Raw genomic sequence first — 115,343 nt, 5'->3', positions numbered from 1 at the left:
CTGCCTCGGACAGTTCCAGAAGCCGCCAATAGGTGACGGCATCAAGCGGCCGTTGATCTGAAAGCGCAACTCTCACTTGGTCCGCGTCGATCAGGCCCTGCTGCACCAATTGACCACCAAGGAGGAGATCACGGATTTTCCCTCGATTTGCCTCGACAACGCGATGCGCAAAGCTGCCTGGCCCCCCTTTCGACCGACGACGCAGGATGCGTTCTGGGAGCTTGCCTGCAAAGGCCGCACGCGCCATGGATCGGTTTTCGCCGTTCGAACACCACTGCCACGAAGGCACACTGAGACAAGCCTCAACGATTGGCTGAGACAGCAGGGCGTTGATCTGAGGGCCGAGGGAGGTGCGATCAAGACCATCGATAGTCCCTTGTATGCGCTGGAACATGCCGACATGGATGGTTTTGCCTGGCAAGGCATTCTTGGGCTGGTCATGCCACGGATGAGTCAGGTCGAGGCGCCCACGTCTTGTCACGGCTGGTCCCAGCAATTTGGTTTCCATTTTCCAGGCAGGTGGCGCAGATTTGAAAGCGAGCCGACTTGCGCCTGCTACCACTTGCCAAACTGTTGCCTCCGAAATCTCGGAGATATCGAGCAATGTTTCCCACAGCCCTTTTGACAAGCCTTCCGTATATAGGCGATCAATCAGTGGCGACGGCGAATAGAGGCTGCATAGAATGTTGTCGCCTCCGATACCGGTGAAAAACGCGTCAATTCCCCTGTCCCGCGTCAGATCACGTCGCATCTTCTGGACACTTTGGCCGAATGCAAAAAGTAGTGGACGGGCAAGATGTTTCGCGGTCGACCGGTGAATATCGACATCACTTTGGTCGTAGAATTTTTCCACGAGTTCGACATTCAGCGCGTCCGTCAGGCACCGCGCATAAATCCGTTCATCGCCTTCGGGATCGTCAGTGGCGAATGTGTAGCATGTCAGTCCATTTCCCTTGCCGGCGAGAGAGGCCGCGACGATCGAGGAGTCCAGTCCTCCAGAAACACCCAGGGCAATCTGGTCAAAGCAATTGCCCCAGGATTGAATCGCCAGCGCAATTACGGTTCTAAGATCGGATGGGGTGAGTCCCCTGGGAGAGGTATGCGTCCAGGGAAACCAGAGCGCCGTCTTTGACAGTCCGCCAACTGAGGTATCAAGGCGCACGCTGGGAAGCAATTCGGCAATCCCTTTCAAAGCCGTGCGCTCAGACCGTAGCTCGTAAAAGAGAAGGTGGTCGGTCAGAAAATCCCAATCGACGGCCGGCGTAAATGTTCCGGCTTCCAACAACAATTCTACGTCAGAGGCGAGGACGAGGTCTTCCGGACCGTCGATGTAGTAGCAGGGCAGGGTCCCGGACGGATCCCGCAATACGCTCACACCTTTGTCCCCTCGACCGTGCCACACGGCGACGTAACCGCCCCAGAAGTCATTGACCAAGGATTGTCCACTTGAAGCGACAATCGATTGTGCTTGCGCTTCGGTCAAGCTGTGGACGCGCGGAAATTTGCCGCCTTGAGAGAACAGGTGGCCGATAATGATGCCGTCCGCCCCTGGCATTCCCACCGAGAGCGTCACATCATTGCTGTACACCTTCACTTCGTCCGAGTTGTCCAAGCATGCGAAATCCCTAGGGAGGGCAGGAGCCGGAAGCTTCGCACCTGTTGCTTTTGAAATCTGAATCAAGAAGCGCTGGGCCATTTAAATCACCAATATGGGCGTGTAACGCGTGACCATGTCTACGGTGTCGTTCAAGACCAGGTCATCGGTCTGGACCCAGGCATGGGCGGAAAAAGGCGCCATCCGGACACCCAAAACGATCCGCGGGTAGAGGTGGCGCCGGGCCAAGAACCGTCCCAGGGCTAGAGAGCAACTCAGGCACTCGTTAAATGATGATACGAGCCGGGCGGACAGTTGGAACGCGCTCATGTCGGACCGAAACCGGCCTTCCAGCGCTGGCACACCGCGTGAGGTGGTGGAGGCAACCAGGTTTTGATGGGTATCGATGAGGTGATGCATTGGACGTCGACGAACATCCAGCGACGCACGATGGCGTGCGAGCGCGGCGGCGACGAGAGCCGGCCAATCGATGGCTTCTCGGGTCAAGTTCGGCATCTCACGTGTCGGCTTTGGAAAAGCGGGACGACCATCCAGAATTTTGCCGTCAGGCGCGGGAACGGCCAGACCACGTTGGGCCAGCACGGATATAAGCTCTCGATCCGTCCCACCGGAGCCAGTTGCGACAAATGATTGGAACCGGCTATCGAGGTCGCTCGGCAGGCAAAAATAGCGATCGGCGACGGTATCCAGAAACGTGACGCGGCCATTGGCGACACAGAACGACAAACCTGGACGCAGGGCATAATCCACGCCGTACCTCTCAAAGGAAATTGTAAGTGACCAGGCGCGCTGGCGCGCCTGGCCGGGCGCCGCTCAGTCTTGGAACATCGAAGACTTGTTCAGGCGCTGGGTTTGGTCGGCGTCCGGATTGATGTTAAAGACGCCTTGCGTCTCGACGCTGGCAGCGCCCAGGTCGATCAGGTCTTCGTGGGTTTCGGTCTTATCCATGGTATCCTCCTGTGGAGTGGTGAAAATGCCGCGACCATCGCAGCGCGTCGACCATATCAACTGCCAGGAGAATTTTAGACTGGATACTTTCGCGATAATCCGAATGTTATCAACAAGATAAATAGAATATTTTCTGATAATTTCCGGAGTATCTTGCGACCATTGCAGCCTGCCTTGGTATGCTAGCCCTGTTTTGGCGCAAATCGCGTTATCGGGGCCGTGTAGGCGAGGGCGATAAATTCGGGAATGTGTGCAATGCGCCTGTCGTGATAGGCCGAAACCAGGCTCTTGAGCTGAGGAAAATCACCGGCGCGCCAAGCGTCTTTGAATGGCAATAGTTCGGCTGGCACATTGAACCCGGTGCTGGCTTTAAGGCGTCGCAAGGGTCGAAGCCGAAAGTTTAGTCCGTCGACTATTTTTACAAACTCACGATTGCCACTTAGGCTTGCGATCGCCAAGAACAGTGTCTCGGTGTCCGCGACACTGTCATGCTCGGATAGCGCAACCTCTGACAGGGCTAGCGGCGGCGTAGGCGACGCGATCACATTGTCCAGAATAAGCGTCAGTATCTGGATATCGCATTGGTAAAGTTCGCGAAGCGAGTCCGTTGTCATCCGTGGGATATAATAGCCATCGTGCGGCCTGGATTCGATAATGCCTTCTCCAACCAGCCGGTTGAGAGCCAAAAGGATTGGTGTTTTACTGGCAGGGAACCGCCTGAGGATATCGGCGATATCAATGCGCTCGCCCGGCAAACGGGAACCTGACAGCAGGTCATCCTTCAGCCCGGTATAGATGTCTTCAATAAGGGATGGGTTGTCTGGCATCGCTTCTGGCTTCGAAAGAGAGAAACTCGTTTCCGAGCGTGCTCTTCGTTCGACCCTCCGAGCAAACACAGACCAATATTAGTAAGCTCTTCGCCTATAGCGTGCAATAGAGATACCTTCAAAGGTCCGTCATTGCGTGATGCCGGATCGGTTCATCAGTTTGACCATCATAGGTGCCAATTCTTGGCGCCTTCGATAATACTGGAGAATGAGCACCTTCAGACGCGATATATCGCGGGCGGCCCAGCACGCCTTGAGTTCACTCAATTCTTCTTCCCTGTTGGGAATGACAGCCGCCTCATACGCCCGGAGCACGCGCCGGCGTTGATTGATCACCATGACGGCCTCCCTCAGCGAGGCATCACTGTCTTGGGCGATATCAAGGAACAGGGCTTCGGTCGCCAGGACAGTCGGATCCAGGTCGAATGGCAGCATTCCATGGTCGTCGGACTTTGAGTTCATGTGACGATAGTTGACGATTTTCTGCACGTACGGCCGGCAATCAGGATGCCACGATTAAATGGCCTCATCAATCTTGCGCGACAAATCTTCAACGATAAATTGAATATGAGATTTCATGGGTAGGCTAGAGGCTAAATGCACGATTTGAATAAACTGAAATCAATTTCAGAGATTTTTGAAGTTGATGTTCGCACACAGGCGACCCTGTCATACTTCGATCATGCGGTCGGCCAACAGCTTGAAATCAATCTCATTGAGCATCACGCTTCGATCAGCGCTGTGACACTCAACGAGACTGTTCCTGAAGAGGTATGCGTAAGCTTCGAGGTCGCGAAAAACCTATATCTCTACACCTATTTCGTCTATCGCTTTGGTGTCGTAGCCAATGGCCAAGCTTTGCAAAGCCTCGAATACGCGTTGCGGGAGAAGGCAAAGCAAAGCGGTCATTACAAGGCGCAGATGCTAAGTGACCTGATGAAGATGGCCATCGATAAGAACTGGCTATCAGACGACGCCTTTCGTGATGTACCGGGTTTTGTAGCTCGGGGCGGAAATCGATATGTCAAAACCTTGGCCAAAACACTGCCTGGAATTCGCAACACCTTGGCACATGGCTCATTTGCACTGTTCGAGCCACACCGTGCACTGGAACAGTTGCGCATCTGCGCGGTGATCATAAATTGGCTGTTTCGATAGGGCGTCAAATACAGCCGTCGAAGGATGGAGGTCTGAACTCGCACGTCTCCTTCCAATCTGGTAGGCTGGAATTTAGGAATCAAATGAACGCACAACTTGATATGTTCGGTACTGGCGAGACGGTGCCAAAGGAAAAGTCCAGACGCCGGCCGACGAGCGCAATCGCCGCCGTCGATGTGACCATGCTCACCCACGTGGAGATGGCTGACGCCCTCGAGGCCACTGGCGACTATCGTATTCTCCGCAGATTAGCAAAGCCGGCCCCCGCCAACCAATTGGCACCAGGCTTTGGCCGGATTGGTGTCGTTGTCGACACGGAAACCACGGGATTGAAGCAGGCCGAGGATGAAGTAATCGAACTTGGCGCGGTCGCGTTCCAGTACAGCGATGACGGTAGGGTAGGAGACATTATCGGCGTGTTTGGCGCCTTTCAGGCGCCCTCCAAGCCCATCCCTCCGGAGATCACCCGTCTCACTGGGATCATGGACGAGATGGTCAGGGGCCAGTCGATTCCCATGTCTGAGCTAGAAGCCTTCCTCGCGCCGGCAGATTTGATAATTGCCCATAATGCGGCCTTCGATCGGCCGTTCTGTGAACGGCTGAACCCTTTGTTTGCTGACAAGGCGTGGGCCTGCTCCAATAATGAGATCGACTGGCGAGCAAGAGGCTTTGAAGGGACCAAACTTGGATACTTGATGAATCAATCCGGCCTTTTCCATGACGGGCATCGCGCAGTCGACGACTGTTTCGCCCTGCTGGAGGTGTTGCGACAACCGAAGGGCGGAGAGAGAGCCCCATTTGCAGAGCTGCTAGAATCCTCTCGCTTGGAACGTGTTCGCGTTTGGGCAGAATACAGCCCGTTCGACAAAAAGGATGTGTTGAAGGCCCGCGGGTACAAGTGGTCAAGCGGTGAAGACCAGCAGCCGAAAGCCTGGTGGACGGAGGTCGATGCCGGAATGCTCGAGACAGAGAAAGCCTATCTCGAAGCTGAAATCTATGGCCGATCTGACTTCACCCTCACGACAAAACACCTGACCGCGGTTTCGCGGTTCAAAAGGTAGTCATCCAGATTGCGAAACCATTCCAAGGATATGATGGGAACGAGATGAACGAACATCTACGCGATTATCTTGCCTACTACCAGACGTGCAACGCGCCGGGCTATGCGGTTTTGGTAACGGGTGCTTGGGGGATTGGAAAGACTTTCCAGGTCAAAAACCTCCTCACGGAGTCTCAACGCCACTATATCAGCTTGTTTGGGCTGCAGACGACGGATGAAGTTCACGCCGAAGTCGCCGTATCAATGGATCCCAATCTCTCGAAGCTCAAAAAACTGCTCAAGGCGGGCTCTGATGTTGGCAATGCGGCGCCGGGTCCGTGGAAGATGACCGGGGCAGCCGGTGGCATGATAAATAGCCTCATCAAGACACGGACAGATAATACGAAGACGATAATTTTCGACGATCTGGAGCGCTGTTCGCTTGATATCAAGGATACGCTTGGCGTGATCAACCAATATGTCGAGCACTACGGTTGCCGGGTGATAGTTCTTGCGCACGATGAGAAACTGGCCGCAGAATTTATCGAAGCGAAGGAAAAGCTGTTTGGCCAGACGATCCAGATCGAGCCACAGATAGCAGATGCATTTACTGCATTTTGCGAACAGCAAAAATCGTCGGCTCGAAAGAAATTTTTAAAGGACAACAAAGAGGCAATCCTGAATGCCTTTGGGCAATCGAAGACACAATCGCTTCGCATCCTGAAGCATGTGGTCGAAGATACCGGGCGACTGTTCGATGTTTTGGGCACGAAATACCTCGCGAAACCGCAGGCGATTTCCGAACTGGTCGAGCTTTTCGTAGCCATCGATATCGAATGTCGCAACGGTCTCACAGAAGCCGATCTCAGGGATCGCCGGCAAGTCGTATACCGGCACGGGACGGCAACCAACAACCCACCGGTTCCACCGTTCGTGCTGGCCAAGCGGAAATACGAAACCATCGATATCTCAAGTGAACTGCTCAACGACGACCTTCTCGTCGAGATGTTCATCAAGGGCGTGTTCAGCCAGAAGAGTATCAGTAAGGCTCTGGACAACAGTGTACACTTTGCCGCGCCTGCCGACTTGCCGGCGTGGATAAAAGTCCTCAAGTTCGATCAGTTGGAAGACTTTGTGGTTGCCGCCGCACAAGCTGACATGGACAAGGCATTTTCAGACTTCTACTATACGCACCCAGGTGAAATTCTTCACGTCTTTGCCCTCAAGCTGATGATGGCGGAAAACGGCGTGACGGACAAAACCATCGAGAAGGCTAAGGAAGAGTGCAAAGCTTATATTGCCGGCGTCTTAGCGAGCGGTCACTTGCTGCCACGACCAAACGACTGGGACTGGGACAGAGGGTTCACCCACGGCTATTCTGGCTACGGATATTGGATCACGACTGCGACTGAGCCGCACTTTATCGAGCTCTTCGACGCGCTAAACGAAGCACGCAGCCAAGCGGCGGCGGTTCTGTACCCGGATATGGTCAAAGATATTCTCAGCACCCTCGAAAAAGACGGTGAAGCGCTTTATCACGATCTGAATACGACCGTGAGAGGGAAGGGGAAGTACGCCTTTAGGCCAGTGCTACACCTGATCCCAGTCAAGGATTTCTTCGCGACGTGGATGAAATCTCCAAAGTCGAACTGGCACCATATCTCAACGGCCCTTCGCCAAAGAGAAGAAGGGGCAATTAGGCACATTGGTCTCGATGCTGAATTTGCCTGGTACAGAGATCTCAAGGACCTTATGGAGGACGAAGCGAACAAACTTGGTGGGTTCGAGGCGCTTCGACTTCGCAGAGCCATTCCACGACAGACTCCTTGATTGTTTGTAGCCAAGGTTCCGTAACCCGCTCATTGCTTAAATTAGGACGGTCAGATCAAAGCGCGCTTCCTACAGCTCTAAAACAAGTTTCTTCGCCTCGCCAAGTGCAGGTAGGGCGCAACAGATGAGGGCCTCACCCTCCGAAACTCTCGTGCCGGGTACCCACGCATGGGCCGGTCGGTGGTTCATCGACAGATTGCGTGGAAACAATGTTCCAGCTTGAGGCTAAAATTCGGACTTGCGCTAGTCATCCCGCATTCTGTCCTCGTCCTATCGTTGGAAGCGCGTACCGATGTCACAAGATGTCCACGGATATTGGAGTGCGCCGGATCGATTGCGTTATCGATCTGTTAACCAAGATGATATGCTAACGATCTGAGTCGCATTCGGGGCAGGGTCTTGGCGTCCACCAATTTGAAATCGCATCTGCCTTACGCCGTCAGGTACATGGCACGCCTTCACGAACAAGCGGCGCGGACGGGTTTCTCAAATGTAGATCCTGACGCGCGTCTCGAAAGGTGTGCTGAGCATCTACGCGAAACAGCCTATCTGATAGAGCGAACAAACCCGCAACCTACTATCGACGTGACGAAGTCAGTGCCCCAAAAGATCAAACTGCTGAACTTCCTCCGCCAGCAGGGTCTGTCCAATTAGGACAAGATTTCTGGCGCGATAAGAATGATTTTATAAATCTAGAAGTTGAGCCACTTCGTCACCTTTCAAGACGATACGGGGGGATCTCTCGAAGTATGGGGTGTCGACCTGCCTCGAGCTCTAAAGGAATCTGGAGCACAGCTCGGACAGATGGTGGCCGTAGCATTCAAGTGGCAGGCAGCCGGTTGAGGTGGACGTGCCGGTGAGGGACGCTGCCGGCAAGACCATAAGCAGCCAGCGGCAGAGTGTCGATCGGAATGCTTGGGATGTGGTTCAGTTCAGCCGGCTGTACGACGAAGCCAAGGCGTTAGTCCGTGATGGTGTACATCGCCAGGACAACTGTGGTGCACAACGGGTGGAGCCAACGGGTACGGTTACCGAGGAGATTTGCTAAATAAATGCCCAAGGGGAGGGCGGCGCCCGCTTCGACCCAAGTCTGAGCCAGCACGCCCTACACGACCTCCACACGCGTCATGATCTTCGCCCGCAATGAGAGCTCCCCCATCGCGGATTGAAGTGCCAAGATTAAAGTGCATCAAGATCAATAGTTTACACTATATTTGCGCGCTGAGAAATTTCAAAACCAATTTATCCGTGTGAATCCTTGTCCGCGCGCTGCAAGTTTTGATTGCATTTCTTCCGGCGAGTGTCCAGCTTAGGACAACGATGGGAGATTCCACCATGGCGGCACGTGACCGTGGCACAATGATCATGAAGTGCCCCAGTTGTGGGACAGGCGGCATTGCAAAGACGTCAACGGATGATCATCCTTACATGAGGGATACGGGGTTCATGGTTGATGAATATCCTAAGGGGCTCCACGAACACCGATATTCGCGTTATCCCGACGAGACTGAGGTCAAGTGCGAGTGCGGGCAGATATTCAAGCTTGGACAAATGACGACCAACCGGAACCATATACGGTAGAGCGAATTTTAAGAAAAATGGGCGTCGAAGATTAATGCCACCTAACGCGACAATTGCGTCCGGTTACATGCGCAAATACAAGAAGCCCGGGGTCTTGCGGGCAGCTTTCTACTATCAGGATCTGATGGCGATTGAAGTCCTGATCGCTTTTTTCCGCGACCGGCACCTTTACCAGTGGGTACAGTTGGATGCCGAGGATAGTGTATACGCGTCTATCGACGACGTCGTAGCCTGTCGCGCAGACGGCAGCCTTGAACTCCTTCAAGTAAAGTTCACACCAGATCCCCAAGCGGCTAAAGTCGCACTTTCGTGGGAGTGGTTATTAGCGAAAACGATCCGCGGCCGCTCTTTGATCCAGAAGTGGAGTGGCACATTGCAAAGGCATGTGACTTCGGGCACCCTGGCATCCGCGAGTCTTAAAACGGACCGTATTCCCGAGGCCGCATTCCGGGACGCCTTGGTAGGGACAAGGATAAGCTACGATAAAGTATCGGCCCAGGTTCGGCAGCTTATCGAGGACCAGGTAGGCGGCGAGAGTGTAGCTCGGGCATTCTTCGCCGCATTTGATTTCCATCATTCCCTGCCAATACTGGAAGACCTTGAAGAACGGTTGCGGGCGGACGTCGCCTTTGACATTGATGGCTCAACATGGGCGAATTTTCGCGAACTGGTCGCTACATGGGCGACCCTGAAAAACAGCCCTGAGCCTGACGGAAAGGTTCGCCACAGCCATCTTAGGCAGGCGCTTTCACCAAGCCGACCTCGCCCAATCCCACAGGATTTCATTATTCCTTCTGGCTATCAGCCGCCAAGCGAGGCTTTTCATGCCGGTTTTGTTAATGCACTCGGGCTGGACGGCATCAAGGTTTTGGTGGGGCCACCAGGAAGGGGCAAAAGCACATATCTGAGCCATTGCGTGCGGCAGTTATCGGCCAATCGTACAGTCTGTATTCGGCACCACTACTTCTTGAGTCTCACGGACCGTACGGCGGGCCGATTTCACGCGAACGATATTACGAATTCTCTCTGCAGCCAGCTGCGTTCCCAGCTGCCCAATGCTGGCATACCCGACGCTGACCTGAGTGGCGCAATCGCAGCAGCAGCAAAGGCAGTTAAAGGCTCAGGCCTACGCTTGTTAATCGTCATCGATGGCATTGACCATGTCTGGCGTGAAAATCGATCAACCGCCCATATGAACCAGATCTTTTCGGAGATCTTGCCTCTTCCGCCGGGCGTGACATTGGCCGTGGGAACACAGCCGGTACCCGATGAATATATCCCCCCGCGTCTGCTGCAATTAGCCTCACGTGAAAAATGGACCGAACTACCATTGATGTCGGCCGAGGTAGTACTGCAGTGGTTGCAGGAACAGGATCAAGCTGGTCGTCTTCAACTCCATGTTGAACCCAAGGCTAACCGCGTAAGGACTTTACGCCGGGTCGCATCGGCGTTTCACGGCATATCCGATGGCTTGCCGCTGCATCTCATCTATGCCTTTGAAAGCCTGAGCAGGCGTGGCGCGCCATTGACCGTTGAAATGGTTGAATCGATTCCACCGTGTCCAGATGGCGACATCCGCATATATTACTCGGGCCTCTGGAGCGGAATAGGGCGGCGGGCCCAGGAGATCCTTCACATCCTGGCCACCTTGAAATTTGCCTTCCCGCCGTCGGGACTACGTCAATGCCTAGGGCGTACGCCAGAGGACCATGAGGCACTGGCCAGGATTGACCATTTGCTCGATCATCGTGAACTTGGGGTCTATCCGTTTCACGGCAGTCTATTCGCGTTTATCAGGGAGCAGCCCGGTAGCGAAAAAGCCCTTGAACTAGAAGGAGCGAATGTCGTCGCATGGTTGGAAGGGGACGCGCCGACGTTCTGGAAATGGGCTTGGCTTTGGTTGACAAAAGCCCAATTGGGCGATGACAGCGACTTGCGTTTGAAACCCGACCGCAGCTGGGTGATAGAAGCGATGTCGGCAGCATATCCCCTGGACCAGATCGTGGAAATCTTGGATGCGGCGGCCGAGGCGGTGTTTGCGGCCTTCGACCTTCCGCGTGCCCTGACGCTTCGATTGTTGCGAATTCGGTTGGAAAACGGCGCGGAAATGCAAGTTTCGGACTGGCAGGCTTTCCACGCGGCAGCGTTGGAAATCTCAACCGACTCCCACGTGACAACAGCCTTGCGTAGCTCTTTGGTTGATCTCGAGCCTTGGGAAATGGTGACTGTTCTGCGGAAGGTGCAAGACACGGAACGTGCATTTTTAGCAAGAGCAGCCGTGGACCAGGTCAACGAACGCCTACGTTTGGCGAGGCTGCGTGGGCGCTCTCCCCGCGAGGAACTTAGCGATGATATTGCGGCGCTCGTTGCACATCTTGCCACGCTTGACCTGGAAAAACTGGCGGGTTTCTTCGGCGAATTTGGAGTGTCGAAAAAACCCTTTACGCTCTATGCACGTGAAGCCATCCGAATGGACGAACCAGCGAAGGTCATCGACGTTGCCTCATTCGCTATCGAGCCGGAATTCGCCGACGAGCTATTCGCGGCATTTTGCCTAGAGGCAAGAGACCCTTTTGGAACGCCCAAGCCCGAGCTCAAAACGAACGACCTACGCCTTTATGCCCTTTCGGCGATGATGGGAAATACTCCGCCGGTTTTACTAGAAGTGCCTGATTACAATCTACTTTTTGGACGGTTTGACTATACCGACGCTGGAGTGCAGATCCACAGCCTTCTAAGCGATCTATTTTTTAGAACGTTTTATTCCGAGCTCATTGGCATTGAATCGCCTTTGTCCTTGGACGGCTTGAAGCCTGGAGAACATGGCTGGCTGATCGAGCCACTCAAAAACTTGCATGAAATGGCTACGGCGATAGCGGTTGCTTGGCGCGATGCAGGAGAAAAGCCGACGATGGCTGCGCTGTATTTTGGCTTGGAGGCGACAACCACCCCTGAGGGAGGTCATGATACTTTTATTCTGTTTGGGCATCTGCGAAACGCGATCACCGCCATTTCCATAGATTTGCAGCTATTGGGTCATGCGTTAGACCCTGAGCATTTCATAGTAGCCGAGGATATCGACACGGCTTCAGCCTCGCCGCTTTGGGTTGCGGAGACTTGGGTGGAAAAATTTGTTTCCAGAGGCTTGATATTGCACACGGCGGATGCGGCAACACGGGTCTTGGACCAGCTATCAAAGGATCTTGCCAAGTATGTAAAGCAGTTTTCTGATCGAACGGATCTGTGTGTAAAGCTAAGCCAGTTCGCGGCGCAACACGGTCTCCACGTCGCCGTCGCGGACTTCTTGGGCCAGGCAATCGGTGGCATATTAGGTTACGGTTGGCGCAAGGATATGTTCGCATCAGAAGTCCTGACCAGCCTTGAATACCTTCATGACCTGGATGTATTCGACATTGTAAAAGTCCTCGTTTCCCTTGCGCCCATCTTCGATCAAATTACCGAATATACCGATGGAGATGAAACTGATCATATCAAGACGGATTTCTATTCGCTCCTAGCGCGGGTGGATGTGGAGCGAGCCAGCCTGGCATATGGGTACTTGATCAACAAGGAAGAGTGGCGGTACGCGGATTCGCTTCTTCTGGATTTAGCGCGATGGTTGCCAGCGGGACCTAGGCGGGCGCACTTGCTCCAGACCTTCATTCAACCCACGGAATTTAACTGGTTGGAAAAGAACGCTCAGGAGGGCGATCTTGAGGCAAATGAAGCCTTAAAATCCGTAATGCTCTATTGCGGGCGCACCGCGCAAGATGAAGAAAGGGAACACGTCTCCTCGAAGGAGAGGGGTGTCGTCACATCGCCAAGTCTTGCCATAACGGCTTACGGACCTCATGAACTTAAATCCTTCCTGGACGCCGTCGCGGCGCTGCCGTGGGAGGCGAGGCGTGGGCTTGTTGAAAACTGGTTTGAGCATTGGACCTCCGTTGGCCAGGCCGCAGAGGTGTTGGCCAGTCTATATGAGGTCGCCGTATCGGAGGAAAAGCACCCGGATTTGTCGGCGCTATACGACCGAGCGTTCGAAATCGCGGTAACCTACCAAGGGCGCTCAGCGGGATACAAATGGCTCGTCCTTGCGCACCGCCACAATTACGGTTGGCAGTTGTTCATGAGCCGCGGCGAGACGGCGACAGACAGGCTGGATCTTGTCGCCAAGTACTACAAGAAGCGCTGGCGAGACTTTATCAAGGACACCGCGCGGCTTACTCGCATTCGCCACGAGGGGGCATCGTTCGCTTTGGGCCAAAGTCGTCTCGTCTATTTCTTGATCAAGGTTGGCCAGGTTGAAGATGCAGTGGCATGTACCATGGCACTCGTCGAGACACTTCGTGCAGAAACGGCTGTGCAACCGCTGCCTAAGCTGGAGTGGGCCTCATGACTTCGCCTGAAATAACTGTCTTGCTTCAACGCCTATCGTGGCCAGTCGAGGGCGTTCGCTGGGAGGCTGCACGCTGCCTGGCAGGTCTCGTTCGAGCAGGGGACGCCAAGGTTGTTTCCGCGATAGTTCAATGGATGTCTCAATGCCGATTGGAGACCGAGGTTGCCACTGGCCTGTCACTGATCGACGCGTTTGAACTAGAGACCTTCTTTGATTCCGACTTGGTCGCTAGCGCGATTAAAGCGCCTTCCCATCTTTCCTCCTTGCTATTCCGACGCTGCTTCTCAAAAGACGGCCCTGACGACTACGCTTTTGCGCCAGAAGAAAATGCACCGGTTACGGCGCATGTCGTCGCTTATTTCTGGAAGCATCAGGGGCAAGTCCTTCCACTGGCTTTCAAGGAGGACTTCACGTCATTACAGGCAACGACAGGACGACCGTACCTAGATCGTTGGGAGCACGAATGGTGTTGGCTACAGGTGCAACACGATGAGGTACTCTCCTCACAACCATATTGGTTCAGCTGGCACGATCATGATGGCTCCGGTTTGTTCGACCTGCGCCAAAGGGACGTTTACCTGTCCGCGTTCCTGCGGACACTCGCCTTTGCGACAACGCATTGGCGACTGACACAAACGACGGCCGAAAGTTTGGCCGCCGGGGCGCTGGCAGGCTTAAGGGGTCTGGCGAAACTAGAATATCAAGAGCGTCCAAGCTGGTCACACGACCTGGTCGTCGACGCCGCCAAATTTGAGTCCACTGCGTCCGAGGCTTGGAACAGGGCATCGAACGAGCTTACTGGCGAAAGAAGCCTCTTGGCGTTACGGGGTGTCAATTTCACAGGCAGCGACTTCATCGAACTCGAGATCGCGCTCGTCGCCGGCAGGGGGCTGTGGCCTGAACGGCCGGCCACCGACGAAACAGGCCTTACGGTTTCTTGGCAGAGAATGCCTAAAGAGCAACTGGATTTCGCCGGGATATTAGAACAGACAATGACACCGGAATGGCCTTCCATATCCCCATTAGCAATTACCCTGTTCCCACCGCATTTTGCGCGTTGGCATCTTGATATTTATGTGTCCGGCTTATGTGTCGCCTCTCCAGACGTATTTACGGATCCCGTTTCCGTGACAGTCAGTCGCGACTCCCTAACTTTGCAGAGCCAGGGGAGGGGCGTTTCCAGTACAAAAATTTGGAACACCAATTGGGCCCCGACGAAAAACTCGAAATTGAATAGCCGTATCGGGCGAGTGACCGATATCGACAAGACGAAATTGGATAACTTCCTTAGTCGAACTGGCGTCACTTTGCGGCGTGCCGCCTGGGTTCAGGTCGGACGCAAGACAAAGGAATTCGGCGAATTCGAGACCCGCGTCGAAACCTTCTGGCTGGACGCTATTTGACAGAGGGCTCACGAAAATTGACAATTCTCGGCGGCTACATCACTTGTCTAGGCCGGTTAGAAATGTCGCGGTTTTAGCCAAACAGAGATGTCAGTCGGGCGGGGGAGGCGCGCAGCTTTTCAAGCGAGCGCAGCGCCGATCCGCCCGCTTAGCCGACGTTAAACATATGGCCGGATTGGTCCCGGCGCCTGGGCGCTTTATCGGTGCGCGTAGGGGGCGGGCTCGCCTCCTGGCTTTGCTTGATCAGATCCAAGAGACTGCCAAGCCTTTTGTTCTCGACAACGTTGGTTTGTTTGACCTGCCTGATTTTATCGAAGGTACGATAAGGCAGGTCCTGATCTTCATAGCGGATCACAAGTCGACCGTCGGGATAATCGTAGACAGTGACGCGCTTGCCAATGGCAGCTTGTGCCGCTTCGGTCGGCTCCAGGATGAAAAGCACCTTGTCGTATTGAAGTGTCAACGCCTGGGATAGCGTGCGATCCACACGCCAGGTGAAGGTGTCGTCGAGATTATCGCGATCGGTCATGGCTCTGTGCAGGTCCTTTGGGTTGGCAGGAAGCTTGGCGAAGCGGGCATTGTAGTCAGCAATAAAGCTTGGCAGGAAAGCGTTGCCGTCGACCATGGAACTGACACCGGCGAGCCTCAGTTCCTTAACCAGGCGATCCTGCAGCGACCGGTTGGCGCGCTCAACGCGGCCCTTGGCCTGGCTGGAATTGGCGCAGATGATCTCGATGTTCAGATCGCTCAGCGCGCGGCCAAACTGCGTCAGGCCGTCCGTATTGGCGCCGCCAGGCTTGTTGACGCGGAACACCGCATGCTTGTCGCTATAGAACGCGATCGGCTTGCCGAAAGTCTCCAGGTATGTGCGGGTCGCCTTGTAATAAGCGAAGGTCGATTCCGTCTGAACGAACTGCAGATGCATCAAGCGGCTGGTGGCGTCGTCGATGAAGACGAGCAGGGTGCACTTCGGACCGCGGCCCTCGAACCAGCGGTGATCCGAGCCATCGATCTGGATCAACTCACCGACACAGTCACGACGATATCGCGGCTGATGAACCCGGCCACGGCGCTTCTTACGCGTCTGCCATAGACCGTCCTCGATCATCCAGGCCCGCAGCGTCTCACGCGACACGCTCAGATCATGCAGTTCATGTAACTTCTCAGCTGCGAATGTCGGTCCGAAATCTGCATAGTTGGACCTGACAACAGCCATGACAGCCAACCGGACATCGTATGGCGTCTTGCGATTGCTCGGCTGGCCGCGCTTCAGTGAAATCAAGCCACCGGCGCCTTGCAGCCTATAGCGCTTCAACAACCGCCAAACCTGTCGCTCGCTTATCCCAAGCACGACAGCCGCGGCGCGCGCCGGCATCCGGTTAAGATCGACGTCGCGTATGATCTCCAGCTTGTCCAGCTCCGAATCGCTCATAGTCAGCACCCGCATGGCTTCTGCCTCCACATGGCCAAATCCGACCAGGGGAGACTGACACGTCTAATTTGCGTGGCACTGACATTTGCATTTTGCGGCTACATCACTTTATCGCATAATATATCTTATGGGAAATTAGTTCTCCGAATTATTTCGAATGCGGCCATCCAGACGGTTGTAGTCATCCCGCCGGCTGTCGCGACGTTTCGACCGTCAGTGACATCCACCTCCACGAAAAATGCGTCGAGACCATCCTGCTATTTGGGCCTACGTAAAATCACACACTGACAGAGGCTTGATGGCATCATAATAATTGTTCTGCCCCTCGTCGACGTGACAACCAATTAGACTCAGTCCCGCGTCTAAGAGAAGTCGCTCATAAGTGTCAAAACCCAGTGATCTCGAATCTCGCCCCGTTAATACGTCTCGCCATTCGCATTGCTCATACGGCGCGGTGAACAAAAAGCGCCCCCCTTGTTTTAGCGTTGCGCCAATTCGACGAATTACCTCTCGCTGATCGTCTTCATTCAACAGGAAAGTCAGGCCAATGGAGACGCACGCTTCAAACTTTCGGTTGAAGAAGTCGCTCTGTTGTGCCGGCTCGCATGCTACCTTAGCGGTGGGAAACCGATTAGCAAATGCTGCGACCAAATTAGGCGATGCATCGATGCCTAGGACTTTAAACCCACCATCTATGAGAACTTTAGAAATCGGCACCCCCGATCCACAACCCACATCGATGATGGCGGCGCCGGGTGATATGGTATCTCGTGCCCAAGCCAGCACCGTCTCAGCACCTATATTGGAGCGCGCCGCTATGAACTGCTCGGCGATGTTGTCCCAACCCTGAGAATGATCAATCGCCATGTGTTACGTCACTTTCCTCTCCACTAAGGTCGGGGAGTCTGTTTGAACATTGGGAAAACATTACTCTTCGGTCAATCGGAAAGTTCGAAAGCCTTTGTCACATTCGGACATGCAAATTCTGCTGTTGGCTGCTGCGCGCCCCGAAGCGGAAGTCGGAACGTAGCGCCTATTCCTCACATATCTAACGCAAAATTCGATTAATAAGCGACACCAGTTCGGCCTCCCGGCTGACGTCCATCTTGCGAAATATGGATTTAAACTGTGCATTGACGGTCCCGCCCGATTTGTTGCGCGTCTTTGCGATTTGCTCTCGGGACAGGCCATTTGCTGCGGCGATGGCAACGTGGGCTTCGGATACGGTGAGGCCGAACATGCGCACGAGATCCTCGGCATGGGAGGCGCCAAGGCGTTCGGGTTGTTTCAACAGAACCAGTATACGCGGCGCAAAACCGAATTCATGCTCGCGGCGCGGATAAGCGATCAGATGGCAGGCAACTTCCATCATCTCCTCCCCCTGCAAAACAAGTCGCGCCGAAACAGCGTGTTCGGAGAGGATATCAGCGATGGCCTTTTGCAGGAACAGGTCGGATGAAGTACGCGCCGCGCTCAGCCTCTCACCAAACGCCCGCACCACGTCGCCTTTGCGCAGCATGAGATCGGCGGTCGGGGTGACGGATCGAATGTGACCAAAACCATCGAGAACGAGCGCCGCCGCCTGCATCGCCTCCAGCGAGTTTGACAGCAGGTGGCTCGCTTCCTCGCCGATCGCCAGTTGTGTGCGGACCGCCTCAAGCACATGGGGCGCCAGGGCCAGGAAAGTGTCACAATCTTTCGAGGAACTCCAGCCGTCAGCCTGTTGACGCAGGACCGCCATCCCTATCATCAGGCCGGGTTTCTGCGTGAGCACGCATTGGCAGCCATAGGGCAGATCAAACTGGCTGACGAAATCGTCATAAACGCCGCGCCGGATGCATTTACGAGCCTCGGCATAATCAACCTCCCGCGCCAACTCGAACGGGGCGCCGGCACAGGCCACGCGCCAGTTGACCTCGGGGCTCCCGCCGTCGATATGGGGGAAATCCGTTATGAACGCCGGATCTATATCGTTTGTCCGGTTGAACGGTATGAAATTCGGGCCGCCAAATGCCACAAGCTGCGCCCGGCCCGTGCCGCAGGCCGCCGCCACCTCCCTTAGAGTATTCTCCCATTGGTCCGGCGCGAACGCTACGTTTGCGAGCGCATTTTTTGCCGTGTCCAAACGCCTTAAATCCAAGCCTACTCATCCAAATTACAAAAATACCGTTATGCGAGCAGATCATGTCATCGGTGACATGTCAATTTTCAATGGATACCAAATACCATGATCATGGGATGCGCAGTCGCAAAGGCCGCTTCATGTTGCCTGAGTCAGGCGCTCTCCGGGATCTTCGCACGCGAGGGGCGTCCAATGCGGCCGATTTTCCAGGCTGCCTGTTAGGGGAATTTATCGTGAGAAAAAACTGTAATCTGTCTAAGCATATCTTACTGACCGGCACCGCCATGTCGGCATTGCTGGCAGGCCCATTGGCCGCCGCGCCGGTCGTCATTCATTCGACAAGCGATGTGACAGTCAACCAAAGCGCAGCCTCAGGCACGCCGGTCGCGGCGGATATACAGGCCGGGACGGCCTCCATTGACGCGACAATCGACGATGTTACGGCGACAGCCACTTCGAGCGATACCGGTTCAGTGGTTACGACTACCACAAGCGGCGCCGGTACGGTGAAGGTGCAGATTGGGACTGTGACGGTAACGGGCCAGGGCAATCTCATTGGCGTGCGTGCGACCTCCGGCAATGGCGATATCGATATCCAGGTCGACAGCCTGGATATGGCAGGGACTGGAACGGCGGGCATCCTGGCGACATCCACCAATGGCAATGTTCACATCCATACGCGGGATGCCGTGGTGCGCGGATTGGACTTTGATCCGCTTGGCGCAGCGGATGCCGTGGCCGGCATTTCGACTAATGGGGCGGTTGTCATTGAAGGCGGCCATCTTGAGGCTTACGGTCAGTATGGTTCCGGCGCCGTGGCGCTGGGCGGGACGACGGCTGAGGTAACGGTCGATGAGGCCATTTCACACGGCGAGCAGGCCGCGACGCTTTATGTCAGCGGTCTCACCGGCGCCAAGCTTAATGCCGGCACGGTGACGGCGACAGGAAACAATGCGGCGGCGATCAATGTCTTTTCCGATCAGGGCGACGTGACGGTTACGGCCGGCAGCGTTCAGGCCGGCCCTGGTGGCTACGCCTCCCTCGTGCGCGGCCAGGGCGATATCAGCGTCACACTCGGGAATTCACAATCCGACCGGTTCGGTCTCAATGCCACCTCGATCGGAAACGGAAAGGTCGACGTGACACTGAACGGCGACCTTGTCTCACACCAGGAAACGGGCATTACGGCATCAGGCGGCGCGGTCACGGTAACCCTGGGCGAGGAGGCTTCCATCGCCTCCGGTGGCTCCGGTATCACTGTAACGGCGACGGGCGCCGTCGATATCGGCAATGATGGCGCCGTCGCTGCCAGCGGTAATCTGGGCAACGGCATCAAGGTAACGACGCCAGGCGCAGTCAATATCGTATCGAACGCTGTGGGTGTCACGGGCGCAGGCGCAGACACCGGCGCGGGTTCGGACGGACTGCGCATCGCCCAGGGTGGGATCATCGTTGAAGGGGGGAATGGCGCTATTCAGGTTACCAGCACGGACGTTTCGGTCGAAGGCGAATACCGTTACGGCATATCCGCGAGCGGCAATGGTGCAATCACGGTTGACTCCGGCAATGTCACCCTGGCCAGCAAGGATTCCGCTGCCATTGCGGCGCGTGGCGGCGCCGGCGATGTGACGGTCTCCAGCGGCCATGTCGTGACTACGGGCGACAGCGGCGCAGGCATCGTTGCCACAGCCACCAGTGGGAATATCACCATCACCGCTGACCAGACCGAGGTAAAGGGTACGGGTCAGATAGGCCCCTTCACCGGCGATGCCATCACCGGCACCTCGCAGGATGGCAATGTCACCATCACCAGCCAGAATGCCAGTTCCGACGCCCTTTACGGCACAGCCATTGGTGCGTCGGCCGGCGGCAATGTCAGCATCACCAGCGGGACGGCGCAGACGACCGGCGATGGCGGCTTGGCCATTTACGCGATCGCGGCCGGTAACACCCAGGTCTCATCAGGCACATTGACGACTACGGGTGACAATAGCATCGGTATTTCGGCGCGCGCCAATTCCGGCGATGTTTCGGTCGCGTCTGAAAACCTGAATGCCACGGGCGATCACGCCACCGGCGTCTGGGCCAAAGCCGCAGAGGATGTGAATATAACCAGCGGCAATATTTCGGCGACCGGCGAAGCCATTCATGCGGAAAGCAACAATGGCGTCAACACGATCGAGGTCAATGGAACGGTCGCCGGCACCAGCGCCACCAGCGCCACGATCCTGACCGTCGGAACGACCCATTTGGTCAACGCAGGCGCGATCTCCGCCGCCAACGGACAGGCGGTCCGCATGGGTGACAGCGATGACAGCTTCACCATGATGACCGGTTCCACGGTCAGCGGTGTCGCCGATCTGGGCGCGGGGGAGGATACCGTCCATGCTCAGGGCGAAGGTAGTGGCGATAGCACTGGCGAAGTCGCGGCGTTCAGCAATGCCGAACACCTGTCGATAGACAGCGGCCAATGGAGCGCGGCCAAGGCGCCGTCCACATTTGACGACGTCGCCATCGCAGCCGGCGCGGTGCTCACCGTTGCGCAGCACGGGGGCGATCTGGCCATCCAGACCGCGTCTGTGCAGCTTGACGGCAAACTTGCCTTCGATCTCGACACGGATACCGAAGCCGGCGACCTAGCGAATCTGTCCATCACCGGTGCCGGTCAGGTCTATCTGCAAGGTCCGGCCACCGTTCTGTTCGACGATGTGGCGGGCCTTCAGCATACGGGCGGGACCTTTGTCGAAAAGGGCCGCCTGTTGCTGACCAGCACTTATGGCGGCAATATCCAAACCGATGGCACCGGCGTTTTTCAGATTGGCAACGGGACGGCCACGGGTCATTTCACCGGCGATCTGGTCAACAATGGTACATTTATCTTTGACCGGCCAGATGACTACACTTTCTCCGGGGGCTTCAGCGGCACGGGCCTGCTCGAAAAGGACGGCGCCGGCACCCTGATCTTTGCCGGCCTCTACGACTTTACCGGTGTGACCCAGGTCAATGCCGGGACCATTGCCCTGACTGGCGCCTTGGCTGACACGACACAACTGGATTTGGGCGGCGGCACTATCGACCTGTCGCAAAACACCAGCGGCCAGCAAACGATCGCGGCCCTTTCCGGCGATTCCGGCACGTTGAACCTGGGCAGTACCGACCTGACGGTCAATCAGTCTTCCAACAGTGTATTTTCTGGCAGCCTAAGTGGCGATGGCACGCTCACGAAGGACGGCGACGGTGATCTGAAGCTGAACGGTGACGGCAGCAATTACACCGGCGACCTGCTGATCAATGGCGGCATACTGTCGGTGAACGGCACATTCAGCGGAACCGGTGTAACGGTGAATGAAGATGCCAAGCTGGGTGGCAACGGCACGGTCGGCGACACCATAGTGGATGGCGGCACGATCGGCGCGGGCAATTCGATTGGCCACCTGAGGATCAATGGCGACCTGATACTCAATTCATCATCGGCCCTGGAGGTCGAGGTCGATAATGCCGGACATGCCGACCTTGTCGATGTCACAGGTGTTGCCACGTTAGGCGATGCCAGCGTCAACATCCTGGCGGCGGCGGGCCGTTACAAGGGCAAGACGGACTACACCATCCTGACGGCGGCCGGAGGCATCAATGGTCATTTCGGATCGGTCACCAGCAACTTCGCCTTCCTGACACCGACCCTGGCCTATAGTACAAATGCAGTGTCTCTTACCTTGACACGCAACGATGTCGCCTTTGCGGATCTGGGTCAGACGGCCAACGAAAAAGCTGTCGGAAATTTGCTACAGGCACAAGGCCCGGGCAATGCGCTGTTCGAGGAAACCCTGCTTCTGGCGGATACGGAAGTCTCTCCGGACTTCGCCAGCCTGACTGGTGAAGCCTGGGCGACCCTGTCCTCCGCCACCATCGAAACGTCGCAGATGCTGCGCGCCCAGACCGACATAGCGCCTGGCACCGAAGGCGGAAGCTGGCTGTGGGGCACGGTGCTCGGCTCATCCGGCAAGGCCAGGCGCGATGGCGCGACGCAGGGCCTGGACTTCGATCACAGTGGACTGGCGGCCGGTTTCGGCTGGAAACAGGGCGGTCTCGACTATTCGGTCGGTGCGGGCACCCTGACGACACGCGGCCGGGACGCGGCCCGCATCAAGGGCGATACCGTCTTCGTGACCGGTCGCATTCGCTGGACCAGCCAGAACGGCTGGGCCCTTCAGGCCGGCGCGCAATATGGCCAAGTCAATGACACCCTGACCCGTGAGGCGACGCTCGGCGCACTCGGCGGCACTGTCAGCGGCAAGGCCAAGGGGGATATGTCGCAAATCTGGGCTGAACTCGGCCGTTCCTATCAGATCGAGGGGGCCATCGTCACTCCGTTCGCGGGCATGAGCCGCGTCAGTGCGGATTTCGACAAAGCCAGCGAAACCGGCGCCGCCACCGCTTTGAACGTGGATCCCGGCAAACAGGATGTGAGGTTCGGCGAACTGGGGGTACGTTTGGAAGGTGATCCGGCCACAGGTCCGATCCAACCGCGCTTCAAACTAAGCTGGCGTCATGCCCTGAACAACCGGACCCCGCTGATGATGGCCGGATTCGATGGCTCTCCCGAAACCATGTCCATCAAAGGCATTGCCATCGCCTCCGACGCGGCGGCTATTTCGGCTGGCCTCCGTCTTGTACGCCGAAACTTCATCTGGGATGTCAACTACAATGGCAGCGTTTCGGACACCTTCACCGACCATTCCGCCAAGGCGTCGCTTATGATCCGCTTTTGATCTGTCCTGCCGGCGCTAGGGTAAAGCACAGAAGTATACTGTCATTCACCCGCACCTTCATCAGGCCCACCGGACAATGTCCGGTGGATTTCCTGTTTGCGTAACACTGACAAAAATTTCCGGTTTGGGCCTAGGTTGAGATCCTTCACATGTCCGGTTCGGGCCAAAACCTGCGGGTCGCCTTCGCGCCCCAAAGCAGACACTTCCCGAACAGAACGTCGTTACGAACGGAAGCGGACATCGATTAAGTAAATTTCTAATCGAGCGGATAAAAGATTAGGGCCGGCGACTGGGCTTTACGATTTCGTATTTCTTTGTACATCGCGAGCCAAATACCGCAGAACACAATCAATATGCGCGCAAATCATTCGCTATAAATGCCGATGGTATAAATATTTCCCGGCAGCAACCGATTAATAAGCATTCTGTGAAATGATCAGACGTACCTCCGGCGACAGGGAGGACATAAAAATATAATGGTCGCCAAAGTATGAGAGTTCAGTTTGCATAAGCGTTACAACAGTGCTTCAGGCGTTAACCTTGCCAATGACATCGCCCCCATGTTTGTGGCGCATAATCTGCTGGAAGACGCTCCGCACGCTGCGGCCACCGACCGACAGGCCCATCCCCGCCGTAGCTGGCTGCATTACAGCAATCTCAAGGTCGAAGCGGCGATATTCCTCCTGATTGCGCTGACCTTCGCCGCAGTCCTCGGTCAGAAAGCCATAACCAGCCGGCACCTCGACCTCACATCACGGGTCGGTCAGTATTATCCCTTCGTCTATGGTGACAGGGATGATGGCGGCAATTCCTCCATCGATCACGATACGACCAAACCGCTGGTCTGGAGCTGTGACCTGCGCGAGGGCGCGAAATTCGTCTATTGCGGTTATGGCGTGCAATTCGAAGCCCCCGGCAAGGGTAAGGGGATCGACTTTTCAAAGTACAAGAATGTCACGATCCGGCTGACCTATCATGGTGTTGGCGATCATCTCCGCCTGTTGCTGCAAAATACAGCCCCGGCGACACTCGGCAATAAGATCAAGCCTGGCGAGACCATGCCCTTCGTCGCCGAATTTCCCGTTACGCAAGGCGTAAACGAAATCCACCTGAACACGGAGCAGTTCGCCGTCGAACAATGGTGGCTCACCAGTCACGGCGTCACGGCGGACGAGGCCGGCACCGACATGGATGCTATTGTGTCTCTCGCTTTTTCATCGGGCAGCCAGACACCGCACGGAAAATTTGACGTTAAGGTCTCCTCCCTGGCGTTTCACGGCGTCTCGCTGTCCACCGACCAATGGTATCTCATCATCCTGGGCATCTGGCTGATCCTGACCGGCGGCTTTCTCGTCTTCCGCTTCCTGCGGATGCGGCGGCTCTATGAAGCGCGCCAGCGTCAGCAGGCCGAGGAAAGCCGCCTACTGGCCGAGGCCCGCGCGGCCGCCGAGGCCGCCAGTTCGGCCAAGTCGCAGTTTCTCGCCAATATGAGCCATGAATTGCGCACGCCGCTCAATGCAATCCTGGGATATGCCCAGTTGTTGAAGACTACCAAGGCAAGCGAGCGCGACCTGGCCGCCATCCAGACGATCGAACACAGCGGCGAGCATCTTTTGACGATGATCACCGACATATTGGATATCGCCAAAGTGGAGGCCGGCCGGCTGGAACTGCTGCCCGGGGTCTTAGATATCCGTCAGTGCGTCCTCAATGTGGCACAGATGGTTCGTCTGCGCGCGGAAGAAAAGGGCCTGCTGTTCACGGTGCATATCGCCAACGACGTGCCCCGTCTGGTGGTGGCGGACCAGAAACGCATCCGCCAGGTGCTGATCAATCTGCTGGGCAATGCCATCAAGTTCACGCCGTCGGGCGAAATACACCTCGAGGCTTGCTACGTCGCCTCCGCGACGGACGACACCAGGCTGCGTTTCTGCGTTACCGATACCGGTATCGGCATAAGCCCTGACCAGCTCCTGCGGATTTTCCAGCCCTTCGAGCAGGCCGGCAATGCCATCGACAAAAGCGGTGGCACCGGGCTTGGGCTCAGCATTACCTATCATATTGTCCAGATGATGGGCGGCGATATCCGCGTGGAAAGCGGGATAGGGAGCGGCAGCCGCTTTATTGTCGAGGTGCCCTTCGACCGCGCCGATGAGGAAATGGCCAGGCTTGAGGCTCGGGATGCCGTGGCTGTTACGTCAGAGGACAGCGCAACTCCGCCGAGAGAACTTGAAGCTGGCACACCGTTGGTGGCGCCCTTCGGACCGCAACTGGACCACCTGCTTTTCTTGGCGCGCGCCGGAAACCTGCGCGCTATCCGCAAGGCTGTCCCGGAAATCATCGCGGCCGGGCCTGAGTACCGCGGCTTTGCGGAAAGGCTCGATTCCCTGGCCGCCGCCTATCAATCCCCTGCCGTTTTACGCCTGATCGAAGTCGCAGCCAAAGAGAGAGATGCCGCATGACCCACTTGTTACCGCACGGTCAGGACGCATCCCCCGCCCTGCCCCAGATCCTGGTGGTGGACGATACCCCGGCCAATCTTGGCCTTCTGGTCGACCATCTGGAAGACCGCGGCTACGAGGTTCTGGTGGCGCTGGGCGGCCAGGAAGCGCTCGACCGGCTGCGCTATGCCCAGCCCGACCTTATCCTGCTCGATGTCATGATGCCCGACATGGATGGCTTCGAGACCTGCCTCAGGCTTAAAACCGACGCGCGTACCCGCGACATCCCGGTTATTTTCATGACCGCCCTAACCGATGTCAACAGCAAGGTATCCGCCTTTGCGGCCGGTGGCGTCGACTATGTCGCCAAGCCATTTCAGATCGAGGAGCTGATCGCCCGCATCCGGACGCATATCGCCCTTCGCAAGGCGCGCGTCGAGCTTCTGGAACAGAAGATCTCGCTCCAGGCGGAGGTTGAGGCGCGTCACCTTGTGGAAGCCTCCCTGCGCGATTCGGAACTGCGGCACCGTCGCCTCTTTGAAACCGCCGGCGACGGCATACTGGTTATCGATTGCGACGCGCGGACCGTCCATGATCTCAACGCGCAATGCGCCCATATCCTGGCCATGCCGTTGGATGAGGTGCGCGGCCGTTATCTCGACGACCTACCCATTTTCGCGGCCGTCGGCGATGCCCGTACGATCGTCGATACGCTGCGGCAGAGCGGCGAAATGACATGGGCCGAATGGACCTGGGAACGCCCGGACGGGACCACGGTCAGCGTCGAGGTGCTCTGCACCACCTATCGCGTCGGCCACAGGTTACTGGCCCAATGCACCCTGCGCGATGTCAAGGCGCGAAAAGAAGCGGAAGCGCGTATCCGCTACCTCGCCATGCATGACGCCCTGACGGGGCTGCCCAACCGCACCCTGCTGATGGACCGCCTCGGTCAGGGCATAGCGCGCGCGCGCCGCGACCACACGCAGGTCGGTCTGCTCCTGCTCGATCTCGATCACTTCAAACATATAAATGACGGCCTGGGGCATTTCGTCGGCGACGCACTGCTCGAAGAGGTCTCTAAGCGGTTGCGCAGCGTCCTACGCGATAGCGATACGCCGGCGCGTCTGGGCGGTGATGAATTCGTCATCGCGGCCGAAGACCTGTCCGGCAGCGCCGATGCCGAGATCCTGGCGCAGCGCATCCAGGCTGCCCTGGAACCGGACTTCCAGTTCGGCAGCCATACGCTTCGCATCGGCACTAGTATCGGCATCAGCATGTATCCGGCCGATGGAGACAGCCCTTCCGCCCTCCTCCAGGCTGCCGACACCGCCATGTACCAGGCCAAAAAGAACGGCCGCGGCACTTATCGCCTGTTCACCAGCGACCTGACCATGGCGGCCGAACGCTGGCACACCTTGTCTAACGACCTTTATGGTGCCTGTGACCGGGGTGAATTCATCCTTCACTACCAGCCGCAGGTGTCGGTCAGCGATTCCACCATAACGGGCCTGGAGGCGCTTCTGCGATGGCATCACCCGACAGAGGGCCTTATCCAGCCGGCTCTGTTCATCCCCTTGCTGGAGGAACACGGGCGCATGGTGGAAGTCGGCCGCTGGGTGCTGCGTACCGCCTGCCTGCAGAACGCCGCCTGGCAGGCCCACGGCCTGCCCAGGGTCCGCGTTGCGGTCAACCTGTCCGCCCAGCAGTTCTATCGCGGGGATATCGTCCGGGCGGTCCGCGACGCGCTGGATGAATCGGGCCTGGCCCCGGAATGGCTTGAACTCGAACTGACCGAAAGCCTGACGCTCGATGATACCGAAGTGACCGTCAGGGTCATGGAAGAACTGAAGGCAATGGGCGTCAAGCTATCACTGGATGACTTCGGCACCGGCTGGTCGTCCCTGGGATATCTGCGACGGTTTCCGCTCGACAGGATCAAGATTGACCGCTCTTTCGTGCGCGATATCGTGAATGATCACAGTACGGCCGCTATTGTCCATAGCATCCTTGGTCTGGCGCGTGACCTTAATCTCGATTGCGTGGCCGAGGGTGTCGAGACGGCCGACCAACTCGAACACCTGCGCCGCGAAAACTGCGCGGAGATACAGGGTTATCTGTTCAGCCGCCCCGTAGAGGTTGCCCAGATCGAGCATCTTTTGCGTCAGATGCAGAACGGTGCCGATACCGCCAGTTTCCCATTTAAAAAATCAGGCGCCGGCTGACGACTGGCTATACCGCGCTGTTGTTGCGCAATTAACGCCGGAATCGAATTCCAATGTTTGAGCACCGTAAGTTCGAGCGCCGAGGATACGGTTGACATGCTCCCACGTTCTTGCCCCCCGAAAATGGAATTTCTGGAGGTAAGGGCTCACGGGCGGCGGGCGTCTTTCCGCCCGAAGGGGTCATTCGCTATATACTCCGAAAATCCCGATAACGGACATCGAGCGCTCGAACGAAACCGGACAGTTCGGGGTGTCCCCTCACCCAAAATCTGAATATTACGCTTTAGCTACATTTTTCTCTTGAGCTGGCCCTAGGGACCGGGTCCAATAGTCGAAGGGTTCGAAGAATGGAGTTATGTTGTTGCATAAGACTGGACCCTACCTAACTGTCGCAGACCTGTGCCGCCGGCTAGGCGTAAGCCGAAAGGCGTTACGACTTTACGAAGCACAAGGCCTTTTCCGTCCAGAGCGGACATCGGCGGAGTGGCGGGTTTACGGTCCTGATCAAATTGCGCGACTACACCAGGTTCTAGCCCTGAAGCGTTTTGGCTTTCCGCTCAATCGGGTGGCTGAAATCCTGAATGGGAAAGTGCCCGATATCGCCAAGCTGCTGGAGGTTCACGAAAAAGTCGTGGCTTCAGAATTGGAAAGTTTGCAACGCGCCGCCCGACTTCTACGTGCGGCCCGCGCCAAACTGGCCACGCAACAGTCTCTCTCCTCGGACGATCTTATTGTTCTCACAAAGGAGACCCTCATGACTGCGAAGCCCAATCAATTGAATGAAATCTATGACGATATCGCCGCGAAGCATCTGACAGACAAGGATCGTACCGCATTAACGCGCGATGGTGTTCCGATTCTCCTCCAGCCTGATCCCGTCTGGCCCAAGCTGCACGAAGAAGCCTCCCGGCTAATGGCGACCAGTGATCCTGACTCGATAGAGGCGATGGACCTGGCGAAGCGCTGGATGCAAAAGGTGTTTGAGACGACTGGCGGCGATCCGGATCTCACTCAAAAGGTCCGGGATGTCACGCGCGCTCTGAACGACAATCCAACGTTCCAGGCGGCTTCGACTGCCTCTAATTCAATGACCGAATTCGTGCAGCAGGCTTACGCGGCGGCCATTAAGGCGGGCCTGATGGACAGACCGAAAGTATAACGCCTGCACGTCAGCGCCCGTCCTCCCCGGGCGCTGACACCATACGACCCAACCCGCAGGCTGCCCTTTTGACCTTTACGCAGCAAGCTTTCTGCCTATGCAACCAGTTTAAACGAACGGACGAAATCATGATTAAACGCGCGGAAAGCGACGTGGAAATACAGAAAACCTTTCTGGTGATGAACCAACTGCGTCCATTCCTGACCCCTGACACCTATGTCGCTCGTATTCGCGACCTGATGTCCACTCAAGGGTTTCGGCTGGCATTTCTAGAGTCCGATGGGGGCGTCCAAGCGGTGGCCGGATACCGGATACAAGATATGCTCTATTGCGGCAAGTTTCTGAGCATCGACGATCTCGTAACGAACGAAGCGTCACGCTCGATGGGCTTCGGCGCGCAGGTCCTGGATTGGTTGGTTGAGGAAGCCCGGCAGGAAGGCTGCACCCAGATCGAACTGTTATCGAGCACGGCACGTGAAGGCGCACACCGCTTCTATTTTCGCAACGGCTTCACAATTGACGCGTTTCATTTCCGTTGGAAGCTGTAGGTCGAAATCTTTAGGAACAACGATAAGCGAATAATTCGAATATTGAGAGGCACTCAGCGACAGGTGTCAATTCCGAGCAAATACGAGCCGTTTCAGGCGAACATTTCGGGCTCGACAATGGCATCCAAAAATTTTAGCCATTCCCTCTTGAAATCAAAAATTGGCCATCCAAGATTTTGGGCGTGGAGCCGTGCTTCACTCGTTGTTCGTTCAACCTTGTTGATTTGAGGTTTCGCAAATGACACCTACTCTATCATACTTATCATTCGGCCTGGACCCGCTGTCCAATTCCGCCGACCTCGCAGATACTGGCGCACCATGGTATCCGGCTTGCGACGTCCAGAAGCTGGACGAAGAGCGCTACGCGATCACACTGGCGGTGCCAGGGTATGGTCAGGAAAACCTGAAAATCTCGACGCATGATAACCTCTTGACGGTAACCGGGCATAGGCCATCGCCGGATCAAAACGGATTCATTCTTCGTGAGATCGCGACCGGCGATTTTGAACGCAAATTCCAGCTCGCCGATTACGTTTCGGTCACCGGCGCCGACCTGAAGGACGGATTGCTCCGTATCGAATTCGTTCGCGAGGTTCCGGACGAACTGAAGCCGCGCCGGATCGAGATTAAGTCGGGTCAGTCGCCACGACTGCTCCAATCTAATGATAACTGCGAGCGTGCCGCCTAACCCCTGTTTCATTTACTTGATGACCGACAAAGGAGGTAAAAATGGACATCAAGAAACTCAGTCCATGGAACTGGTTTAGCCATGAGGACAATAAACAGCCCGTTAGAGCAGAGCCGGACACTGTTGCCGGCCAGCCCGCGGGCGTTCTCCAGCTCCACGAAGATTTGGAGCGGGCCTTCAACAACGTCCTGCGCAACTTCGGCTTTCCTACATTCTCAACCTGGCCAAGCGCGACGCAACCCCTCTTCCTCCGGCCGCACGTTGATGTCGTGTCCGGCGAACGCGAGTACGTGATTACCATCGAAGTGCCGGGCGTTGACGAGAAGGATGTCAAGCTCGAGCTGGCCCATGACGGCGCCTTGATCATCAGCGGTGAAAAGCGCCAGGAAGTCGAAAACAAGGACAGGAACCTTCACCGTGTCGAACGCACCTATGGCTCTTTTCGCCGCGTGCTATCCCTGCCGGACGACGCAGACCGGGACGGCCTGGACGCCTACTTCAAGAACGGTGTCCTGTCGATCACTTGCCCACGCATCGCTGCAGTGGCCGGCACACCTGTGAAACAAATCGAAATTAAAAAAGTCGCTTAAGCGGCTGCCGCTCCGCCAAAAGCGGGGCGGCGCAATCACCTTTCATTGCCGTCGTATCATGGAACTGAATAAGCTCATTGGCATCTCAGCCTTGCTCTATTCCCTTTCAAACCCGGTCGGGGTCACGCCCATTTTTCTTAGTCTGACAAAAAAGGGGCAGCCTAATTCCGCACCGCGGGTTATTGCCGTGGCTGCGATCTCGGTCGCGCTCCTGCTCGTAACCGCCGCTCTGCTCGGCCAGAAAGTACTCTTGTTCTTCAACGTCGGCCTGGACGATTTTCGAATTGCCGGCGGCCTGTTGGCACTATTCATAGCCTTCGAAATGTTCCAAGCCCGGTACGGTGGCTTTATGCAAACCACCGATGAGAGGACTGAAGCCGAGCAGGATATTCATGGCATTGCCGTAACACCGCTCGCCTTCCCGCTCTTGGTCGGGCCCGCAGAGATGAGCATAATGATCACGCTCGCCGCAGATCGTCCGGCATGGCCGGATAAGCTGGCACTGGTCGGGGTTTCGGTTCTGACGGCACTTATGATTGCAATCACTCTTTTTGCGGCGACGCCGCTCAATCGCCTGATCGGCAAGACTGGTATTAATGTCGCCACGCGGATCATGGCGTTGTTTGTAGCTGCAATCGGTGTGAATTTCATTTTCACCGGGATCAGGGCAGAGTTGCCAGGACTGTTAGCTTAGGTTTAAGCACGATCGAATAAATTCGACCGAAATCTAAGCCCTGCCTGCGATATTCAACACACTTGCCTCTTCGGATGCGATGGCAAGTCCTCAGCCTGGTCTGTGAAGTCGAGGACGGAAAGCCACGGCCGTCCTACTGACAACAAATCCTCCCCGAAATAAGGGACTCATAAAGGCCGACTGAATTCCTGCGTGTTATCCGTGACTCTGTAAATTCGGTCCGAACAGATTCTGAACCGGTGACCACTTTCCAGATGGATAACAATGGGCGACCACAATTCGAGCATATCACCGGATGCACATCTGGCTGCAATTATCGAATCCTCGGACGATGCTATCGTCAGTAAGGGCCTGGATAGCGCAATCCTGTCGTGGAACCGCGGCGCCGAGCGCATTTTTGGCTTTTCCCGTGACGAGGTGATCGGCAAGAGCATCCGACTTATCATTCCACCCGAACGCCAGGAGGAAGAGGATCTTATAATCGGCCGCATTAAGGCGGGCGAACGGGTTGAGCATTTTGAAACGGTCCGGAGATGCAAGTCGGGCGAGTTGATCACCGTGTCGATTACCGTTTCGCCGATCAAGGATGCAGAAGGAAATATCGTAGGCGCCTCGAAGATCGCGCGCGACGTGTCGACCCAGAAGCGAACCGAAGAGCTGCTTCGTCTTGCCTGCGAGGCGGCGGAGCTCGGCCTATGGAATGTCGATGTGCCGAGCAACACGCTCTTTTGGGATACCGCTTGCAGGGCCATGTTCGGAATTTCGCATTCTGACCCGGTCAGTATGTCCGACTTCTATGCCGGTCTCCATCCAGATGACAGGGAAGCCACAATCCGCGCTTACCTCGCGGCGCAGGACCCGATCTCTCGCTCGCTCTACGATGTCGAATATCGCACCATTGGGCAGGACGACGGCAAGGTTCGCTGGGTCGCCGCCAAGGGCCGCGGCATTTTCGATGAAGACGGCCGCTGTGTGCGCATTATTGGCACTACGCTCGATATCACTACGCGCAAGGCCGCTGAACGTCGGCGCGATGTCATGGCGGAACTCACCGACACTATCCAGGACGCGGATACCGCCGAGGCGGTAGATCAGGCGTGTGCCCTTCTGGGGCGGCATTTCGAAGCGTCTCGGGTCGGTATTGGAGACCTTAGGCAGAACGAGGACATTTTCGATTATGCGACGTGCTGGACAGATGGCACTGTGCCGCCGTTGCTCGGAGAGTTCCCGGCGCATATTTTCGGCGTAAAAATCGTCGAACGTCTAAGCCAAGGTGAGACAGTCGCTATCAAGGACCTGTTCAACGATCCTTTGAGCACTGAAGAAGTGACACTGAAAACGGCGACGGACGTGGATACCCGGGCGATACTCGTCGTGCCTTTCCTCAGGGGCGATCGGCTTCGGTCCATCGTCTACCTGAATGCCAGTAAACCACGATGCTGGGCGGCTGAAGACGTCACCTTCATGGAGACTTTCGCGGATCGCCTGCGTCAACTGGCCGATCGTCGCGAAGCCGAGACGGCCCTTGCTGCCAGTGAAGCCCAGTTCCGCACCCTGACGCAGGCAATGCCAAACCATGTCTGGATGGCCAACGCCGAAGGCGTTTCCAACTGGTACAACGAGGAGGCACATACCTATACCGGATTTGCGCCCGGCAGCCTTACCTCGGAGGCTTGGGTGCAACTGGTTCACCCTGACGATTGGGAAAGCGTGCGGGCGGCCTGGCTTACCGCGGTGGAGGCGCGTACCGTCTATGAGGTGGAGTTGCGGGTGCGCCGTGCCGACGGAGCCTATCGCTGGCATCTCGTCAGGGCCGTTCCTATAAAAGGTACGAACGGCGACATAGATCGTTGGATCGGAACGAACACGGATATCCATGACCAGAAAGCCGCATTGCAGGCATATGAGGAACTGACAACGACCCTTGAACACCGCGTGGCTGATGCCTTGGCCGAACGCGCCCTGCTCGCGGTTATTGTCGAAACTACCGACGCGTTCGTACAGGTGGTCGATCTCGACTTTAACTGGCTCGCCATCAACAAGTCGAGCGCCGACGAGTTCGAACGCATATTCGGCATACGCCCGAAGGCTGGCGACAACATGCTGACCATCCTGGCCGACAAGCCGGAGCATTTGGAAGACGTGAAGGCAATCTGGACCCGGGCGTTGTCGGGCGAAGAATTTACCGCCATTGACGATTTCGGCGATCCGATGTTGGACCGGCGTTATTATGAAATGAAATTCAATAGTCTGCGCGATGGCCAAGGCCGACTTATCGGCGCCTACCAATTCGTGTATGACGTGACAGACCGATTGCGCGATCAGGCGCGTCTGGCCGAAGCCGAGGACCAGTTGCGTCAGGCCCAGAAAATGGAAGCCGTAGGACAGCTTACCGGAGGCGTGGCTCACGATTTCAACAATATGCTTGCTGTCGTCTCTGGTTCGCTCGAACTGCTGGATCGGCGGACGGGCCCGGATGATGTTCGCGCCAAGACGCTTATATCCTCCGCCTTGGAAGCTTCACGGCGTGCCGGCAACCTGACCCAGCGGTTACTTGCCTTTTCTCGCCGTCAGCCGCTTCAGCCCAAAGTGCTTGACCCGAACAAACTCGTGCTCGACATGTCGGAACTGTTTCGCCATTCTCTAGGGGCGGCCATCAGCCTTGAAACCGTCTTGGCAGGTGGCATTTGGCGCATTCATGCCGATCAGAACCAGCTCGAAAATGTTCTTCTGAACCTGGCCGTAAATGCCCGCGATGCAATGCCCGATGGTGGCCGCTTGACCATTGAAACCATGAATGCTTATCTTGACCAACGGTATGCCGCATCGGAAACGGGCGTGACCGCAGGCCAATATGCGCTGATCGCCGTCACCGACACCGGGAGCGGCATGCCGCCTGAAGTCATGGCCAAGGCGTTCGATCCCTTCTTCACGACAAAAGAAGTCGGCAAAGGCACGGGCCTCGGCCTGAGCCAAGTGTACGGCTTCGTCAAACAATCGGGCGGCCACGTCAAGATCTATTCAGAAACGGGTCAGGGAACGACCATCAAAATCTACCTCCCACGCCACGTTGGGAGTGACAGTGATATCGAAAAGGTGGCGTCACTTGAACACCTGCCGACTGCGGATGATCGCGAACTGATACTGGTCGTCGATGACGAGGATCTTGTCCGGCAATTCTCGGTGACGGCCTTGGCCGATCTGGGATACCGTGTGCTCGAAGCGGCGACAGCTCAGACGGCGCTTGCCATGATCCTTGACCGCCCGGACATCCAGTTGCTTTTCACGGACATTGTCATGCCTGAAATGAATGGGCGCCAACTCGTGGATCTGGTTGCGGAACGTCGCCCGGATTTGCCCGTGCTCTACACGACCGGATATACGCGTAATGCCATTGTTCATAACGGTGTACTTGACACCGGCGTCGAGCTAATCGGCAAACCGTTCACCCTGGAAGAACTGGCTACACGTGTGCGCGGCGTGCTGGACAAGGCCTCCCTTGCGAAGGCAGCGTCGACTTTCCAAAAGTAGTGCTTAAGTTCACTGTGCCGGCCACACGCACACTATTTGTAATCCTTTGCCCGACCTCAGTTGCCTGGACCCGAGGTGTGACTCACCCTCGGTCACACAAAGGGGAACTGAATCTGTTTACCAGATCTAGTTACTGTAGAATTTATTACAAATTTGTTTTAATATCTACATATGAAGTATCTGATCCTTATTTTATCGTTACCGACCGAGAACGCCACCCTGCGCATGCGGGCATGGCGGGCTGTCAAAGCGGCGGGTGCTGCCGCTCTGCGTGATGGGGTCTATGTCCTTCCCGACCGGGATGATTGTCGGGGAACGCTGCAGAGCGTCGCCGAGGACGTCCAGTCGGGCAACGGCACCGCGTTCCTGGTGCCGGTCGATGTATCCGACGATCCGTTTCTGGGCATGTTTGATCGAAGCGAGGACTATGCGGTTCTGATCAGGGACGTGGCAGCGGCCGTCGAAAGCCTTACGCTTGATACAGCCGGCGAGGTTCTAAAGGCCGCGCGCAAGCTGCGGAAGACCTTCACCAGCACTGCTGCCATTGACTATTTTCCCGGACAGAGCCGCGAACAGGCTAGTGTCGCGCTCCAGGTGCTGGAGCGCAAGGTGGCGCAGGTCCTCTCTCCGGATGAACCGCACTTTGTCGAACATCCGCTCGACCGGCTGGCTATTGCTGATTATCAGGGGCTCATCTGGGCAACACGTCGCCGTCCATGGGTTGACCGCTTGGCCAGCGCCTGGCTGATCCGGCGCTTTATCGATCGGAATGCCAAGATACTGTGGCTGGCCACGCCTGGCGATTGCCCTAATGATGTTGTCGGTTTCGATTTTGACGGCGCGAATTTCACCCATGTCGGGGACCGTGTCACGTTCGAAATACTGGCAGAAAGTTTCGGCCTGACCGACGACGCCATGAAGCGGCTCGGCGCCATCATCCACTTCCTCGATGTCGGCGGTCTGCAACCGCCCGAGGCTGCCGGGCTGGAAGGCGTGCTGAAAGGCATGCGCGACTCGATCCTTGATGATGACCAACTTCTTGCAGCGGCCAGTTTGGTCTTCGACGGCCTGTTCTCAGCGTTCAGAGGAAGCAGCCATGACTGAGGGCGATAACCAGGCCGCGCCGGGGCCAGTCAGCTTTGGTAAGGCATTCGGCTTCTGGCTGAAGCTAGGCTTTATCTCCTTCGGCGGACCGGCCGGGCAGATTTCGATCATGCATCAGGAACTGGTCGAGCGGAAGCGCTGGATTTCCGAGAAGCGGTTCCTGCATGCCCTGAACTATTGCATGCTGCTGCCTGGCCCGGAAGCGCAGCAACTGGCGACCTATATCGGCTGGCTGATGCATCGGACATGGGGTGGTGTCATCGCTGGCGGCCTGTTCGTCCTGCCGTCGCTAATTCTCCTGATCGTTATGTCGTGGGTATATGTCGCCTTCGGCCACGTGCCGCTGATCGCGGGCGTCTTCTACGGTATCAAGCCGGCCGTCACGGCGATCGTTCTTCAGGCTGTCCATCGTATCGGCGGCCGCGCGCTGAAGAACTGGGTGTTATGGGCCATAGCGGCAGCCGCTTTTGGCGCCATCTTCGCCCTGCACGCCCCCTTCCCATTGATCGTGTTGGCAGCGGCAGTTATCGGCGCCATAGGCGGCAAGTTTTCGCCTTCGACGTTTGTCACTGGCGGTGGGCACGGCAAGGCTGCCTCATCCTACGGCGTTGCCCTTATCGATGACGACACACCGACGCCGGCTCACGCCCGGTTTCGCTGGCTGCGCCTTGCGATCGTTATCCTGGTGGGGGTTATCCTCTGGGGCGGCCCGATTGTTGGCCTGGGGCTACTGCTCGGCTGGGATCACACGCTCAGCCAGATGGCCGTGTTCTTTTCCAAGGCGGCCTTGTTGACCTTCGGTGGCGCCTACGCCGTCCTGCCCTATGTTTATCAAGGCGGCGTGGAAAACTATGGCTGGCTGACCGCGCCACAGATGATCGACGGCCTGGCGCTCGGTGAGACGACGCCGGGACCACTGATCATGGTTGTGACCTTCGTAGGCTTCGTCGGTGGCTGGACCAAGGCCTATCTCGGCCCGGACGCGCTTCTGCTGGCGGCGATCGTCGCCGCAGTGGTCGTCACATGGTTTACATTCCTGCCGTCGTTCCTGTTTATCTTCGCCGGTGGGCCGCTGATCGAAACGACGCATAACAATCTTAAGTTCACCGCGCCGCTGACCGCGATTACGGCCGCCGTGGTGGGCGTGATACTGAACCTGGCGCTCTTCTTCGGGTACCACGTGCTGTGGCCGAACGGACTGGGAGGCCCTTTCGACTGGGCCTCCGCCGTCATCGCTTTGGGGGCGGCCGTGGCGCTAATCCGGTTCAAGGTCAACGTGATGTTTGTGATCGCCCTTTGCGGCGTGATCGGTCTTCTCACGCGGTTGCATTTCGGTTTGTGAGCGGATTTTCCGGCACTGCAGATCCCGAACCCTCATACATCATCCTCCGGACCGAAAACGGATATTCTGCTTACCGAGCGCCTATCTCGCGGTCACTTTGTCGGTAATAGAACTGCTCGTCCGTAATCAACCTGGCTGTTACCTGTGATCCAGTTGCCTATCAGTCGGAAGTACCCCTCGGTGACGCGCGTGTTACGCCGGCTTCCATCAGGCGCCTGCACAAATTCGTACATGCCGTGGTCGGTTTCGGGAAAGACATAGACGTCGATCGCTTTTCCTTTTTCCCGGAACCGCCGCAAGGCAGCTGTCGTGGCTGCTATTGGCGCTTGCCGGTCTTGTTCAGCGATCACCCACAATATTGGAATGTTGAGGTGGTTTAGCGTTGTCGTCGAATTATAATCCCAGATGATTTCCAGGTTGTCGAAGACGGCGCGTCCGACGCGGCGCAGATCGCTGTCGTTCATGCGCAGCATATCCCCGCTATATTCCCCGTTGACGAGATGAACCCATTTCTCATCCGCTGTTTTTCGCCTCAAACTTTCCAGCGCCTCGAAACCCCTGGTGAAATGCGACGCAACAATCGTGGCAGTGGTCCCTGATAACTTTCGGATTTCCGCCGCCTCGTGGTCGTTCAAACCCAAGGTCTCCGCTTCTAAAAGCATCTGCTCCCGGTCTTCATCGATCGGCGACGTAACCAGTCCAAATCCAACGGCGACAAAATCGACTTTCGAGCGTGTCGCCGCGAGCGGCGCTACCCAGCCGCCCTGACTTTGCCCCCAATAGCCCGACCTGCTGAAATGCCCCTGAGCCAGGCTTTGCGCATGGTTCATCGCGGCCGCCGCGTCATCAGCCAACAACTCGAAATTCTGTGTATAAAATCCGCCGGACCGTCCTGTCCCGCGCTTATCGTAGGTAAAAACGGTCATGCCTTGTGCGGCAAGCAGATATGCCCGGTTATTACCTATGGCTGGTTCGGTTTCCGAGCCATGGACCATCACCACAAGGGGACGGATCGGTGCTACGCCGGCTCCTGTAGGTTCGACGAGTTCGCCAACGAGGACGGCGTCCGCCACCGGAATCTCTTCGCGTGTCCGCTTGAACACCCGCTGCTCAAGGCGTACTTCTCCAGAGGTCTCCGTTTTCAGGATCACGTATCCCCGGCCGCAGGAAACGGGGCTGTCCGGTGCCAAGGTGCTGCCGTAGCGGCCGTCCAGGATCAGATATCCTAGCCCGGGTGAAGGAATCCAGTCCTTGGCTTCCAAAACGACCACATCCTGGTCAGGAGCCCCATAAGCGCCCGGCTCACAGATCGTTTCCGCAGACCGCGCTATCGGGGCAATGGACATGGCAAGCCCCAGAATTGCCGCGCAGCGCAGCGGCGTTTTGAATAAAATGCGCATGATAAATTTTCCGGCGCCTCTGACGCCCCCTTCCCACGATCTGGTTTAGTTGCTGCCTGCGTCTTTGGCCGTCCTTGAGAGCCGCATGGTCAAATCGTCGTGGGAAAACCATTTGCCATGAGTGAATACTCCACGGACGTCTGCGGCATTCCGAATATCGACGAGCGGATTGGCGCCAAGAAGGATAAAATCCGCCCGCTTGCCGACTTCGATCGTGCCGGCCTGATCGAGTTCTCCGAGATATTTCGCCGAATTTACGGTCGCGGCCTGGAGGGTTTCATAAGGCGTGAGGCCCGCTTTGACGAACAACTCCATTTCCTGGTGTGGCGCGTAACCCGGCACCAGGGCGCCGAAGGCGTCAGAACCAATCAGCAACGGAACCCCAGCATCATGCAATTCCTTGGTCAAGGTAAGCAGAAGACCCACGTTCTCGTCGAAATGATGCGCGACACTGGTACGATCACCGACTGACAGAAGAAACTTCGAAAAGACGGGAACAAGGCCAGCTCGGTACTCGTTTTTGTTCGGGTCGAGACTTTCACGGCGCATGCTGTCCGGCAGGTATTGTAGACGCGGGTCATGTGCCAGGGCGTTAAATGACTCGTCCGAAACATAAATTGGAATCATAGAATAAATGACGATTGTCGGATCCCAGTAAACGCTGGATTGCGCGATCTGCCTGACCACACCCGCACGGTAGGCGTGGTCCTGAAGCCGCGAGATGTTGTGATAATAAGCTGTCAGGAAGTGATTTATATTCCCCTCCTCTTCCACACCGAATTTCGCCTCCTCACCGAGGGCTGAGTCTTGTGAGATGTAGAGCAGTTCCTCGACATGTTCGACGCTGTCCATGCGCAGCGTTTCGGCGAGGGGCATCATGTGCTGCCCATGCCCTCTCACGCGCAAGCCCCGCGCCCGAACGCCCGCAATGATCGCATTATAAAGCTCAGGTGAAAGATCGCCATGAACCTTGACGGCATCGTAGCCCCGGTCAACGTGGTCTTGCAGCACCTGGTCGACTGTGGACATCGAGATGTTACCACTGTCCAATTGCGGACCGCTGACAAGGTAGCGCGGACCATCCATTGACCCCGCGGCAATGCTGGCGCGTAGGGCCAGGTGGTCATACTTGCCGTTGCCATCGGCTATGCCCATGTTGAAAACCGTCGTAATGCCCAGCGCCAGATTGAGGTCGAAAAAATCCTGTGGCGGCATACGTAGATGGACATGCATGTCGGACAACCCAGGCATCAGATATTTTCCGTGACCGTCGATATGCGTTGCCGACTGATACAAAGCTGCCGAACGAATGTCTGTTATGGCGACAATCTTCCCGTCACGCACGATGACAGACCGATCGAAGAGGACCGTTTCCCGTGTCATTGGCACGACGTTCACATGGTCCAAGATGAAGTCAGCATTGCGATCCCGGGGCACCTCGGCCCTGGCAGGGACGACCGTGGCGGTGAGTACTACGATTATGAGACTAACGATTTTGTGCATATGCCCCTCTTCATTCAAGCCCATCCTGACCATTCAGAACCGGATTGGTAAGAACAAGAGGCGACAAATCGTGCTATTAGATGCACAATTGCAGATTAAATTTCTGTAATTATCATATGGTTTCAATATTTACTTTTTAATTTTAACAAATAACGTAATTATTATTTTTAATAATGCTGAATATTACATACAAAAGCCGTCATTATGCACCAAATCCTCATCAAGATATAATGTATACGCCGCTTCACATCCTTTATTCATAGGTTTTGTAGTGGAAAATGATAATTGGTCGCGCCCGTGGTCATCGTGCCAAAACCCAATCAAGACAGTTGACGCCGAGAGACCTCTTCATCAATTGCCGCTAATAAAAAATACCTTTCAACATGATCTCGTTTGCGTAGTCGCTATGGAAGCTGGGTGGTCTTGCGGTGGCCAGGCCGCCATGTCCTCCCCATGGAGGTTTAATGCGTCGGGAAATCTAAAAACAACACATCATCAAATTTTTTGATATAAGATAATTTTTATTTGACACAAAATCGTTCGTGCAGTGTCATGCCTCCGTCACAAGGTCGCCTTGACCAGATGCAGACGAAGGGGATTACAGAATGAAAAAGACACTGCTGTTAGGCACCGCATTGAGCGGCCTAATAATGGGGAGCATGGGCACCGCTTTCGCGCAGGACATGGCAACCGGACAAACGGATGCGACCGCTAAATCGGACGGTGACACGACTGAGGTTATTGTTACCGCACAAAAGCGCCGTGAAAAGGCTCAAGACGTGCCTATCTCGATGACCACGTTCAGTGAAAAGCAGCTGCAAGATCGCAACATTACTGATCTTTCCAAGCTCGCGAACTATACGCCCAGTGTAGAAGTTACGCCCGGTCGCGAAGGCGGCGCCGGCTTAACAGTACGCGGAATTTCCACGGGTGTGGGTGGTGTCGGCGTCGATCCCAGCAACGGCGTTTATGTGGATGGAGTCTATATAGCCCGAGACTGGGTCGCTATGCAGAGCTATCTGGATGTTAGCCGTGTTGAAGTTCTGCGGGGACCTCAAGGGACGCTATACGGGCGCAATAGCACGGGCGGCGCTTACAATATCTATCACAATGCGCCTTCGAAGTTCTTTGAAGCTGGCGCGAGCGCCGAACTGAAAAGCTACAACGGGCAGGAATACCAAGGCTACATTTCGGGTCCTCTTTTCACGGACAAGCTTCTGGGACGTCTCGCTTTGGGCCGGACCACCGGTGATCAATATGGCAAAAATCTCCAGACCAACAGCCGCCTAAAGTCGGCCGACAGCAACGAATACCAGGCTGCTCTGGAATTCCGTCCGACCGACACATTTGATATCATTTTGCGGGCCGATCAGTACATCGATCACAGCGCGGGCTCGGCTGTCTATCACCTTGTTCGCCAGGGCACCGTGAACGAAGACGCGAATTTCCCTTCGGACTATTATGAATATTACTCTGATTATCGCCAGGACACGGATTTCCTCAAGAATCGGGGCTGGTCTGCGCAGGCGACCTGGGACATAGGTGGCGGCTACCAGGCGAAATCGATCACTGGCGGCCGGTATGTTCATACATCCTCTCAATATGATAGCGATAATACCGAACTGCCGATCTACACGGCCGTTCGCGACGACGATTCGAAAACCTTCAGTGAGGAACTGCAACTCACTTCGCCCACCGGTGGGCGGTTCGACTGGATTATCGGCGCTTTTTACTACACGGAAGATGCGCATGATCTGACCACAAGTGGCGGTCCGACAGCCCTCACTCTTCCGACCGGTCTTTTTACGGGCGCTACTTATGCGCCGCTTAATATTAGTATCCCGTTCGAAAACCGGAGTGTATTTGACTCCACCAATAACACGAAGTCGACGGCCTTATTTGGTCAGTTCCGATATGCTTTCACCGATAAATTGAAGGGTACCCTCGGGCTGCGCCAGACACACGAAGAACGGACCTTCAACGGATATGTTCGGCGGCAATTTTCCGACGCGGACGCCGGCTTTAACCCCGATACGGCGTGCCAGAACCTGATTGCCGACAGCGACGTGACCTACCCCGCCGATTCCGCAACCCAGCAGTCAACCTGCGCCTCTTACGCCGCATATTATGCGGACTATTACGTCTCTACGACCGACGTGGCGGTCGCTCGGTCAAAACAGACCCTGACGTTCGACAATCTTTCGGCGCGTTTTGTGTTGGATTATACGCCGAACGCGGACACCCATTACTATGCCTCGGCGACCTCAGGGTTTAAGAGCGGTGGCTTCAATTCGTACGATACGAACACTATCCTCGTCGATACCAACGGCGATGGTTACGTGACTGTAGATGATGCCGGGATAATCAATTTCCAGCCGCCGTTCGATCCGGAAGAACTGTGGTCTTACGAAATCGGGGTGAAGGGGAAGGCGTTCGATCGCAAGCTGCAGTATGCCCTGGATGCCTTCTACTACGATTGGAGCAACATTCAGTCGCAAATCTATAACTATGAGGACAGAACGTCTTATATTACAAACGATGCCAAGGCTAAGGCGATGGGTATTGAGTTCGACGCCGTTTCTCAACCTTGGACGAATGGTAGCATTGATTTCAACGGTGCTTGGATCGAAAGCGAGTACACGCATTTTGGTTCAACCATCAGCGATGTCATCACGAGCACGACAGATCAAGACTTTACCGGGACCCCACTGCCGGGCAGCCCGAAGTGGAAGTTTAACCTCGGTGTTCAGCACACACTCTTTTTGAACGGCAAAGGCGACTTAACGCTGCGCGGCGAATACCAACTTCGTAGTCCCACCTACTTCGTGTACTCGCGTGACCCAATCGCGAGAAGTGGTGGCTACAACCTCACGAATCTTCGCCTGACCTACCGTTCGGCGGATGCTAAATACTCCGTTGGTATGTACGTCGAAAATGTCTTTGATGAGCGTTATGACTATTACCGCTACGGATCCAGCGACACTGGCGTGATTGCCATTGTCGGCCGTCCCCGGACCTTTGGTTTGCGGTTATCGGCATCGTACTAAGTTAAAATGAAAGCCTATAATACGGGTCCGGTTCGCTGGGCCCGTATTATATTGGCCAGGGACATTAGGGTGAAAAATGAAAAGGCGTAACTTTCTGTCTGGTGGGAGCGCGGTCCTGGGCGCCGCCCTGATCCACCGCCCCGGGCGCGCCGAGTCGTCTGCGCGCGTTGCCCTGGAGACAACCAGTGGCACGATCGTCCTGGCCTTAGCATTGGACCAGGCTCCAATTACCGCTCAGAACTTTCTTCGATATGTCGATGAGGGACGATTGAATGAGGTGACTTTCTATCGCGCCATGAAACGATCGCCGGAGGCAGGGCTTATACAGGGCGGAGTCGGCGATCGCGCCCTCCCCCCAATTCCCCATGAGCCTACGAGCTTAACCGGACTCACTCATACGGACGGCGCCATCTCCCTGGCGAGATGGGCCCCTGGTACAGCCACCTGTGAATTTTTCATCGTCGTGGGTGACATGACCTTTCTTGATGCAGGAAAGGCCAGCGTCGGCGACAATCAAGGTTTTGCAGTCTTCGGTCATGTCACTTCGGGAATGGATGCCGTCAGAAACATCTGGTCTTCGCCAGTGTCACCTACAGAAGGGGAAGGTGTCATGAAGGGCCAGATGTTGGCGCCTCCGATCCCTATCACCAAAGCCGAACGAACGGTTTGAATGCAATACCCGAGATCAGGCTCTGGCGAGGCTCGGCGTACAAAGAAACAGCAGGAGCGCATCGGCATCCGACCGGTTGGCAATCTGGTGGGGCAGTCGCGCATCAAAATGCATGCTGTCGCCGGCTCTCAGGATCGTCTCCTCATCTCCAGCCGTAGCGAAAAGCTCTCCTTCGATGACATAACGGAAGTGCTCGCCATTTCGCTTTTCGAGAGGATAGGTATAGCCCGGCGGAATACGAATAAGCATTGCATCCATCAATCGCTCGGGAAACTCTGCCGAGAGGTCGACATAGGTAACCGGAGAGGAAAGGTTCAGTCGGTTGGGCGCGTCGCCACGATTTATGGTGGCCTTGTGAAGTGGCAGGAAATAACTCACATCTTCATCGAGCGCCGCACTGAGCGCCATTAAAGAGTGCAATGACGGCACGGTTTGATTGCGCTCGGCCTGCGAAATAAATGGCGCTGATAGCCCAGATTTCACGGCCAATTCCTGGAGTGTCATCCTCAACGCCTTGCGACGCTCTTTGATTCTTTCCCCCACCGGCAGAACAGGCTTTTTGGGAACCGGCCACGGTGACTCGTCTACCAAGCTAGTTACATCAGGTGTCTGGTCTATAGTGGTTTTAGGCTTCATTGTTATTCCCAGTGGGAGCGTCACATAGTGATAATACACATACGCCAGAGCTCGTTCTAAGCATAATTGAAGTGGCCAGTATATATTATAATTCATCAATTCAGCGTAAGCCCAAGACCCTTTCCCCGAATGCCTTATGCTTTGCAGGTTGAAGTTAGTGGCTCGTCGCGACGCTTAGAGGGATCTTGTGTAGCTTTTTCACGACTGATCCACGCGTCGACTTCTTTAGACAGTATTTCAAGTGGCACCGCACCATTCAGTAAAATCGCGTCGTGGAAGCGGCGTTCGTCGAAACACTTTCCTAATTCCGTCTCCGCTCGAGCGCGAAGCCGTTTGATTTGGATTTCGCCGATCTTGTAAGACAGTGCCTGCCCGGGCCACGAAATGTAACGCTGGACCTCCGTGTCAATGTTATGCGGACTCAACGCGGTATTCTCGAGGAAACACGCCTTTGCCTGATCGACTGTCCATCCCTTGGTGTGAATCCCTGTGTCTGCGACCAGCCGACAGGCCCGCCACATTTCATAGGATAGACGGCCGAAGCGCTCATATGGGGTGCGATAAATTCCCATCTCCTCGCCAAGCCATTCGGAATACAGTCCCCACCCTTCCCCGAACGCGGAGTAATATCCGTTCCGCCGGAAATCGGGCAGGGCCAGATTTTCCTGTCCCAATGCGATCTGAAGATGATGGCCCGGGACGCCCTCGTGGAGCTCCAGCGCCGGGAGTTCGTAGAGTGGGCGCTGATCCAAATGGGACGTGTTTATCATGAGCCCACCTGCGATCCCACGTGCCGGGTCCCCCTGGAAATACCTTCCCGTCGTATAACCCTCCTCAATGGACGTGGGCACCGGACGTACGCCGTAGGTCAGACGCGGAAGCGTCGCGAAATGTGCCGGCAATTGATCGTCGATCCGCTTAGCGACCTCCGATGCTTTCTCAAGCAATTGCTCGCGGCTTGTGGCGTAAAACTGCGGATCGGCTCGTAAATAGGCAAGAAAGGCCGCCGGCGTACCCGTAAATCCGGTTTCGCGCATAACAGCATCCATTTCACCACGAATGCGCGTCACCTCATTCTGCCCCAGGTCGAAGATGGCATCAGGCGACATATCGGTTGTGGTATAGCGTTTAACCAGCCACTCGTAGTACGCTTTCCCGTTTGGCAAGGTCGTGACAGCGAGAGATCGGCGCGCATGAGGCCTGTATTCTTCCTTAAGAAAACGGACGAACTCAAACTGCGCAGGACGTACTTTCGCTTCAACTATCTGCTTAGCTTTGGCGACGTACTCCGCCTTTTCCGCGGCATTGAGGCTGGCCGTCGCGCGGACAACAGGCGCAATAAGGAAATCGGTGTCCGTGACGGGGCTCGAGGCCGCACTTTCGGCACGTGCTAGCACGACAGCAACGGTAGGATCTGCCTCTGTAAAACCGGTCTGGATGCCGCGTCTGGCATTTCCAATGTTGTCATCGTAGTAAGCTGGTATTTTGCCGAGCAAATCTATCCAACGATTTATGTCATCGGCCGAATGCAAAGTCACGCCGCTGGCCAAATATACCAGGTCAACGTCGAAGCCCCCATCACTGTTGAAGGGCAAACGGGCTTCGTCGAATTCCAGAACCCCGATTTGCTCATCCAACGCGTAGGCAAGGAGGTCGGCGTTCAGCCGATCTTCATCCGACCAGCCGCGCCGATCTAAAACGTCCAGTCGGCTTTTAATTGTTTTCAGGGCATCGCGCCGCCGCTGCAAGTCCACAGGCGTAACCGCCGGCAACGCGAACTCCCGCCCATTTGCGCCTTCAGCGGTTCCACGCGGCAAGTTTTCATACGACTCTATCACTGCGCCAAGTGGGGGAATCGTCGCCGCGCCGCTTTGAATATTGCCCATCAATCCAAAACAGAAAACCGCCGAGGTTAGAAGCAGAGTTTTTCGCATAGTGTTTCCCCTAATCTAGTGTTGCGGTGTGCCGAAGTCCGCAGGCAGATCGAATTTCATGTTGAATAATGTGAACGCCATCCGGTCGGCAGCGTCACTGACGACCTGGCTTCGACTCGTCCCCGCGCCATGGCCAGCATTGAAGGCGACGCTTAGCAAAACCGGCGCGCCTGGTGCCGCCGCAGCCTGGAGACGGGCCGCAAATTTCAGGCTATGCGGCGGTGCGACCCGATCATCCGTGTCTGCCGTCCCCACAAGGACGGCTGGATATTTCCGGCCATCGACGATGTTATGATAAGGGGAATAGCCGTATAGAACCGGAAACAGTTTTGGATCTTCCGGGTCGCCGTACTCTGTCGACCAGAGACGACCGTTGGTGAATTTCGGGAACCGCAACATGTCCAGTACACCGACCGTTGGCAGCGCCACGGCGAACAGATCGGGGCGACGGGTAATCGCGGCGCCAACAAGCAGACCCCCGTTGCTATAGCCGAAGCTGGCGAGGTGCCCGGGGTCGGTATAGCCCTGATCGATCAGATATTGGGCCGCATCAATATATGCGTCGAAAACGGCGGGTTTGTTCTCGAGCATGCCGGCCTGGTGCCATGGCTCGCCATAGACGCCGTCTCCCGGCAAGATCGGCATCGCGAATACACCGCCCATATCCATCCACGTAACCTGCTCGGGTCGAAAATCGGGGGTTAGCAACCATCCAAACCCCCCATACCCGTAGAGAAGTACGGGGGTGTGCCCATTCGGCTCAACATCCTTGCGATGGCCGAGAAACATGGCGATCCGCTTCCCGTCTCGCGCCGTGAAGAAAACTTCTTTTACCTCATAGTCCTCAGGCTTCATCGCCCCGAGAGGCCGGTACACCAGGGTGGACTGTCCTGTGATCAGATCATAACGATAGCTTGTATCGGGGACGGCCAAACTTGTGAAACCGTAGTATACGGATGTCTTATCTGGTCCCGAGGCAAAACCATGTGCCGTCCCCAGACCCGGCAGGCGCACGTCACGAATATATTTGCCTTTAAGGGAGTAAACCTTAACGACGGAGGTGGCATCACGTAAGTACTGGGCCAGAAAGTAGTTCCCCCACCGCGTGACATGAACCAAGGGCAATTCAGTCTCAGGTATAACAGAAACCGGTTTGTTCCCTGGTTTCATCCGAAGAAGGCGACCGTTGGGCGCCCCAATATTGCTGGTGAAGTAGATATCGTCACCCAGCGATGAGACAAACTGCAGACTGTCCAACGAACTGTCTGTCACAGGCACAACAGGCTGGAAGGCTCCGTCGCTTTGAAGGTTTTTGTATAGTAAAATCGGCCCGTCTCCGGCGTAACCGGAGCTGATCAGCAAATACTTACCATCAGAAGACATACGTGCGGCAAACAGATAATCTGGATTGGCCTGATCCTCGTAGATAAGTCGATCTGAGTCTTGTGATTGCCCGAGTTTATGAAAATAAAGCTGCTCGCCGGAATTCCCGGCCATATGTTCCGTCCCGGCCACCGGCACGGGGAAGCGCGTATAGTAGAACCCCGATCCATCGGGCGCCCATATAACATCAGTAAATTTGTTCCACCGAATTGCCTCTCCAAGATCTTGCCCGGTTACCACGTCAGCCACTCGCCACACGCGCCAGTCCGATCCCGCGTCCTGAACGGCGTATGCGACCAAGTGCCCCTGGGGCGCGACAACGGTGCCTGCCAAAGCGCGCGTGCCGTCTTTCGACCATTGGGCTGGGTCAAGCAGCTTCCTCCCCGTGCCGGCCTCGCCCTCTCTTACCCACAATGCAGACTGCTGCTCACCGGGGCCACGGCGCATGTAAAACTGGCGACCATTGATCACGCGCGGTGTGCTAACCTGTTCGATGTCAAAGAGGTCATCGAGTCTCTTCCTTATCAACTCGCGCTGAGGAATTGCCTCCAGGTAGGTTCTCGATATGCGGTTTTGTGCGACAATCCAGTCTTTGACTTCATTTGAGGCCCGCCAGTCAGTCTCAAGCCAACGGTAAGGATCCTTCACCATAACGCCTTGATAATCCGATGAGACGTCATCACGTTTCGTCTGCGGATATATGACTGCACCCATCGTGGGTGGCGTCACTTGCGCCTGGACATTGACACCGCCCATCGTAGTCAGTGTCGCGATCACTGCAGTTAAACCTATTGAATTACGCACGCCCCTGCCCTCACATTTCCGAAGTTTTGGATACCGATGTTTGTGGCTTGCGACGGCATAACAGGTACACAGCCAGACCCAATCCGTTCCAAGCAGCAAAATAAATTTGGGTCATGTGCGGCAGATTGTAGAAGAGATAAGCACATCCCAATACCGCGATCGGCGCTAAGACCCAGACAACAGGAACCTTGAATCCTCTCGGCAAGGTCGGTTCCCGGAAACGCAATATCATGACGCACAGACCTGCCGCTACGAAGGCGACCAGGGTGCCGGCATTGGCCAACGCCGCGATTTCATCCAATGGAAATAGCCCAGCGAGGATGGACACCAACACTGATGTGATCAATGTGACCCGCACCGGCACGCCTTGCGCACTTACCCTCGACATGAACCGTGGCAGAAGACCATCGCGTGCCATAACGAAGAAGATGCGGCTCTGACCAAATAGAAACGCGAGAATAACCGTTGGCAATGCCACAATGGCCGCGGCGGCTATGATAAGTGCTAGTCTGGACTGTCCCAATTCCCGCAGGATTAGGGCCAAAGGCTCAGGGCTATTGGCATAGGCCAGGAACGGCATTGCACCAACTGCAACGGCTGCCACGGCCACATAAATTGCGGTACAGAGGACCATTGCGCCAATAATGCCTATGGCGAGGTCGCGTTTGGGATTTTTCGCCTCTTCCGCCGCTGTCGATATGGCGTCAAAACCATAGAAAGCAAAGAAAATGATAGCCGCGGCAGCCAGAACGCCGCGTTCATGCCCGCCGACAACGGACTTCTCGAAACCGTACGGCATGAAGGGGTGGAAATTGCCGGCATCGAAATGCGGCAGCGCTATGCAAATAAACAAGATAAGCGCTAAGATTTTTACGACGACCAGGATGGCGTTCAAGGTCGTGCTCTCTTTCGTGCCTAGACACAGAAGACCCGCAACCAAGAATATGATTCCAACAGCAGGCAAATTGACTATTCCACCTGCGTGAGGCCCCGCCTTAAGGGCAATAGGCATATGAACACCAATGGTGTCGAGAAAGCCTGTCGCATATCCCGACCAGCCTACCGCGACAGCCCTGACGACCAGCGAATATTCAAGGATAAGACTCCAGCCGACGACCCAGGCGAATATCTCACCCAATGCGGCATAGCTGTAAGTATATGTACTGCCAGACGCTGGGATGGAGGTCGACAACTCGGCGTAACAGAGGGCGGCGCACGCACAAACAATACCGGCGATGATAAACGACAGCATTACTGCAGGACCGGCCAGTCCGGCCCCAACGCCTATAAGCGTATAGATGCCCGTACCCACGATCGCGCCCACACCAAGCGCCATGAGATGCCACCAACTCAAGGTACGCTTTAATCGGTTATGAGGTTCGTGTTCGGCAAAAATAGCTTTACGCTGAAATAGTCCCATTCCGGTCTCCTCCCCCTGTAGCTTTATTAAACTTTTTATATATGTCAAATTATTTGATGAGATTAAAAAACTTGGCACTTATGATGAACTGTTTCGGGCATGGGTCCGTATGCCGCGCAGGGCGCAGCTTGAGGCAACAAACCCATAAGGTTTCCCGAATGCCATCTCAGCGAAATCGATCCTGAGGCCATCGTGGTTGGCTCCTGCGTGCCCTTGGGCGGAACGGAACTCCTGTGATAACGGTTGTGCGATCCATCTTTCCAAAAGCGCAGGCACATTCATGGCCCAGGACAGGCTCCACATTTCCGGAGCACTGGATGCAGATCACATCGGCTGGAACCGTCGCCGAAATTTGGTGCTGACTGGCACAATTTTCGGGTCGCCTTCCCGTTGGCGCAATATTGTTGCGTCCCAGATTCTCTGGTCACATCGCCGACGCACAGGGCATAACAGGGCATAGCAGATAGGCCATAAATTTGAGCCAGCCCTTGCTGCGCGATGTATGAGCCATACATCAAACGTAGGGTACCCCCTATTCTATGGCAATGCGGGACACGATTTTTGGAAATGTTCATTTCTTGCCATTTCTGTTCGACAAAATGGGACGAATCTTGAGTTCGTGTAAAAAATGACCCTGGAGATCTGCCCGTAAATTATCGCCAGGTGAGGCTCTACATCGGACGAAAGCGACCCTGGAAAGATGCGCTGACGGGCAACGGGTCCGCACTGCCGTTTATGAGGATTCTTAGGTGTCCGTCCTCATCCCGGCGCACGGCGCGGATTGCCGAGACTCGGACGATCGCACTGCGATGGATTTGCCAAAAGACCTCCGGATCCAGTTGATCAACCAGCTCTTTCAGCGGCATCCGGATATGGGCTGAACCGTCAGCAGTCAGCACACAGGTATATTTGTCCTCCGACCGAAAGGCCAGGATGTCATCGACCGAAATCATGCGGATCGTGTCGCCCGCGCCCGTCGAAATCCACCGCATCCGCTTTGTCTGCGGGGCCAGCCCGGCGGATAAGATCGACAGTAACGCGGAGGTGTCAACGCGCTGTTGGGAATCAAGACGCCTTCTGATCCGAGCAACAGCCGTGGCCATTCGGTCTCGCCGCACGGGCTTGAGCACGTAATCCGCCGCGCCGTCATCGAAAGCTCTAAGCGCGAAATCGTCGTAAGCCGTAACGAATATGATGTGGGCATCTCCTGCCGCGCGCGCGACTTCAAGGCCGCTGACGCCTGGCATGCGAATATCGAGGAAGATTACGTCAGGGCTGTTGTTGCGAATAGCTTCGATCGCCGTGAGGCCATCGGCGCACTCGGCCACGATGACGAGCTCAGGCCACAGTTCAGCAAGCAGGTTTTTCAGTTCTTCACGCTGGGCGCCTTCGTCTTCGGCGATAACGGCGGTCTTGCTCACTGCGTGGCCATTTCTATAACCGCACACGTGCCGCCGCCCGCACGTCCAACGATGGCCAACGACGCGTTGGCCCCGAAGCGGTTGCGCAGCTGCGCCCGAACATTAGCCAGGCCCATACCCTGGCTGGGGCCTGGGACCAGACCTGCACCATCATCCTCCACGACCACGCGCATACGCGCGTCATGCAATGTTGCACGAATGGCAATCTCACAGGGACCAGGCTTGGGCTCGACGCCATGCTTTACGGCGTTCTCGACCAGCGAAATCAGGATCAACGGCGGAAAAGGCAATGCGCGAATTGCATCGCTGACGTCGATGACAATAAGGATGCGCCCCCCCATGCGGATATTCATCAGCTCCAAGTAACGGTGACACAGCGTAACTTGCCGGCCGAGTGTCGCGTCGGCTTCACCGGTATCGCGCAGGGAGGGCAAGGTGGCGCGCAGATAGTCGGCCAGCGCGTCTATGGTCATGGCTGCGCGCTTGGGATCGCTCGCCACCAACGACCGGACCGAGGCCAGAGTATTGAACAGGAAATGCGGCTCGACCTGAGCCTGAAGAACGGCCATCCGAAGGTCGGCGGCGTCGCGCTCCGAACGCAGAGCGCTAACTTGCTGTTGCGCTTCATATGCGGCCAGCCGGCGGCGTTCGTTTAAGTATGGTACCAGGGCAAGGCCGCCGCCGACCGCTACAAAAACCAGCGTGCTGCCGTCAAGACCGAAACGCAGCGCACCAGAGAGCGCGGAAAATAGCCACGGTGCCGGCGGCGCAGTGGAATGACCAGGCAAATGCGCCATCAGGACCTGATGATAGGAATTGACCCACAGTTCCATCGACTTGGCGACGACCAGCCCGATCAGTAGAGCCACGATGACCAGAACCCGTTCCCAGCGTAATGGCAAGCGGATATAGCGCACACCCGTTGCCAGCAGAGGCCCGGCGCTCACCATTACAAGACCGCCGGCGCCCGCCACCAGCGCCAGAATGGGCCAGTCGCCGAGTGCATTCATGCCGAAGGCGTGCCAAGTGGCGTAACCGGCACCATAAACGAGGGCGATAGGCCAAAACAGCCACGCACGCCGCAGCCACCATTGCCAGCTGAAGGCCAGGTACATGTCGTGGCGGCGCCACCATCCCCATTCCGCAGGTAGAGAGCCGGGTATTGGCTGGTCAAGATTGGCTGAGCGAGTCATTCCTTAGCTTAGCCGATTACGGCTCGGCGCGCATCCTCTCTCATCCTGGCTATTCCCACTTCATCCGGCTGAATGACGGCTTCGTCGCATGAACAATCCGTTGCATTGGAACTGAGCCTAAACTGCACGAATTGGAAGCGCCTATGACAAAGGAATACCCGTGCATACCCAGACCCGACGCAACCTTCTCGCTACAGTAGCCGCAGGTATAGGGGCATGGTCCACATCGGGCAGGTCCGCGACCGTTGCTTATATCTGCCCCCCTTGCGGATGCGCAGCTGACGGCCAGCGGTTCACTGAGAAAGGCCTTTGCCCAGCATGCGGCATGGCGCTTGTGCCTTTGCCCTCGGATGTGCTCGTGCCCTTTGAGCCAGACGCGCTTGAAACCGGCCGCGGACGCTTCGAAATGGCAGCGGGGCCGGCGCGACCGGGGGTCCGCATCGTGGTCCATTATTACAAGCCGCAACACCTTACACCGGACTCGCCCATAATCATCGTCCTTGCAGGCGCCGGGCGTAATGCTGATACCTATCGTGACGCTTGGATTGGCGAAGCTGACCGGGCCAATGTCTTGGTTGCGGCGCCGGCCTATCCCGAAAGCATCTACGATATAGCGGCCTACCAGATGGGCGGAACGGTCAAAGATTTCGTCGTCCACAACATGCCTCCAGACGCCGGGACGGCGCCGCACATTTACCTCCGGGACGAGGATATCGTCTTTTCGGTCAATCCTGATCGCAGAGGGTGGATATTCGAAGACTTTGACCGGCTGTATGGCCTGCTCGTGGCAATGACCGGGTCACGACGCACGCATTACGACCTTTTTGGCCATTCCGCCGGTGGCCAGGTGCTTCATCGCCATGTCCTATTCCATCCACAATCGCGCGCGGACCGCATCGTCGCCGCTAATGCCGGGCTCTATACTTTGCCGGATCTGAAGCGCACCCCCCTACTGGGCATGGCGGGAACAGGTGTTACCGAACACGGCCTGCGGGCATCCCTTGCCCAAAAGCTCATTATCCTGGCCGGCGAGACGGATATCGCCGCAAACAATGGCGGCAGTCTGCTGCATACTCCGTTGATCGACCGTACGGGTATTGATCGGTTGGCGCGCGCCCGATACTTCTACAAATACGCCTGTGACGCCGCTTCACGCCTTGGAGTCCCGCTGGCGTGGACTCTGGAAATGGTACCTGACACTGGACATGATTACAGGACAATGAGCACGGCAGCGGGCAGACGACTGTTTCCGCCGTCTAGCCGAGCTTGAGCCGTCTGAGCGCCCTTTGCGGAAGCGGAGGCTAGTTGGTAATTTGCCGCCTGACAGGCTCTATCTCGACTTTAAAATCCTTTACCCACGCCAAGCCGGAACCACTCATGATTTCAGTTCCGAGCTCAACGTCGGCATAGTAAAATTGCTTCGGCAGAATCCCTTTTCCGACGGCGTACTCCGTGAGCTTCGCTACATCATAGGATGCGTGAAGTGAGGGGTTCTTGGAACGGAAGGTTAGATATATCCAACGATTGCTATTTTCACCCGACGCGTCGCCCCAATTTTTATCGACCCAGACCTCCCAGACCTGGCCGTCCAGTTCTACCTCAGTTGTTTTCGATCCAGCCGGCGTGAGATGGCCGGACGTTGCATAGGTCCAGATCATCAGTTCGGCGAGAATATCCGACGGATTGGGGTTTTCGCTGATGTCACCACTCCTGGTCAGCCACATCGACGTCGCGACATTGTGGCGTCCATTGGTTTGAATTTCGAGGTCGTGGGATACACGGAGGCTCCGGACAGCGTCATTCCTGATAGGTAGCGCCGAGGGGATATTTGGCAACGGTGCCCAAGGCGAAGCACCTTGCTTAACCTGGGGGTATCCGAAGATATCTTTACCATTTTCCGGCCATGACCACGACCAGCCCAACGCACCCGTCTTTGGATCACGCTCAATGCACTGGCTCCATTTGAAGTCACCAGCGGCACCTTTGTTCCAGACGTTATTGTTATAGATATCGCGTCCGCTGATTTCGGAATGGTAATCCGCACAGCTCACCGTTTCAGTAGCAGATTTCGTCCAGGATGCCCTTGCCGGACCGCTGCATCCGCCAAATAATACTAGCGCCTGCATTGTAGTGAGGAACATAAGCCCTCTGATTACTGAAACCGCCACGATCTTCCCCCATTGTATAGTTACGCGAATGCGTCGAATGTTCCCCCCCCGTTTCCGGGAACGGCGGCACCCTCCGTCTCGCTTGCCGATTCACTTTCTGCTCCAATTCTACTAAACAATCATGGGGATGCGTATAAAAAGTTGGACTGGTTTAGGCGCTAAGGCCAAGACTTTTTCGATATTCGATAGGACTACGTGCGCCAAGCCTCGGCATTTGCTGTCAGATCAAACGACATTTTAGCTGCCTTGGCGGGTTCAAGCGGCCCTTCTGGATTGTTGGGCAGTTTCATCATCATAGGGGGAACGGCTGACGCCAGGACAATGCTATGCAGCCGACCTTCGCCGTGATCGGCGATGTACTGCACGACTTCACCGCCGCCCATCGAGAAGCCAACCAACGTGATGTCGCTCAAGTCGAGCGCCTCTATCAAGCCGGACAAATCCTTCGCCAATGTTTTGTAGTCATAACCGGCAATTGGCTTGTCACTTTCGCCGAAACCGCGGCGATCGTATTGAAGGCGGCCCACACGGAGTGAATGTCAGCCATGCTGAAGAATTCAACACAGCATTGCTCAAATTTCTTGAAGCCAATGCCGAGGGTAGTAATACGGATGCGTTGAGCCGACCCGTTCCTGTGACCGATTAATATATCACGTGTCCCCGGCTTTGCTCCGGAGTGCCGATAAACCGACGGCCGTCTTCTGGCGGCCGTTTTCAATTCGCGGCTAGCCGTGGGTTATTATCCGCCAGCAGTGCAGGCCAGAACGATTAATCGCTGTCACGGCTTCGAAGTAGCCGGTGTGACCGAACCCTAGCGGGAGGGCGGCGAAGGGCCGGCTGAATAAGCGAACCTCGTCCGTCAGTCTTTGGATCAAGTGGCGCCACCCTCTCGCCGTGGCGGGCGCATGGCATTGCGACGATCGGCGTGGAGAGCGTGGATTTGTTCTGATCGTGTCGGCCGACCCAACCAGTAGCCTTGCGCCTGTTCACAACCTTCTTTTGCAAGGCGATCATATTGCGCTTCCGTTTCGACGCCTTCGGCCGTCACAACAGCGGAAAAACTCTTACCGAGACCAATGATCGCCCGAACAATCGCCAGATTTTCGGGAGAGGTGGTCAGCTCGGAAATGAAGGAGCGGTCAATTTTCAGTTTGTCGAATGGGAAGCAGCGCAGATATCCGAGACTGGAATAGCCCGTTCCAAAGTCGTCCAGGGCTATCCGAACGCCAAGCTGCTTCAGTTGATGCAGAATTCGAATGTTCTCGTCGCTGTGTGTCAGGAAGATTGATTCCGTTATTTCCAGTTCGAGCCGGTTTGGCGCCAGTCTCGCCAGATCCAAGGCCCGCACCACGTCAGCCACAAGCGCAAATCCTTTAAACTGCAGGGGCGACAGATTCACGGCGATACGGGCATTGCCGGCCCAACTGGCCGCCTCTCCGCAGGCCCGTTCAAGAACCCATCTACCAATTCTCTCGATCAGGCCTGAAGACTCCGCAACGGGTATGAATTCGGCAGGGGAAATCCGCCCCCGTGTTGGATGCTGCCAGCGCAGAAGCGCTTCGAAGGCCTCTACCCTGCCGGTGGCCGTGCTCACGATCGGCTGGTATTCGAGGAACAGTTCACCATTAGCCAGAGCGGTGCTCAGTTCGTCCCGCAAGGTCCGCTGGTGATCAGCCTTCTCCTCCATCTCGAACTCAAACCAGGCGTAGTCGCCTTTGCGAGTGCTTTTTGCGGCATAGAGCGCCAGATCCGCCCGTTTCATCAGTGCGTCGGAAGAGCTTCCATGCTTCGACTTCAGAGCGATGCCCGCGCTACAAGCCACCGAAACCATCTGTCCGTCAATGGTGAAAGGCTCGCTGATTGCGGCGATCAGGCGCATGGCGAGTGCCGAGGCGCTGTTTTCGGTCACATGGCCGTTATGAAAGACGCCAAACTCGTCCCCACCGAGACGCGCGACAACGTCACCCTTGCCTAACTGGGATGTCATGCGATGCGAGACATGGCGCAGGAGTTCGTCGCCGGCGTGATGACCCAATCGGTCATTCACCGCTTTGAAGCGGTCGAGGTCTAGCAACAGGAGAGCGAAGTCCCCGCCCTTCCCGCGCTTCCGATCCATTGCCCCGTCAAGTATGTTCTGAAACTTCAGGCGATTGGGCAAATCCGTCAGGACGTCATGCAAGGCCAGGTGCCGGCTGCGTTCTTCCACTCTCAGCTTTTCCGTAACATCTTCGGAAATCCCAAGAAGGTACCGCGGTTTGCCGTCAACGTCGGGTACACCGACCTTTTGGGTTCTGAGAGATCTTACGCCTGTAGGCGTTGTCAGCGGTTCGTTTTCGATGGTGACCAGACTACCGGAAGCTACTACGGCCTGATCAGCCTGGCGGAAGCGCTCGGCCTCTTCGGCATCGAACAAATCGAAATCCGACTTGCCGATCAGGTCGTGCCGACTGACCCCAAGCAAATCTTCACCCGCCCTGTTCAACAAGACGAAGCGCCCATCCCTTGCGTCTTTCACAAACACCATGGACGGGATACTTTCGACGATAGCATCGAGAAAAATCTGGGTGCTCTTGAGCTCGATGGACGCCTGTTCACGTTCCGTGACGTCGATATTCCAGACGACGACACAATCCTTGTCCTGGTAACGCATGGGGCGTGCATACCTTAACACGCGGATCCGGCTGCCATCGGCTTTGACCTTCAGGCTTCGATGATCGGGGTTTAGTACACCTGCCGCTCCCATTATTTCCTGATAAGCAATGGTTCGCTCATCCTCCACATAGAGGTCGAGGATATTCATTTTCAGGAGCTGCTCTCGGCTGAAACCGTACAGGGCGCAAGTGGCGTCATTGACGGCCAGGAATTCGAGCGTACAGGCATCGAATATCCACATGGCGATGGGATTCTGCGCGAACAAAGTCTCGAAGCCCGCGTCAGTACCATCTGTGCTTGCCTGCACAGATGTTTGTTCTGAAGAACCGCTACAGTTTTTTTGCACGCTTACTCACCTGATCATGAACGGCCAACACTGTCCGTCGGTCTATTTTGATCCAGGAATGTACCTGACCAGTATTTCAAAGCTCTTAATTCGCAGAACGACGTTACTTATGGTAAACAGACAGGGATATACCTATTCTATTACTGGATATTCATGCGCATAGTGGATGCGTCTCTTCCGCCGCTATTTCACGCACGGAGCAATTGAAGTACGATATCGGAGCGATGCATCGTCCAGAGGATTAACGTGTCACCGATCCGGACCTCGTAAATTTCGCAACACATTTACCAATATCTCGACCGTGAACGGTTTGACGATGTAATGATGGAATCCCGCTGCCGCCGCGCGGTGACGAAATTTGTCCCCGGTCCATCCGGTGAATGCCACGAATAGAGTAGTACTAAGCCCAGGCATAGCGCGCAATGTGTCGCACAGGTCGAAACCATCCAGACCTGGCAATCCGATATTTAGAAAGGCTACGTGCGGGGCATAGTGGCCGGCGATAACCAGCGCCTCTTCAGCACTTTCGCATATACGCGCATGGTGACCGAGTTCTTCAAGCATGTATCCTAGGCTAAGACCGAAACCCAGATTGTCTTCTACCACCAAGACCCGCAACGGCTTGGCAGTTGGCTCTACGCTGTCACCCGGCCGCACCGCCACCCCTTCACTTTACAAATTAACAGGGTGGCAGTCCACACCACATTGAAGCCTTACCGGCTCTCGGAGACAAACAAAGCTAGCCGTGCCTGTCCGCTATGTTCACAAGTAACAGTTCAATTCCGCCGCGTCTGTCCACTACTGCACACAAGACCTGATTTCCGAGTGTCCCAATGACTGCCGCAACAAGAGATCAGATGCGCCAGAATGCTCTGCTCTCATTCCTTCATGAAGATGACTGCCTACGCCTCCTGCCGCATACAATGGCGATTTACAAAGATGCCAATGAGGTCTTGGTCGCAGCCGGCGATGACGTGGTCGATACCTGGTTTCCGTGTGGCAGCACCTTGGCTGCCTTTTGTCTATCGACACCTGAAGGCGACGCCGTGGACGTCGGTTTCGTCGGCCGCGAAGGCGCGATCGGTGGGGTTGTTTCCAACGGCCATGTGCCAGCCTATTCCACGGCGGTCGTGCGCGTGGGCGGATTATTTCTACGTATGAAGACATCTGCCCTCGAGCAGGCGAAACAGGAATCCCTCGCCCTTCGCTACTGGTTTGCCCGGTACTCCGATTGCTTGATGGCGCAGCTATTCCAGACCGCAGCCTGCAATGCCACTCATACCATCCGCCAGCGGCTGGCGAAATTAGTCCTGGCAGGTCATGCACGGACCGGGGATCAGTCCTTTGAGATGACGCAGGAACAGTTGGCGAGCATGCTGGGTGTCGGACGAACCTTCGTCAGCCGTGTCATTGGATCGATGCGCCAGGAAGGTATTATCGATTCGAAGCGTGGCAGGATCATCATCAGTGATATGCCGGCCTTGCGCCACCAATCATGCAACTGCCATGAACTGGTAGACGATCATTTCGATACCGTCCTACACGGGATTTATCCCAAGAGCTAACGAGCCAGCCGTTGGATAAACAGTGGCATTGTCATGCATTTGCAGGCTTTGGATTCGCTCGCAAGACCTCTTGCCCCCGGTGCGTTAGAACCACCGCCGCCATATGGCAACGCTGATAATAATGATCGACGCCATCACCATCGCGGCCGTAACGATTGCGAATCCGAAAATCCCGGAATGAAAGAAAGGCGTGTCGAAGTTCATTCCGAAGACGCCTGCCGCGCAGCCGATGACGCCGGTTACGACAGTGGCGATGGTAAGCGCCTTGACCAGCTGATTGGTATCCTGCGCCACTCGTGTGGTGTACAGATCGAAACTACCAACTATGGTCTCGCGCGCTCGCGCGACGCTGTCGTCGAGACGATCCAATGTGCGAGAAACTGCCTCGAAATAGCAGTGGTCAGAACCTTCAATATGGGCAAAGAAGTCAGGCCGTGTAAGGGCATGCACAGTACTCCCCGTTTCACCTATCGCCGCACGGAGCTTCGAGACCTGGCGCCTGAGAATCGCAAGCTTTTTCAGCGGCTCCTTGGCTTCGCGCGCGCTCAAAATACCTTCGTCAAGCTTGTCAATCTCGCGGTCTATAGAGGCGATGGCCAGTCGGTAATCGTCCAGTATTTCCGAGAGGAGAGCCGCTGCCAGCGCCGACGCCGTGAGCTTGCCGTTCAGGCTCTCTCCCCGGTCTGTCTCAATGAACCTGTCCATGAATTCCGCGCGCCCCGTCGCTACCGTAATCAGGCATAGGGGGCTGACTACGAATAGTAATGGCGTCTCGGGTTGGGTTCGTAGGTTGGGATTGGGCACAAAAAAGCGATAACAGTTGTCGTAAATCTCTAGATTGGCCGTGCCAGCCTCCGCCGTTACTGCGGCTTTGACCTCGTCGGGCAATCCGTTCAGTTTTACAATTTCCGCAACGCTGCCCGAAATCCACAGCAACTGCGACGCGTTCAACTGGGCAAAATCGAGGACTTGCCCCTCGATGTCTTCGTCATGCCCCGCCGCATTGTAGAGGAGGATGCGCAATTCCGATTTGCCCTTGGCTCCGCTACGCGGCTGGTGGGCCTGAGTGCCCTTAGCGCCTTTTTTGTGCGAATTCGCACGACCACTGCTGCTCATCGCGCCCTCAGGCCCTTCGACCTAATCTTTGTCAATTTGGAAACCACGCCCATGTGCCAGGATGCCATGTCCGCGGCTTTTTCCTATGCCACCTCCACGGTGGCCTCGTGATTTTCGCAACCGGACAACCCATCCCCATCGATCGAGTGTGTCGGACGGATGAAGGTGACCATGTCGATAGCGGGAATCAATCTGTCGGGCCGGTCCGCGCTCGCCATCATACGCTCCAGAAGCTGAGCGCTCGTGGGCATCACTAACAACGATTCAGCATTTTGCATGAGGGGCTCCTTCGCCAGCCGTCATATGAAACACAGTCGGTGAATGACATCCCGACGTGCATGCTTCCTGGCAAATTTTCCATAAGCGCGCCTAGACGGCCTGAGTGTTACCTAACACCGTCGGTTTGCTCGGGTCCTTTGGCAGCACACTGAATTGACCGTTGGATCCGAGTATGACTGTCGACACGCCATCCATGCCCGGTATGCCTTTCTCATGAACCGCGGCTTCGATTTCAGGTCGCGTGACGCGTTCACGGCGGAGTTCGGAGTCCAGGAACATGCCATCGTGGTAAAGGACTGTTGGGGTGGCCGTTACAAGATTTCGGAACCAAGGCCACCGGCACGCGGCGACTGAAAGACCGTACTGGAAAGCGATCAGCAGAAAAATCGCCAGGACGCTCTCGGCAATGGATTGGTCACGGGTGAGCATGGCCTTGGTGAGTATGGATCCCAGCGCCATGGTGACGACCATGTCATAGGCGTTCATTCGCGAGAGGGTTCGCTTGCCGGACAGGCGGAGCATGACTATGAGGGCCGCATAAGAGGCCAGGCCCACGACGAATACGCGTAGCAAGGGGGCCCAGCCGTCGAAAAAGAGATGATCCATTCAGGTCTCCTCCTCCAGCCTGGCAAACCGCCGGCAATGTTCAAGATAGGCGCCTTCGTGAGCCATGATGAGATCGACGACACTGGTCCACAGCCATGACGGGGCATCCAGTGTTTTCGTGCGATTGCGGCGCAATTCGCTTTGCCAGCTTCGCCGTGTCGCCGCGTCCATTTGCCGTGCGTGCGCCCTGCCGACGATCAGGGCGAGATAACGGGCGACCCGGGCCGCCTCCTCGGACGTAAGGTGTTCAATTTCGAACTTCAGGTCCTGTGGCATCAATTCCCGGATGAACACGGAATGCTTTAACACCCTGCCCGGCAGTAACCGGTCGCCAAGCGCCGGTGACAGGTGCCAGGCGCCTTCCGCCACCCGTTGTGCGTTGTCGCGCGGCATCTTTGCGCTCTGATCGCGTGGCGCCAAAGCAGTGACAGCCTCTTTCACATCCATCAGGCACAGTTCACCCGTCTCGCCGCCGACGCGTATCAGCGCTGCGTACCGGACGTTTCCTAGGCTGCTGCAGCCCTTGACCCAAAAAGCCGTATCAAGAACTTCGATACGCGCTTCATCGTCGCGTGAACGGAGCGCGGTTACCAGGCGCCGAACCTTTTCATCTTCAAACAGTTCGGTAAGGGCCTCGCGCTCATCATTGGTCAGAGGCCAGTATTTTTTCCCGAGGGGAATTCCCGGTTGACCGTCAATCCGGTCATCAGCCAACTGCTTCCATTGCCGCTTGAGCGCCCGCTGAATGGCCTCCGATACGGCAGCCGGCACATCCTCGTCCGGAACCTGGCCTTCATCGAAGGCGACCTCGTACCCATCTATCAGTGCCTCGAGCATGAGGGTCGTCATTACGCCCGGCAGGTCCGAGCCGCGCGCCGCGCTCGCCAGGGACAGACCCAGTCGGATCAGGTCATGCGCCGGATTGCCGATCACGGTCTGATCGAGGTCCCTGATCTCGATATGAACATCGCCTTTCGCGTTGGCTATCGGGCCCAGATTACCGATATGACAATCCCCGCAAATCCAGATGGGTGGTCCGTTTGGTATCGAGGTCGCACCGCCCTCAAGCCATTCATAAAATTTGGCTGTACTGCCCCGGACATAGGCATGGGCAGATCTTGCCATTTTTTTCCGGCGCCGATCCGTCAGCACCTCTACCCGGTCTTCCACCGAGGTCCACTCAATACTTTTTTTTCTCATTCCGGTTTCCGCACGCGCCTAGGTGGCGAACGGAAAATCTGCTGTAGGCGTCATAAGTAAGAAAGGGTGAGTACGGACGAAATGGTAAGCGCTTCGTAAGCCAATCCATTGGATTATCGAGCGTAATTGTGCCCTTTGGGCGGGATCGCGTCCATTTTCAGCTGAAACATAATCCCTCCCCTAATAGGGTCGACGCCAAATTAACCCTCGGTCCGCCGGCCATGGCTCGCCTTGGCACGTGCCCGTTTTTCAAAACATTCCGAAAGCCTTGAGATGGCTTGGTAGAACGCAGCGCTCCCTAATTTGACTGAAAATGCCAGGGCCGCCAGCGTATCGACCGTCTGAGTGTAATTGCCATCGCTATCGTCGAATAAGTCCAGTTCGCGCTGAACAAAAACCGCGAGGTTGAACACATCGACATCCGACGGCTCACGCATCCGCAGCGCCAGGTATTCGATCACGTCGCAGGTGGCACCGATCCGGTCTTCCGGCGTCAGCTTGTAGGCGATCAGTCGCTTGGCGATCTCGGCGCGGACAATTTTGGCGCTGCTTTCTATGATCATGAGAAACTCCTCTCATTTTCGTTTTTCCAGAAGCTTCGTCAGCAAACGATACGGATGGTCGATTGAGAAATGAGAACGTCATATGGCGTGGTGTGTGGAAGCCAAGCCTATTATTCCACCCAAATGCGAACCCGCTTTCGATTGCATCGCTTCCTTACGGCGTTACCCGCAGACTTTAACCGCAGTTTGGGGTCTGGTCAGCTAACCGGACAGATACGTAAAAGCCACCCTACACAGAGGACCAGGATGATCGCGTTCAATGAATTCTTTGAAATAGAACCAACCGACCCCGGGCTAAAGAGCGCTCTCCATTCCGAACATTTGAAACTCAGCAGGATGAAAGCCGAGCGCCAGACATATTGGCGTTTGGGACCTGCGAGCCAGCCGGCCGGCTTTATCGGTGTCGAGCAATATGGAGCCGTAGCCGTTCTTCGATCCATTCTGGTCACGCCGGACTACAAGGACCAGGGATATGGCGCGGGACTGATCAGCCTGGCGGCTGGTAAACTCAGACATGCAGGCGTCCGCGAGATTTGGGCTGTAACGGAGTCAGCAAAGAGTTTCTTTGAGCATCTGGGTTGGAAGGTCCGGGATGACGGTGACGTGCCCGAACCGGTTCGCCATTTGCCCATACCAGACGGTACAGACGCTGAAGGGGGTATATATATGTCGACTCAACTGGCATGAGGCTTATGGACCTATGCGGCCCATCCGTTTCCGTTCGCTCCCTCGCCTGTGCGACTTCAGTGAACTAAGATAATCGCGCCAGTGCGCTTACATATTTGCCTACACGTTCAAGCGAGCGGTTTCGCGCAAGTTTTGGTGAATATGCGTGGCGGCAATTGCCGCCTGGCCGACGGCAACACTGATTTGGTTCAGCCCGCTGACAACATCGCCTACCGCAAAAAGGCCCGGGAGGGTGGTTTCCTGATACATATCCGTAACCAGTTTGCCTTCCGGATCACACTGTGCGCCTAGGTCTTTAGCGAGACCGTTGCGCGGGTGGCAGCCGAACATTGGATAGATCGCGTCGAAGGCCCGGGTATTGCCCGCACATCGAACGGCAGCGCGCCCGTTAGGGTCGACCTCGACTGTCGCGTTGCCCGTGTGTATGACCGGGATATTGGCGGCCGCAAGGCGCGCTGCATCGTCCGCGCCAAAGGCGGCTTCGTCGCCGACGTGATAGAGGGTCAGACGGTTGGTGTAATCATGCAAATGTAGCGCGTGCGATGCACCGTGCTCGGTCCTGGAAATGACGGCGACGTCCTGGTCGATAATCTCGTAGGCATCGCAAACCGGACAGAGCCGGATACCGCCTGACTCGATCCCCACACGCCAGTTCGCCCCGGACATGCCGAGATCGGAAATACCTGTTGCCAGTATAACAGTGCGCGCATGGATCGTCTCGCCGGTTTCTGTAGTGAGACTATAGCGATCGTCTTTCCGGGCCAGCGTTGTCATTGTGCCCTTAAGCGTATCGATGTCATAGGGCGCAAGTTGCTCTTGAAGGCGCGCCAGCAGACTTGCCCCTGTCACGCCATGTGGGAACGCTGGAAAATTGTGGGAAACGGGGATCAGGGCGGCTCGGCTCTCACCTGCGTCAATCACCAGGACCTTGCGCCGGAAACGGGCAAGATAAAGTGCTGCCGTGAGACCGCCTGGCCCGCCGCCGATCACAACACAATCATATAGTCTCTTTAAGTCAATCACCATTCGTCCTCGCGCCTAAGGCAGTAACCGCGCATCGCGTGGGCGCCGCAGAATTTACCGTAGATACCAAGAGATCGACTGCTCACGGGGTCTCGGAATGCGGCATGTCGACCGGTTTCGATTCCGGGGATCCAAATTGCCTGAGCCAGATGGAGAGCAGGACGATCGACGCGATGGCAAGAAACTCACTCTGCCAGTTTTGAAAGGACTCGAACCAGAAACGTGGCTCGCCCAGAAATGCCATGAACGCCTTTGGCACTTCATGTTTCAGTTGCTGATCATTGACGTAATCCCGATAGCTCCCCCACGCGTGGAGGCCAAAACTGGCGAGAAACAGGAACAGGAACGCCAGGCTGAGCGAGCGTTTGTAGAGCGTCAGCACCCATCCGCCCCTTTTGACGGGCCACGGCGCGTTTGGGCCTGGCTTCGGCTCTGCATCGACGTCTTTAGGCCGATCAAGCGCCTTCGATTCCGACGACCCCGCCTGGCGTAATTTCACCGTGACAAGGACGTAAAGGAACATTTGAAGGAATTCGCTCTCCCAATTTTCAAACGTCACCTCGGCAAAACTGCCGCTCGTGAGGTAGGCGCCGAATGTCAATGCCGCGGCTCCTTTCTCCTGCAATTCATCGTTATGTTCTAGCCAGCCGGTGATTGCCTGGGCGGCCCAAAAAATCAGGAAGAATCCCACTGCGAAGATCGAAAGTCCGTTGCGATAAAGAAACCCGCGCCGCTTCGAAGCTGCCATTTTCACAATCTCCCTCTACACCTTCCATCGTAGTACTGGCTAAGGTGAAGACGGCCTTTTTGTCCCGGCCGACCCGTGCCCCGCCATTTGCCAGAGCGACTCCAGCCGTTCCAAATGCGAGCGAATACTGGAGGCTGTTGGCCGGAAAGTGCCGGGAATCCATGGCCCCATTGCTCACTTGCGGCTGGGAAATGTGAACGGCACATAGGTCAACCCCGTTTCTGCACCCTGGGCTCGACCCGGAGGACAGAGACGTCGGTCCTCGGTGACCTTGTAAGGGCGAATAGAATCGTATCCGCCAATTCTTCGGCATAGAGCATTTCATGTTCGGCTATCGCCTCCCGTTGCTCCTCCGGGCTTTTCTCCTGCATGTCGGCCCCTACCGATCCGGGCTCGACGAGCGTCACCTTGATGTTGTCGTCCATGACTTCCTTGCGCAGGGTCTTGGCATAGGTCTCAATACCCGCCTTCGTGGCGGCGTAGACGCTGGTGCCGGGCGACTGCGCTTCTGCGCTGATAGAGCCGACAAATACGATGTGTCCCTTACCCGAATTGCGAAACCGCATAATCGCTTCGCGCGCGCTGGCGATATAGCCGACGAAATTGGTCTCCACGGCATTCCGCCATTCGTCGTCTGGAAGATCCTGCGCACCTTCAACACTCAGACCGGCATTTGCGATCAGGATATCAAGCCCGCCGAGTTGGCTGTCAACGGCCGCGAACACCTTTGCAATGCCATCCTTGGTCGCCACATCAGCAACCAGGCCGTACACGGTCTCGGAAACCTTTCGGGCATTTTCGAGCGAATCCTGAAGTTCGGCCTCGTGACGCCCGAACGTCAGGACCACTGCCCCGGCCTGAGCAAGTTGGGCTACCGTCGCCCGGCCAATGCCTGTCGTGCCACCGGATACAAGGACACGCTTGCCTTGCAGAGATGTTTGGTCGACGGTCATATTCATGTCCTTGAGCTGCTGGAATCTAAATGCGCCAAACACCTAAAATTACGGACCAGATTGTAAGAATGAAATGCCTGTAAACTGGACGGAATCCCCTTTTTCCATGCAGCATGTCGGTGGGACAGCGCCTATTTGGCATAGGGGCGGGGAGAAGTCGGATCGCGTATTGAAGAGACCCCGGTCGATTATCTTTGAATAAGTGGAGGCGGTCGAGCGCTTTGGTAACCAGTTCAAGCCATAGTGAAAGTATCGCCGAACGAGGATCCCCCATGCTGACCCAATTGATTTATCATAGCCAATACGTCCCCGGCGATTCCGGCGCCCTGAGTACGGTTCGAAATATCCTTCAGACGTCAGAGATCAACAATAGTCGCGACGGCATTACCGGCTTCCTGATCTTCGACAAGTCCCATTTCCTGCAGATACTTGAAGGCGACTTTCAGTGCGTCCATCGGACATTGGAACGCATCAAAGGCGATCCACGACATCGCGACCTGACGGTCGTCGCCGACAAATCCATAGAGGCACGTGCATTTACGGACTGGGCCATGGGCGGATATGTCCGTTCAGCAGACTCCCAGGCGGTTTATGCCCGCCACGGTATAGCGGGTGATCTTGACCTCGGTGTCCTGACGGGTGCAACGGTGGTCGCGCTTGCACTCGACCTTCTGGCCTTCGAGACGGCGCGCCAAAAAGAGCGTGTCGTCGGCATCGCTACCCACGATCCGGTATAGCGGCGTAGACTGTCAGGACCAGGTGACGACCAGACGATCATCGGCGCGGACGTCATAGTCACGGAAATCGTCGCCACGCATTCGTGCGGAGACGGTTTTGCCCGTGTCCTTGTCCACGACGTGGATGCGTGGCAGCTCTGTGCGGCCATTCTGAAGCAGACGCAGACGACCCCGCAGTGGCGCGGGCCCAAGCACGCGTATTTCAGCGCTGTTCGGATCAATCGGTGTGATATCAATCGGGTAATCAGCAAAAACTGTGAACGGCGCTTCACCGCACGAATGGAAGGCCCGCGACGCGAAGATGAAAGCGCCGCCGCAGCCATAGATCTCCTGGCCGACCTGACCCGCAGGCTGGCCATCGCCATACAGGTCTTCCAAGGGGAACGACAAGGCGCGATCGATATGACCGTTACGTATATTTTCCTTGGCGATCACTTCGTCCGGTAAGGCGTCGGGGTAGAAATACCAGGTAAAGTCCAGCGCGTAGCGGCGATACTCACTGAGCAGGAGCTTCACTGCCGGCAGGATTTCCTCGCCGCCAATACGCAGATATTCATCGAACGCCGCGAAGGCTTCAAAACATTCGTACGCAGCGAGATAGGGCGCATCGTGCAGGCACGTAACCCCGAAGAAGTTTGTGTATTTACCGGCAAAGCCAATCTCGGAATTCCACAGTTCGCAGTTGTGCAGGAAGCTCGCCACAAAGGCCAGGCTCTGATCCATATAGTCCGACGACTTGTCCATCACCCAGAGTTTCAGGCAGGCCACCGCTCCCCAGGCGGTCAGGTTCGTCTGGTACGCCAGTTCGAAACGTTCGTTCTTCAGGGTGTGGAGCGCGGCCCGGGCCTCATCCAGATAGGTTTCGTCCCCAGTCAGCTCCCACGCCTGCAGCATGACATAGGCATAGATGCCCCCCACATCCGTCTGGCCGAGACCATCCGGCTTACGGGCCTCTGTGATGACCGAGAAATCCGTGATGTTATATTGAATGGGCCATTTATACTTGAAATGCCGGGCCGCCTTGACGGCAAAGCCTAGAGAATCTCTAAAGAGTTTTTCAGCTTTCTTGTCGCCGGCCTTGGCAAGTCGCGCCAGGTTCATCAGCGGATGGTAGAGATACCAGGAATCCACCGCATCGGCGTTCTTGTCATCGCCGACGTTCGGCAGATAGCGTCGGATCGATTCTAGCTTTGCATCGTAAAAGCGACCGATACCCTGGGCCAAATCGTCGCTTAGGGTTCCCTGCTTGCCCCAGGCCAGTTCATACTCGCGCAGAGTTGAAAGTACCGTCATTTGCACCATGCTGTCAGGATATTCCGCAGCGACGTACGGATGCAGATATTTGTATCCGTAATGCTGGATGCTGGCGTCGGGCGACGTCTCAAGGTCTATGATCGTCCGCCTGGCGCGATCGCGCCAGTCATGAAACTCTGCCTCGGGTCGATCCAGATACGGGTACACGGTGGCAAGCATTTCGATGAATTTGCGGGCGTTGTCGATTTCCGAATCCGCACAGCCGGTGCTGAAGGTCAGGATCGCATCTGAAACGACCACCTCTTCGCCTGTCTTGAGCGGATGGACCGGCGGATCCTTGGCCAACGGGCCCGTCGGCGGCTGGTAGCCAAGCTCGGGCCACTCTCCGCCGACGACGCCGTCCGGCTTTGTCCGCGTTTCGTTATAGTAGGCGTTGAGGGACGTGAGGTTCTGCGCATAGAGCACATTACCGAACAAAGGCTGTTCTAGGCAGAAATAGCAGATGCCGGCATTTACGCCCCGCTGAGCCGCCTCGACGCGACCACGCGCGAGTAGCGGATTGTCGTCATTGTCCAGGACGAACACATCGCGGGGCCAAAAATTGAGCAACAGATCTACCTCGGGGACCAGGGTCACCTTGAGTTTTAGTACCCGGTCTTCATGAAAGCTCAGGTCTATGGTCCACGTTCCGACACTGGCCTTGTTCTCCCACAGCGCCCTCACATTGGTCTTTTCGATCAGCTTCAGCTCGTACGGTCCAGGCCATGGGTTGGTACGCAGTGCAATCGCACCCTGGCCGGGGCGGCGCACGACAATCCAAAGCGTGTCACGCCCGGGTTGGGCTTCGACCGTCAGGTTACCTAGCCTGAAGCTCTCGAGAACCGGCAAGCTCTGGCTGAAATCTTTTTTGACCGCCATCGTCTCGGAGGTGAAACCTGGATGGTCGGGCCGGGCATTGAGAGCGGAAGTCAAGCATCTTCTCCTGGTATTGCAAATCAAATGGGGAAGCAGGACAGGTCGATATCGGCGGCGGCGGCGCGGGGACTGGTCGTCCGTAGGGCGCAGGAAGCTCGACCTGCCTACGTTCAAATAAAAAGGCCGCCACATGTCTGTGGCGGCGCGATCATCTGATTGGCCGATTATTCGGCTGGAAGCGGTGCCGGTTCGGAGACAGCCATTTCCTTCTTTGCCTGTTTCTTGAGGGCATCCATATCCTTGGCCAATTGGACGGCCTCGTCATGGCTCAGATACTTTTTGGCCTTTTCGAAAATGTCGCCTTCTTCCTCTTCGACGTGGTGGGCGACCGAGTGTTTGAATTCGCCGAAGGTCTCGATCCACAGCTCGTCGGTGAGCGGCGTTTCGGTCAGCTTACCGAGGTACTCGCGGATTTCGTCATGCTCTTCGTTGGCATGCTCGACCTTTTCTTCGACTGCCTTGCTTCGGGTCGCATCATCGATGGCCTTGTAGAAGGTCTTTTCTTCGGTATCGGCATGAAGCGAAAGCTCCAGTTTGATCGTCTCGAACAGCGCCTGACGCTCGCCGAGATCCTTGGTGGCGATGACCTGTTCCATCAGCTCCGCAACCTTGTCGTGGTCTTTTTTCAGATACTTGTAGATGTCCATTGGAAAGCCTCATGTGTGTGGAAGACAGATGAGGTTCACCTTGACGAAGCCTGCATAAGGTTGACATGCCACTATGAGGGCCAGGCATAATGACTCGATAAGTCCCTGTTTGTTATTGCGTTTTATTCGCAATTATACCGAAACCCGATCCACGGATAGCCTCATTACGTTCGGGCGGACAACACCCACTGAAATCTTATGTGCACCACTTTATGCCGGTTAAACGGGTGAACTTCACGATCACCAGCCGCAACAAGGTTTTGTATGCCCCTCATTTTAATTGTCCGTTTTTTCACATCCTGCCTGTCCCTTTTCATCCTTGTGGCCGCCGCTTATCTTGCCTGGACGTGGTTTGATGGCGAGTGGGTCCGGACGGTCAGCGGCCTTGTCCATGTCCGGGATGACTGGCGGTTATGGACCGCTATAGGCTTGTTCACCTGGTCGGCGCTGGGCGGGTTCATTCTCAAAGCACTGCTTGCCCGATCGGATACGGACCCGCTCAATAGTGCGCGCGGCGATGGAACAATTATTACCGGCGCCAACGGCGCCTCCCTCTATGTCGAGCGTCACGGCAATCCCGGCGCGCCGTGTCTGGTCCTTACCCATGGCTGGGGCATGGACAGCACGATCTGGGGCTATAGTAAACGCGACCTGTCGAAGGACTTTCAGGTCATTGTCTGGGACCTGCCCGGTACAGGTAAATCGCGTCCGGGTCCCAACGGTGTGCACCTGTCAGAATTTGCGAGCAATCTGGCCGCCATCATCGCTTGGTCTGGACAGGACAAGGCCGTGCTGGTTGGCCACAGTATCGGCGGTATGACAACCCAAACCTTCGCGCGCGACTTTCCCGCGCTTTTTGACAAACATGTGGCCGGCGTGGTCCTGCTCAACACGACCTATAGAAATCCGCTGCACGCCATGATCCTCGAACCACTGGCTGTCGCGCTCCGGTTCGCCTTGATCGAACCCATGATGCGCCTAACCAGATGGCTGACTCCGTTAGCGTGGCTAAGCGCCTGGCAGAGCTATCTGAGCGGCTCGGCACACTTGGCAAACCGTATCGCCTTCGGCAAGTCGGTCACGCGCAGCCAGCTCGGGCACACGACCCTTCTGAGCACGCGCAACTCGCCAGGCCACCAGGCTCAGGGCAATCTCTCCATGTTTCGTTGGGATGCGAGCCGCGCCCTTGGACAGCATGAGGCACCTGTCCTTATCCTTGCCGGCAAGATCGACATTCTTACCCGCGCTGAGAAAAGTTACGAGCTTGCAGCTCAGACGCCCAGCGCCGTTGTTCATGAAATCGCGGGAGCCAATCATATGGGCTTTCTCGAGCAGCACGAGATCTATAATGAGGAGATCGCACGTTTCGCACGCTCCGTGTTTCTGGCTTGATTCATCGGCACGGGCGAAATCAAAGGGCGGATCAGGCGCTCAACCGGCGCCGCAGGTCGGCCAGCGCCGAACATGATGATACGAGGCTGCCAAGCGTCTGCTTAGCCAGGAAAACGCGCGCTCTTAACGCCCGTTCTTTGCCAGGTCGCGGGATTGTTGCTGCTCATCGTGTCCAGAAGGTCCCTTGACCTGATCCTGGCTGTTTGGGTACCGCGCCTGTGCGCCGTGGTGCCCCGACCGAGCCTTTCCGTCCGCCATATCGGCATTGGCTTCGTGATTTTCGTCGTAACGCGCAGCACGGATGGGAGACGCGCCATATTGCGCATCGCCGTCAAGGGTGGGATCGCCGCCTTCATGCGCGCGACTGCCCGGCAAGTTTTCCGGGCCTTCAACCCCGTAACCACCCACCTCGTTATTCCCAGCATCGGCAGCATCGGATTGCCATTCTTGTCCGTCCGCACCACCTGTCTTGGGGACAGCGGTCACGCGGTCAGCTTCGCTTATCGACTGGTTCAGGGCCTGTCCCTGAGGGGTAATCGACGGAACACGATCGCCGCCCTGGAAGGCAGCGGCTTCAGGTGAATGCTCAACGGTACGAGGATCGGTCATATGTTTTCTCCTAGGATCGGTGTGAGAGAACGAGAGCCGCACCAATTATCGCCAGACCGATGGTCACCGGCACGACAGGTAAAGGCGCACCGTGAAGTGACCGTTCAAGGCGGTAACCTGAAGACACAATACGCTTGGAAGCTCGTCGCGCCTGCGCTTCCAGTTCGGCACTGGCAAGCATTTTTCGGCGATCCACATCGCGCAGCGCGCGGTCGATTTCGGAACGGACGAATTGCGCCAGACGATCCTCTGTCTTCAAGGCTTCTTCGGCTTCAGAATTGGTATCGGATTGCGGCAGCGGTTTTACAGACAAAGGCATATGGCTTCCCCTTTCAAAACCAGACTAGGATCAGACCGGATCGAAATGCAGCGCGCTTCAGGCGCTGAAAATGTAATGAATGTATTTGGCCTGCCCGCGACAGCCTCAGGGGCGTGGGCGCGGCATGATCAGTTTGAGCTTATCGTCCGTGTTGACGAGCCCCTCCCGCTCGACCAGCGCCAGTAACCCGCGCCGATGCAGCGCCGCTTTGACAAACGATCCGGCGAGTTCCGGATGACCATATTCCTGCGCGATGACCTTTCCCGGATATTTGCAGGGAACGTTTTCCTCCGTGATGAACAGCGTCGCGCCGGACGGGAACAGTATACGCGTCGAGGGCGGCAAGGCGCTGAGATCGGCGATATTTTTGGTCGCCAGGTTGGCACCGAGCCACGATGGGTAGACGCGGGCGACGCCCATTTCAGCTGCCACAACCGCACACTCTTCCAGCGACACGATCGAAATCTGTCGCGTGTTGGCGATGGGCGTGCCTCTGGGGTGCCAGGGTGTGCGGGAACACGACGGACGGGTCGGCCCGAAATGCCGGTCCCCGACGAAACCGCCGAACTGTAGCATGACCTCGCCCGTCACTTCCGTGACGAAGCCGTCGCCGCGCGCAATCAGAATTTCAGCTACCTTTGGCATGGTCCGGCCTGTCAGGCATCGGCGGGCTGCGCTTCGACAGCATAATGGATGGGCTTAAAGGCGTAGTTGTTGGACTGCAGCGCCGAGCATGCGGTAAGGGCCATTATCAGGTCCATCTGCGCTTCGAAGAGAATATGGTCGCCCGCCTTGCTTTTGGGCGGGTCGACCTTCAGTTCACCGGTCTCGCCATTAACCTGGACATTCATGAAGATGTTGAAGGCGACGGGAATCTGGTCGGGCTTAATCCCGTAAGGCTCGAGCGCATGCGACAGATTGCCGAAGCAGCCGTGGTGCGGGTGCTCGTCGCCATAGATAATCTTGAACGTGTCCTCCGAGCAGGGTGTCAGAAGGAAATCGTGGCGACCAACGGTGTCTTCGACGATCTTGAGCATGATGTTTGAGCGATTGGAGTAGAGCGGATCCCCGACAGTAAGAAAAAGCTTTGAAGCATAGTCGAGGGTCCGACCGGACGAGATGACTTCATCCGTATCATTGGCATTGAAGGCCAGCATGTCCGAGACCTGTTCACCCTGCGGATCGATGACCCGCAGCCGCTGGCCCTTCTTGAGCAGAAAGGCGGTTCCGGATCTTGGCGAAATTTCAATGACCATCATGGTGCTCCCTAATTTGTTCAGGACAGTAGGAAAGCGATGGGGAAAAGGGAGATACCGAAATGCGCGGAGAATATAATAAACACGCAAAGATGTTGCGACAGACGCCGGTTTCGTAAAAATCTTGTTCCTGAAACGACTTACGTGACGTTTGTGTCACCCGGACGCTAACCGGGCGGTGAACTTATCCGCATCCCGATAGACTGCACACCCCATCAGGAAGGTGTGACGTGTTTATACAAATTGATGCTCAAGAAGAGCGCGAAGCTGACGCTAACCTCGTCGCAAAATTCGAAGCCAGGATCAGGAACAAGGCGTTTCCGTGTGTCGGTGCCAAGTCCGCGTTGGCGCGCCAGCGAATGCAAATATTGACGGTCGGTGATATTCGGTGTCCCCGCGATGACCAGACTATCTATCAGAGCCTGCGCGATTTTGCCAATGCCTATAGGGCGGCGCCCGGTCCATTCCAAAGCTTTGTCGTCCTGTTCGACACGGCAGAGTCGTTGACCGAAGAGCAGTTCGAATCTGCCATGTGGCGCCGCATTCAGTCCTTTGAGCGCCTGGACGCACAGGCTGGGCACACATATGACCCACGGGTCAGTGCCGACGTCGATGATCCGAACTTCTCACTGAGTTTTGCCGGCGAGGCGTTTTTTGTCGTCGGCCTGCATCCCGCGGCCAGCCGACCGGCCCGCCAATTCGACATGCCTGTTATGGTGTTCAACGCGCATGACCAGTTCGAGACATTGCGTAAGGAAGGCCGCTACGAGACCCTGCGCCAAAGCATAATCGAACGCGACATCGCCTTGGCCGGCATCGAGAACCCCATGCTGGCGCGTTTCGGCGAGACGTCCGAGGCCAGCCAATACAGCGGCCGTCATGTCGGGTCCGATTGGAAATGTCCGTTCCAACGGGTCCACGCATGAGCGTAGCCTTGGACAGCTTGGCCGCCCTGCCCTTCGTTGTTCTGCTTGCCCTGGGCTGGTGCCGCGCCATTCAGGTCCTTTCGGGCGAGAAGCGCGGTGCCTGGACACTGTGATCGAAGGCTTTTCTTGCGACTTCAGACAGGGCCTTTTTTTAGAAGGCGCGCGTTACTGTTCCGCACGCAAGTGCCGACTTACCTTTTATTGATTTCTGGATTCGGCAACCGCCCCCGCTTTTTACGCCGGCACTGGTAGGGTGGCATTCGTTTTTAAACCTGAAACGCGCTCGCTCCAATTCAACCGGTGCCCCATGCCCGACACTCAAACCGCTCTGCAGTCCAGTGCATCGTCATCATATGCTGTTGACAGGTTGGTCCTGACGCCGGACGATATAGATCTATCCAGGTCTCCCTTATCGGGTCATCTCGATGCGGAAACCTATGTGCTCGGCGCCTTCAACCCCGGTATGACCCGCCTTCCGAACGGCAATTTGGTTATCTTCGTGCGCATAGCCGAGGCCTTGCGCAGCCCCATAGTCAATAATTTTGTTCATGCCATACGGTGGGATGAGACGGGAAAATACGTACTGGACGCATGGCCGCTGGAGCATGCCAATACCGCCGACCCCCGCAAATTCCTGTTGCAGGGCGGAGGCTGGAAGATCATGGCCCTGACCTCCTTATCATGGATCTTGCCCGTCGAACTGACACCGGACGGCCTGGAACGCGTTGCCATTCACTATGACAAGGCGATCGCGCCCCAGAATAGCCTGCAGGTTTACGGTGTCGAAGACCCGCGCGTTTCCAAGGTTGGCGATCGCTGGTTGATGACGACCTGCTCCGTATCTCCAGAGCGCCATTCAACCACTCTCTACACGTCAAACAACGGTCTCGATTTCGAGTTCGCGGACATCGTCCTCGACCACCAGAACAAGGACATGCTGATCTTCGAGGGACAGATCGACGGCGAATACTGGGCGCAGACCCGCCCGCTCGGCGACCTTTATTTTGCCTACCCGCCTGGTAGCGAATGGCGCGCCGGTCCGTCGATAAACCTCTCTACTTCAAAGGACGCCTTGTATTGGAAACCGTGCCTGAGGCCGGGCATCCGTCCGCATTCCGGTACCGTTGCGACGGCCCGAATGGGCGGCGGTACGCCGCCTATTCTAACCGACGAAGGCTGGTTGAGCCTTTGGCATGGCGTAGAGCCAAAGGAAATCGTGGGGATCTACAGAACCTACTGGTCTATCATGGATCGTAACGACCCAAGCAAGATCCTGCGTTCCGGCTCCGCACCGTTGATTGAGGCTAGTCCGGAACTCACGCGTCCGCTGGAGCATCAGATGTATGTCCGGGATGTCGTTTTCAGTACCGGAATCGCGGATGCCGGCGACCATTATATCGTGGCGTCCGGGGAAGCGGACCTGGCGTGCCGCATGACCCACATTCCGAAATCGGCATTCTGAAATCGGCGTCCATTATAATCAGATGGAGCACGACCTGCGTCGGTACATTAGGTCAAGGCCGGCGCAGGACAGCCGCGAGGCGGTCACCGAAGGTTAAACACGCGTTAGCGTACTGCCCTGAGCCAAAGTCCATGAAGCTCTGTATTCCTTAATCCTTCGGACCGCCCTGCACATTCGAAGCGCCGCCAGGCTTCGCCATATCGGCGTGTTGCGAAATCTTGACCGCGTCGGGGATCAGATGTGTCGTCATCATCTTGTTCTTCATTGAGCCCGCGACGACGTGGTCCTTTTCAGACATCAAGGCGTCGAAGCCATCCTTGGCGACTTCAGCCGGGTCATCCTTTTCAGAAACCGCGACCTTTGTATTATCCATATCGGCGCGGTGGAAGAAGTTGGTATCTGTCGGCCCAGGCTGCAACGACGTCACCTGGATGCCCTTCTCCTTGAGCTCGTGACGCAGCGCCAGGGCGAAAGACTGGATGAACGCCTTGGATGCCGCGTACACCGCTTCATAGGGCCCAGGTGCCCCTGCCGCAACCGAGGACGTGAACAGGATTTTACCGCCTTCGCCCTTCTCGATCATATATTGCACGAGGTGCTTGGCGACGTGCACGGTCGACAGGATATTGAGCTTGATCAGATCCAATTCCTTGCACAGGTCTGTCTCGAAGAACTTTCCGCCCACACCGACACCGGCGTTCAGCGCGGCCACCGCGATCGGACGACCGGTCGCGCGTAAATCATCGCACAGAGCGTCGACTTCGGATTCCTGCGTCAGGTCATGGCGCACCGCCTTCACATCGATGTTGAAATCCTTCAGCTGGTCGGCGGCGCGCTCGATCCCCTCACTACCGGAGACGATGAACAAGTCGTAGCCATTCTTAGCGAATTGTATGGCGAGTTCGTACCCGATACCGGAGGAGGCCCCGGTTACGAGTGCCAGGGGGCGCCCCGTCGGGCTGCCGTCATATCGCATCTGCGTCGTATTGTTAGTGTCCATGAGATGTCCTCGAAAGCGCGCACGGTCGCGCAGTGATGTTCGCCGGATCGGCGAACTCTAGCCTCTGGCAGACAAGGATCGGATTCCTGTGGGTGTCGAAAGCTGTAAGGCGTGAGCAAAGGATGCAAACGCCTTACAGCCTTTTAATTTCCCGACTCGTCAACCGCGCGAAGTCCTTACACCCACCCTGCTACCGTGCACTCTGTATCATCCGGCTAATTTTAAAGGACGACTTCAACCTGGGCACCGTCCGTCATTGGCTTAAGCCGCACAGGCGGCTCATTGAGTTCGTTGACAGAATGGCCTTCCCTATCGGTAAGACTGTCGAACAATGGCAAGGTGCTGTCCCGTAATGCCTTGATGGCGAACAGGGCATCCGGCCGCGAGAGCCTGAATGCCGGCAAAAAGACATCGGCCTTGGCTAGCCGCCGAAGCGTGGCGACCGTGGTCCGGCTGCGCTTCCACAGATCAGGTATCGACTTAAACGGCACATCGGCGCGCGCGCCCAGTAAATCACCGACATCCTTGCTGCGTATACCGTTGACCATCCGCAATCCCAGCCGCACCGCCATTAGCCGGCCCGGCCTTGTCGGCGGCTCAAGCGTGCAATCCCACCGGCTGTTGTTGACGCAGACCGGCCGGACTTCGACGCCATGCTCGATGGCGTTCCGGACAATCTGGGCCGGGGCATAGAAGCCCATTGGCTGCGAGTTCAAAAGGCTGGCGCAGAAGACATCCGGATGGTGGCATTTCATCCAGGAGGAGGCATAGGCGATCAGGGCGAAGGACGCCGCGTGGCTCTCAGGAAAACCATAACTGCCGAAGCCCTCAAGTTGCTTGAACAGCTGCTCGGCATAGTCTTGCGGGTAGCCATTCTCGATCATCCCTTCGATGATGGCATCCCGAAACCGCGTGACGCCGCCGGTCATCTTGAATGTCGACTGCGCACGGCGCATCTGGTCGGCCATGCCGGGCGAGAAGCCGGCGCATTCGATGCACACCCGCATCGCCTGCTCCTGAAATAACGGCACCCCCAGCGTCTTGCCCAGAATGTTTTCCAATTCCGGCTTTGGATAGGTCACCGGCTCCTTCCCTTCCCGGCGTCGCAGATAAGGATGGACCATGTCACCCTGGATCGGTCCGGGTCTGACGATCGCCACTTCGATTACCAGGTCATAAAATGTCCGCGGCTTGGTCCGTGGCAACATGGCCATCTGCGCCCGGCTTTCGATCTGGAAGGTACCGAGCGTATCCGCCCGCCGGATCATGGCGTAGGTCCTGGGGTCTTCGGCCGGGATTGTCGAAATATCAACATTGATATTCTTGTGCTCGGCCAACATGTCGAAGGACCGCTTCATGCAGGACATCATGCCCAGTGCCAGGCAATCGACCTTCATGAACTTCACCGCATCGATATCATCCTTATCCCACTCAATGACCTGCCTGTCTTTCATCCTCGCCGGCTCGATCGGCACCAACTCATCGAGCCTGTCGTGCGTCAGGACGAAGCCGCCCGGATGCTGGCTCAATTGCCGCGGCATGTTGAGCAGCTCCAGATGAATCTCGAAGGCCAGGCGCAAGCGTCGGTCACTGGTATTCAGGTTCAATTCTTCCGCCAATTCCGGCGGGCACCCGGCCGAGTGCCAGTAGCGAATGTTCTTGGCCAAGGTCTTGATGGTGTCTTCAGGGAAACCCAACACTTTTAACGCGTCGCGCATGGCCATGCGGGTACGAAAGCGCGAGACGACCGAAGTCAGGGCCGAATGGCTTCGGCCATAGGTGTTGAACACCCACTGCATGACTTCCTCGCGACGCTGATGCTCGAAATCGACATCGATGTCAGGCGGCTCCCGCCGTTCCTCGCTGATGAACCTCTCAAACAATAGGTCGTTGCGCTCGGGATCGATCGAAGTGATGCCGAGGACAAAACAGACGCAGGAATTGGCAGCCGAGCCACGGCCTTGGCATAGGATGTCTCTCGAGCGGGCATATTGCACGATCGCGTTGACGGTGAGAAAGTACGGCTCATAGCCAAGCTTTTCAATGAGTTGTAGCTCGTGCCTCAGGAGGTTTATGACCTTCTTCGGCACCCCTTCGGGATAGCGCCACTTGGCGCCGGCCCAGGCCAGATGCTTGAGGGTCGCAATTGCTGTCTTACCCGGAACCTGTTTTTCTTCTGGGTACTGGTACTCCAGTTCGGACAGGCTAAAGCGGCACTGGTCGGCAATCCTAAGAGTCCGATTCAAGGCGTCGGTGTAATCCGCGAAAAGCCTTCGCATTTCTTCCGGTGTCTTCAAGTAACGATCGGCGTACTTATGGCGAAGATCACCCATCGTATCGATGGTGCACCTGTTGCGGATGCAGGTGACGACGTCATGCAACCGGTCCTTGGTATGGACGTGGTAGAGCACGTCATTGGTAACGACCGTCGGGACACGCAACTGCGTGGCCAGGTTCGATAGGCCATGCAGGCGGAGATGATCATCCTGCCGGCGGCGCAAGGCCAGGGACATGTAGGCGCGATCACTGAAGATGCGCTTGAAGCGGCGCAAGATTGCCGCGCAGGCGTCGTCCGCGACGTCAGGCACAAGTATGCCGATCAGGCCTTCATTGAAATCCTCGACATCCTGCCAGTCGAGTTCGCACTTCCCCTTCCCTCCCCGTGACTTGCCAACGGACAGCATGCGCGACAGTCGGCCGTAAGCCGCGCGATCGGTTGGATAGACGAGAATTTCCGTGGCGTCGGACAGGACCAGACGACAGCCGATGATCAGGCGCACGCCGGTCGCTTCCGCCGCCACATGAGCGCGCACCACACCGGCCAGGCTATTCTGGTCCGTGATGGCCAGGGCCTCCATACCCAGTTCCTTGGCGCGCACGAACAACTCGTCCGGCGCGCTGCACCCGCGCAGGAAGGAGAAATAGGAAGCGCACTGAAGTTCGACATAACCGGTCATCTGAACAGACCGTGCAAATACCAGTTCAGGGAGCCGGTCCCGTCATGCTGGCCATCGCCGGCACGGAAGACCCAGAAACGCTCACCACTATCTACTTCCAGGATAAAGTAGTCCCGGACCTTGCCGCCTTCGGCGTCCGTCTGCCACCATTCCCCCTTCACGCGCTCAGGTCCGTTAGCCGCGACGACATGATAGCGGTCCTTGCGCCAGGTGAAGGCCTTGGGCGGATGGTCGGGCATGACGGCCAGAGCCTGGATAAGCTCTGGCCGGATCAAGCGTTCTGGCCGCTTGTAGCCCGCATTACGTCGGGAACCGGTCTCCATAGACGTGGGCGGGAGACGCTTGACGGCACGCTCAGGGATATCGGTAGCTACAGAAACAGCGCGATAGAGACGACCGGGACCATAGCGATTGTCGATGGTGTCGTAGAGTTCTTCAATATCAGGTCTGGGGGCTTCACTGAACGAAGCCACCTGTTGGCGTGGCACCAGGGGTTCGGCGCAAGCGGCCACCAAAGTCATCTTCTCGATGCCGAAGCCTGGATCGACCGTCTCGATCTTGTCGCACAGCAAACGCGCCAGACGCTTTTTGTCACGAACCGGCTTGGCCATGGCGATGAAGGTCGTTTCGATGCGGTTATCGACACGGACGTAATGAAGGTCCAGCCGCTTCGCGCCCAGGCCGGCGTCTTCCAGGCGATCGCACATCTGGTCCACCAGACGCCGGGTATATTTCTCAAGGGTTTCCGGGGCACCGATTGGTTCGGCAAAGATACGCTGGACGCGAATGAGCTCCGGTGCATCCACCGGCTCGATGGGTTCTGGCAATCGACCGCAAGCCTGGTCGACCCGCCGCCACAGCGACTGTCCAAAACGATGCGCCAAAGGTGCCCGTGGCTTGGCGGCCAGTTCACCTATTGTGTCGATGCCAAGCAGAACAAGGTCTTCGATCGTATCGCGCGGCAAGCGCAGAGCGGCGATCGGCAACTTCAGAATCGCGTTCGGCGTTTCATGTCTTGGGACTATAATCGAAGACTGACCGCCAAAACGAACGAGCGCATGCGCCGCTCCCCAGCTGTCAGCCAAGGCGGCATAAGCCGTAATACCAAGATCGGCCAAGCGAGATATGGCGTCGGTGATTAGGCTTTGCTCTCCCCCGTACAGGTGAGCAGCGCCGTCGACATCCAGTACCAGACCGTTCGGTGGATCCGTCGACACCGACGGGGTATATCGCTTCAAGCACCATATCGCCAATTTCTCCAATGCAATGGCGTCAGCTTCGGGCTCGGCATCCAGGATCGTCAGGCCCGATATCAGTGCTTCAGCCTTGGCCACAGGCATTCCGACATAAAGACCAAGACGGCGCGCATTATCATCGAGCGCCGTGATGACGCGGCGCCGGCCATCGGACCCTTTTAAGATAAGTGGCGCGTCACTGGGCGGCGCGGAATTGCCATACGCCCGACGTAGCCGATCGGTCGGCCATGTTGGCAGGTACAGCGACAAAACCCTTGTCATCGCACGCCTCAATTTCAAAATCTGCACTTTGTCCGGTACGGGTTCGCATCAACTCCAGCATCCAGCGCGGTCGCCCTATCCCGCGCACCGGCAGGGGCACTGAATTGACTTCGGTGACACGCCACCGGGTAAAGGCGGCGGTATCGCGACCGAAATCCCTGGCATCGACATGACGACGCCACCGCCTGACTAATAGCGCCAATGTCTGTGTGCTCTCAGCGGCGTATTGCAAACGGAGCGACTGAACATGGGAAATGTTGGCGACTTCGCCCACGACAGCTGCCACACTGCCATGTTTCAGGGCATCTTCGACGCAACTCAACAAGGCCTTTTCGTTGCCGGCCTCGAAAAAGACGACCCGGTCTTCCGATAAGCCGGATGCTGCCAATGCCGGCGTGAATAGATCGGGCTGGGTATAGCACCAAAGAACCGGACCATTGGCGCGGGCGGCGATGCCGGCCGCGAAGGAAATCGCGGCGGCGCCATGAATAGCACCATTGGAACCGCCGGCGATCTCGTGGAGCGCTCCGCGGGCGAGCCCGCCGCCTATCAGCTTATTGTCTATCTCCGGTACACCAAAAGGCAGGACCGACCGCGACCGCGCAAGCACACCTTCCATGCCTTCGATCTGCTCGCGCAGTGCCGACAATTTGGTGCCTTGGACAGAAGACATGGGGGCGCAACTCCTTTCCGTGCATCCGGAAAGTATGGAAAACGGGACAAAAGATGAAATAAGTTCTCTTTTTGTTCTTGAAAGAAATAAGAGTCAAGATGGGTCTGATGGCGACACGAGCCGATTCGTCACCGTAATTTGGCTATAGCCGCGTGGATTTCGCAATTTTGCCAGAGGGTTAGATTGTGAATCCGCAGCCCCAAATTTTTTTTGCCATGTACCTGTATGCTGAGCACTCAGGGCAGGCGGAGGGGGATTAGTGGCGAGCGCTGGATAAAGGTTGCGCAAGCCGGATGGTCACGGACGAATGTCCTTCCGTGCCTGCGACTGCCGCATCGACAAAGGCGTCGAAGGCGTCCGGTAAATCTATTTTCCGATTGGACATACCAGCCAAGATAGCACGGATATAATAACCAATGACGGCCATGGAATAGTGGGTGCGACCGTTAATTTGGGCGGAGATAAGCTCGAACAAATCCAAAGCGGCCTCCTCAGGGGTCAGCTTGCCACGCGAAAAGCCGCACAAGGTGGCGCCCACTGCTCGCTCGATAAGAACTGGATGCGTCTGCATGTTACTTAGCCTGTTGATGAGGGCATGACTGATGCCGTCAACCTAATAAGGAATCAATGTGTCGTAAGCGCGCTTCATGGTTATCAAGCAGTTGCCAGCGGTAGCGGCAACAGGCCTGCCAATCTTTTTGGGGCTTGTTTAGGGCTGACCCTTCCAGTGAAATCGCCCGTAAGTGTTGAATGTCCGGTGAAACTGTCCATATGTACCTCTAATAGATACATATTAGATCGACGTTGAAATCGCCATTATCGGTTGTAGGAAATGTGCGTGAAGAAAATTGGCTTTCTGTCGTTCGGTCACTGGTCGAATTCGCCTGGCTCCTCGACCCGATCCGCAGAAGACGTGTTACTCCAGTCCATCGACCTGGCCGCGTAAGATTTTGCAGGACCAAACGCAACCGCCGCCCGGACGTATTGGAACGCAACCGTGACCTGGCCGGTGATCTGGTCATGACAACCTCAGCACCGTGGGGAAGGACTTCTCAGAGGCGCCACGCACGCCGGCTGAGATCACGGCCTTTGCGGACGCAATGGCGGACATGTTTTGCGCCTACATCAAAACGCTTTGATCCGTTCCGGCGAGCTTCTTCACAGCGTGAAGCCCGTATTGCCCGTTGATTTTGGTTCGTGTTCACTGGGCTGAACGTCAACGCCACAAGGACCGGCCATGGGTAAATTTCCGCTGATGATCGTCCCGATTGCGCTCTACAATCTGATCGCCTTCGGTCTGTTGTTCACGCACGGCCAGACTCTCGCCGCGCCGTGGCTTCACCTGCCAATGCCGGTCGGCCAGGGCCAATGGATTGTCAGCGTCAGCGACCTGGTTATCCTCGTGGGACTTTGCTGTCTGTTCCTGGAAGTGCTCAAATCGACGAACACGAGCGATAGTTCAATACTTAATCACGTCCTGGGTATGCTGGTCCTGATTCTAGCGATCGTTGAATTCCTGCTTCTCCCCGCCTTTGCCACATCGGCGTTTTTCCTTTTGGTCGTGATGTGCGGCTTGGACGTGCTTGCCGGTTTCATCGTCACCACGGTCGGCGCCAGAAAAGACATCGGTATGTAGCTGTCGGTGGGCGTGCTCTCCGCGTCGTCCTGGCGCATTGACTACGTGTGGTCATTGCCCATCTGTAGACCGGGGCGCCAATGAGGACATCATGCAACACCGCCAGTTCCATCCCGCACTGTGGCAAAAGGTCGAACAGCAAGCCACGCTCGTGCCGGAAATCTATGGCGGCATAGACTTTAGCCGCCCGCCAGAGCGGTTCACCACGGTACCGTCCGGCGATGGGCTCGAGGGCTTTGAAGGCATGATCCCTGAGATCATGGCCGATAAAAGCCTGGTCGAGATGATGGCCGCCTATACCCTCACCGGCGATCCGGTTGCCGATGCTTATGCCGCGCGGATACCCGAGCATGGTTTTCGTCAGATCGTCGACTGGCTTGAGACGGCCTGCGACAAGGGCATTGAAGCTGTGCCGGAAGCACCGGTCGAACTGGCCGCCTTCCTTGCCGCCATGGAAGCCCGACCGAAGTGGCTGGATATGAAGCTCGTCCGCGAAGGGGCGCGGATAGAGCGGAACCATTACGCGCATCTTGTCCCCTTCGCGATACGCGGCGCATTCCTCGCCACCTTCATGAACAAGTATTCCGCCTTGCCGATGGCCCTGACCGGACAGTTGTCCGATCAGCTCGCTGCCAAACGCGTGCATGAGACTGCGACCTTCTTCACCCTGACTGTCATGCCGGGCGCGCTCGATCGCAAGGGCGCCGCTTTCAAGGCCGCGGCGATGGTCCGGCTGATGCATTCCATGGTCCGGTTCAACGTCATGAAGCGCCAAGGGCTTTGGGAAACCGGTGTTTATGGTGTACCCATTCCCCAGGTCGATCAGATGCCGGCGGGACAGATCGGCTCCTTCCTGATTGCCTTCCGCGCGCTAAAGGAAGGCCGGGAGCAGTTCACCGATGAGGAACGCGCGCGGATCGAGATTGGTCGTTATCGCTGTTTTCTTCTAGGCCTGCCGGAACCTCTGCTCGGCGACACGCCCAAGTCCGTGGCGCGCCTGATGCTGGCACGCCAGGCCACCCTGCGCGGTGCGTTCGACGAAGCCACCTGTGGCGCCCTGGTTCGGGGCACGATGAATACCGAGTTGTCCTTCGACAACTCCCTCACTGGCAAGATCGACCGCGAGCTGGAACGCAGCTTCTCCAAAGCCTTCTTCATCAAGCACTTCCTTCAGGGCGATACCCGTCGAGCCAATCAGATGGGCGTGACCTATACCCTGAAGGATCGCAAGCTGGCGCTGATCGCGGCAACACGCATTTTCTCGCAACTTCGCCTTTTCGGACTCCTTGGCGATATTCCCGTCATCCGGGAAATCGCCGATCGGATACTGGTCGGAAAGCTCGATGGCTTGTTGAAGCGCTATGGTCATGCCAGGTTCGAGACAGATGCCAATACCTACCGACCGACCATCTGACCGCCATCGAAGACTATCACCGCGTAGGAGTGAATATGGATGAGCCTCAAACGATCGCTATCCAAGCCGGAATAAAGGCGTTGCTAGGCAAGGCCTTGGCGACTATCGCGGCGGCCGGCTGTCACGATGTTTCGATCCATCTGTCGCGGCCGATTTACATGCAGCTCTTTATGAAGAGCCCTGTGGAGACGCCACGGGCGTTTGGTGCGCCGGTGTATGCGCTTCCGGACGATCGACCGTCATATGTCACCGGCCTGACCGACGATGGCGAACCGCTCACCTTGATGAAGCCTGATCGCAACACCAATCCCAGATGGTCAAGGATCCGTATCGCGGTCTTATGCGCCTGGCTGTAAATTGGCGACATGCGCGTGTTCATCGATTTCGAAGCCTCATCACTCGGGAAGAAAAGTTTCCCAATCGAAGTCGCTTGGGTCTTCGAAGACGGGACTTCAAAATCCATGCTTATCCAGCCTATTGTGGAATGGAGGGACTGGTCGCCGGAAGCTGAAGCCCTCCATGGCATTTCCCGCGATCTCCTGGAACGCGAAGGCGTTCCTGCGGCCACGGTTGCCCATCAAATGATGAGCGACCTTATCGGACATGACCTGTTTGCCAGCGCGCCTTCCTGGGACGGCAAATGGCTGAGCACACTGTTACGTGGCGGCGGACTGCCGCGACATGCGCTCCGGCTTTCCCGAACGGATGAGATGTTTTTGCGAGCAGCCCGGGACATTCTGGGAGACACCGTGTCCGATGACAGCATTGCCGACTTGATCGCCGGCGTCATCGCCACAACGGAACCCGTTTCAGCTACGCACCGCGCGCTCCCGGATGCCGGCCTGGAACTGCAACGATTTCACCTTGTCCGCGAAGAAGCCACAAAGCGGGCTGCCCTTGCGTCCGCCTGACATTTTATCCCCCCTGGTTAGCATCGAACCCTGATGGCCTCGTTGGTAAAACTAAGCTTCAGTATCGCGTGAGGCTGCCAATGAAGTGCTTGTCCATCCCCTTTGTCGCTATCGCCGCCCTGACCACCTGCCCGATCACCGCGATGGCCGCCAGCGCCCCTGTGCAAACGGCGGAACTCATCGCTGACAAGACTATCCAGACACAGGATCGGGACGGGGATGCTCTTATCAGCCTGAAGGAAAGCGCTGGCGCCGCGCTGACCCTGTTCGGGGCCATGGACGCTGACGGGAGTGGATCGATCAGCCAGCCCGAGATGCTCCAGGCCGCTATGAATGACGCTTCTGCCCTGCGTGTGTCGACGACGGCGGACCAGACGACGGCGATGGTGGCGTCACGGTTCGCCGCAATGGACATTGATGGAGATGGAGCGATCAGCCTGCCAGAAATGATGGCCGTCAACCAGACAATCTTCGACATGGCCGATACTAATGCCGACGGATATGTTTCCGCCAGCGAACTCTCTTCCCTGGCACTGGACCGGGCGCGAACGGCGGACAGCCGATAGACTCGTCAGTCCATCACCGTAAACAAAAGGCCGCCCGTCTGGGCGGCCTTTCCATTGTCTTGCAATGCACGCGGACAGCTAGTTGGGCTGGCCCCCTGCGATGAAGGCCGTGCTCACTAAATTCGCCGCATGCGGCATTTGACAATGAGACATCAGACCACCTCCTTTCGCTCGTTGAACCTAGCTTAAATGTAGGAGGGTTCGGCACAACGTCAAGCGGCTCCAAGTCACATCTTGCGTGACCATTGCTGCACCGCTGGTCGCCTGGCATCTGGAAAACGGGCATCGAAAACTTGCAGCATCGCTTTTAAACTCTGGCGAAAGTCTGGAGGTGAATATGCCTAAGATTCTTGAAGAATGGACCGTCATGCCACACGGCCGGCTCACCCGCGTTGACGACGGGATATGGACGGTCACTGGTGAATTGCACATGCCGCTTACACCGCTGGAGCGACGAATGACTGTCGTGCGCCTGAAAAGTGGTGGCATGGTCATCTACAGCGCCATCGCTCTCGACGAGCCTCAGATGGAGGAACTGGAAGAATCCGGACGTCCCGCCTATCTCGTCATCCCGGGCGACCGCCACCGTATCGATGCCAGAATATGGAAAAAGCGTTATCCGGATCTAAAGGTCATCGCACCGGCCGGCGCCGAGAAAGCGGCCGAAGAAGCCACGGAGATCAACGCGACAGAGGTGGATTTTGGCGACGAGGATGTTCGGTTTGTGACCGTTAAAGGCATGTCGGGTCATGAAGCCGCATTGATTGTCCGCCGCTCTGGCGGGACGACCCTGATCGTCAATGACGTTATTGGAAATATGCCGCAGGACTCCGGCTTCGTGTTGCGCCTCACCGGCTTCGCCGGCCATGAGCCGCATATTCCTGTGCCTGTCAAAATGGGTCTGAAGGACAAGGACGACCTTCGGTCCCAATTGCTTGCCTGGGCCACCGAACCAGATCTTAGACGCATTATCATGTCGCACGGCGATCCGATTGAAAGCGATGTATCCGCACAGCTTCGCGCCCTGGCGGACACGCTGAATTAAATCTGGGCACTATCATTACCAGCTAACAAGCGATCAAATATTTGGCGATGCAAAAAAATGAGGGGGAAGCAACTGCTTCCCCCTCATTCCTTTCGTCATCCCTTTGGCATGTCCCTTATGCCGCGAGCGCTTCGTTCTGATTGGTTAGCGGTTGCCAAACGCGCGTAAAGGCATTGAAGGCCCGCGTGTAGGTGTCTCGCATCAGCGCAAGCTGATCCTGAGCCCGTTCGGCGGCGAACGACTGGAACTCAATCAGGTCCTGGGGCGAGCGTAGACGCAAAGCCTTCTGCGACAGTTCGTTGTAGTCGGCCAGCTGACGCGAGTATACTTCGCCCCACGCCTGACTGACGTCGCTGAAAGCGGCCGTCGCCTGCTTCCCGGCTTCAGCATAAGCGTTGAGCGTCTGGGTGCCGCGTTCGGTGAACGCCTGAATCTTCGCTTTCATCTGCTCACCCGCTTCCGCGCCAGTGTGAACGAATTCTGCGGACTTTCGTTCGGCTGTGTTGAGCAAGTCTTTGGAGTTGTCGAAGGCCGCGTTGCCTGCGTCGGCAGCGGCGTTAAGCGCCGTAGACGAGACATTCGCAGCTGCATTGATACCGTCCTTGACGGCGGCCATCCCAGCGCCGGCGGCATCACGAGACGCTTCGGATGACTTGTTCAGAACGTTTTCAGCGACGTTCGAGACGGGTTTAATAGGATCAGACATTGGATACACCCTTTTTAACGCCCGATTGGCGCATGCCTTTCATATCGCACCTGCGATAATGAAAACGCAGCTCGACGACACCGACAAAATAAGGAGCTTATAAAGATAGACTATCCTATTGAAATAAATCAGAAATGCCCAGCATGAATTCTTCGTGACATTTTTTGCGCCGCAAGATCGCATCTTGTCGTCAATCACCGGCAAACCTGATGCCATCGCAGCAAGGTAAATTACGCGCCGAGGCGAAATTGGCACCGATGGCGGCTGCTGCCGCATTGAAATTTGATTGCCCGGGATGACAGGGTTAAATCAAAGGAGAGATTCATGACCGATACCCACGACATCGAGCATAAATTCTGGAAAGCGCTGCGCGCTGACCGCACGGCCATGCTGTGGCTTGAGGGAACACCCGGTTCCAAACCCATGACTGTACTGGTGGACGGAAAGGAAGACACCGGTCCGTTCTGGATCTTTACATCGACAGACACCGAGGCGGCAGTTGTCGTGCATACCGGCCATCCCGCCAACCTGGCGTTTTCGTCCAAGGGCCACGACATCTTTGCCAGTATCGAAGGGACCGTGACGATCGACAATGACCGGGCGGTGATTGACCGCCTGTGGAATCCATTCGTCGCAGCATGGTACGAAGGCAAGGACGATCCGAAGCTGTGCCTGTTCCGTTTCGATCCGTCCGATGCCAAGGCCTGGATCGATGCGTCCAGCCTGCTGGCCGGTGTGAAGCTCCTTCTGGGGGCCGACCCGAAAAAGGATTTCCAGGACAAGGTTTCGGAAATCCAGTTCTGATTTCAGGTTCATCGCCAATATGTGATACATGACCTCAGCCGTCATTTTCGGCCTGCTGGCCGCGCTTCTTTATGGCCTGGCCGACATTACAGGCCGGTCTACTAACCGCATCAATGGCGTCCCCACTACGCTGTTCTGGAGCCAGCTCCTGCTGGTTGTGGCCGCCTCCATCGCACTCCTGTTTTTTAAGCTGCCCAAGGCAAGCCTCACCGAATGGGCCTTGCTCGTCATTGCCGGTATAGTCCTCACAGGCGCCACGGCGTTTCTGTATACCGGCCTCGCCAGGGGGCGACTATCGGTCGTTGCGCCGCTGATGGCCAGCTATGGCGCGGTCAGTTCTTTCCTCGCGCTTCTAACTGGCGAACACCTGTCCGCGGGTATCGTCACCGGTCTGGTCATGACCGTTGCCGGGGCCATACTTTGCGCGATCCGCAGCGACGACAAGACATCAAAATCGTCGGGGTGGATATATGGCGTCGGCGCGTCTCTGTGTTACGGTGTCAGCTACTGGCTCCAGGGCCAGTATGTCCTGCCCGCATTCGGCCCTGTGCCAACCCTGTGGGCCTGCTATGTCGTGGCGGTTATTGCCATCGGCGCCTACAGCCTGATTTGGAAACGACCGATAAACGAGGTCAAGGGGCTGAAAGGCGCCGGACTAATCGGCCTCTCAGCCAGTCTCGGTGGCGGTGGCCTGGCCGCCCTGAACCTGGCACAGGCGGACGGCGATATCGCTATAGCAACCGCCCTGAGTTCGGCTTCAACCCTGGTAACCGTTGTATTTGCCGTCATCGTCCTGAAAGAAAAACCAGGCGTGTGGGGCTGGGGAGGAATCATTGCTGTCATCGCCGGCATTGTCCTGCTGAATTTGTCTTCGCAATAGCGAGTGCGGCTTTATGGCCAGACGCCCTCTGTCGCGGCATTTTCCGACAGCAATTTTACGGCGCGGGACCTAGCCTGGCTTCGTGCTGTTCAGGAACTATGCGATGACACTGAAACTGGGAACGCTGGTAGATATTATCCGGAAAACCGTGAAGGACTGGCAAGATGACGACGCGCCGCGGTATGGCGCCGCCCTGGCCTTCTATAGCGTGCTGTCGCTCGGCCCGTTACTGCTGGTCGTCATTTCCCTGGCGGGGCTTGTGCTTGGCCAAGAGGCCGCCTCCGGTCTGGTACTCCGGGAAATGCGCGGCATGGTCGGCGACACGGGCGCGCTGGCGATCCAAGACGTAATCCGCAATACGCAGAACGATGAGAAGAGCCTGATCGCGACGCTTGTCGGCACCTCCGCCCTGCTTCTGTCCGTCTCCGGCTTCTTCGCCCAGTTGCAGGGCGCGCTCAATCATATTTTCAATGTGCCCAAGGCAAAAACGAGTCTGATCTCGTTCGTAATGAAGCGCGTCCTGTCGTTCAGCATGATCATCTGTATTTGCCTTCTGCTGTTACTCTCCCTGGCCGTCTCGTCCGTGCTGTCGGCCGTCACCGAGCCATGGCAGGGCACCGCGCCGGTGATGATCGTCACCTCGGTGAACTTCGTCCTGTCAGTGCTGGTGGCGACGGTCCTGTTCGCCCTGACGTTCAAGATCCTTCCGGATGTGAAATTCGCCTGGCGCAATGTCTGGATGGGCGCCTTCATCACCGGCATCCTGTTCACGGTCGGGAAATCCCTGATCGGAATCTATCTGGGCCACAGCAGCCTCGGTTCTACCTATGGGGCGGCAGGGTCGCTGATCGTCCTTCTGGTGTGGATCTACTATTCCACCCAGATCATCTTCTTTGGCGCTGAGTTTACCCAAGTCTACGGCCGTCACAATGGGGAGACATTTGAAACATCCCCATCGCGCTCGCTGCAGTTTCATCAGGCAGACGCTCCCCTTCCGCACCGACACAGCCTGGCGGAGACCTTGACTGGGCTTGGTATTTTTAGCGTGCTGGCCCTATTGCATATGCGCCAGCAGAGGCGCTCGAAGCCTGGCATGAACCCATAACGGCGACTCAATGCCTGGCGGGCGGCATGAGTTCGAGCAGACGGTTGATGTCGATGGGTTTCACCAGGTGATGATTGAAGCCGTGTTCCGCTGTCTTTTGGCACATGGCACGATCACCCCATCCCGTTTGTGCGATGACAAGTGTGTCATTATGCGCAGGATTGGCACGAAGGCATTTGCACGCTTCCAGGCCGCCCATTATGGGCATGCCCAGGTCGAGCAGAACGACATCCGGATCGAAACGGCCGGCTTCTTGGACCGCTGACTTGCCATCGTAACAGGTCCTGACTTCGTAGCCGAACATTTCCATTGCCCAGGTGAGGGAAAGGGCGGACGGTTCATTGTCGTCGACGACCAATACTCGGGTCGGACCGTCATGGACTCTCTGTTTGGCAATGTGATTGGTATTCGGCATCTTTACCCCGGCGTAGCATTTTGCCCGCGTATGCCCGTCTCCACCCTCCCAGCCATTCGAGTTTGCCGAAATAGGGTTAATGACAGGCTAATTGTTTGGAACGGCTAAGTGGCGGACGATCTGTCCAGGGTCGCACGGCTATCTGCAGATGCCGCGCGCTTACCTTTTAGCCCTCGCACGAAAGAGGCCACGGCCATGCCGGCGACGACGACAGTCGCAACGGTCGTCAAACGCGGCGCCATCCGCCGCAAAAGGGGATGCCTCAGCGCAGCTGTAGCTAAGACAAGATGAGGTGAAGGCAAGGTACGCGACATCATATGCGCAAATGGCAAAAGGTTAAGGATGGTGCTCGCGCGCTTTGATAAGGACTTTGGCATTAGGTACTCCCCGGACACTTAAATCAATATAGCTGACTCACCGTAAGTTTCCGGGTCTTGCTCCAGGCGAGAGATATCAATAACCGATAGTGACATTGCCGTAAGACACCAAAACAAGCGGCAGCCATGCCGTCAAGTGACACAGAACCACCTAAATGTCTTCTTCAACTGGCTGGCTGACTTTCTTGACCTTGGCCCAATTGAACCCAAGCTGGCCAACGCGCTCTTGCAGGCGCGCCCAGATTTCAAGAGCAGGATGCGGATCGCGCGCCATCACCCATAGTAACTTGCCCTTGGGTTCACTGACAATTGACCACGAATAGTCGTCCGCGCGATCCATTATCCAATAATCACCCAGGAAGAAGGGACCGAAAAACGACACCTTCCATTTCGAATTGCCCGTTCCCGGCACAATTTTCGCCCGGCTGGGAATGGTTCGCTCCGGACCATCGGCCACGTCCTTATGCAGCGTAGCCACTATATCGATTTCGCCGGCGTCGGTGACGGTATAATGGTCTGTCACCCCTTCGTATTCGGCTTCGAAAGGGTTGTCATATCTGCCTACCTCGTACCACAGCCCGGCATATTTGTGCAGGTCGACCGGCTTCGCGGGCTCGGGCACGTTAGGTCGTCTGGTCGTCCGCGGCCGTGACGCTAGGATGGCGGCACCGGCAATGGCGCCACCCCCGATAATCAATAAACCTGCCAGAGTGGATTTGGATATTTTCATCTGCCTGGGTTTCTAAAACGCTGGAAATTAGTGCGCCGGATGATGGGCTTTGCGAGCGGCCTTGGCGTGTCCGGCGGCATCTCCATGCCAGCCGGACCCTTTCGACTTTGACGTAGCGGTCGTATGCTTCATATGACCTTCCTTCTCTTGCTGCGCCGTCTTTCCCTCCCCCTCCTTGGCCTTGGTTCGACGATAGTTATGTTCGTTGGTCTTCTTGTCCTCACGATTGGACGAGCCTGACTCGCTAAGGCCGATGGCGATCGCCTGCTTGCGGCTCTTGACCTTGTCGCCGCTGCTGCTTTCGAGTTCGCCTTCTTTGAACTCGTGCATGACGCGTTCCATGGTGTCTTTTTGGCCGGCGGTTTGCTTTGGCATCTGACTGCTCCATTCTGTTAGGCAGCAGTGTCGACTTCGCCAGTTCAATATTCTATGCGATTTGGTGCGGGCCCTGTAAGGGCTTGGTCAGAAGTTCGCACCCAGATCTATGGCTATGCCAGGTTCGCTTCGCCTTGCAACCATTGCAAGCCCGCCAGTTGCGTCAGGTCATGACTGCTCAGAAAATGCACCAGGCCAAGGACTGTGGTCTCGCCATGGTCGCCCAGGATCACTGCCCGCTTCCATTGCTCATCGTTCAGTCCCTCCAGTATGCTGAGCGTGCGCTTGCGAGCCTCCCTGAAGATTTTCAGCAAATCCTCCGCGCTCTCGTCACCAGCTTCCACCGCGTCGATTGCTTCAACCCTTATGTCCGGCTTTTCTTCAAGCAGTGCCCGGGAAATACAGACCTGAAAGCGCTCGATTTCTTGGGCTTTGATCACCCGAAGCTGCTGAATTGCCGTCAACTCTCCGCACGGACTGGAGGCCCAGGACGGGGGCCGCCAGTCATAAAGTTCAGTCGGCAGAACCTTGAAATGCGCTTCGAGGCGATCCGGGAACTCAGCGAGAGCAGTGAAAGTGACGAGGTGCATATCGGTCCTGAGCTACATTATGGTCTTCGATCCGTATCCGCGCGAGCTGTTCCAGAAATGATCATCCGGCATTGACCAGCGGTTCACGCGGCCAGTGGCGCAGCTTTGCCAGGTCAGTGAAGAAGGCCTTGACCCTGGCGGCTGAAGACAGCTCCACGAACGCTTCATCGAGGTCGGCAGCGATACCAGCCTTTTCCAGCAGCGGCAGGACCTCGGGTGAATAGGCCAGGAACTTCATGTGCGCGAAGGCATCGGAGACGAAATCCTTGGCGGTCGATTTCCGGGTTAACCACGCCACGCCCTCCTCCGATGCGATGACGGCGACGACATCGAACAGGACCGACGGTCCGCCGTCGATCTTGTACTGCGCCGGCAGAGCGGTGCCGTCGCTCAGCGTCACCCCTGTCACCATGGGCGCGATGAATTCGACCATCATGCCTTCCTTCATGGCGGCCTTTTGCAAGGCGTCCACCAGTTTCGCGTCGGCCCCATCGGTCACCAAGACGCCCAGCTTGCGGCCAGCCAGAGACGGCGGCGGGTTTTTCAGGATGCTGAGGGCATTGGATGGCGGTAAATCCTGGCGGGTGGCGACCGCGGCCGTCGCGGTGGCCGGCAATTCCGGGAGCCCCAAGCCTGTCGCCACCGTCTGGGCCAGGCCGGGATCAATGTTCAGGAGGTGCGACACCACGCGGGTTCGAATGGCCGGCCGCTCGACACGGCTCAATTCGAATACCAGGGCATTGGCGATATGGGTCTGCTCAGTGTCTGTCTGGCTGATGTAGAACTGCCGGGCCTGGCTGTAGTGGTCGGCGAAGCTTTCCGGCCGGATGCGCAGCTTGTTGCCTTCGACAGGTTCCCGGAAGCTCTTGAAGCCTGCGCCGGTTTCGCGCGGGCCAGGATCAGCGCCCTCTTCCGCGCTCCAGGAATTGGGCTCATAGTTGGCGCGCCCCATCGGATTGGTCATGGCCATGTGGCCATCCTGCTGGAAGTGGTGGAACGGACACCTGGGCGCATTGATCGGGATGTGGGTGAAGTTCGGTCCGCCCAGGCGCTTCAGTTGTGTGTCGAGATAGGAGAAGTTTCGGCCTTGCAGCAACGGGTCATTGGTGAAGTCAATGCCCGGCACGATGTTGGACGTGCAGAAGGCGACCTGCTCGGTCTCCAGGAAAAAGTTGTCCGGCATGCGGTCAAGCACCAGGCGCCCGACCATGCGCAGCGGCAGGATTTCTTCGGGGATGATCTTGGTGGCGTCCAGGACGTCGAAATCGAAGCTGTTGGCGAAGTCCTCGTCAAACAATTGCAGGCCCAGTTCCCATTCCGGGAAAGCGCCGCTTTTGATCGCATTCCACAGGTCGCGGCGATGGAAGTCGGGGTCGGCGCCATTAATCTTGACAGCTTCGTTCCAGACCACCGATTGCATGCCGAGCTTCGGGCGCCAGTGGAATTTGACGAAGGTCGACTTGCCTTCGGCATTGACGAGGCGGAAGGTGTGGACACCGAAGCCCTGCATGAAGCGGAAGCCGCGGGGGATGGCGCGGTCGGACATGATCCACATGATCATGTGCATCGATTCCGGCATCAGCGAGATGAAGTCCCAAAAGTTGTCGTGCGCGGTCTGGGCCTGCGGGAATTCTCGGTCGGGCTCTTGCTTGGCGGCATGGACAAGATCGGGAAACTTGATGGCATCCTGAATAAAGAACACCGGGATGTTGTTGCCGACGAGGTCCCAGTTACCTTGCTGTGTGTAGAACTTGACGGCAAAACCGCGCACATCGCGGGCCAGATCGAACGAGCCCTTGTTCCCAGCTACGGTCGAAAAGCGCACGAAGACCGGTGTCTTTTCGCCCGGTCGCTGGAACAGGTCGGCCGCCGTTACGTCCGCCAGCGAGTCGTACGTTTCAAAGTAACCATGCGCACCGTAGCCTCGCGCGTGGACAACCCGTTCCGGAATGCGTTCATGGTCAAAGTGAAATAGCTTTTCACGCAGATGGTGGTCTTCCAGGCTGACCGGACCGCGTGCGCCGGCCTTCAGGGAATTCTGGTCGTCAGAAACCGGGGCGCCTTGCTGGGTTGTCAGGACGGCATAGCCGTCTTCAGCGGTCTGGTGCGTATCCCCACCCGGTGCCAGGGTAATAGCGACATCTGCAAACTGGGCTTGGGTGCTTTTCCCGGCCGAGGCCTTCGGGGTGGTTTTCTTGGTGACCATGGACCTCTCCTGTATTCAAAATTCAATGGCCGACATCGCGGCCGATGGAAGATTCAGGCCGCTTCTGTCATTTCCTGCGGTTGCAGGAGATGAAGGAAGTGGCCGTATTTTAGGAAATGTTGGACCTGCCCGACCGCCATTGGATCGCTGGACAGGAGATCATGTGGCAAAGGCAAGACGATGTGGTCGCGCATGCCTGCGAGCTTCGTGCGGTTTACGCTGATCTTGCCATCATGTGGCCACGGCGCCAGCAGATTCGCCATCGGATCGAGCGAAACGGCGCCCGCGATTATGCCAAGCTCGTAGTCGGCATGCGCGCGGAGTTGACCGGCAAATCCGTCCGAGCCGGTGCCGGACTGGAACGCAGCAGGACCATAGATCATTCGAAACCACCAGTTCCGCCGGTAGACTTCGAGGACCTCGCTACCGTGGAGACCCGGCGCCGTCATGACCACGCGCCCCAGATTTCGCGGTCTGTACTGCTGAAGCGCTGCGTGCAAAAGCACGCCTCCAAGAGAATGCGTCACGAAATGAAGATGGGTCGCGTCCTTGTGCCGGTCAAAGATCGGCAAGATATACTGCTGGACCAGTACATCCGCTGCAAACAGCGTGGATGGATAGGCCACATTGTCAACCCCGGCCCCCTCAAGCCTGAGCACCATTTCGAGGCTCGCCATGATGGTTGGTGTCTCGGCCAGGCCATGAAAAAGAACTACTTGGTTTTCGCCGTCGCCCATGCATATCCCCGAGAGCGTCTGAGACGCTCGTCTGCTGTCAAATCGAAAAGAGTGATGCCCGGTTGCCTTGGCGGCATTGGCCCTGAACGCGGGCAAGGTGATGCGGCAGCCGTAAGGATAAAATGCAAAAGGGCTACGAGAAAATAAGCAGATCATATCTCTTTGAAAAAACCGGATAATCTCGCGAAAAACGACCTTTGGACGCGGCCAGGATGATATTGCATCCTTATGCGCCGCGGCACACCATTCTGATCTCTAGTCAAGGGAGGCCGGCATGACCAGGACTGCAAAAAGCTCAGAACCGAAACAGAAGGATGCCCATCCAAACGCAAGCGTTCATGTGAAGGACAAACCGCAATTCGATGAGCGCCCTGAAAAGTATCCTGCCGCCAAAAAGGGATTGGGCAATCCCGACAAGCCTGCGGACAGATAGCCGTGGGTCAGAAAGTTGTTCGATATACCGGAGGGTGCGCCTGTGGCGCGGTCCGATTTGAAGCCATCGATAAGCCGCTCCGCGTCGGTCTCTGCCACTGTCTGACCTGCCGCAAACACCATGGCGCCGCGTTCAATCCATTCGTTGTCTTCCCGTTTGAGGCCGTCTTCATCGCCGGTGGCCTGCGCAGTTGGCGCAGCTCGGAGCATTCGACCCGGCTGAGCTGCGAGGTCTGCTCGTCGCCAATATGTCAACAGGAAGACGACAGCGGCGAGATCGAATTGCATGGCGGCAGCTTCGATGAAACAAGCCTGTTCCCACCTGAATACGAGAACTGGACGCTTCACCGCGAGGACTGGTTGCCGCATCTGGGCGTCAGGGAACACCCGGCAGATGTATCCGCGGAGATACTCGATCAGTCCCGGCATGTCCGATCCTGGCGGCAGCACTAACCGAGCTGAACGCAAGCCCGACGCTAGGACCGGTGATCCAATTTTCTATTCAGGACGCCACGAATCTTTCGGGCGAGTTCATCAGGCATGTATGGCTTATAGATCGTCTCGAATGCGGCCGAATTCGTATGGCCATGAACGTCATCAGCAAAACCCGTCGTAACGAGAATCGCCATATCCGATGACCTGCGCTTCACCTCCTTCGCCAGTGCTACGCCATTCATGTGACCCGGCATTATGATGTCCGTGAACAGCATATCGAAGCGACTGCTGTCTCCGTCAAGGATTTGCAGGGCTTCGCCGGCATTGCCGGCTTCACATATGACATACCCTTCCTGAGTGAGGATCGCCGCGGCAAGCTCGCGAACCTCCTTGTTGTCCTCGACGATTAATATTCTTTCGCCCTTGCCCTGCCCCTTTTCATCTTTTGGCAGGTCTGCCCTGGCTTCTACGTCTCCATCCACGACCGGGAAAGTTATACGGATGCTTGTTCCTTCGCCGACCTGGCTATCAACGGCGAAGCCGCCGTCGGACTGCTTCACGAAGCCATAAACCTGCGCGAGGCCTAAGCCTGTTCCCTTGCCTACTTCCTTGGTCGTAAAGAAAGGTTCGGTGACATGAGCCAGGACATCAGGCGACATGCCCTCGCCCGTGTCCCGCACCGACAATTCGACGGACTGCCCGCCGCGACCGTTAAAGCCGCCGGCCGGCACAGTCAAATTCCGCGTCGAAATGGTTACAGTACCGCCATTTGGCATCGCATCGCGGGCATTGGCCAGCACGTTTATCAACGCGACTTCAAACTGGATGACGTCGATCTGTGCATTGGCCAGATCCGGCGCCAAATCCAGTTCAATGGTTATGTGAGACCCCAGCGTCTTCGATAACAGCTCGTTTAGCTCCGTGATCACACGGTTCAGGTTGACAACGCGGGCTTCCAGGGGCTGCTTTCGGGAAAATGCCAGCAATTGCTGCGTCAGGGCCTTGGCCTTTTCCGCCGCTGTTATAACCGCGTCCTGGTATCGGGTAAGCTGTTCCGGCTTGTCGATCACTGTACGGGCAAGCTGCATGTTGCCGATGATCACCTGGAGCAGGTTGTTGAAATCGTGGGCGATCCCCCCCGTCAACTGCCCGATCGCTTCCATCTTCTGCGCCCGGCGAAGGGCGGTTTCCGCCTCCCGGCGCCGCGTGATGTCCAGTTGCGAACCGAAGAAATACAGAAGTCGACCTTCACGATCGAAAATCGGGCTGATGAACAGGGCATTCCAGAACATCGTGCCGTCCTTGCGGTAGTTCTGGACCTCCACCGCAATATCCGTCTTGTCCTCGATCGCCCTGCGTACATTCGCGATAGCATCCCGGTCGGTCCCGGGCCCCTGGAGGAAGCGGCAATTATGTCCCAGGATTTCGTTCATCTCGTAGCCGGATGTGTTCAGGAAGGCCTGATTGGCAAAGATGACTGGGTTGTCGAATTGGTTCGGGTCCGTGACGATCATCGGCATCCGCGTCATTTCGATCGCGGCAAAAAACAGGTCGTGACGGTCGGCGCTGTCGGTTATCGTTGGGTGACCGTGCATTTGATCACCCGCTGCATACAGACGTTGCACCGACGCCGGTTCGACCGCGGTGCTGAAACTTGCACGCATATTTTCGCGGATGCCCGAAAGATCGGTAAGCGCATTGCTGACGATTTGTTGACAGCGCGCGTCGTCCTTATAACGCAGTCCGAGCAGTTGTAGGCCGCTGATCACGCCCGCCAGCATATTGTTCAGGTCGTGGATCGAGCGCCGACGCTCACTATTCCCGCTTGAAGCGCTATCACCGTTGTCCAAGTGCGTTCTCGCTAAAAGACATCAAACTGGAGAATACGACATAAAAGTCCCATCGGATTAGTCCGTTTGATAAATCAAGGCCGAGTGTATGGCTTGGTAGAATAGCGTCGCAGAAGGGACCGGAGAGGCTTGATCAGACGACCTATCATCGGAGCTTGGCTTGCAACTCTGCGGGGTTGAAGGGCTTCGAGATGTATTCGTCCATGCCTGCGGCGAGGCACCGTTCCTTGTCTCCAGCCATGGCGTGGGCCGTCATTCCAATGATCTTCAAGCGCGGCTTTCCCGTCTGCTGTTCATGGGCGCGGATCATTTTCGTCGCGTCCAGGCCGTTCAGTCCAGGCATCTGAACATCCATCAGCGCGGCCATATATTTGTGGTTTTTCGCCAGCTCGAACGCTTCCAATCCATTCTTTGCTATGTCTACCCGATAACCGAAGCCCTCGAGGAAGGTCGAGGCGACCAGCACATTCGGTTCGAAATCTTCCACCAGAAGAACGGACGGGCGAGCCTTTTCGTCCAGGGTCTGCGCGACGAGGGTCGACAAATCCACCGGTGTATCCTCGAGCTCCTTGGGTGCCAGGGTAAGAGGCACGCAAACCGTGAATGTGGATCCTTGGTGGAGGACACTCTCTACGCTGATCGTACCGCCCATGATTTCCGTGAGCGTTTTCGTGATGGCCAGTCCTAATCCCGTCCCGCCGTACCGGCGGCTGATGCTGCTGTCGGCCTGAACGAACTTGTCGAAGATGGTTGGCAATTTCTCTTCGGCAATCCCGATGCCCGTGTCCTTTACGGCAATGCAAACCGTCTCCTTGTCGGCTATGTCCATGGGGTGGCACGTTATTGAAACGTGAATTCCGCCTTCGGACGTGAATTTGATCGCGTTGGAGCAAAGATTCAGGATGATTTGTCGCAGCCGGGTCGGATCCCCTACGAACATTCGATGATCCGCGCAGTCGCCTTCGGCCGAGAAATGCAGGCCTTTTTGTTTCACCTGTACGGCCATCATGCTGGTCACTTCCTGGATCAGCCGGGGCAAGCTGAACGGGATCTGTTCCAGTTCGACCGTCCGCGCTTCGATCTTGGCGATGTCGAGAAGGTCGTTGATCAAGGCCAGAAGGCTGTCGGCGCTCAATTGCAGCGTATGAATGAACTGGCGCTGTTTTTCATTTAGTGGCTTCGATGCGGCGAGTATTGTAGACAAGCCGATCACAGCATTCATCGGTGTACGGATCTCATGGCTCATATTCGCCAGGAATTCGCTCTTGGCGATGTTGGCGGCCTCTGCCTTATGACGGGCATCGGTCATGTCCTGGATATCCGTACAGGTCCCGTACCAGCGCAGAATCTGTTGGTCGGGGCCAATGTCCGCCGTGGCACGGCCGAGTACCCAACGATAGGTGTCATCCGATCGTTTGAGACGATATTCGATTTCATACGGAGCCCCCGTAGCCACGGACGCCTGCCATTGAGCGCTTGCGCGCACGGCATCATCTGGGTGCACGTAGGTAATCCAGCCCACGCCATCCGTCTCGCCTTCGCGAGCGCCTGTGAATTCGTACCAGCGGTTGTTGTAAAAATGGACCGCGCCGTCTGGATCAGCGATCCAAACCATTGGGTCGATCGCGTTTGCCAGGTGCTTGAACTGCCGCTCGCTTTGTTGCACGCGTTGCAGGAGGCGGCTGCTCTCAATTCCGGTCGCCGCCTGAGCCGCGACAGCCCGGGCAATGCGTTCGCCGCGCTCGGTAAACACACCGGGGGTGGCGTGCCCAAAGAAAAGTCCGCCAAGGACCTCGCCACCTTTGGATATAACCGGCACAGCCAGATAGGCACGGACGGGTAGGTGGCCTTCAGGCATGCCCCGGCGTGGCGCATTTTTTCCATAGTCGGCCTGGGTCGTCACATCGTCGTAACGCACGACCTTCTCGCCTGAGAAGGTCGGCGCGAAAATCGCCGTATTGCGAGGCATGGGAAATTTGTCGAAATGCGCACGATCCACGCCGGCTATGGTGTACAGGGTATAGCTCTCGCCATCGATGTTTTCGACATTGTAGAAGAAGGCGCCGAACTGGGCGCCGGTCAACCGGGTCGCCTGGTCCGTCGCCGTCTGGACCGCCTCTTCCAGGGTCTGATTGGTAAATGCCTCGCCAACCTCATAGAGGGCGGTGACGATTTCACGCTCTTCTTCGACGAGCTGCGACGCCTGTTTCTGATCCTCAATATCGGTGCTGGTCCCTATCCAGCGCGTAATGGTGTTCGCATCGTCCCGGATCGGCACTGCGCGGGACAAATTCCATCGATAGGTGTTTGACGCTGCATGTAAAATACGTTGCTCCAGCACATATTCGGTACCCGTCGCGATGCTGTGCCGCCAGGCTTCCGTGCCTGCAGGCAGGTCGTCAGGGTGAATTACGCTCGGCCAATCGTAGCCGCCTTCGATCATCTTGATGTCGCCGACATAGGCAGCCGCGTGTTCGTTGATATAGGTGAGCTGGCCATCCGAGCCGGCGGCCCATACCATTTGCGGCAGGGAATTTGTCAGCGCCTCGAGCTGCCGCGTACGGTTTGCCAGTTCTATCTCCAACGCCCGTGTCAACGAAATATCCCGAGCGATCTTGCTGGCGCCTATGACGGTTCCTTCTGCATTCCGGATGGGTGAGATTGTCACCGAAATGGCGAAAAGCTCGCCATTCTTACGCTTTCGCACCGTTTCGAAATGGTCGACACGCTGCCCGGCGCTGATCTTGGCGATGATGTCGGCTTCTTCCTGGTATCGGTCTTCCGGAATGATAAGGGTGATATGTTGCCCGACCGCCTCCTCAGCGGTCTGACCGAAAATGCGCTCGGCCGCAGCGTTCCACGAGGTGATTATACCGTCGAGCGTTTTACTGACGATGGCATCATCGGATGATTCAATAATGGCCGCCAAATGGGCATGGGCATCAGTCAGGGGCTCTTTACGCATTCCGGATCACATTATTCTAACTCGTCCGCGCGGTGGTACGGAACAAAATGTGCAACTCTCGACTTTATGCATAAGGATTCAATAAGGATAAGCGCTGGCGGCCCATAACCAGCCGACCTATCAAGATGGGTTCTTTCAGAAAGTTCCGTCCAGTTCTGAAAGTGCTGGCGCTTCATACCTGAGGCTGTCCTAATACGGCTGCCCATCCTTATGCAGGAAGCGCCATTTGCCCTCCGTGAGGACGGCATTGAGATCGTCATCAGGATAGATAGCCGCGTCACCGGGTGTCCGGTCGCCGATCTCCAGATAGACGACAGGGGCGTCGGTTTGATTGACCAGGTGATGGGCATTTCCGGTACCCGCCCGGAAGCCGGCGCACATCCCCGGCTCGAGTGGGGTCTCGCCCTCGTCGGTCACAAGCGTGGGACGGCCGGCGAGGATGTATATAAATTCGTCCTGCCGCGAATGGGCATGGCGAAGCGCGGACAGGGCGCCGGGGTGAAGCCGTGTCAGATTCACGCCGAAGTTCTCCAGGCCGAAAATGTCGCCCAGCACTCGCTTTTCACGTCCGTTCATGCGCGAGGCGTAAGGCTCGGGATAGTTGGACGGCCGCAACCGCACAGGCGCATGCAACGCGAATATGGCAACGGATATATCTTCTTTATGATCCGTCATCTGCCTGCCCCGGTCGGGTTGACGACATCGGGCGGATACGTGCCGTGGCCCTCGATGACGAGGCCGTCTTTCAGGCGCAAGATCTCGCTGACCCGGACGCCCTTTTGGTTCGTATAAAGGATGACGATGTGATCGATGCCCGAGAACACAGCGTCCACCGTGAAATGCAGGTCTGGGATCGCCTGGATGCCTTCCCTCCAGTAGTCCCGTATTTCGGTTTTGCCGTTAAGCCGGCCTCCGCTCTGGGGCCGGATGCGCCTGGCGAAAGGCGACGTGAAGATGGCGTGTTCATGGAAATGCGCGAGAACGCGCTCAATGTCGCGGGCATTCCACGCCGCCGCCCATTCTGTCGCGAAATCCGCCGGATTCGTCTGCATCTGCATTCCTTATTGCTCTGGTAAACGGTGCTGGGCAATTGCCCGGATTACGGCGACCATATCCAGGTGACCTTCACCCATTTCAACGGCATTTTCCAGAAGCGTCTGGCAGCCGTCGAGCATTGGGGTTGCAACCGCGGATTTTTCCGCTTCCGCCCGGATAAGCCTGGCAATAAATTCCACGTCGCGGAGTGCCGCCTGTGCTTCCATGTCGCCCGATACCAGCTTTTCCAGTTTTCCACTCGACACCACGCTTGCCATCGGTCCCGCATCAAGGATGCGGCGAAATAATTCCGTATCCACACCCTGTGAAACGGCGAAGTTCATCGCTTCTGCCAGACCTGTGACCATTGTGATCAGGAACAGGTTGACGGCCAGCTTTGTTCTAAGTGCGCCCGGAATGTCGCCGCATAAGTAGATGTCCGACGTCATGAGGCGAACCAGGGGCATGACCTTTTCAATAACCTGCTCAGGGCCGGAAATCATGGCGACGAGCTCCCCGGCCAGGGCGACGTTGCGGGACCCGGAGACCGGGCACTCGACGTAATGCCCGCCGGCCAAATCTATAGCTCGCGACAATGCCAGCGAATAATCGGGCGCTACGGTTCCCATGTTGACGACGACGCGTCCGCGTACGTTATCCGAGAAGGCTTCCGTCTCACGCTCGAGCACTTCGTTCACCGCGTCGCTATTTCCCAACATCAAGAAAATGAGAGATGCGGATCGCAACGCATTGCGCGCCGACGACGCAACGATGGCGCCGTCCTGTCGCAGACGGTCCGCGGCGGCGGCGGATCGGTTCCATACGACTAGGCCCGCCATGCGGCGCTGGAGATTTGCCGCCATCGGTTCTCCCATAAGTCCCAATCCCAGGAATGCAGCTTCCATCAGTCCCTCCTCGCGAACGGGCGCCTACCCGCAACGCGCTCCCACCCGCCGTCCTGCCGTCAGCGGCTGTATCTGAACCGCAGGCGGGCCGACCCAAGGATATGATTACGCGCCATGAAGCCAACGATGGCAGGGGTCGTATTAGCGTCTACCGGTAGACGTGCCACGCTAAGCGCGCGTACCGTCACTATGTATTCATGTGTGCTGCCGGCAGGCGGGCAAATACCGACATAACCGGCTGCGCCCATGTCGGTCCGCGTCTCGACGGCGCCTCGGGGCAATGACGCGCCGTCTTTGAGCGCTTCGACATCAGAGGGGATATTAGCGACCACCCAGTGCATGAACCCGACGCCGGTTGGCGCATCCTTGTCATAGAGCGTTACAAGGAAGCTCTGCGTGCCCGCTGGCGCACCTGACCAATGTAGTATCGGCGCCCGGTTTTGGCCATCGCATCCGAGTCCATAGCTCTTCGCAAGGATCAAGGATGCCTGAGGGTGACCCTTACGGATATCCGGACTGTTAACGGTGAAGTCTTTGGCAGCCACAGGCCCGTTAAGGGCAAGCCCCAGGATGATAAGTGAGACGAGACGCATGAAACCTCCATTGATCCATGCATTTTCGCACATAAATCAAGCCAGATGCGTGCACCAAAGTCCTAAAACCGTGCCAAATTGCGCAAATGCGCTAACCAACCGCCCATTTCGATGATATGGAATAGCATGCAAGAGCCAGAGAACATCGTCTCCGGGACGTATCAGCGACGGATCGTCTCGCGGCCGGGCGTAGGCGCCACCGCCACCGTCCGGCAGGTATCAGAGGTCAGGATTGCACGCCTGCTGGTGCAACAGCCCTCGTTGATCGTCGTGAAACGGGGTACCAAGGTCGTTAGCCAGGGCGATTTAGACATCACGGCCGTGGCAGGCGACGCCGTGTTTCTCCGCGGGGGCCGTTTCGATGTGGTAAACAAACCTGATGGCGAGGGACTCTACGAGGCCTTCTGGCTGGCTTGGACTTCGGATAGTCTTGCTAAATATCGCGCGACACTTGCGTGTCCCCCTCGCGACATCGTTTCTCGGCTGTCTGACATCTCGGCGCCAATGGCCGAGACGCTCTCGCGTGCACATTCTGCCGTGCGTGACCCGGACCTGCCGGATACCATAGCGTTGCATCGCATAGAGGAGGTCCTGCCTTGGCTCTTGCATTGTGGAGTTGATATCGCTCCATCGGATGACAGAGGTTTGGCGAACCGCGTGACCGCATTGATTTCCGCAAATCCCGGCTTTGGGTGGTCGCTGAAACACCTGGCAAGACATCTCTCGGTCAGCGAGGCGACCCTGCGCCGTCACCTGGCGACGGGAGGCACGCGGTTTTCCGAGCTGCTGATCGATGCGCGCATGTCTGCCGCGCTTTCCTTGCTTCAGAGCACGGACAGGCCCGTGGAGCATATCGCTATGGATGTCGGCTACAATTCGCCTTCGCGGTTCGCGGTGCGATTTCGCGCGCGGTTTGGCTTCGCCCCGACCGCTATACGGGGCCACAACCGTCCTATTCGACCGCTGGCGATCTAAGCAGCGGCTACCCGTTAATGCCACGCGACGACGCGCTTGCTCTATCCGTTCGTGAGGGGCCTTCCGTTTCGCCTCACAATAACGCTCCAGATCTGCCAACAAGTCCGATGGCCCGCGCACTAGCAGCTTGTCCTCCGCTTCGTTCGCAAGGTTACGCAGCTTTTCCAAGTCGGTGAAAATTCGGTTCATCAGTTCGTCTTGTCGTGTTGGCATGAATCACCTCAAATCCCAACCGCACAGATCAAGCTGACCGACGACCATTTTTCGGGCAATCGGGGAAATCCCTTATTGACGACTTCAGAGGCAAATAATGCCACGTCGTACCGCCCTGACTACGGCGGTCACACGGTTGAAGGCATTCAGCTTTTCATAGTCATTCCTTAGATGGGCTTCGACCGTCTTCTGACGAATTCCAAGGATTTCCGCGATCTCGTAGTCGGTCTTTCCGACCGCGACCCAAGTTAGCACCTCCCGCTCCTTTATTGACAATGGACGGGGATCGACTGGCAGACTGGCGCCCGCCGTCTTGATGTCTCGGAAGGTCTCGTAGAATGCATGCAGATGGCGCGGATCATTGAATATTGAAAAGACAATTTTCTCGTACCCGTGGTGGGCAAGGGCCTTTTTCAAACAGTCTAGCAACTCGACTTCAGTGCCGGTGCCGTCAGTGTCGGAAAGATAGTCTTCGAAGCGATAGCTCACCTCAGTTGGCCCCTGTCATCTGGATAGGGGACGCTACGCCAGTCTGTACAACACGGCAACCCTGGACTGATGAAGATCATTACACAAACGTGAAGCGAGTAACCCGTTCCGCCGCGACGATCCAAAAGCGTTGCCGACGCCATGACGGGTTGGAAAAACCCTATGGAAATCTTACACCTAACAGGTCTCAATCCCTTAACCTCACGCCACTACATATAAGGGAAGCCATGCGATCGAATGACACTCTGCCGAACCCGGTCGATCTGCATGTCGGGGCGAAGGTACGGACGAGGCGCAAGATTGTCGGATTTTCCCAAACACAGCTCGCGGACGCAATCGGTGTGACTTTCCAACAAGTTCAAAAATATGAGCGGGGCGCCAACCGTATCAGCGCCTCCAAACTGTGGGATATTGCATTCAAATTGAAGACGTCGATGGCCTACTTTTTCGATGGCTATGCGGAAGGCGAAACGCCGGACGGCTTTGCGCCATCGGATTTGGAAGTGTATGTTCATAACTTTCTGATGACGACAGAAGGTGTCGAACTCGCCGAAGCCTTTCCCAGGATCAAGTCGGCGCAACAGCGTCGCAAAATTCTCGATTTGGTTAAAAGCCTGGCCGCAGATGGGGACGACCAATCGGAGTGAGCATCACCCTCTGACCGCCTTCCATGCGTCTTTCTGCTCGGCATAACAAGGATCGGCTTCCGCCGCCTTCCATTTCTCGAAGAAGATGTCGGCGCTTTTTGCCTTCAGAGGATCACCGGTGCCACGCGCCAATGGCGCGTGTCCTTTGTCCTTATCATATTTCCGGCCGCCCTTATAATTGGCGTATCTTCGGGCGCGCGTGTATCCCATCTGCAGAAACTTACGTGCCATGTCTGCACCGACAAATTCGCCGTTCTTCAGATAGACGTGAAATTGCGCCAATATGCGCCTGGCGCTATCCGCGGCCATGCCCGGCGTTTTAAATCGCCACAGGGGGACTAGCTCGCTCTTATAGGGCTCACAAATCAGCACGCCCTGCTCGCCCTTGCCGACCTTGTAATATTCGGGATGATCACGATAGTTCACATCGGGACGCCAGGCATAGTGAGCCTTGTCAAAGTCCAGATAGCTCGGCCGGCGCGACGAGGATGATTGGGCTGTGCTGCTATGCATGTCCACCAACTCCGTGCACCGGCTTACGCCAAAAGCATTCAGACCGCGGGCATGATATCTTCATCGGCGTCATGTCCATCGTCCTCGTCATCAAGGTCGATCTCCGACTTGCGAGGTTCAGCCCCGCCAGCCGGTTCCGTCGTCTGGTCGGACTCGACGTCCTCAACCTGGCTACCTCGTGGCGGAGCGAAGTTGTCGGTGCCGGCATTGTCGGTCGTTTCGTCTTCTGCCCCCGACTGTGGGGCATTGCCGGTCAAGGCTTCGGTGCCGGTGTCGTTGCCGATATCCAAAGTGTGCAGTTCGGCGCCCGGTACACCGGCTTGGGTCTGTCCCTGCTCTTGCTGGTGGGCGATGTCGTTAAACTGCCCATCCTCATCGGAATGATCTCGTTTGTAATCTTCGTTTTCCATAGCGGCCTCCAGTTTTAATAAGGCCAAAGTGTAGGCCAACGATCATAAGCAAGCTGCCGGATAAGGAGCGTCGCTTATAAGGCCCTGATACGCCTAAGGCGCGTTAACTTCGCAAGATGGCCAGCCCTGCGCGAAACGCCTCAATGCGCGGCATAGCCAGCGGAGAGGGCCTGCACCAGCGAAGCGGCATAACCCGGCCAAAGATGAAGTTCGGCTGCGAACACCACGGCTGATTCAGACTGAAAACTTACGGCGTTTGCGCTAGCCCTTTGAGTCGCAATTCTCGAAGAAACGAGGCTAGACATGGCAATACGCCCCTATTGGAGCGGCACCATTCGCGTGTCGCTGGTCTCCTTGACCGTCGATATGTTCACCGCGCTCGACGCGAAGGGTAAGATCGCTTTCCACCAGATCTATAAGCCGACCGGCGAGCGCGTGCGCCAGAAGCTGGTTGCCGGCGATGTCGAGGTAGAGCGCGCCGACGTCGTGAAGGGCTATGAGGTCGACAAAGGCGAGTACGTCCTTTTCGATCCGGACGAGATCAAGGATCTGAAGATCGCCTCCAGCAAGGCGATGGAACTGGTCCGTTTCGTTCCCTATGACGCAGTGGATGCCGTCTATTTCGATACGCCCTACTATCTGGCGCCCTCCGGCAAGGGCGACCTGGCGACCTTCAGCGTGATCCGGGATTCCATGCGCGAACTGAAGGTCATGGGCATCGGCCAGATCGTTATTTCGGGCAGTGAGCGTCTATGCGCCGTCAAGCCATGCGGACCGGGGCTGTTGCTCGAAACCCTTCACTATGCCGATGAGATCAAGAAAAGCGGGTATGTGTTCGGGGACATCAAAACCGTCTCGGTTGACGCAGACGAGAAGGACCTGGCTAAGCAATTGATCAAGCGCAAGGTCGGCGAGTTCGAGCCTGAGGAGTTTCATGATCGCTATACCGATGCGTTGAAGGAACTGGTTCAGGCGCGAATCGAAGACCGCGAACCGGTCGTGCCCGAGGAACGGCCGGCGGCTAAGGTCGTCAACTTGATGGATGCGTTGCGCGCCAGCCTGCGCGAACCGGCCCCAGCCAATGACGCAGACGAAAAACCAAAGGCCAAGACCGCGCCCAAGGCGAGGGCAAAACCTGCCGCTACCCGTAAGGCAGGCTGACCATGGACCACCAGGGTTATCGGCGGGCAAACGCCAAGCGTCAGCCGGCGCGTTCTGCCAAACTCGCTTTCCGGGAACTGGAGCTGGCGACCTTGGCCGAAGCGGTGCCCGAGGGGCCAAACTGGGTTCATGAGATCAAGTTCGACGGCTATCGGACGCTTGCGGTCATCGACGCCGGTCAGGTCATACTCTACTCACGGTCCGGCCTGGATTGGACGTCTAAATACCAGGATATTGCCGATCGACTGAAAGCGTTGAAGGTGGATAATGCCATCCTCGACGGCGAGATCGTCGCCCTGAACGAGCATGGCGCGTCCAGCTTTTCCCGGCTCAAGGCCGAGCTCAGCGCCGGCCGGAGCGACGAACTGCAGTATTATGTCTTCGACCTGCTCGTACTGAACGGCCAGGATATTTCCGGCCAAGCACTTCTGGAACGAAAGGCGCTGCTGGAGCCTCTGCTGAAGTCTCAGGATTTCGAAAATCATATTATCTATAGTGAGCATTTCGCCGAGAACGCCAACTTCCTGCCGCATCTGTGCAGCCTGGACATGGAAGGCATTATCTCTAAGCGCGTCGATGCGCCCTACCGGGGTGGCCGCGGCAAGACCTGGCTAAAAGTCAAATGCCACAAACGCCAGGAATTCGTCATCGTTGGCTTCACGGAATCGACGCACCTGACGCGGGGCTTTCGGTCCTTGTTGCTGGGCTATTACGATGGGCCGACACTGCGATTTGCCGGTAAGGTCGGTACGGGGTTCAACCTCGAAAGCCAGTTGGACATCCGTAAGAAGCTCGACAGATTGAAAGTCATCCCAAAACCCTTCAGCAAATTGCCGCCCGACGTCGGCCGCGGCACCTGGGTAGAACCAAAGCTAGTCTGCGAAATAGAGTTCACCGAATGGACGCCGGAGGGCCGGCTGCGGCATCCGTCCTTCCAGGGTCTGCGGGAAGACAAGCCGGCCAAGGGTATCGGACGCGACACGGAGATGCCGATAGACGCGGCGGTGAAGGAAGCTGACGTTGAAGTGAGAGGCGCAGCATCAGCTAAACGGTCCCGCCACCCCTCGGCCCCGCTAAAATCTCCGGATCGCATCGATGTCGGCGGGATCGGTATCTCCCACCCTAACCGGATCGTCTTTCCGGAGCTTGGCGTCACGAAGCTGGAACTGGCGCGGTTCTATGCCGGCATCGCCGATCGCATGATGCCACACATTGCGAACCGTCCCCTGTCCCTCGTGCGGGTGCCGGATGACATTCACGGCCAGCAGTTCTTCCAGCGGCACCTGCCCGAGCGCGGCGGTCTGCACAATGTCCAGCCGGTCGATGTTCCGGTTAAGGATAGGATCGAAGAGTACATGCAGGTCACCGATGAACTGGGTCTGCTCTCCCTCGTTCAGTGGGGAGGTATCGAGTTCCATCCTTGGGGATCGCATTCGAACAAGCCAGCGCTTCCCGACCGGATGATTTTGGACCTTGATCCAGACCCGGAAGCGCCCTGGCAAAATGTCATAGACGGCGCCGCGGAGATCCGTGACCGGATGGCCGAACTGGGTTTGGAAAGTTTCCTGAAGACCACTGGCGGCAAGGGGCTTCACGTTGTCATTCCGATCGAGCGGCAGTGGTCCTGGCCAGCCATTAAGGCTTTCACTCGTGCAATCGCCGAATCCATGGCCCAGGACAGCCCGACGCGGTTTATCGCCAATATGAGCAAGGCCAAGCGCAAGGGCCGCATTTTCATCGACTATCTGCGCAATGACCTGACATCAACAGCCGTATCCGTCTTCTCGGTACGGGCGCGCCCCGGGGCTGGCGTTTCCACGCCCCTGTTCTGGAAGGAACTGACACCCAAGCTCAATCCGGGCGACTACAACATCAATAGCCTGTCCAAGCGCCTGAGGACCCAGAAGGCAGACCCCTGGGCAGATTATTTCGCAACGAGGCAAAACCTTCGCGCTGATATTCTCAAAGCGCTCAAAATCGACCCTCGATAAGACTTCGGTCTAAGATTTCGGCGCCAAGCGCAGCAGGTCAAGCATGTCCGACAGGACATCAAACCGTACAGGCTTGGTTAGATGCAAGTCGAAGCCGGCCGCCGCCGTTTTCTGTCGCGCCTCTGCGTCGCCATAGGCTGTGACCGCGATAATCTTCACACCGGCCAGACGCGCATCGGCGCGCAGAATCCTGGCGACATTGACGCCATCGATATCAGGCATCGAGAGGTCGAGCAGGATTACGTCGGGCCGGATGGAGGCTGCCAGTTCCAAGGCGTCGTTGCCCTTGAAACACACAAAGGCGGTGTCACCGAAATCTTCGACGGCGTCCTTGAGGCTGAGCGCGGTCTCCCGGTTGTCATCAACCGTGAGAATGCGCAGCGCATGGCCGCGAGGCGCGGCATTCATTGAGGTATTCACCTTTGGCATCTGGCATCGGTACGGCTTGATCAAGGCGCAAATACGGTTCGCCAGTGAAACATTTAGGACGCCCGTGGTTCGACTCAAGAGGACTATCTTACAATTTCCCGATGATCCTGAGGTCGTTTGACTCGTGATTTCTTATGGCGAAACACGGCATCTTCGATGGATTAAGGAGAACACCCATGTCAAAACAAGGCCTCTACATCGAACCTCGCGAACAAGGTGATTACGCCGTGCGCCGGGAAGATTCCAAACGTGCCAGCGCCACGGCGCCGACGCAAAAGGAAGCGATTGCGCGCGCACGCGAATTGGAACCGGATGCGGAAATCCATGTCGCGCGCGTCCGCGGCGCGGGCGACGGGCCGGACAAGTTCCGCAAGGCCTAGGTACGGTGTGCAATGATTACGAGGCCCACGTCAAATGGAGCCTCTACACGGACGCCCTGGCGAAGCTCAACCTGAACATGCCCCATAGCCAGAGGCCGCAGGATTTAAGGAATGCGGACGACATTCGGATTGGCGATACGGGTTCGGTCGCGCGCATCGCTGGCAATGGCGTCGAACTCGTCCCAATGACATTCGGGTTCCCGCCGCCGCGCCCAAAGCGCCCGCGAACCTTCAACTTCATCTCCGAGAAGCGGGACTTCAGTGATAGCAAACGCTGCGGCATCCCGGCCTCGGCGTTTTTTGAATTTACCGGAACAAAATATCCGAAGGCCAAGTATCGCTTTACGCTAAAGGACGCGCCTTTCCTGTTTGTCGCCGGGCTTTGGCGGGAGGCAGCAGATGAGGAACTCGAGAGTTTTACCATGCTGACGACCGCACCCGGACCGGATATCGCACCGTATCACGATCGCCAGGTCGTCGTGCTCGCTCCCGACCATCTGGCGCATTGGCTCTATCTCGACAGACCACAAGCTGACCTGCTCCGTCCCCTGCCCGCTGGCTCTCTCGAAGTGGAGACCGTGCGTCCGGGCAGCGACTAGGGCGCCGGATCATCACCGCATATGTCCGCGGCCAATAGGGCGGCCAATGTCGGCTTGGGCGACGGTCTTGCCGATCCGCCCAGTCCGAAGCACAGGCATGCCAGTCCTATCGCACTCAGTAGCCGACGCAGCGCCATTCGAACTCATCCTGTCTCGATCATATAAGATGCGACCATCTTCAACTCCGCATAAAATCGCGATGTCGTCCGTGGTTCCATGCGCAAAATTATGACAGCACACCATCCCCGATCAGGGTTGACTCTCTTTAGTGAAAGGAACAAAATAGGAACATTCGCTTTCAGAAGGATCGTGACGATGACTATCGCCCCTGGAATGTTTGCAGACCTCGTTAATGACTGGCGAGTGTTTGTCGTGGAAACGGATGTACACCATGCTGGTGTTTTGTACGTTGGCAGTTATCCTTATGACGAGAACGGGCGCCCTTTGCACCCCGAAGCCCCACCTATCGCCGGCACCTGGGATGGGACTTCGCCGGGCACGCGTCAGATCAGCGAGCGCCAGAGGAGACACGACCGTCTGACAGCCGCTTTTCATCATGAACCGGTCTATCAAAGGCTGCATGCCTGATGGGCCGGGGACGGACTATAGACGCTGGACGGCTTTTTGGATTATAGATGGCCTATGGGAATACGACTTTACGATAGCGCCTGGGTCGCACTGCGCGGCGTGGATACGCCCCAACAGGTCCAAAAGGATCGGTTGAACCCGGCCGTATTCGTCATCAACGGATATCACTACGATATTGACGGCCGGGGCGTTTCCAAAATCGAAAACGTACCCGAGATCCTGCGCCTGCTGAGCTTGCAGGACGCCCGGACGCTGGGCCTCTCTACACAATATACGGCACCCAAAGCGCTGCTGGTTTGACGGGCTCGTGAACTTGCAAATAAGATAGGCGTCCTACGACTGTCTGCGGGTCTATCCGATGTGTTGGTGTGGACGGCTTCTCAATCACATTCGGAGTTCAAGGCCTACAGGTCTATGATTTCCGAACTCATTGGGAGGACCTAAAATGGATAATATTATAAGGATCGGTATGGATACGTCTAAGCACGTGTTCCAGCTTCATGGCGTAAATGGCGCAGAGGAAGTTGTATTGCGCCGGCAAATGCGCCGCACTGAGATGATAAAATTTTTCGAGAAACTGCCGTCGACACTTATCGGAATCGAAGCTTGCGGCAGTTCCCATCACTGGGCGCGGCTTCTTCAGTCCTTCGGCCATGAGGTGAAGCTGATCGCGCCGCAGTACGTAAAAGCCTATGTGAAGCGTGGGAAGAATGATGCCGCGGACGCAGAGGCGATATGTGAGGCAGTAAGCCGCCCGTCAATGCGGTTCGTTCCAGTGAAGTCTTGCGACCAACAGGCCGCGTGCATGCTTATGACGGTGCGTGAACGTTTGGTGGGAGTAAAAACCCAGCTCTCGAATGCCATCCGCAGTTATGCAGCAGAGTTTGGCATCGTGGGAGCGGCTGGCCGTCAAAATACCAATGGCCTCATTAAGCGTATCCTCGAAGACGAAACATTGCCTGCAATGGCGCGCGAGCTATTTAGCTTCCAGGCAAATGAATATGCGGCCGTAGAAAATCGGCTCAACGAAGTCGAAACCAAATTGATGATCTGGCATCGTGCCGACGACGTCAGTCGCCGCATTGCGTCAATCCCAGGCGTTGGGCCAATTGGCTCGACAATGCTCAGCATGAAAGCCCCGCCTGCGGAAAGTTTTAAATCAGGCCGTCAATTCGCGGCATGGCTGGGACTTACCCCGAGAGACCACTCGACGGGTGGTCGAGCCCGGTTCGGTGGAATAACTAAGGCTGGCGACCCCGCTATAAGATCGACCTTGATTGTGGGCGCCACTGCGATGTTGAGGCACATCAGAGCCGGTCGGAGCAAGCCTTCACCTTGGATCGCCAATATGCTGCAGCGAAAGCCACCAAAGCTTGTGGCAGTAGCCTTGGCAAACAAGTTTGCACGAATTGCGTGGCGGCTTATGGTGTCCGGCGGCGTCTATAACAGACCGCTGGGTTCACCAGCCATATAACAGACGGTCCGCCCGGACACGATGAAAAGGCTGCCCTAGTGGATCGAAACCGAACTTGCAGGAACAAATAGTTGGTATGATCGATTGATCGATACGCAGGACCTTCCGAAGATTGCACTGGCATCAACAATGTCGCTCATGTGTTTGGAGCGTGCGTAGCGAACACCATCTCGGCCAGCGGGGCTTGACTCGCACAAACAGGCCGGACATCTGATAGCAAGCGATCGAGTCAAACAACTATCTAGACCTGACAAGCTGGGAGGCCGTCCACATCTGCAATCT

Annotated in this window: 101 protein-coding genes and 1 pseudogene (1 of these 102 running past the window's edge); 46 read left to right on the top strand and 56 right to left on the bottom strand. The window is 56.7% G+C overall.

Annotated elements, in window-relative coordinates:
• From ACTHND_RS17415 to ACTHND_RS17395, 5 genes are all read right to left on the bottom strand, one after another.
• On the bottom strand, positions 1-1,696 hold the 5' portion of the coding sequence (locus tag ACTHND_RS17415; protein ID WP_440179237.1) for an asparagine synthase-related protein. The gene continues 71 nt to the left of window position 1, outside the view; the window shows 1,696 of its 1,767 coding nt (coding positions 1-1,696); it begins with the start codon at positions 1,694-1,696; its stop codon lies off the left edge, out of view.
• Positions 1,697-2,365 carry a lasso peptide biosynthesis B2 protein gene (locus ACTHND_RS17410; protein ID WP_440179236.1) on the bottom strand — a complete coding sequence of 223 codons (669 nt, stop codon included), beginning with the start codon at positions 2,363-2,365 and terminating at the stop codon, positions 1,697-1,699. It lies immediately after the preceding gene.
• Between the two features lie 63 nt (positions 2,366-2,428).
• A complete protein-coding gene (locus tag ACTHND_RS17405; protein ID WP_440179235.1) occupies positions 2,429-2,563 on the bottom strand; it encodes a benenodin family lasso peptide in 135 nt (44 codons plus the stop codon).
• Positions 2,564-2,745: 182 nt separating this feature from the next.
• Positions 2,746-3,390 (bottom strand): GntR family transcriptional regulator, encoded by a 645-nt coding sequence (locus ACTHND_RS17400; RefSeq protein WP_440179234.1) that lies wholly within the window; start codon positions 3,388-3,390, stop codon positions 2,746-2,748.
• 129 nt (positions 3,391-3,519) lie between these two features.
• Positions 3,520-3,879, bottom strand: a complete 360-nt coding sequence (locus tag ACTHND_RS17395; protein WP_440179233.1) for a hypothetical protein — start codon at positions 3,877-3,879, stop codon at positions 3,520-3,522.
• Between the two features lie 108 nt (positions 3,880-3,987).
• Here ACTHND_RS17395 and ACTHND_RS17390 point away from each other — a divergent pair, with 108 nt between their 5' ends.
• The 5 genes from ACTHND_RS17390 (at position 3,988) to ACTHND_RS17370 (ending at position 14,797) form a co-directional block, all read left to right on the top strand.
• Entirely contained in the window at positions 3,988-4,548 is a 561-nt protein-coding gene (locus tag ACTHND_RS17390; RefSeq protein WP_440179232.1) for a hypothetical protein, read from the top strand.
• An 83-nt stretch (positions 4,549-4,631) separates the two neighbouring features.
• Positions 4,632-5,609, top strand: a complete 978-nt coding sequence (locus tag ACTHND_RS17385; protein WP_440179231.1) for a 3'-5' exonuclease — start codon at positions 4,632-4,634, stop codon at positions 5,607-5,609.
• Positions 5,610-5,653: 44 nt separating this feature from the next.
• Positions 5,654-7,417, top strand: coding sequence for a P-loop NTPase fold protein (locus ACTHND_RS17380; protein ID WP_440179230.1), 1,764 nt, complete (start codon positions 5,654-5,656; stop codon positions 7,415-7,417).
• Positions 7,418-9,065: 1,648 nt separating this feature from the next.
• Positions 9,066-13,394, top strand: coding sequence for an NACHT domain-containing protein (locus ACTHND_RS17375; RefSeq protein WP_440179229.1), 4,329 nt, complete (start codon positions 9,066-9,068; stop codon positions 13,392-13,394).
• Positions 13,391-14,797, top strand: a complete 1,407-nt coding sequence (locus ACTHND_RS17370; RefSeq protein ID WP_440179228.1) for a hypothetical protein — start codon at positions 13,391-13,393, stop codon at positions 14,795-14,797. Before ACTHND_RS17375 ends, ACTHND_RS17370 begins: the two co-directional genes overlap by 4 nt.
• Before the next feature lie 148 nt (positions 14,798-14,945).
• Here the strand turns inward: ACTHND_RS17370 and ACTHND_RS17365 are convergent, their stop codons facing one another.
• From ACTHND_RS17365 to ACTHND_RS17355, 3 genes are all read right to left on the bottom strand, one after another.
• A complete protein-coding gene (locus tag ACTHND_RS17365) occupies positions 14,946-16,244 on the bottom strand; it encodes an ISNCY family transposase (RefSeq protein ID WP_440179227.1) in 1,299 nt (432 codons plus the stop codon).
• 252 nt (positions 16,245-16,496) lie between these two features.
• Positions 16,497-17,096: a class I SAM-dependent methyltransferase gene (locus ACTHND_RS17360; protein ID WP_440179226.1), complete on the bottom strand. Its 600-nt coding sequence runs from the start codon at positions 17,094-17,096 to the stop codon at positions 16,497-16,499.
• Between the two features lie 181 nt (positions 17,097-17,277).
• The gene (locus ACTHND_RS17355; RefSeq protein WP_440179225.1) at positions 17,278-18,354 is read right to left on the bottom strand and encodes a helix-turn-helix transcriptional regulator; all 1,077 of its coding nucleotides are present in this window, start codon (positions 18,352-18,354) and stop codon (positions 17,278-17,280) included.
• A gap of 230 nt (positions 18,355-18,584) precedes the next feature.
• Between ACTHND_RS17355 and ACTHND_RS17350 the strand changes: the two genes are divergently transcribed.
• The 12 genes and pseudogenes from ACTHND_RS17350 to chrA all read left to right on the top strand — a co-directional run bounded on the left by ACTHND_RS17350 (position 18,585) and on the right by chrA (position 37,439).
• On the top strand, positions 18,585-23,120 hold the full coding sequence (locus tag ACTHND_RS17350) for an autotransporter domain-containing protein (RefSeq protein WP_440179224.1): 4,536 nt from the start codon (positions 18,585-18,587) through the stop codon (positions 23,118-23,120).
• Between the two features lie 503 nt (positions 23,121-23,623).
• Positions 23,624-25,582: a sensor histidine kinase gene (locus tag ACTHND_RS17345; protein ID WP_440179223.1), complete on the top strand. Its 1,959-nt coding sequence runs from the start codon at positions 23,624-23,626 to the stop codon at positions 25,580-25,582.
• Positions 25,579-27,783 carry a putative bifunctional diguanylate cyclase/phosphodiesterase gene (locus ACTHND_RS17340; RefSeq protein WP_440179222.1) on the top strand — a complete coding sequence of 735 codons (2,205 nt, stop codon included), beginning with the start codon at positions 25,579-25,581 and terminating at the stop codon, positions 27,781-27,783. Before ACTHND_RS17345 ends, ACTHND_RS17340 begins: the two co-directional genes overlap by 4 nt.
• 355 nt (positions 27,784-28,138) lie before the next feature.
• Positions 28,139-28,357: pseudogene (locus ACTHND_RS17335) on the top strand (MerR family transcriptional regulator); the annotation flags it as partial.
• 15 nt (positions 28,358-28,372) lie between these two features.
• Complete coding sequence (locus ACTHND_RS17330) at positions 28,373-28,942, top strand: MerR family transcriptional regulator (RefSeq protein ID WP_440179321.1); 570 nt, start codon at positions 28,373-28,375, stop codon at positions 28,940-28,942.
• 128 nt (positions 28,943-29,070) lie between these two features.
• Positions 29,071-29,490: a GNAT family N-acetyltransferase gene (locus ACTHND_RS17325; RefSeq protein WP_440179221.1), complete on the top strand. Its 420-nt coding sequence runs from the start codon at positions 29,071-29,073 to the stop codon at positions 29,488-29,490.
• 238 nt (positions 29,491-29,728) lie between these two features.
• Positions 29,729-30,178: an Hsp20 family protein gene (locus ACTHND_RS17320; protein WP_440179220.1), complete on the top strand. Its 450-nt coding sequence runs from the start codon at positions 29,729-29,731 to the stop codon at positions 30,176-30,178.
• Between the two features lie 41 nt (positions 30,179-30,219).
• Complete coding sequence (locus ACTHND_RS17315; protein ID WP_440179219.1) at positions 30,220-30,768, top strand: Hsp20/alpha crystallin family protein; 549 nt, start codon at positions 30,220-30,222, stop codon at positions 30,766-30,768.
• A gap of 58 nt (positions 30,769-30,826) precedes the next feature.
• Positions 30,827-31,462, top strand: a complete 636-nt coding sequence (locus ACTHND_RS17310; protein WP_440179218.1) for a MarC family protein — start codon at positions 30,827-30,829, stop codon at positions 31,460-31,462.
• Positions 31,463-31,726: 264 nt separating this feature from the next.
• Positions 31,727-34,993 carry a PAS domain S-box protein gene (locus ACTHND_RS17305; RefSeq protein ID WP_440179217.1) on the top strand — a complete coding sequence of 1,089 codons (3,267 nt, stop codon included), beginning with the start codon at positions 31,727-31,729 and terminating at the stop codon, positions 34,991-34,993.
• Between the two features lie 171 nt (positions 34,994-35,164).
• Positions 35,165-36,097 (top strand): chromate resistance protein ChrB domain-containing protein, encoded by a 933-nt coding sequence (locus ACTHND_RS17300; RefSeq protein WP_440179216.1) that lies wholly within the window; start codon positions 35,165-35,167, stop codon positions 36,095-36,097.
• Positions 36,090-37,439 (top strand): chromate efflux transporter, encoded by a 1,350-nt coding sequence (gene chrA, locus ACTHND_RS17295; protein WP_440179215.1) that lies wholly within the window; start codon positions 36,090-36,092, stop codon positions 37,437-37,439. Before ACTHND_RS17300 ends, chrA begins: the two co-directional genes overlap by 8 nt.
• Before the next feature lie 92 nt (positions 37,440-37,531).
• Here chrA and ACTHND_RS17290 read toward each other — a convergent pair whose 3' ends face one another.
• Both ACTHND_RS17290 and ACTHND_RS17285 read right to left on the bottom strand, forming a co-directional pair.
• Positions 37,532-38,839, bottom strand: a complete 1,308-nt coding sequence (locus ACTHND_RS17290) for an alpha/beta hydrolase family protein (RefSeq protein ID WP_440179214.1) — start codon at positions 38,837-38,839, stop codon at positions 37,532-37,534.
• Between the two features lie 45 nt (positions 38,840-38,884).
• Complete coding sequence (locus ACTHND_RS17285) at positions 38,885-40,342, bottom strand: amidohydrolase family protein (RefSeq protein WP_440179213.1); 1,458 nt, start codon at positions 40,340-40,342, stop codon at positions 38,885-38,887.
• A gap of 605 nt (positions 40,343-40,947) precedes the next feature.
• Here ACTHND_RS17285 and ACTHND_RS17280 point away from each other — a divergent pair.
• Together ACTHND_RS17280 and ACTHND_RS17275 are read left to right on the top strand one after the other, a co-directional pair.
• Positions 40,948-43,389, top strand: coding sequence for a TonB-dependent receptor (locus ACTHND_RS17280; RefSeq protein WP_440179212.1), 2,442 nt, complete (start codon positions 40,948-40,950; stop codon positions 43,387-43,389).
• 76 nt (positions 43,390-43,465) lie between these two features.
• Entirely contained in the window at positions 43,466-44,059 is a 594-nt protein-coding gene (locus ACTHND_RS17275; RefSeq protein WP_440179211.1) for a peptidylprolyl isomerase, read from the top strand.
• A gap of 15 nt (positions 44,060-44,074) precedes the next feature.
• Here ACTHND_RS17275 and ACTHND_RS17270 read toward each other — a convergent pair whose 3' ends face one another.
• The 6 genes from ACTHND_RS17270 to ACTHND_RS17245 all read right to left on the bottom strand — a co-directional run bounded on the left by ACTHND_RS17270 (position 44,075) and on the right by ACTHND_RS17245 (position 52,772).
• Complete coding sequence (locus tag ACTHND_RS17270) at positions 44,075-44,695, bottom strand: helix-turn-helix domain-containing protein (RefSeq protein ID WP_440179210.1); 621 nt, start codon at positions 44,693-44,695, stop codon at positions 44,075-44,077.
• Positions 44,696-44,829: 134 nt separating this feature from the next.
• Positions 44,830-46,629 carry a DUF885 domain-containing protein gene (locus ACTHND_RS17265; RefSeq protein WP_440179209.1) on the bottom strand — a complete coding sequence of 600 codons (1,800 nt, stop codon included), beginning with the start codon at positions 46,627-46,629 and terminating at the stop codon, positions 44,830-44,832.
• Positions 46,630-46,644: 15 nt separating this feature from the next.
• Positions 46,645-48,789, bottom strand: a complete 2,145-nt coding sequence (locus tag ACTHND_RS17260) for a prolyl oligopeptidase family serine peptidase (RefSeq protein WP_440179208.1) — start codon at positions 48,787-48,789, stop codon at positions 46,645-46,647.
• A gap of 37 nt (positions 48,790-48,826) precedes the next feature.
• Entirely contained in the window at positions 48,827-50,236 is a 1,410-nt protein-coding gene (locus ACTHND_RS17255) for an amino acid permease (RefSeq protein ID WP_440179207.1), read from the bottom strand.
• A gap of 671 nt (positions 50,237-50,907) precedes the next feature.
• Positions 50,908-51,657, bottom strand: coding sequence for a LytR/AlgR family response regulator transcription factor (locus ACTHND_RS17250; RefSeq protein WP_440179206.1), 750 nt, complete (start codon positions 51,655-51,657; stop codon positions 50,908-50,910).
• Positions 51,654-52,772 carry a sensor histidine kinase gene (locus tag ACTHND_RS17245; RefSeq protein WP_440179205.1) on the bottom strand — a complete coding sequence of 373 codons (1,119 nt, stop codon included), beginning with the start codon at positions 52,770-52,772 and terminating at the stop codon, positions 51,654-51,656. Before ACTHND_RS17245 ends, ACTHND_RS17250 begins: the two co-directional genes overlap by 4 nt.
• Before the next feature lie 238 nt (positions 52,773-53,010).
• On the opposite strand from ACTHND_RS17245, the gene ACTHND_RS17240 reads away from it, so the two are divergent.
• Positions 53,011-54,120, top strand: a complete 1,110-nt coding sequence (locus ACTHND_RS17240) for a heavy metal-binding domain-containing protein (protein ID WP_440179204.1) — start codon at positions 53,011-53,013, stop codon at positions 54,118-54,120.
• Positions 54,121-54,151: 31 nt separating this feature from the next.
• Here the strand turns inward: ACTHND_RS17240 and ACTHND_RS17235 are convergent, their stop codons facing one another.
• The 4 genes from ACTHND_RS17235 to ACTHND_RS17220 form a co-directional block, all read right to left on the bottom strand.
• Entirely contained in the window at positions 54,152-54,991 is an 840-nt protein-coding gene (locus ACTHND_RS17235; protein WP_440179203.1) for a GH12 family glycosyl hydrolase domain-containing protein, read from the bottom strand.
• A 218-nt stretch (positions 54,992-55,209) separates the two neighbouring features.
• Complete coding sequence (locus tag ACTHND_RS17230; protein WP_440179202.1) at positions 55,210-55,545, bottom strand: alpha/beta fold hydrolase; 336 nt, start codon at positions 55,543-55,545, stop codon at positions 55,210-55,212.
• A 344-nt stretch (positions 55,546-55,889) separates the two neighbouring features.
• Positions 55,890-58,016, bottom strand: a complete 2,127-nt coding sequence (locus tag ACTHND_RS17225; RefSeq protein WP_440179201.1) for a putative bifunctional diguanylate cyclase/phosphodiesterase — start codon at positions 58,014-58,016, stop codon at positions 55,890-55,892.
• Between the two features lie 249 nt (positions 58,017-58,265).
• Positions 58,266-58,622: a response regulator gene (locus ACTHND_RS17220; protein WP_440179317.1), complete on the bottom strand. Its 357-nt coding sequence runs from the start codon at positions 58,620-58,622 to the stop codon at positions 58,266-58,268.
• 251 nt (positions 58,623-58,873) lie between these two features.
• Here ACTHND_RS17220 and ACTHND_RS17215 point away from each other — a divergent pair, with 251 nt between their 5' ends.
• A complete protein-coding gene (locus tag ACTHND_RS17215) occupies positions 58,874-59,581 on the top strand; it encodes a Crp/Fnr family transcriptional regulator (protein WP_440179200.1) in 708 nt (235 codons plus the stop codon).
• Between the two features lie 84 nt (positions 59,582-59,665).
• Here the strand turns inward: ACTHND_RS17215 and ACTHND_RS17210 are convergent, their stop codons facing one another.
• The 5 genes from ACTHND_RS17210 to ACTHND_RS17190 form a co-directional block, all read right to left on the bottom strand.
• A complete protein-coding gene (locus tag ACTHND_RS17210) occupies positions 59,666-60,697 on the bottom strand; it encodes a magnesium transporter CorA family protein (protein ID WP_440179199.1) in 1,032 nt (343 codons plus the stop codon).
• An 83-nt stretch (positions 60,698-60,780) separates the two neighbouring features.
• On the bottom strand, positions 60,781-60,975 hold the full coding sequence (locus ACTHND_RS17205; RefSeq protein WP_440179198.1) for a hypothetical protein: 195 nt from the start codon (positions 60,973-60,975) through the stop codon (positions 60,781-60,783).
• A 91-nt stretch (positions 60,976-61,066) separates the two neighbouring features.
• The gene (locus ACTHND_RS17200; protein ID WP_440179197.1) at positions 61,067-61,582 is read right to left on the bottom strand and encodes a DUF421 domain-containing protein; all 516 of its coding nucleotides are present in this window, start codon (positions 61,580-61,582) and stop codon (positions 61,067-61,069) included.
• Positions 61,583-62,782: a DUF2252 family protein gene (locus ACTHND_RS17195; RefSeq protein ID WP_440179196.1), complete on the bottom strand. Its 1,200-nt coding sequence runs from the start codon at positions 62,780-62,782 to the stop codon at positions 61,583-61,585.
• A 200-nt stretch (positions 62,783-62,982) separates the two neighbouring features.
• A complete protein-coding gene (locus ACTHND_RS17190; protein WP_440179195.1) occupies positions 62,983-63,345 on the bottom strand; it encodes a hypothetical protein in 363 nt (120 codons plus the stop codon).
• A 246-nt stretch (positions 63,346-63,591) separates the two neighbouring features.
• Between ACTHND_RS17190 and ACTHND_RS17185 the strand changes: the two genes are divergently transcribed.
• Positions 63,592-64,032 (top strand): GNAT family N-acetyltransferase, encoded by a 441-nt coding sequence (locus ACTHND_RS17185; RefSeq protein WP_440179194.1) that lies wholly within the window; start codon positions 63,592-63,594, stop codon positions 64,030-64,032.
• Positions 64,033-64,131: 99 nt separating this feature from the next.
• Here ACTHND_RS17185 and ACTHND_RS17180 read toward each other — a convergent pair whose 3' ends face one another.
• From ACTHND_RS17180 to ACTHND_RS17170, 3 genes are all read right to left on the bottom strand, one after another.
• On the bottom strand, positions 64,132-65,058 hold the full coding sequence (locus ACTHND_RS17180; protein WP_440179193.1) for an NAD(P)/FAD-dependent oxidoreductase: 927 nt from the start codon (positions 65,056-65,058) through the stop codon (positions 64,132-64,134).
• 79 nt (positions 65,059-65,137) lie between these two features.
• Complete coding sequence (locus ACTHND_RS17175; RefSeq protein WP_440179192.1) at positions 65,138-65,803, bottom strand: DUF6766 family protein; 666 nt, start codon at positions 65,801-65,803, stop codon at positions 65,138-65,140.
• 209 nt (positions 65,804-66,012) lie between these two features.
• Positions 66,013-66,756, bottom strand: coding sequence for an SDR family oxidoreductase (locus ACTHND_RS17170; RefSeq protein ID WP_440179191.1), 744 nt, complete (start codon positions 66,754-66,756; stop codon positions 66,013-66,015).
• 272 nt (positions 66,757-67,028) lie between these two features.
• Between ACTHND_RS17170 and ACTHND_RS17165 the strand changes: the two genes are divergently transcribed.
• On the top strand, positions 67,029-67,493 hold the full coding sequence (locus tag ACTHND_RS17165; protein ID WP_440179190.1) for a BLUF domain-containing protein: 465 nt from the start codon (positions 67,029-67,031) through the stop codon (positions 67,491-67,493).
• 12 nt (positions 67,494-67,505) lie between these two features.
• Here the strand turns inward: ACTHND_RS17165 and ACTHND_RS17160 are convergent, their stop codons facing one another.
• Both ACTHND_RS17160 and ACTHND_RS17155 read right to left on the bottom strand, forming a co-directional pair.
• Positions 67,506-69,719: a hypothetical protein gene (locus tag ACTHND_RS17160; RefSeq protein WP_440179189.1), complete on the bottom strand. Its 2,214-nt coding sequence runs from the start codon at positions 69,717-69,719 to the stop codon at positions 67,506-67,508.
• Positions 69,720-69,886: 167 nt separating this feature from the next.
• Positions 69,887-70,369, bottom strand: coding sequence for a hemerythrin domain-containing protein (locus tag ACTHND_RS17155; protein WP_440179188.1), 483 nt, complete (start codon positions 70,367-70,369; stop codon positions 69,887-69,889).
• Between the two features lie 264 nt (positions 70,370-70,633).
• On the opposite strand from ACTHND_RS17155, the gene ACTHND_RS17150 reads away from it, so the two are divergent.
• Positions 70,634-71,761 carry an alpha/beta fold hydrolase gene (locus tag ACTHND_RS17150; protein ID WP_440179187.1) on the top strand — a complete coding sequence of 376 codons (1,128 nt, stop codon included), beginning with the start codon at positions 70,634-70,636 and terminating at the stop codon, positions 71,759-71,761.
• 123 nt (positions 71,762-71,884) lie between these two features.
• On the opposite strand, the gene ACTHND_RS17145 is transcribed toward ACTHND_RS17150, so the two are convergent.
• The 4 genes from ACTHND_RS17145 to ACTHND_RS17130 all read right to left on the bottom strand — a co-directional run bounded on the left by ACTHND_RS17145 (position 71,885) and on the right by ACTHND_RS17130 (position 73,948).
• Positions 71,885-72,370 carry a hypothetical protein gene (locus tag ACTHND_RS17145; RefSeq protein WP_440179186.1) on the bottom strand — a complete coding sequence of 162 codons (486 nt, stop codon included), beginning with the start codon at positions 72,368-72,370 and terminating at the stop codon, positions 71,885-71,887.
• A gap of 10 nt (positions 72,371-72,380) precedes the next feature.
• Entirely contained in the window at positions 72,381-72,689 is a 309-nt protein-coding gene (locus tag ACTHND_RS17140) for a hypothetical protein (protein WP_440179185.1), read from the bottom strand.
• 105 nt (positions 72,690-72,794) lie between these two features.
• Positions 72,795-73,334 (bottom strand): MOSC domain-containing protein, encoded by a 540-nt coding sequence (locus ACTHND_RS17135; RefSeq protein ID WP_440179184.1) that lies wholly within the window; start codon positions 73,332-73,334, stop codon positions 72,795-72,797.
• 11 nt (positions 73,335-73,345) lie between these two features.
• The gene (locus ACTHND_RS17130) at positions 73,346-73,948 is read right to left on the bottom strand and encodes a DUF1989 domain-containing protein (protein WP_440179183.1); all 603 of its coding nucleotides are present in this window, start codon (positions 73,946-73,948) and stop codon (positions 73,346-73,348) included.
• A gap of 227 nt (positions 73,949-74,175) precedes the next feature.
• On the opposite strand from ACTHND_RS17130, the gene gntA reads away from it, so the two are divergent.
• Both gntA and ACTHND_RS17120 read left to right on the top strand, forming a co-directional pair.
• A complete protein-coding gene (gene gntA, locus ACTHND_RS17125; RefSeq protein WP_440179182.1) occupies positions 74,176-74,871 on the top strand; it encodes a guanitoxin biosynthesis heme-dependent pre-guanitoxin N-hydroxylase GntA in 696 nt (231 codons plus the stop codon).
• A gap of 439 nt (positions 74,872-75,310) precedes the next feature.
• Positions 75,311-76,333, top strand: a complete 1,023-nt coding sequence (locus ACTHND_RS17120) for a glycosidase (RefSeq protein WP_440179181.1) — start codon at positions 75,311-75,313, stop codon at positions 76,331-76,333.
• 148 nt (positions 76,334-76,481) lie between these two features.
• On the opposite strand, the gene ACTHND_RS17115 is transcribed toward ACTHND_RS17120, so the two are convergent.
• The 5 genes from ACTHND_RS17115 to ACTHND_RS17095 form a co-directional block, all read right to left on the bottom strand.
• On the bottom strand, positions 76,482-77,333 hold the full coding sequence (locus tag ACTHND_RS17115) for an SDR family NAD(P)-dependent oxidoreductase (protein WP_440179180.1): 852 nt from the start codon (positions 77,331-77,333) through the stop codon (positions 76,482-76,484).
• A 221-nt stretch (positions 77,334-77,554) separates the two neighbouring features.
• Positions 77,555-80,290 (bottom strand): error-prone DNA polymerase, encoded by a 2,736-nt coding sequence (locus ACTHND_RS17110; protein ID WP_440179179.1) that lies wholly within the window; start codon positions 80,288-80,290, stop codon positions 77,555-77,557.
• Positions 80,287-81,630: a Y-family DNA polymerase gene (locus ACTHND_RS17105; protein ID WP_440179316.1), complete on the bottom strand. Its 1,344-nt coding sequence runs from the start codon at positions 81,628-81,630 to the stop codon at positions 80,287-80,289. The genes ACTHND_RS17110 and ACTHND_RS17105 overlap by 4 nt, the downstream gene beginning before the upstream one ends.
• A 91-nt stretch (positions 81,631-81,721) precedes the next feature.
• Complete coding sequence (locus tag ACTHND_RS17100) at positions 81,722-82,480, bottom strand: ImuA family protein (protein WP_440179178.1); 759 nt, start codon at positions 82,478-82,480, stop codon at positions 81,722-81,724.
• 256 nt (positions 82,481-82,736) lie between these two features.
• Positions 82,737-83,051 carry a hypothetical protein gene (locus ACTHND_RS17095; RefSeq protein WP_440179177.1) on the bottom strand — a complete coding sequence of 105 codons (315 nt, stop codon included), beginning with the start codon at positions 83,049-83,051 and terminating at the stop codon, positions 82,737-82,739.
• Between the two features lie 466 nt (positions 83,052-83,517).
• On the opposite strand from ACTHND_RS17095, the gene ACTHND_RS17090 reads away from it, so the two are divergent.
• The 7 genes from ACTHND_RS17090 (at position 83,518) to ACTHND_RS17060 (ending at position 88,052) form a co-directional block, all read left to right on the top strand.
• A complete protein-coding gene (locus ACTHND_RS17090) occupies positions 83,518-83,619 on the top strand; it encodes a hypothetical protein (protein WP_440179176.1) in 102 nt (33 codons plus the stop codon).
• Positions 83,620-83,717: 98 nt separating this feature from the next.
• A complete protein-coding gene (locus tag ACTHND_RS17085; protein ID WP_440179175.1) occupies positions 83,718-84,116 on the top strand; it encodes a hypothetical protein in 399 nt (132 codons plus the stop codon).
• Positions 84,117-84,207: 91 nt separating this feature from the next.
• Positions 84,208-85,530, top strand: coding sequence for an oxygenase MpaB family protein (locus ACTHND_RS17080; RefSeq protein ID WP_440179174.1), 1,323 nt, complete (start codon positions 84,208-84,210; stop codon positions 85,528-85,530).
• A gap of 35 nt (positions 85,531-85,565) precedes the next feature.
• Positions 85,566-85,886, top strand: a complete 321-nt coding sequence (locus ACTHND_RS17075; protein WP_440179173.1) for a hypothetical protein — start codon at positions 85,566-85,568, stop codon at positions 85,884-85,886.
• A gap of 9 nt (positions 85,887-85,895) precedes the next feature.
• Positions 85,896-86,441, top strand: a complete 546-nt coding sequence (locus tag ACTHND_RS17070; protein ID WP_440179172.1) for a hypothetical protein — start codon at positions 85,896-85,898, stop codon at positions 86,439-86,441.
• An 80-nt stretch (positions 86,442-86,521) separates the two neighbouring features.
• Positions 86,522-87,007, top strand: coding sequence for an EF-hand domain-containing protein (locus ACTHND_RS17065; RefSeq protein WP_440179171.1), 486 nt, complete (start codon positions 86,522-86,524; stop codon positions 87,005-87,007).
• 238 nt (positions 87,008-87,245) lie between these two features.
• A complete protein-coding gene (locus ACTHND_RS17060) occupies positions 87,246-88,052 on the top strand; it encodes a hypothetical protein (protein ID WP_440179170.1) in 807 nt (268 codons plus the stop codon).
• A gap of 115 nt (positions 88,053-88,167) precedes the next feature.
• On the opposite strand, the gene ACTHND_RS17055 is transcribed toward ACTHND_RS17060, so the two are convergent.
• Positions 88,168-88,758 carry a phasin family protein gene (locus tag ACTHND_RS17055; RefSeq protein WP_440179169.1) on the bottom strand — a complete coding sequence of 197 codons (591 nt, stop codon included), beginning with the start codon at positions 88,756-88,758 and terminating at the stop codon, positions 88,168-88,170.
• 324 nt (positions 88,759-89,082) lie between these two features.
• Between ACTHND_RS17055 and ACTHND_RS17050 the strand changes: the two genes are divergently transcribed.
• The 3 genes from ACTHND_RS17050 (at position 89,083) to ACTHND_RS17040 (ending at position 91,547) form a co-directional block, all read left to right on the top strand.
• Entirely contained in the window at positions 89,083-89,562 is a 480-nt protein-coding gene (locus tag ACTHND_RS17050; RefSeq protein WP_440179168.1) for a pyridoxamine 5'-phosphate oxidase family protein, read from the top strand.
• A gap of 28 nt (positions 89,563-89,590) precedes the next feature.
• A complete protein-coding gene (locus tag ACTHND_RS17045; RefSeq protein WP_440179167.1) occupies positions 89,591-90,442 on the top strand; it encodes an EamA family transporter in 852 nt (283 codons plus the stop codon).
• A 103-nt stretch (positions 90,443-90,545) separates the two neighbouring features.
• On the top strand, positions 90,546-91,547 hold the full coding sequence (locus ACTHND_RS17040) for a YihY/virulence factor BrkB family protein (protein WP_440179166.1): 1,002 nt from the start codon (positions 90,546-90,548) through the stop codon (positions 91,545-91,547).
• Between the two features lie 7 nt (positions 91,548-91,554).
• Here ACTHND_RS17040 and ACTHND_RS17035 read toward each other — a convergent pair whose 3' ends face one another.
• The 6 genes from ACTHND_RS17035 to ACTHND_RS17010 all read right to left on the bottom strand — a co-directional run bounded on the left by ACTHND_RS17035 (position 91,555) and on the right by ACTHND_RS17010 (position 96,977).
• Positions 91,555-91,962, bottom strand: a complete 408-nt coding sequence (locus ACTHND_RS17035) for a response regulator (RefSeq protein WP_440179165.1) — start codon at positions 91,960-91,962, stop codon at positions 91,555-91,557.
• A 528-nt stretch (positions 91,963-92,490) separates the two neighbouring features.
• Positions 92,491-93,069, bottom strand: coding sequence for a lipocalin family protein (locus ACTHND_RS17030; protein WP_440179164.1), 579 nt, complete (start codon positions 93,067-93,069; stop codon positions 92,491-92,493).
• A 27-nt stretch (positions 93,070-93,096) separates the two neighbouring features.
• Positions 93,097-93,444: a DUF6496 domain-containing protein gene (locus ACTHND_RS17025; protein ID WP_440179163.1), complete on the bottom strand. Its 348-nt coding sequence runs from the start codon at positions 93,442-93,444 to the stop codon at positions 93,097-93,099.
• Positions 93,445-93,557: 113 nt separating this feature from the next.
• On the bottom strand, positions 93,558-94,034 hold the full coding sequence (locus ACTHND_RS17020; RefSeq protein ID WP_440179162.1) for a DinB family protein: 477 nt from the start codon (positions 94,032-94,034) through the stop codon (positions 93,558-93,560).
• A gap of 61 nt (positions 94,035-94,095) precedes the next feature.
• Complete coding sequence (locus ACTHND_RS17015) at positions 94,096-96,240, bottom strand: catalase (protein WP_440179161.1); 2,145 nt, start codon at positions 96,238-96,240, stop codon at positions 94,096-94,098.
• A 53-nt stretch (positions 96,241-96,293) separates the two neighbouring features.
• Positions 96,294-96,977, bottom strand: coding sequence for an esterase/lipase family protein (locus ACTHND_RS17010; RefSeq protein ID WP_440179160.1), 684 nt, complete (start codon positions 96,975-96,977; stop codon positions 96,294-96,296).
• A gap of 274 nt (positions 96,978-97,251) precedes the next feature.
• Between ACTHND_RS17010 and ACTHND_RS17005 the strand changes: the two genes are divergently transcribed.
• Entirely contained in the window at positions 97,252-97,410 is a 159-nt protein-coding gene (locus tag ACTHND_RS17005; protein WP_440179159.1) for a hypothetical protein, read from the top strand.
• A 2-nt stretch (positions 97,411-97,412) separates the two neighbouring features.
• Positions 97,413-97,862 carry a GFA family protein gene (locus ACTHND_RS17000; RefSeq protein ID WP_440179158.1) on the top strand — a complete coding sequence of 150 codons (450 nt, stop codon included), beginning with the start codon at positions 97,413-97,415 and terminating at the stop codon, positions 97,860-97,862.
• A gap of 23 nt (positions 97,863-97,885) precedes the next feature.
• On the opposite strand, the gene ACTHND_RS16995 is transcribed toward ACTHND_RS17000, so the two are convergent.
• From ACTHND_RS16995 to ACTHND_RS16970, 6 genes are all read right to left on the bottom strand, one after another.
• Positions 97,886-99,694, bottom strand: coding sequence for a histidine kinase famiy protein (locus tag ACTHND_RS16995; protein ID WP_440179157.1), 1,809 nt, complete (start codon positions 99,692-99,694; stop codon positions 97,886-97,888).
• Positions 99,695-99,839: 145 nt separating this feature from the next.
• Positions 99,840-102,659 (bottom strand): PAS domain S-box protein, encoded by a 2,820-nt coding sequence (locus tag ACTHND_RS16990; RefSeq protein WP_440179156.1) that lies wholly within the window; start codon positions 102,657-102,659, stop codon positions 99,840-99,842.
• 189 nt (positions 102,660-102,848) lie between these two features.
• Positions 102,849-103,334, bottom strand: a complete 486-nt coding sequence (locus ACTHND_RS16985; RefSeq protein WP_440179155.1) for a cupin domain-containing protein — start codon at positions 103,332-103,334, stop codon at positions 102,849-102,851.
• Entirely contained in the window at positions 103,331-103,711 is a 381-nt protein-coding gene (locus ACTHND_RS16980; protein ID WP_440179154.1) for a nuclear transport factor 2 family protein, read from the bottom strand. Before ACTHND_RS16980 ends, ACTHND_RS16985 begins: the two co-directional genes overlap by 4 nt.
• Positions 103,712-103,720: 9 nt before the next feature.
• Positions 103,721-104,599 carry an NAD(P)-dependent oxidoreductase gene (locus ACTHND_RS16975; protein ID WP_440179153.1) on the bottom strand — a complete coding sequence of 293 codons (879 nt, stop codon included), beginning with the start codon at positions 104,597-104,599 and terminating at the stop codon, positions 103,721-103,723.
• 59 nt (positions 104,600-104,658) lie between these two features.
• Complete coding sequence (locus tag ACTHND_RS16970; RefSeq protein ID WP_440179152.1) at positions 104,659-105,192, bottom strand: YbhB/YbcL family Raf kinase inhibitor-like protein; 534 nt, start codon at positions 105,190-105,192, stop codon at positions 104,659-104,661.
• 126 nt (positions 105,193-105,318) lie between these two features.
• Here ACTHND_RS16970 and ACTHND_RS16965 point away from each other — a divergent pair, with 126 nt between their 5' ends.
• Positions 105,319-106,167, top strand: a complete 849-nt coding sequence (locus ACTHND_RS16965) for a helix-turn-helix transcriptional regulator (protein WP_440179151.1) — start codon at positions 105,319-105,321, stop codon at positions 106,165-106,167.
• A 297-nt stretch (positions 106,168-106,464) separates the two neighbouring features.
• Here the strand turns inward: ACTHND_RS16965 and ACTHND_RS16960 are convergent, their stop codons facing one another.
• Positions 106,465-106,869, bottom strand: a complete 405-nt coding sequence (locus tag ACTHND_RS16960) for a helix-turn-helix domain-containing protein (protein WP_440179150.1) — start codon at positions 106,867-106,869, stop codon at positions 106,465-106,467.
• 227 nt (positions 106,870-107,096) lie between these two features.
• Between ACTHND_RS16960 and ACTHND_RS16955 the strand changes: the two genes are divergently transcribed.
• A complete protein-coding gene (locus ACTHND_RS16955; RefSeq protein WP_440179149.1) occupies positions 107,097-107,516 on the top strand; it encodes a helix-turn-helix domain-containing protein in 420 nt (139 codons plus the stop codon).
• A gap of 3 nt (positions 107,517-107,519) precedes the next feature.
• On the opposite strand, the gene ACTHND_RS16950 is transcribed toward ACTHND_RS16955, so the two are convergent.
• Together ACTHND_RS16950 and ACTHND_RS16945 are read right to left on the bottom strand one after the other, a co-directional pair.
• Positions 107,520-108,029 (bottom strand): DUF4385 domain-containing protein, encoded by a 510-nt coding sequence (locus ACTHND_RS16950; protein ID WP_440179148.1) that lies wholly within the window; start codon positions 108,027-108,029, stop codon positions 107,520-107,522.
• Between the two features lie 38 nt (positions 108,030-108,067).
• Entirely contained in the window at positions 108,068-108,466 is a 399-nt protein-coding gene (locus ACTHND_RS16945; protein WP_440179147.1) for a hypothetical protein, read from the bottom strand.
• 276 nt (positions 108,467-108,742) lie between these two features.
• Here ACTHND_RS16945 and ku point away from each other — a divergent pair, with 276 nt between their 5' ends.
• Both ku and ligD read left to right on the top strand, forming a co-directional pair.
• A complete protein-coding gene (gene ku / locus ACTHND_RS16940) occupies positions 108,743-109,600 on the top strand; it encodes a non-homologous end joining protein Ku (RefSeq protein ID WP_440179146.1) in 858 nt (285 codons plus the stop codon).
• 2 nt (positions 109,601-109,602) lie between these two features.
• Positions 109,603-111,591, top strand: a complete 1,989-nt coding sequence (gene ligD / locus ACTHND_RS16935) for a DNA ligase D (protein ID WP_440179145.1) — start codon at positions 109,603-109,605, stop codon at positions 111,589-111,591.
• Positions 111,592-111,600: 9 nt separating this feature from the next.
• Here the strand turns inward: ligD and ACTHND_RS16930 are convergent, their stop codons facing one another.
• Positions 111,601-111,999: a response regulator gene (locus ACTHND_RS16930; protein ID WP_440179144.1), complete on the bottom strand. Its 399-nt coding sequence runs from the start codon at positions 111,997-111,999 to the stop codon at positions 111,601-111,603.
• A 197-nt stretch (positions 112,000-112,196) separates the two neighbouring features.
• Between ACTHND_RS16930 and ACTHND_RS16925 the strand changes: the two genes are divergently transcribed.
• From ACTHND_RS16925 to ACTHND_RS16910, 4 genes are all read left to right on the top strand, one after another.
• A complete protein-coding gene (locus tag ACTHND_RS16925) occupies positions 112,197-112,400 on the top strand; it encodes a DUF2188 domain-containing protein (RefSeq protein WP_440179143.1) in 204 nt (67 codons plus the stop codon).
• Positions 112,401-112,405: 5 nt separating this feature from the next.
• Positions 112,406-112,999 (top strand): SOS response-associated peptidase family protein, encoded by a 594-nt coding sequence (locus tag ACTHND_RS16920; RefSeq protein WP_440179142.1) that lies wholly within the window; start codon positions 112,406-112,408, stop codon positions 112,997-112,999.
• Between the two features lie 642 nt (positions 113,000-113,641).
• The gene (locus tag ACTHND_RS16915) at positions 113,642-113,887 is read left to right on the top strand and encodes a hypothetical protein (RefSeq protein WP_440179141.1); all 246 of its coding nucleotides are present in this window, start codon (positions 113,642-113,644) and stop codon (positions 113,885-113,887) included.
• A gap of 145 nt (positions 113,888-114,032) precedes the next feature.
• On the top strand, positions 114,033-115,061 hold the full coding sequence (locus ACTHND_RS16910; protein ID WP_440179140.1) for an IS110 family transposase: 1,029 nt from the start codon (positions 114,033-114,035) through the stop codon (positions 115,059-115,061).
• Positions 115,062-115,343: the final 282 nt, after the last annotated feature.

Origin of the sequence: Asticcacaulis sp., assembly GCF_051954415.1 — a bacterium.
Classification (GTDB): Bacteria; Pseudomonadota; Alphaproteobacteria; order Caulobacterales; family Caulobacteraceae; genus Asticcacaulis.
Note: the sequence above shows the minus strand (reverse complement) of the source record. Positions and strands in the feature narration are given on the sequence as shown.

Bases quoted from the DNA above. Each gene is read 5' to 3' on its own strand.
- ACTHND_RS17080 (WP_440179174.1), top strand. From the start codon at position 84,208: ATGCAACACCGCCAGTTCCATCCCGCACTGTGGCAAAAGGTCGAACAG.
- ACTHND_RS17045 (WP_440179167.1), top strand. From the start codon at position 89,591: ATGACCTCAGCCGTCATTTTCGGCCTGCTGGCCGCGCTTCTTTATGGC.
- ACTHND_RS17255 (WP_440179207.1), bottom strand. From the start codon at position 50,236: ATGGGACTATTTCAGCGTAAAGCTATTTTTGCCGAACACGAACCTCAT.
- ACTHND_RS16965 (WP_440179151.1), top strand. From the start codon at position 105,319: ATGCAAGAGCCAGAGAACATCGTCTCCGGGACGTATCAGCGACGGATC.
- ACTHND_RS17325 (WP_440179221.1), top strand. From the start codon at position 29,071: ATGATTAAACGCGCGGAAAGCGACGTGGAAATACAGAAAACCTTTCTG.
- ACTHND_RS17025 (WP_440179163.1), bottom strand. From the start codon at position 93,444: ATGCCAAAGCAAACCGCCGGCCAAAAAGACACCATGGAACGCGTCATG.
- ACTHND_RS17215 (WP_440179200.1), top strand. From the start codon at position 58,874: ATGCGCCAGAATGCTCTGCTCTCATTCCTTCATGAAGATGACTGCCTA.
- ku (WP_440179146.1), top strand. From the start codon at position 108,743: ATGGCAATACGCCCCTATTGGAGCGGCACCATTCGCGTGTCGCTGGTC.
- ACTHND_RS17040 (WP_440179166.1), top strand. From the start codon at position 90,546: ATGACACTGAAACTGGGAACGCTGGTAGATATTATCCGGAAAACCGTG.
- ACTHND_RS17305 (WP_440179217.1), top strand. From the start codon at position 31,727: ATGGGCGACCACAATTCGAGCATATCACCGGATGCACATCTGGCTGCA.
- ACTHND_RS17315 (WP_440179219.1), top strand. From the start codon at position 30,220: ATGGACATCAAGAAACTCAGTCCATGGAACTGGTTTAGCCATGAGGAC.
- ACTHND_RS17200 (WP_440179197.1), bottom strand. From the start codon at position 61,582: ATGGATCATCTCTTTTTCGACGGCTGGGCCCCCTTGCTACGCGTATTC.
- ACTHND_RS17140 (WP_440179185.1), bottom strand. From the start codon at position 72,689: ATGCCTTTGTCTGTAAAACCGCTGCCGCAATCCGATACCAATTCTGAA.
- ACTHND_RS17015 (WP_440179161.1), bottom strand. From the start codon at position 96,240: ATGGTCACCAAGAAAACCACCCCGAAGGCCTCGGCCGGGAAAAGCACC.
- ACTHND_RS17170 (WP_440179191.1), bottom strand. From the start codon at position 66,756: ATGACCGTCGACCAAACATCTCTGCAAGGCAAGCGTGTCCTTGTATCC.
- ACTHND_RS17400 (WP_440179234.1), bottom strand. From the start codon at position 3,390: ATGCCAGACAACCCATCCCTTATTGAAGACATCTATACCGGGCTGAAG.
- ACTHND_RS17205 (WP_440179198.1), bottom strand. From the start codon at position 60,975: ATGCAAAATGCTGAATCGTTGTTAGTGATGCCCACGAGCGCTCAGCTT.
- ACTHND_RS16980 (WP_440179154.1), bottom strand. From the start codon at position 103,711: ATGCAGACGAATCCGGCGGATTTCGCGACAGAATGGGCGGCGGCGTGG.
- ACTHND_RS17190 (WP_440179195.1), bottom strand. From the start codon at position 63,345: ATGATCATAGAAAGCAGCGCCAAAATTGTCCGCGCCGAGATCGCCAAG.
- ACTHND_RS16930 (WP_440179144.1), bottom strand. From the start codon at position 111,999: ATGAATGCCGCGCCTCGCGGCCATGCGCTGCGCATTCTCACGGTTGAT.
- ACTHND_RS17185 (WP_440179194.1), top strand. From the start codon at position 63,592: ATGATCGCGTTCAATGAATTCTTTGAAATAGAACCAACCGACCCCGGG.
- ACTHND_RS17145 (WP_440179186.1), bottom strand. From the start codon at position 72,370: ATGACCGATCCTCGTACCGTTGAGCATTCACCTGAAGCCGCTGCCTTC.
- ACTHND_RS17110 (WP_440179179.1), bottom strand. From the start codon at position 80,290: ATGACCGGTTATGTCGAACTTCAGTGCGCTTCCTATTTCTCCTTCCTG.
- ACTHND_RS17340 (WP_440179222.1), top strand. From the start codon at position 25,579: ATGACCCACTTGTTACCGCACGGTCAGGACGCATCCCCCGCCCTGCCC.
- ACTHND_RS17030 (WP_440179164.1), bottom strand. From the start codon at position 93,069: ATGAAAATATCCAAATCCACTCTGGCAGGTTTATTGATTATCGGGGGT.
- ACTHND_RS16910 (WP_440179140.1), top strand. From the start codon at position 114,033: ATGGATAATATTATAAGGATCGGTATGGATACGTCTAAGCACGTGTTC.
- chrA (WP_440179215.1), top strand. From the start codon at position 36,090: ATGACTGAGGGCGATAACCAGGCCGCGCCGGGGCCAGTCAGCTTTGGT.
- ACTHND_RS17390 (WP_440179232.1), top strand. From the start codon at position 3,988: ATGCACGATTTGAATAAACTGAAATCAATTTCAGAGATTTTTGAAGTT.
- ACTHND_RS17290 (WP_440179214.1), bottom strand. From the start codon at position 38,839: ATGCGCATTTTATTCAAAACGCCGCTGCGCTGCGCGGCAATTCTGGGG.
- ACTHND_RS16985 (WP_440179155.1), bottom strand. From the start codon at position 103,334: ATGACGGATCATAAAGAAGATATATCCGTTGCCATATTCGCGTTGCAT.
- ACTHND_RS17365 (WP_440179227.1), bottom strand. From the start codon at position 16,244: ATGCGGGTGCTGACTATGAGCGATTCGGAGCTGGACAAGCTGGAGATC.
- ACTHND_RS17065 (WP_440179171.1), top strand. From the start codon at position 86,522: ATGAAGTGCTTGTCCATCCCCTTTGTCGCTATCGCCGCCCTGACCACC.
- ACTHND_RS17035 (WP_440179165.1), bottom strand. From the start codon at position 91,962: ATGCCGAATACCAATCACATTGCCAAACAGAGAGTCCATGACGGTCCG.
- ACTHND_RS17275 (WP_440179211.1), top strand. From the start codon at position 43,466: ATGAAAAGGCGTAACTTTCTGTCTGGTGGGAGCGCGGTCCTGGGCGCC.
- ACTHND_RS16955 (WP_440179149.1), top strand. From the start codon at position 107,097: ATGCGATCGAATGACACTCTGCCGAACCCGGTCGATCTGCATGTCGGG.
- ACTHND_RS17095 (WP_440179177.1), bottom strand. From the start codon at position 83,051: ATGCAGACGCATCCAGTTCTTATCGAGCGAGCAGTGGGCGCCACCTTG.
- ACTHND_RS17070 (WP_440179172.1), top strand. From the start codon at position 85,896: ATGCGCGTGTTCATCGATTTCGAAGCCTCATCACTCGGGAAGAAAAGT.
- ACTHND_RS17405 (WP_440179235.1), bottom strand. From the start codon at position 2,563: ATGGATAAGACCGAAACCCACGAAGACCTGATCGACCTGGGCGCTGCC.
- ACTHND_RS17175 (WP_440179192.1), bottom strand. From the start codon at position 65,803: ATGGCAGCTTCGAAGCGGCGCGGGTTTCTTTATCGCAACGGACTTTCG.
- ACTHND_RS17155 (WP_440179188.1), bottom strand. From the start codon at position 70,369: ATGGACATCTACAAGTATCTGAAAAAAGACCACGACAAGGTTGCGGAG.
- ligD (WP_440179145.1), top strand. From the start codon at position 109,603: ATGGACCACCAGGGTTATCGGCGGGCAAACGCCAAGCGTCAGCCGGCG.
- ACTHND_RS17375 (WP_440179229.1), top strand. From the start codon at position 9,066: ATGCGCAAATACAAGAAGCCCGGGGTCTTGCGGGCAGCTTTCTACTAT.
- ACTHND_RS17150 (WP_440179187.1), top strand. From the start codon at position 70,634: ATGCCCCTCATTTTAATTGTCCGTTTTTTCACATCCTGCCTGTCCCTT.
- ACTHND_RS17310 (WP_440179218.1), top strand. From the start codon at position 30,827: ATGGAACTGAATAAGCTCATTGGCATCTCAGCCTTGCTCTATTCCCTT.
- ACTHND_RS17385 (WP_440179231.1), top strand. From the start codon at position 4,632: ATGAACGCACAACTTGATATGTTCGGTACTGGCGAGACGGTGCCAAAG.
- ACTHND_RS17020 (WP_440179162.1), bottom strand. From the start codon at position 94,034: ATGCACCTCGTCACTTTCACTGCTCTCGCTGAGTTCCCGGATCGCCTC.
- ACTHND_RS17380 (WP_440179230.1), top strand. From the start codon at position 5,654: ATGAACGAACATCTACGCGATTATCTTGCCTACTACCAGACGTGCAAC.
- ACTHND_RS17280 (WP_440179212.1), top strand. From the start codon at position 40,948: ATGAAAAAGACACTGCTGTTAGGCACCGCATTGAGCGGCCTAATAATG.
- ACTHND_RS17265 (WP_440179209.1), bottom strand. From the start codon at position 46,629: ATGCGAAAAACTCTGCTTCTAACCTCGGCGGTTTTCTGTTTTGGATTG.
- ACTHND_RS17180 (WP_440179193.1), bottom strand. From the start codon at position 65,058: ATGGTGATTGACTTAAAGAGACTATATGATTGTGTTGTGATCGGCGGC.
- ACTHND_RS17300 (WP_440179216.1), top strand. From the start codon at position 35,165: ATGAAGTATCTGATCCTTATTTTATCGTTACCGACCGAGAACGCCACC.
- ACTHND_RS17320 (WP_440179220.1), top strand. From the start codon at position 29,729: ATGACACCTACTCTATCATACTTATCATTCGGCCTGGACCCGCTGTCC.
- ACTHND_RS17270 (WP_440179210.1), bottom strand. From the start codon at position 44,695: ATGAAGCCTAAAACCACTATAGACCAGACACCTGATGTAACTAGCTTG.
- ACTHND_RS17130 (WP_440179183.1), bottom strand. From the start codon at position 73,948: ATGATGGTCATTGAAATTTCGCCAAGATCCGGAACCGCCTTTCTGCTC.
- ACTHND_RS16950 (WP_440179148.1), bottom strand. From the start codon at position 108,029: ATGCATAGCAGCACAGCCCAATCATCCTCGTCGCGCCGGCCGAGCTAT.
- ACTHND_RS16925 (WP_440179143.1), top strand. From the start codon at position 112,197: ATGTCAAAACAAGGCCTCTACATCGAACCTCGCGAACAAGGTGATTAC.
- ACTHND_RS17100 (WP_440179178.1), bottom strand. From the start codon at position 82,480: ATGTCTTCTGTCCAAGGCACCAAATTGTCGGCACTGCGCGAGCAGATC.
- ACTHND_RS17370 (WP_440179228.1), top strand. From the start codon at position 13,391: ATGACTTCGCCTGAAATAACTGTCTTGCTTCAACGCCTATCGTGGCCA.
- ACTHND_RS17360 (WP_440179226.1), bottom strand. From the start codon at position 17,096: ATGGCGATTGATCATTCTCAGGGTTGGGACAACATCGCCGAGCAGTTC.
- ACTHND_RS16990 (WP_440179156.1), bottom strand. From the start codon at position 102,659: ATGCGTAAAGAGCCCCTGACTGATGCCCATGCCCATTTGGCGGCCATT.
- ACTHND_RS17210 (WP_440179199.1), bottom strand. From the start codon at position 60,697: ATGAGCAGCAGTGGTCGTGCGAATTCGCACAAAAAAGGCGCTAAGGGC.
- ACTHND_RS16975 (WP_440179153.1), bottom strand. From the start codon at position 104,599: ATGGAAGCTGCATTCCTGGGATTGGGACTTATGGGAGAACCGATGGCG.
- ACTHND_RS17135 (WP_440179184.1), bottom strand. From the start codon at position 73,334: ATGCCAAAGGTAGCTGAAATTCTGATTGCGCGCGGCGACGGCTTCGTC.
- ACTHND_RS17115 (WP_440179180.1), bottom strand. From the start codon at position 77,333: ATGGACACTAACAATACGACGCAGATGCGATATGACGGCAGCCCGACG.
- ACTHND_RS17050 (WP_440179168.1), top strand. From the start codon at position 89,083: ATGACCGATACCCACGACATCGAGCATAAATTCTGGAAAGCGCTGCGC.
- ACTHND_RS17010 (WP_440179160.1), bottom strand. From the start codon at position 96,977: ATGGGCGACGGCGAAAACCAAGTAGTTCTTTTTCATGGCCTGGCCGAG.
- ACTHND_RS17055 (WP_440179169.1), bottom strand. From the start codon at position 88,758: ATGTCTGATCCTATTAAACCCGTCTCGAACGTCGCTGAAAACGTTCTG.
- ACTHND_RS17285 (WP_440179213.1), bottom strand. From the start codon at position 40,342: ATGCACAAAATCGTTAGTCTCATAATCGTAGTACTCACCGCCACGGTC.
- ACTHND_RS17005 (WP_440179159.1), top strand. From the start codon at position 97,252: ATGACCAGGACTGCAAAAAGCTCAGAACCGAAACAGAAGGATGCCCAT.
- ACTHND_RS16970 (WP_440179152.1), bottom strand. From the start codon at position 105,192: ATGCGTCTCGTCTCACTTATCATCCTGGGGCTTGCCCTTAACGGGCCT.
- ACTHND_RS16915 (WP_440179141.1), top strand. From the start codon at position 113,642: ATGGGAATACGACTTTACGATAGCGCCTGGGTCGCACTGCGCGGCGTG.
- ACTHND_RS17075 (WP_440179173.1), top strand. From the start codon at position 85,566: ATGGATGAGCCTCAAACGATCGCTATCCAAGCCGGAATAAAGGCGTTG.
- ACTHND_RS17105 (WP_440179316.1), bottom strand. From the start codon at position 81,630: ATGCCTGTGGCCAAGGCTGAAGCACTGATATCGGGCCTGACGATCCTG.
- ACTHND_RS17235 (WP_440179203.1), bottom strand. From the start codon at position 54,991: ATGTTCCTCACTACAATGCAGGCGCTAGTATTATTTGGCGGATGCAGC.
- ACTHND_RS17165 (WP_440179190.1), top strand. From the start codon at position 67,029: ATGCTGACCCAATTGATTTATCATAGCCAATACGTCCCCGGCGATTCC.
- ACTHND_RS17195 (WP_440179196.1), bottom strand. From the start codon at position 62,782: ATGAGAAAAAAAAGTATTGAGTGGACCTCGGTGGAAGACCGGGTAGAG.
- ACTHND_RS17085 (WP_440179175.1), top strand. From the start codon at position 83,718: ATGGGTAAATTTCCGCTGATGATCGTCCCGATTGCGCTCTACAATCTG.
- ACTHND_RS17245 (WP_440179205.1), bottom strand. From the start codon at position 52,772: ATGTACCTGGCCTTCAGCTGGCAATGGTGGCTGCGGCGTGCGTGGCTG.